The following is a 112927-nucleotide window of genomic DNA, read 5'->3' as shown; positions in this document are numbered from 1 at the left end:
GGCCGAGTATGAAGGGGCGAGCACCTGGGATAAGAACCGTGCCCAGAATAAGAAGGGCTGTGATGCCGAGCTGGTTTCCTTGCCCCTGGTGATGACATGGCCGCAGCTGCAACCGGCGAAACAGTCCGAGTATTTTCGTGACGGATTGAAGTTCGATGGCCTGGAAGTGGTGTTGGCGCCCACTGGAGCCGAGGCTTTCGACCTGCGCACAAGGCTCGATGCGCTGCTGGGCTATGGGCAGGGAGAAAGTATTGCTCCCCCCGCTTATGCCGAGGAACTGGGGCTCTACTTTGTCACGCGTCAAGACAAAACCTTTCCAGATGTTCTGAATGCTTATTACTGGAAAGAACAGGGTGGACAAGTCCAGGCGATATTCGAGTGTCTCGGAAACAGGGGCGGATCGGGTTATTACAACTGCCGCGAAGAGTTTGTCCTGAATGAGCTGGAAGCTCTGCTGAAAGTAGGCTTTACGCCGGAAAAACTAAAAGACTGGAAACGTATTGAAAGTTCCGTCAAGGAATTTGTTTTATCTAGTGTCGTGAAATAGGGAGCGTTTCTGTGCCTCAAGCTTTAACCGCTGTAGATTTGAATCACGCTAAAGAGTTGCTGAACTCGACAGGCCCGGGGGCCATGTATGACTACTTGGCGTCCAAGGGTTACAAATATGCCGTGCTTGCCAACGGAGTGGCAAAGGGAGACTCCGTAGCCGGTGAAGTCGCGATCAACTTCATGAAGATGACGGCGTCGGAAGCGGGGCACGTCATGTCCGAGGCCGACGTGAATCTTATCCGTCGACAGATGGCCAGCGAGTACGTCAATACATTGAGCGCAAACCTCAATGCCAAGGGCGTGGTATCCGCCGATATCACCCATGACGAGGCCTGGAGTTTTCACCGCAAGGTTTTCAATAACAATGGCCTGCCGGCCGATGCCTGGACCTTGAACTCGGTCTTTCAAGTGATGGGTGAAAACAGTCGCGAGAGTTACTGGCAAAGCGTTCTGGAGTCCGCCGGTAGTGTAGGGCGCGAGTTGGAGCTTTCTGCCGGTACGGACAAGCTCATGTCGCTGGCCGCCCAGATCGGCACGGCTGAAACCAAGCAAGCTGCAATGAGCTGGATCAATCGCGTCGATTCGCCTTCGGGAGTCGGGACTGTCATCTCCAGCCTGGGCGGCCAGGTTGCCAGGTGGGTGCGTGGGTTGATTGTCGATGAGAGCGGCAAGGCTTCGACAGCACCTCAGACTGATCTCATCAAAGTCGAGATCAACCCCTCGCCCCAACCCCAACAACACATCCAGGGCGAAAGCAAAGCCCAGCAGGATGTCGCCAACGGTTTCATTCAAAACTCGGCGACCAACAGCATCTTTGCCGTCGGCGGCATCCTGAGCAAAACCGATTTCACCTCCACCCAGATGGCCAGCCTGGCCTCGGGCGGTATTCGTCCCGGGGAGATGCAGCTCGATCCCAATGCCCGGCCCAACACCTACCTGTCGAACTTCTACCAGACCCCGGACAGCACCAAGCCTGATTTCAGCCTGCGCAATGCCGTGACCCTGAACGGTCTGTCGGCCATGACCACCTTCAACACTTACGTCGACCCGCTGCTGCTGGACCTGACCGGCAACGGCGTGCACATGACCGATATCCGTGACGGCGTGCTGTTCGACACCGACCACAGCGGCACGCTCAAGCGCAGCGGTTGGGCGGATCGCAGCACCGGCATGCTGGTGATCGACGATGGCAGCGGCCAGATCAAGGACGTCAGCCAGATGTTCTCCGAGTACTACGGTGGCAAGGCCGGGGTGAACGGCGCGGCGGGCGAGACGAAGTTCAAGGACGGTTTCGCCGCGTTGGCCAGCGAGGACGGCAACAAGGACGGGGTGATCGACTCGCGCGATCCGATCTGGAGCAAGCTGCGGGTCTGGGTCGATGGTACTCACGACGCGAAAGTCGATGCCGGCGAGCTCAAGACCCTGGCCGAGCTGGGCATCACCCAGATCAACGTGCGCGCGGCGGCGTCCACGCAAACCGAAGTGCGTGATGGCAACCGGGTACTCGCCACCGGTTCGTTCACCATCAATGGCAAGAGCCAGGAAGCGCTGGCGGTGGACTTCCTCGGCGACCCGGTCAGCAACACCCTGAATGCCCAGGGCGCGGGCACCAAGGTGACCTCCACCAGCAACGGCATCACCACCACTGCCTACGCCAGCCAGAGCGCCACCGGCGAAACCCTGGACGCGGCGCAGCTGGGCGTGGGCAACCTGTACGGCGGCAGCGGCAACGACACGCTGATCGCCGCGCCGGCGGGCGGCTGGCTGGTCGGTGGCGGCGGCAGCAACACCTATGTCGGCGGCAAGGGCGACGACGTGTTTGTGGTCAGCGCCTCGGACGACATGAAGAACATCCACGGCAATGGCGGCCACGACACGGTGATCGTCGTCGGCGACAAAGGCGTGGTGCTGAACATGGCCCAGGCCGGCCTGACCATTGCCCAGGGCGGCAGCGGCAATGACACGATCATGAGCGGCGGCAACGGCAGCGCCTTTATCAAGGGCGGTTCCGGCCATTCGACCCTGGTGGGCGGTGGCGGCAACGACGTATTGGTCGGCGGCAGCGGCCACAACACCATCATCGGCGGCAGCGGCAAGGCGGTGATCTACGCCGGGCCCCAGGGCGACGTGATCTACGCCGCCGAGGGCGGCAGCATCATTCACGCTGGTGGCGGCGCCGACCGGATTTTCGGCGGCGCGGGCAACGATGTGATCGAAGTCGGTCACGGCAACGCGAGCATCGACGGCGACGGCGGGATCAACCTGGTGACCCTGCACGGCAACCATGGCGACTACCGCATCACCCGCACCGCCAGCGGCTACGAAGTGGCCGATAAGGTGGCCGGGCGCGACGGCACCGTGACCCTGAAAAATATCCAGAAGCTGAATTTCTCGGATATCTCGGCGGTCGACCTGCAAACGCCTAACGCCATGCCGGTGGCCGACGTGCTGACCCTCGACAAGGACGGCAAGGCCTTCGACCGCACCCGGGCCCACCTGATTTCGGCCCAGAGCCTGCTGGCCAACGATCAGCAGCTCAATAGCCAGGGTGCGCTGCGCATCGCCAATGTCGGCGACGCGGTCGGCGGCACCGTCAGCCTCACGGCCCAGGGCGACGTACTCTTTACCCCGGATGCGCGTTACACCGGCCTGCTCAGCTTCAAGTACGGCGTGGTCGACGCCGCCGGCAACCTGTCGGCTTCGGTGGTGGACCTGAGCAGCGGGCAGACCGCGCCGATGCGCGCCGGGGTGACCCTGCTGACCCCGGAAGTGCCGCTGGACCCGCTGGCGGCCCAGGAGTGGTACCTGAGCGATACCAACGTGCTGCCGGTCTGGAAGGACTACACCGGCAAGGGCGTGCGCATCGGCCAGTTCGAGCCGGGCGGTCAGTTTGCTACCGCTCCCGAGATCTTCGATATCGCCCACCCGGACCTGGCCGCCAACGTCGACCAGGCCTGGTTGCAGACCCAACGCAGCAACGGCAGCTTGCCGGGGCTGGTGTCCAACCACGCGACCATGGTGGCCGGCGTGATGGTCGCCGCCAAGAACGGCGCCGGTGGCGTGGGCGTGGCCTACGGCGCGACGCTGGGCGGCTACTACCTGGCCAACAGCGGCGCCGACCTCGCCGGGCTGGGGCATATGGTCAGCTTCGATATCGCCAACAACAGCTGGGGCTTCACTCACGATTTCGCCCTCAGCAGTTTCCAGGACGGCTTCGTCAACACCGCCACCGCGCTGAGCATGAATGCCCAGTACGCGGCGAGTAACGGTCGCGGCGGCCTGGGTACGGTGATCGTCGCCGCGGGCGGCAACAGCCGGGCGACCGGCGGCAATGCCCAGGGTTCGTTGACCAACAACAATCGCTTCTCGGTGGAAGTCGGCGCGATCAACGCCCAGGGCGACCTGTCGACGTTGCAGATCGGTTCCACACCGTTCTCCAACCCGGGGGCCAGCCTGCTGGTCTCGGCGCCGGGCAGCAATGTGGTGTCCACCAGCCACATGCTGGAAACCGACCGCGGTTCGACCTTCGGCAACGACTACACCAGCATGCAGGGCACCAGCTTCGCCGCGCCGATCGTTTCCGGCATCGTCGCGCTGATGCTCGAGGCCAACCCGAACCTGGGTTACCGCGACGTGCAGCAGATCCTCGCGTTGTCGGCGCGCACGATCAACGACCCGTCCACCCAATGGAGCGACAACGCCGCCCACAACTGGAACGGCGGCGGCATGCACACCAGCAACGACTACGGCTTCGGCGAAGTCGACGCGCGGGCCGCGGTGCGCTTGGCCGAGGCCTGGATGACCCAGAGCACCGGGGCCAACGAGTATGTGTACAGCGCCTCCAGCGGCGCCCTCGGCAAGACCCTGGCGGCGGGGGCCACGCTGAGCTCGTCCATCGCCATGAATGCCGGCTTGAATGTCGAGCACGTCGAGATCGATTTCGACGCCCAGGTCGGCCGCCTTGGCGACCTGACGCTGAAGCTGATCTCGCCCGACGGCACCCAGAGCATCCTGCTCAACCGCCAGGGCAAGGTGCCGGACGGCATGCCGGGAGCGAGTGCCAGCGACGTCGGCAGTACCCAGTCGGGGTCGTTCAAATACACCTTCATGTCGACCCATGACTTCGGCGAGCGCTCGGCGGGCAACTGGACCTTGCAGGTGAGCGATTCGGCCACGGGCCTACCGGTCACCCTCAACGCCTGGTCGCTGCGCCTGTACGGCAGCAAGAGCACCCCGGACGACACCTACTTCTACACCGACGAATACCTCAAGGCGGTGGTCGGGCATGCCAATCGCGCCGTGCTGGACGATGCGGTCAATGGCGTGGCGGGCGGGCGCAATACCCTCAACGCGGCGGCGGTGTCGGGGGATACCTCGGTCAACCTGCAGACCGGCGTCGCCAGCATCGGCGGCGCGGCCCTGACGATAAAGAATCCGTCGAGCATCCAGAACATCGTCACCGGCGACGGCAACGATACGCTGGTGGCCGGCAAGGCCGATGCCTTGCTCGATGGCGGGCGCGGCAACAACAGCCTGACCGGTGGTGCGGGCAAGGACTTCTTCGTGGTCCACCGCCGCGACGGCGGCAGCGATGTCATCGCCAATTTCGAGGCCGCACGTGGTGAGATCATCGACCTGGTGGGCTTTGCCGGGAAGAAGTTCAGCGACCTGGTGCTCAGCCAGCAAGGCGCCGACGTGCGGGTCGACCTGGCCAAGGGGCAGAGCATTGTCCTGAAGAACCAGGCGCTGGCGGGGATCGGTGCGGCGAACTTCAAGTTCCAGGACACCTTTGTCGCGCCGACGGCCTACGTCAACAGCGACGCTTCGGCGGTCAAGCCGCAGGAAGGCCTGGGCACCGTGCTGCTCAACGGCGGCGCCAAGGGCGTGATGTACAGCAGCGACGCCCAGGGCAAGATGGTGGCGTCCTTGAGCGGCACTATCTACAGCCATGACAGCGCGACCTCGGACGTGTTCGTGGTGGCGGCGCAGCCGGGCGTCAAGGACTACAACAACGCCCTGCGCGGGTTCCGCCACGGCATCGACAAGATCGACCTGCGCCAGACCGGAGTGACCGATTTCAGCCAGCTGACCATCGAGCACAAGAACCGCGCCACCCTCAACGGCCTGACCCAGATTCATGGGGTGTACGTGGCACGCAACGGCGCCCAGGGCGCTGCCTCGAACGTCAACCTGGTGTACCTGGATGCGCTGGACGTGGCGCAGGTCAGTGCTTCGGACTTCATCTTCGCCGAGCATGCGCCGGACGTGGTGGCGCCGGTCGGCCCGGTGGTGGCTCCGGTGGAACAGCCGACGGTGACTGTACCGGGTACGTCGACACCAGCGGTCGAGCGTCCTGGCGTCGACCAGCCTTCGGTGGTGCGGCCGCTGCCTCCCGTCGACCTGCACCCGACGGTCACTGTGCCAGTTATCGACCCGGTGTTGCGACCTTCGGTCACGATCCCGGACATCACCTTGCCGCCCACCAAGACCATCGACCAGATCCTCGCCGAACGCGGTGTTGATCTGAATCCGAAAGTGCCGGAGCACAAGACCGTCGACCAGATCCTGGCCGAGCGTGGCGGCGATCGGGGGGCGACGGTTCCCGAGCACAAGACCATCGAGCAGATTCTCGCCGAGCGCGGCATCGGTACGCTGGAGCCGTCGAAGCGGCCGGAAATCGGACCGGTCGGCCGCGATCAAGGCGGCCGCACGCCGGTGGATGTGCCGAGCCCGAGGCCGATCGTGATTCCCGATATCCCGGTGGTCGATACCAGCCACCGCGACCTGGATATTGTGAGCCGTCCGCGGGTGACTGTGCCCGATTTCCCGACGGCGTCGGATCCGCGGTTCAAGTTCGATGATCCGGTGCCGTCGGTGACCGACACCGATGATTTCTCGTTCGCTTCGATCCGCGACAGAATCCGTTCGCGTCCGACACCCACCACCGTGGACCCGGTGACCAGCTCGTCGCGCGATCCGCTCACGCTGAGCCCGTTGCCGACGGTCGATCCCGCCCCTGTGGCCAGTGACCCCAACACCATGACGGTCAAGGGGTTCTTCGCCAACGTCACCCTGGGGGACGAGAGCAAGACCATCAATGTGGAGGCCTCGAGCGCCAAGCTGGCCGCCGGTAACGGCGACAACAAGGTCAACGTGACCGGCAGCCGCGCCGAGATTACCCTGGGTAACGGCAACAATGTCGTGACCGGCGATATCAGCAAGCTCACGGTCGGCCATGGCAACAACGACATTACCGACAGCGGCTCCTTCAGCGCGGTGAAACTGGGTAATGGCAATAACAAGGTGGTGGTCAGCGGCAGCATGCCGACCGTGGAAGTCGGGCATGGGGTCAACGACCTCGAGTTCAGCGGCCGCATGGGCCAGTTGGTGTTCGGCCAGGACATCAGCCCCGAGCGCCTGTGGTTCCAGCACGAAGGGCAGGACCTGCAGATCTCGGTCATCGGCAGCCAGCAGGAGGTCACGCTGCATAACTGGTATGCCAGCACCCCTGAGCGGCCACGGGACATCATGACCGGCGACCGTCATCGGTTGCTGGAGAACGATGTGGAGAACCTGGTCCAGGCCATGGCGGCGTTCGCGCCGGCAGCCCCGGCGACCATGACCTTCGGCGCCGCCGAACAGCAGGCCTTGCAGCCTGTGCTGGCGGCCAACTGGACGTGACCGCGTAAGGTAACTCGCTAACAGGGCCCGCGATGGAGATCGCGGGCCTTTTCCGTTCTTGTTCGAGAGCGGTTCCTGCCCCATTCCCCCGTCTCGATAAACCCGGTGCCGAAGTCCTGCAACGGGGCTGCCGCCAGGCGCCGACCTCTTCCCTATCGACCCGCTCGAAGGCCGCATTGTCAGCCCGTTGCGTGACCGGAAAGGTCCTGGCTGGAATGGAATTCGGACTACAGGTCATTAGTCGCTCAAGGAAGGTCGGACCCGGGTTCGATTGCATATCGAGGAGCAAGCCGACGGTTCGCTCAAGGGGTATGGGGGCAACACCGAGCAGCGTCGCGATGGGGAAATGATTCCGATCGTGCGTTTCGAACGCCGGGGCGAGCGGCAGGTGGTGGACTTCGGCGACGGCAACATCCTGATCTGGACGCCAGCGATCGAGCCCTCCAGCACCTCAGACATCCCGCTGTTAGACAAAAGCCCCGCTTATGCGGGGCTTTTTCATGGCCGGGCACGGATCAGCCAGGAGGCAGACCAGCGCGTATCTCGCCGACCCGTTGCTTCAGCGCTTTCCAGGGCGCCTGGCCCGCCAGGTCCTGGCGCAGGAAGGCCAGCAGGTCGGCGATCTGCTGGTCATTGAGGCTGTGGCGGAACGCCGGCATGTAACCCAGCTCCGGGCTGGCCGGTTGGGCGATGCCCTCGAGTATCACCCGGATCGCGTTGTCGGGAGTGGCGGCGTAGAGGTTGCTGTTCAGGGCCAGGGAGGGTCGCACGCCGGTCAGGGTCGGGCCCTTTTCCTGGGCGTGGCAGGCCATGCAGGCGCCGGAGAACAGGCGGGCGCCGGGGGAGGCCAGGGGCTCGGTACGTTGCTCGGCCTGGCGGTTCAGGGTGGCGGCGCTGGGTTGCTCGGCGGTGGCCGGCTGTAGGCTGTGCAGGTAATGGGCGATGGCTTGCAGGTCGGCGTCCGGCAGTTGCCCCAGGCCCTGGTGGATCACCGGCGCCATGGGGCCGGCGGCGACGCCATGGCGCGGGCTGTAGCCGCGGCGCAGGAAGTCCAGCAGGTCGTCCTCGGTCCAGGCCAGCGGCGCGTTGCCGCCGGCCAGGGCATGGGTGCTCCAGTCTTCGGCGACGCCGCCGCTCAGGTGATGCCGGCCGCCGCGTTCGCCAAACAACAGGTCCCGGGGCGAGTGGCAGGCGCTGCAATGGCCCAGGCCTTCGCTCAGGTAGGCGCCGCGGTTCCACTGGGCGCTGCGTTCGGGGTCGTTAGGCAGGGCGCCGGGTTTCAGGTAGAGCCAGTTCCACACGAGGATGCCCGGGCGGATATTGAAGGGGAAATGCAGGTCGGTTTGCGGCGGCTGGTGCCGGACCGCGGGCTGGCTCATCAGGTAGGCGTAGAGCGCCTTGAGGTCCTCGTCGCCGGTCTTGGTAAAGGCGGTGTAGGGAAATGCCGGGTACAGGTAGCGCCCGCTGCGGTCGATGCCGTGGCGCATGGCGCGTTCGAAGGCCGGGTAGGACCAGTTGCCGATGCCGGTGTCCGGGTCGGGGGTGATGTTGCTGCTGTACAGGGTGCCGAACGGGATGCGCATGGCCAGGCCGCCGGCGTTGCGGATCCCGCCCGGCGCGGTGTGGCAGACCGCGCAGTCGCCCAGGGCCGCGAGTTGTTCGCCCCTGGCGATTTGCCCGTGGCTGAAGAACTGTGTGTCGCGGTTGTTCAGCGGCGCGATCGCCGGCTGCCAGCTGAGGAAGACGCCGGCGGTGGCGGCCAGGCTCAGGGCGATCAGGCTCGCGCCGGCGATGGTCTTGAAGCGGCTCATGGGTGACGCTCCTGGCGGTGGTCGCAGGCTTGCGCCTGCAGGGCCTGCAGCAGCCGCTGCGGGGTGAAGGGCACTTGCCGCAGGCGTACGCCGACCGCGTCGAAGATCGCGTTGGCGATGGCTGCGGCGCTCGGCACCGAGGCCGACTCGCCGGCGCCCATGGACGGTTCTTCCGGGCGGTCCAGCAACTGCACGTCCACTTCGGGCAGCTCATCGAAACGCAGGATCGGATAGCCGCCCCATTCCAGGGACGTGCTGCCGGAGCGGTTGAAGCCGACGAACTCCTTGAGCACCCGGCTGCAGGACTGGACGACATTGCCGTGGACCTGGTGCCGCACGCCGGCCGGGTTGACCATGCGCCCGCAGTCGTGGGCGACGAAGATCTTGTCCAGGCGGATCTGCCCGCTGCGGCGGTTGACGCTCAGGTCGCAGACCCAGGCGGCCCAGGCCGCGCCGAAGCCGGGGAACTTGCTGTGGAAATAGCGCGCATAGGCAAAGCCGCGGCCCTTGGCCCATTCCTGCTCAGGCGGTGCCGGATCGTTGTAGGCGCAGCCGTCCTGCCAGTTGGCCTGCTTTTTCAGCGCCTCGATCAGCGCCAGGGCGCGCGGGTCGTCGAGGTAGCGCAGGCGGAAGGCGATCGGGTCCTGCCGGGCGATGTAGGCCAGTTCGTCGATCCAGGATTCGTGGGCGAACACGTTGGGCAGCGCCGACACCCCGCGCAGCCACGAGGCGCGGACGATGGGAGCGGCGTCCTGGCAGATGACGCGCATCTTCGGGTAGCGGTATTGCGGGATCGCCGTGCGGTCGCCCATCTGCAGGATCTCGGCGCGGTTGGCCACCGTGCCCGTCAGCAGCAGCGCCAGGGTGCGGGCACCGTTCGAGGGATAACAGGTGCGCAGTTCATAGGCGGCCACTTCGCGCTTGCCGTTGAGGCCACCCCGGACCCGGATCAACTGCGCGGTGCCCTTGGGTTCCCAGCCGGCCTCCTGTTCGCGCATCAGCTGCACCCGCACCGGCCGCCCGACCGCCTGGGAGAGCAGGGCAGCATCGGCGGCCACGTCGTCGGCGCCGTTGCGGCCGTAACAGCCGGACGCTTCCAGGCGGTTGACCTGCACCTGCTGCGGCGCGCGCCCCAGCAACTGGGCGATGTCCTTGCGCAGGTCGTGGGGGTTCTGGCTGCCGGTCCAGATCTCGGCGCGCTCGGCGTCGATCATCGCCACCGCGCAGGACGGGCCGATGGACGCGTGCAGGTGGAAGGGCCAGACATAGTCGGCATCGAGCCGGGTGTTGAGCGTGCCCAGGGCGCTGTCGAAACCGGGGTCGTCCTGCAGCACCCGGTCCTGCTTGGGGTGGGCCAGGAGGGTCTTGTGCAGGGACTTGAGCCGCAGGTCCGGCAGCCCGGCCCAGGGTTGCCAATGCACCTTGAGCTGGCGCATGGCGTCGATGGCCTGCTCCTCGCGCTCGGCGACTATGCCGATGAAGTCGCGGATCACCACCAGTTTGACGATGCCCGGCAGATGGGCGATGGACGCCGCGTCCACCGAGACCAGGGCCTGGCCCAGGGGCGTGCTGGCGTCGGCGCCGGTGTAGGGCGGGCGCACCACGCGGCCGTGAAGCATGCCGTCCAGGCGCAGGTCGTGGACATAGGTGAGCTGGCCGCTGACCTTGGCCGGGATGTCCACCCGCGGTGTGGACTGGCCGACATAACGGCCGGCACCGACCGCCTTGAGCTCCGTACGCGGATCCAGGGGCAGATGCAGGTCCTGCTCGCGCGCCAGTTCGGCATAGCTCAGGCGTCGTCCTGGCTGAACGCTGGCGTGGATCTGCCCTCGTTCGACCTGGAGCCCGGCCAGGGGCTGGTCGAGGATTTCGGCGGCACGTTCCAGCAGTAGTTGGCGCAACTGGGCCGCGGCCTGGCGCAGGGGCAGGGCGCTGACCTGAATCGTCGCGCTGGCGATGGTCGGGCCCTGGTCCGGGGTGTGGGCGGTATCGCCGAGAATCATCCGTACCTGCTCGAAGTCCACATCCAGCTCGTCGGCGACGAGCTGCGCCAGCGCCGTGCGGATCCCGGTGCCGAGGTCGACATGGCCGCAGAAGGCCGTCACCCCGCCGTCGGCGCCCAGGGCGATAAAACTGTCCACATGATCCGGGGTCGGGTCCACGGGCAACGCGGTTGGATCTTGGCTATCGGCCAAGGCCTGCAGCGGCTTGGGCAACAGCGTACTGATCATGATCAGGCCGCCGGCCTGGAGCAGGCGGCGACGGGTCAGCGGCAGCTGGTTCATGCCGACCTCCGTTGCGCCAGCAACTGGCGGGCCCGGGCCGCGGCCTGCAGGATCTCGAAATGCGCGCCGCAGCGGCACAGGTTATAGGCCAGCTCATTCTTGATCCGCTGCTCGTCAGCCTCGGGCTCACGCTCGAACAGCGCCACCAGGGTCATGATCATGCCGTTGCTGCAATAGCCGCATTGCGCAGCCTGCTCATCGATGAACGCCTGCTGCACCGGATGCAGGCGTTCTTCTTCGATCAGGCCTTCCAGGGTGGTGACCGTCTTGTCCTGCACACTGGACAGCGGCAGGGTGCAGGAGCGAGCCGCGACGCCGTCCACCAGCACCGTACAGGCGCCGCATTGCCCCAGGCCGCAGCCGTACTTGGGGCCGTTGAGGGCGAAGTCGTTGCGCAGGGCATACAGCAGAGGCGTGTCGGGGGGGAGTTGATCCAGTGAAAGCGGGCGGCCGTTGAGGGTAAAGGTCATGGCGGCTGGGGTCCTCTGGTGGGTGGCGCGGCGCGTAGGTAGAGAGAGCGACGGCGTCCAGGGCGGATTCGAGTCGGCAAGGTGCCTCGGGCAGGGGCGGGCAACCAGGTTGCGCTCAGGTGCCGGGCAGATTGGCGGGGGGGCAAAGCATGCGGGTTTTGGGGTGGGGGGATAAATAAGATGTTTCTGATTGGTGCTAGGGGAAATCTACCCCAGCGAGGCGCTTTTTTTGGCCTACGTTTTCTATAGCGGTCGTGCGTAGGGCGCATTCGTGTGTCGTCAGCACCTATCGTGACCGAACAGGTCCTGGCTGGAGTGGGATCCGGACTACAGGTCATTCAGATCGATCAACGTTAATCTCAGAGTTCTCTAGATTTCCAGGGCGGGGGCGATTCCTCACCTTGGGAGGCTTCGCGCTGGGCATGCCAGTGACGAAGTCTCCTTGGGTGAAAGAGGAAACGACCTGGATGAGTGGCTATGTCCCCAATGCCCCGAAGGGCTATCGCTATAAAGGTGTCGAACCGGTCGATCTGGGCGCCGAACGCTGGGCGCAATACAAGGATCTGCCAGCGAAACCGCAAGGTCGATCGCCCGCTATGGGCTGCACCTTCACCAAACCCTGCAACCTGGCTGACGGAATCATCAACTACGCCAGCCACTTCATTCCCACGCAAAGCATCGAGGTATACGGCGAAGTCACGCTGTTGGGCGGACGTGAAACCGATGCGGCGGGCAACATCCGGCTGGGGAGGATCAGTGGGAACGTCCCGACTGTCTCAGGTGGCCTCATGCTCGGTGGCAATGTCTTGGCGGTTGCTGGCGCATCGTGCGGCGGGCTTTGTGGCGCAACCGTTGGAGGCGGGGCTGTCACTTCCGGCGTCGTTGCCGGGGGATTGCTCGGTGTTATCGCCATGCTCGTACCGTCGAGCCTGGGCGACAGTTCCCTGTACACGGACGAACAGCTCAAGTCGCTTGAACAGGGCCGGACGCGAGTTCGATTGCATATCGAGGAACAAGCCGATGGCACCCTGAAGGGTTATGGGTACAACACCGAGCAGCGCCGCGATTGGGAAATGATCCCGGTCGTACGCTTCAAGGCCCGGGGCGAACAGCAAGTGGCCGACTTCGGCAACGGCATCACCCTGCTATGGACCCCCGCTGTCGAACCATCCGCCACTTCAGGCATCCCGCCGTTAGAGGCTGCCCCTCAAGCGCCGCAAATCTGGATTTATCCGCCCAGCGAACAGGCGGACAACATCATCGTCAATCCCGTTTATCCCCCTGACTACCAGGACTTCATCCTGGTGTTCCCGGCCGGCTCCGGGGTGCAGCCGCTGTATATTGTGATGAATGTCCGAAAGACACCCGGGGTGGTTGCTGGGGAGGGTGAGGATGTCATCGGCATTTGGTTGGCAGGGGCGAACTCCGGAGTAGGCGTACCCATTCCTGCACGGATCGCTGAGCAGTTGAAGGGGAGGGAGTTCAAGCGTTTTGATGCTTTTCGCAAAGCGTTCTGGATGGCTGTAGGAGAGGATGCAGAATTACTTGATCAATTCAGCAAGGCAAACAGGCGGGCATTAAAGAGAGGTGCCTCACCCTTTGTCATTCCCGAACAGGCTGTTGGCGGAAGAAAGGTGTTTGAGATGCACCATATTGAGCGGCTGGCTGACGGCGGCAGCCTCTATGATTTGGATAACCTTCGCGTCAACACCCCAAGAAATCACATCAAGCTTCATTCAAAAAAATAGGCGATTGCTGCGATGTTTTTAGAAAAGTCCCGGATTGAGGATTACACCGAGAATGAGTTCCTGCAGCTCATCAATGAGTTCTTCAGTGAGACCAACAACCTCGAGGGGGCCAAGCTCGAAAAATACCTGAGCAGGCTAGCCGCTCATTTCGAAGCAGTCACAGGGCACCCCGCCGGTTACGGACTTATTTATTACCCGGACCAGAACGGCATTGAGGATAGTCCTGAGGCTGTTCTGAATGAGGTAAAAGCATGGCGCGCAGCTAATGGGTTGTCGGGGTTCAAACGGTGATGCCACGATCCAAGGATCTTAACGAAGCCGATACGAGGCAGACCCAAAGGACTTGCCTCTGCTTATCCGGAGTTTGGTGCTGAGGGGACCGAAGACATACCTGCGACCAGCCGCAAGGTGGTACTGGCAGGCGTGCGCTTGATTGAGATGGTGCAGGTGTTGGTGGAGGCGGTGTTGGAGAGGGAGGAGGGAGAAGTTGTAGGTAGCCCCTGAAAGAGCCCCGCGGATGAGAGGCTTTTTATTGGGAAAGCTAAGTGTCCAAGCGGTAGTTTTTTAGCTGATAGTCATATGTCTAGAAACTTGAGTCTGTCTGCTCTCGGCCAAAAGCAGACGCTCAATGTGTCATCAACTGCAGGTGCAGGTGCAGGTGCAGGTGCAGGTGCAGATGCAGATGCAGGCGCCTTGAATAATAAACCTAAAGAGATCATCCTAAATTCATACAACAGATGGCCTCATAAAAGATCTTCATCATTCATAAACTTATTAAGAGTTTTTATAAACAGGGTGTCAAATTTCGGCATATCAAAATTCACCCCAATCTTCCTCATTCGCCTAGATAAGTTTTTTGAAGACTTTATACTAAGAAATATCCCCTTCATTTCTGAAAGTCTTTTGGCACGTTCTGGACTTTCAAGTCTTTCCACAATTTCATTACAAAGCGCTTTAGGATCTGGCAAAACTGGAAATAGCATCCTGGTTTTTATTATTTTTATCTCTACAGATCGCATTGTCTCCGCAATCAAAGGGTCTTTTCTTAAAGCCATCGTGTCCGTATTTAGCTGATCCAAGTAATCATCTATGACGAGGCATGCCCGGTAGGCAAAATAATCTAGAACCAATCCATAGATGCGCGACGCGGTAGAAATCCATTCAACAACTATCGAGTTAAATTCAATATGCAGCGGCGACTCTAGCTCTTTTTTAATTTTCTTTAATATTTTTTCATCTTTGCTGAGCTCTTGCTTATTGATAAAGATGTATGTGACACCTTCAAAGTCCGAAAAAATGTCTATTGGCGCAGTGCTAGCGTGTTGGCAATAGTTTCGCAGGACCTCAAACATTCGATAGTTGAAGTCCTCATCATAATAATGAGATGTGACAACCTTAAAGCGGGCGTACATTTTCGGATCTTTTTGCTCGTGATTTCGCTTTAATATATCAATAAATAGCTTGTGTGAATTTAGGAGGTTTAGCAGTGAGTTCTGCACCCGACTACGCTTGTCAAATATGGTGCTTTGATCGGTGCTAGCGCTGAGGTCCTGTAAATTTCTTAAATCGATAATTAATGTTTGGTGATTTTGTTGGATCGCCCCCATCAAAGAGCGAAAGAATATATAGCCCTGAATATGTCGGTATTTTTTATCCTGCTCAGTGAGCTTTATATTGCAAGCGAGATTTAATTTATCGATCATAATGTTTTTCCTAAACTCTCCAGGAATCAGTTCGCCGGCTGTGAAGAGCAATCTTATGTTTGATAGTTTATGCCCAGATGACCCGATGCACGGCATTCCAATGTTGGCAAACAAAGGGAACTGATTTATTTTCTGGAAATAAATCAGTCCCCTTTTTCATTTTTAGCCTGTGGGCTATTGGTGTCAGAGCCGTCCGTACCGCTCCAGTACTTTCATCAGTACAGCGTTGGCGTGGGTAAAATTGTCCAGTTGACCACGAATTTGGTATGCCCACTTTGAGCCGTGGAAAAGATTGTTTCTAAGTCGCCAGACGATCATCAGAGTGCATAACATGCTGTCGTCGGGCTCGTCACTTTCTCCTCTGATAACGCGACCCACCAACTCGGGGTAATCCGACCTCCGAAGATTGAGGTAATCATAGTGATCAGTTGTTTCACCATTCAGGGAGTAACGGCTCCTGAAGTAGGCCAATGCCTCCTCATACACCTCAGGATAGATCCTGTTCCCAGCGTCCCAGCCCCTGACCCGCTCGGAGATAGCTTGTGCCTGGGCAAAGTTGTCCATGACCTGCGCTTCAAAAAGGCTCCAGAGAAAGGAGAAATCGAAAATGGCCCGGCGATCTTGATCAGGTAGCCCCCTAAACCCCGGTGCATTCGCATATAGCCACTGTTCACTTGCGCTTTTTTCAAAATCATCCATGGTTCAATTTCCTGTCGTGTACGGGCCGTGGATTCGAACTAGCACACCTAAGTCAGACGTTGTGAGCATACTACCTCATAGCCTGATCCGAGCGCGGTAGTGGTAGTGTGGTTATCTGCTAAGCTGCTATGCCGAACCGCGTTCTGCTTCGCTCGCAGCGCCGTGGGAGGCGCATATGACCTACATATCTGGTGAATTACATGGCCAAGCAGCTTTCCCCCGCAGGAGTCATGGCGCTCAAAGAAGCCCTGTGCTCGGTGTACTGGTATAAATCTGAGCTGCGCGGTTTTCTACAGCTTTGTCTCTCTACTCCAGCCATCCTCCCCCGGTTTAACTGGGAAAATTACAAACGCCAAATCGCCTCGGACGTTGTCGATTTTTTGTGTGCGAATCCCGACACCCATCTCGGTGATTTGACAAAAATTTGTTACGAACTTTGCAAACTGACTGACTTTTCACACCTCCAGCGCTTGGAAGATGGTGCTCAGAAGGTGGTGAAAGCCAAAAGTGCCGTCAACCAGCTCAAATCGTTAGTTGAACCGCACCAAGACGTCAAAAAAGAGCAAGATGAAATCAGGCGCAGGCAGGAAGGCGCCGCGAAGAAGCTTCGCGAGAACGCTGCCGTACGGCAGAAGCTCCAAGCGATCAACACCCGTTATCTGGCTCTGATTGGCTCTGATAGTGCACAGACCCGAGGCTTCGAGCTGGAGCGCGTCATGTATGAGGTGTTCGAACTTTTCGACCTTGACCCTAAAGCTTCGTTTAAGAATCTCGGTGAACAGATCGACGGGGCCTTTTCCTTGGAGGGAACCGAGTATCTGTTCGAAGCCAAGTGGCAAAAGGAACCAGTCAACAAGGCTGACCTTGCCATTTTTACCGATAAGGTGAGAACCAAGCTGGAAAACACCTTGGGGATCTTCCTCTCCATCAATGGTTTCTCCTCAGAAGGCGTTGCCGCACATCAGGCCGGCGGAGCCTCAATATTGCTGGTTGATGGAGGTGACTTGATGGCCATCTTGGAAGAGCGGATCGACTTCGTAAGCTTGCTGCTCCGGAAAAAAAGACATGCTGCGCAGACCGGGCAAATTTACCTTAGCTACTATCAGATGGTTGCCACTGGGGCTAATTAACCTGACAACAGTTACGAATTTAACCCGTACGCAAAATTCAACCCAAGATCTCAGAACTTATGTGCGGCGCGAATATAGGCGGGCTTGGCGTTTTCAGACAGCAATTGGCGCTGCAATTCTTGCGGGCAGTGGCTGTTTGACTTGCTCCTTAAATGCTCCGCCAAATCGCTATTTGGCGGAGCATTTAGACTGTGGTTTGGGTAGTGACCGCTTCTGGCCGACAGTTGCCGGTCGCGAAGGACTGCAATCGACCAGAAAGGTGACGTTTGGATATAGCAAGAGAAAGCACAAGCGATGCGTAGGGCATCATCGGCCGATGCGCTCAGTTACACTGCTACGCAGTCCTATGTCTCGTGCGCCAGAAAAAGTAACTTAATCCGACTGATGACAGCACGGACGAATTTGACGTTCAACGGAGTAATAGATCTTGCATAAAAAACCTATCGCGTCAATATCGAGATTGAGCTTTTCTGGCGGTAACAGCTTCGAGCTACACGAAAACGAGAAAATTATTCTGGTCGGGCCAAATAATAGCGGAAAGTCGCAATCTCTTAGAGAGATAGTTGCAATCTGCATTAACGGAAAAAACGAACGGCCAGTAGTAGTGGCGGAGTTGGAGATATCTAAAGCCGGAAGCGCAGATGAACTTAAGCTGTTTCTTGAGTCGGAGGCTGACTACGTAGAAGGGAATTATCGATATAGAAGTTGGCAGCTCCCTGAGGGTCAGATTCAATTTTGGGATAATGATTACCTAATACATGGCTTAAGCCAGGGTTTCGTAAAGAATATTGCGGCGAATGATAGGCTGAGTATTTGTGCGCAGCAAAGTAGTATTTCCCCTGGCGATCAAAAGTCAAAGCCTCAGCATGTTCTCTATGATGATGAAGTGCTAATGAAGAAAATTAGCGAGTTATTTCGGCGAGCCTTCGGAAGAGATCTCATGTTCGACTTTAGAGGAGGGAGCAGGCTCCCCATCCATGTTGGCGAGTTGCCAAAATTCGAAGGGTTAGTTGATCGAGTAAGTGACGTTTATGTTCAAATGGTTCGCCGTAATCCGCTTCTGGATAAACAGGGCGATGGAATGAGAAGTTACGCTGGCATACTTTTCGAAGCGATCGTGGCCGATCTTGATATCACCTTGATTGACGAGCCTGAAGCATTCTTGCACCCGCCTCAAATGCGTCGCTTAGGAGAGACTCTGTCGTCTGAGGTTAGAGGGCAATTGATAGTCGCAACACACAGCAGTGACATCCTGCGCGGATTTCTAGAGGGTACGCGTGGAAATGTCCGCATCCTTCGAATCCGTAGAGAAGGAGATAAAAATATCGTCTCCGAGGCCTCCCCAAGCATTATTAAAGAGCTTTGGGAAAAGCCGGATCTTCGTTATTCCAATGCTCTTGAAGGAATATTTCATGAACAAACAATTATCTGTGAAGATGATAGCGATTGCAGGTTAATCAATTCCGTCGCAGACCACTTGGCAAGCAACTCCGACGAACAATGGCAGGATACAGCTTACGTACCAACTGGAGGAAAACACGGCATCCCAAGAGTTGCGGAAGTACTTCGTAAGATTGGTGTCCCTGTAAAAGCCGTTTTTGATATTGACTTCCTTTCTGAGCGCTCTCTCGTCCAGTCCACCGTCGAAGCTCTCGGTGGAGAATGGAGTGAGATTGAAAAACTTTGGGCGCGTATCGATGCTGCCGTCAGAGGCGGCAACAAGCCCAAGTCTGTGCCCCAAATTAAGACTGAGATAATCTCTCTGTTGAATGATTCAGGCGACGACAAACTACCGAAAGGGGACATTATTGAGGCGATGAAGCAAGGAAAAGCGTGGAGCGAGGTTAAAAGATTCGGCATACGTGGAATCCCTAAGGGGGAAGCGCAGCGCGACTTTTCCTCGCTTCGAGAGAAACTAGAAAATATAGGGATTTATTTAATACCTGTTGGGGAAATAGAGAATTTCTGCCCGGATATCGGCTCGCATGGACCCAAGTATGTAACGAAATTGCTCTCAACCGTACCATTGGATGATGATCGTCTTGTTGAGCTCCGGAGTTTTGTAAATAGAGTGCATAGAGGTCCGCACAGCGCGTAAAGCAGCAATGAGGGCGAATGTCCGCTATTGGCCGAAAGCAGCCATCATTATTGTCTAAATTCCACCCTCCACCCGAATCCATTGCCGCCTTTAATAAGAAGCATTACTATTCACACCTCCCCACCCTCAGCACGCCGCAATGACCCTCAAGCCGCCTCGCCGACCAGGCTTTTTCGAGCACTACGAAGAGTTGATCGGGACCTGGACGCGTCGGTTGAAGAACCGTTCGCAGGCGGAAGACCTGGCCCATGACACCTTTGTCCGGGTGCTGGAGTCGGACGCGGCGGCGGTCGAGCAGCCGCGGGCGTATCTGCACCAGACGGCGCGCAATATCGCGGTGGATGCCTACCGCCGGGAGGACCGGCGCGGTGCCATGGAGTTGGAGGCGGTGTCTCAAGGTGCGTCGCCCGGCGGCGACCCGGAGCAGTTCATGCATGCGATCCAGTTGGCCGACTCCATCGAACGGGCCCTTGGCGAATTGCCGTTGAACTGCCGCAAGGTGTTCGTCTGGCAGAAGCTCGAAGGGCTGACCCAGGCCGAGATTGCCCAGCGCCTGGGGCTGTCAAAAAACATGGTGGAAAAGTATATGATCCGCACCCTGCGGCATCTGCGCGAGCGCGTGGACGGGCCGTACTGATGCTCGCCCTGACTTTTTACCCCCCAGCCCAACAGGATGTTCCATGACGCAGATTCGTGAATGCGCGTGCGGGCAGGCGACGGTTCGCGACGAGGCGGCGCTGTGGTTCGTGCGCCTGCAAGAACCGGCGATCGATGCCGAGGAGCGGCAGCGGTTCGACGCCTGGCTGGCGCAGCACGACGCGCATCGGGATGAGTTCCAGTTGCTGCAATCGCTGTGGGCGGCCACCGACCTGGTGCCCAGGGAGCGTTTGCAGGCGCTGTGCGCCACCCCCGTCGTTTCCATCAAACGCCGCCCGCTGCTGCGTTACGCGGTGGCCGCCAGCGTGCTGGCAGTGGCGCTGGGCCTGGGGCTGTTCAGCGGCCTGGACCGCTCCGGCGTCTACAGCGCCGAGTTCGCCACGGCCCCGGGCGAGCGCCGGCATGTGGCCTTGCCCGACGGTTCCCAGGTAGATCTCAACAGCCGCAGCCGTTTGCTGGTGCGCTATGAGAAAGACCAGCGCAGCGTCGAGCTGAGCGAGGGCGAGGCCATGTTCAGCGTCGAGCACGACAGCAGCCGGCCCTTTGTGGTGGCGGCGGGGCCGGGCAAGGTCACGGTTACCGGCACGCGTTTCGACGTGCGCCGCGATGCCCAGCAGACCCGGGTGGCGGTGGAGCAGGGCAGCGTGAAGGTCCAGGGCCGCGAAGCCGCCGACAGCGACTTCGTCAGCCTGACCGCGGGCCTGGGCACTTCGGTCGATGCCCAGGGCAAGGTCGCCGCGGCCTATGGGGTCGATCCCCAGGCGCTGACGGCGTGGCGCAGCGGCAAGCTGGTGTTCAACAACGCCAGCCTCAGCGAGGTGGCCGCTGAAGTGTCCCGCTATCGCGCGCAGCCGCTGCGGGTCGGCAACGAGGCGGTGGGCCGGTTGCGCCTGACCAGTGTGTTCAAGGCCGACGACACCGACGCGCTGCTCAAGGCCTTGCCGAGCATCCTGCCGGTGGCGGTGCAGACCCAGGCCGACGGCAGCCAGGAAATAATTGCACGCTAGATTCAGGTTTTTTTCGAGTTCTTCGTCTTCTTGTCCAACTGCAACTGGTTTGCATTAACAGACGCATTCTCTTGCGATCAACAGGACTGCTCGAACTTGAAACGCCTCGACCTGAATAACAACAATCCGTCCCTGCCATCCCCTCGCTGGCTGCCGCTGGCCCTGGCTTTGGCTGTCAGTGCCGCGCTGCCCCAGGCCCAGGCCGAGCAGGCGCCGAGCGCCATCCATATCCAGGCCCAGCCCTTGGGCCAGGCGCTGAGCCAGCTGGGGCTGCAAACCTCGCTGCAAGTGTTTTTCAGCCCGGAGCTGGTGGCCGGCAAACAGGCCCCGGCGGTGGACGGCAACCTGTCGCCGGAGCAGGCGCTGCGCCAGTTGCTGCAAGGCAGTGGCCTGCAGTATCAGATCGACGGCGGCTCGGTGACCCTGAGCCCGGCGCCGTCGGCGGCGGGTAACGGCCCGCTGGAACTGGGCGCCACCAATATCAGCGTGGTCGGCGACTGGCTGGGCGACGCCAACGAGACGGTGGTGCAGAACCACCCCGGCGCGCGCACCGTGATCCGCCGCGAAGCCATGCTCGAGCAGGGCGCGATGAACGTCGGCGACGCATTGCGCCGGGTGCCGGGCGTGCAGGTGCAGGACGCCAACGGCACCGGCGGCAGCGACATTGCCCTTAACGTCGGCGTGCGCGGCCTGACTTCGCGCCTGTCGCCGCGCTCCACGGTGCTGATCGACGGCGTGCCGGCAGCCTTCGCCCCCTACGGCCAGCCGCAACTGTCGATGGCGCCGATCTCCTCGGGCAACCTCGACAGCATCGATGTGGTGCGCGGCGCCGGTTCCGTGCGCTACGGACCGCAGAACGTCGGCGGGGTGATCAACTTCGTGACCCGGGCCATCCCGGAAAAGGCCACCGGGGAAATCGGCAGCACCCTGGAAACTTCCCAGCGCGGCGGCTGGAAGCATATCGACACGGCGTTCCTCGGCGGCACCGCGGACAACGGCATCGGCGCGGCGCTGCTGTACTCCGGGGTCAACGGCAACGGTTACCGCGGCAGCAACAACGGCAACGACATCGACGACGTGATCCTCAAGACCCATTGGGCGCCCACCGACCAGGACGATTTCAGCCTCAACTTCCACTACTACGACGCCAAGGCCGACATGCCCGGCGGCCTGACCCAGAAGCAGTACGACGCCGACCCGTACCAGTCGGACCGCGACTGGGACAACTTCGCCGGCCGGCGCAAGGATGTGTCGTTCAAGTACCTGCGCCAGGTGGACGACCGCACCCAGTTCGAAGTGCTGACCTACTACTCCGACAGCTTCCGCGGCAGCAACATCGCCGCCCGCGACCAGAAGACCCTGGTGTCCTACCCGCGTACCTACTACACCTTCGGCATCGAGCCGCGGGTGTCCCATGTGTTCGACCTCGGCCCGACCACCCAGGAAGCCAGCGTCGGCTACCGCTACCTGAAAGAAGGCATGCACGAAGAGGCCAGCCGCCTGGCCCTGGTCAACAACCAGCCAGTGGTGCGCCCGGGCTCCGACGGCCATGTGTACCAGGACCGTACCGGCGGCACCGAGGCCAATGCCTTCTACATCGACGACAAGATCGACGTCGGCAAATGGACCATCACCCCGGGGATCCGCTTCGAGAATATCCGCACCGAATGGCACGACCGCCCGGTGCTCGGCACCAACGGCGTGCGGGTCCAGGAGAAGCGCCGCGAGGTTAATAGCAACGAACCGCTGCCGGCGCTGAGCGTGATGTACCACCTCTCCGATGCGTGGAAGCTGTTCGCCAACTACGAGACCTCGTTCGGCAGCCTGCAGTACTTCCAGCTGGGGCAGGGCGGCGTCGGCGACCAGACCGCCAACGGCCTGAACCCGGAGAAGGCCAAGACCTACGAGATCGGCACGCGCTACAACGACGCGGTGTGGGGCGGCGAGCTGACGGCGTTCTACATCGACTTCTCGGACGAGCTGCAATACATCAGCAACGATGTGGGCTGGACCAACCTCGGGGCGACCAAGCACCAGGGCATTGAGGCCTCGGTGCACTACGACCTGGCGGCCCTGGACCCGCGCCTCGACGGCCTGACCGCCAACGCCGGCTTCACCTACACCCGCGCCACCTATGAAGCGGGCAGCCCGGCGTTCAAGGGCCGCGACCTGCCGTTCTACTCGCGCCAGGTGGCGACCCTGGGCCTGCGCTACGACATCAATCGCTGGACCTACAACCTCGACGCTTTCGCCCAGTCCAAGCAGCGTTCGCCGGGCAGCATGGTCAACGCCGACGGCAGCCTCAACGACCACTACATCACCGAAGGCAGCGCCGACGGGCAGTACGGCGACATGCCGGGCTACGTCATCTGGAACCTGCGCGGCGGCTATGACTTCGGCTCGCAGCTGTCGAACCTCAAGCTCGGCGCCGGGGTGAAGAACGTCTTCGACAAGCAGTACTTCACTCGCTCCAGCGATAACAACTCCGGCCTCTACGTCGGCGCGCCGCGGACCTTCTTCGTCCAGGCCAGCGTCGGTTTCTGACCGACCGCGTCGCCCCCATCGCGGGCAAGCCTCGCTCCTACGGGAACGTGGTTTGTCCGCGATTTTTTATGCCTGGCGCGCCGGTTTCCCGACGATCTTGAAGACACCGCAACGCGTTAGTCGGGCGTGTTTGTGTAGGAGCGAGGCTTGCCCGCGATGGGGCTCAGACTTTCAATACTCTGCCGCTGGCCGCCACACCGACCAGCATCGCCGCGATCAGGCCGAAGGCGATGCTCAGGCTGCTGCCGTGGGCGACAAAACCGATCGCCGCCGGGCCGGCGAGGATGCCGGCGTAACCCAGGGTGGTGATGGCGGGCACGGCGATGGCTTCGGGCATCACGGTCTGCTTGCCCACCGCGGTATACAGCACCGGCACGATGTTCGAGCAACCGGCGCCCACCAGGGCATACCCCACCAGTGCCGCTTCCCAGGCCGGCGCCAGGGTCGCCAGCAACAGGCCCGTGGCGGCCAGCGCACCGCCCCCGACAATCACCCGTTTGGCCCCCAGCTTATGCACGATGGCGTCGCCGGTCAGGCGGCCGGCGGTCATGGTCAGGGCGAAGGCGGCGTAGCCCAGGCCGGCATAGGCGGCATCGACATTGCGCTCGGCGCTGAGGAATACCGCGCTCCAGTCCAGCACCGCGCCTTCGGCGAGGAACACCACAAAGCACAGGCAACCGATGAACAGCACCACGCCATGGGGCACGGCAAAGGCCGGGCCGGAACTGCGGCTGGCGTAGGGCAGCATATGCGGTGCGGCCTTGAGCAGGGCGACCAGCAGCAAGGCCACCACCACCAGGGTCGCGCCCAGGGGCGACAGGCCCAGGCCGAGCATCGCGCTGACCCCAGCTGCGCCGACGATGCCGCCGAGGCTGAACAGGCCATGGAAACCCGACATCATCGGCCGGCCGCTGGCCCGCTCGACGATCACCGCCTGCAGGTTCACCGTGGAGTCCACCGTGCCCAGCCCGGCGCCGAACAGGAACAGCCCGGCGACCAGCAGCGGCACTGTGTCCACGATGGCCAGCAGCGGCAGGGCCAGGCAGATCAGCAGGCTGCCGGCGGCCATCACCCGGCGGCAGCCGAAGCGCCCGGCCAGCACCCCGGCGATGGGCATCGCGAGGATCGAACCGACCCCCAGGCACAGCAGCAACAGGCCCAGGGTGCCTTCGTCGAGCCCGGCCCGGGCCTTGGCGTAGGGCACCAGCGGTGCCCAGGCGGCGATGCCGAAACCGGCGATGAAAAAGGCGATGCGCGTGGCCATCTGTTCCAGGCGGCCGGGGTTGAGTTGTTGCGGTGAGGTGTGGGTGTTCTGGGCTGTCATAAAAATCCTTGGCGGTCCTGTCCATGACACTGCTGCCCTGCGCCAGGCGGCAACGGGCGGCTATGGCCCAGGTTCGCCTGGAGCCGGGCGCCATCGTTGCTGGCGCTGGAGGACCGAATCAGCCGTTTCACCGACCAGTTGTTGGTACACCGCCGGCGACGTGGCGCCTTCGGTGTTGATCAGCAGGACGCGTGAATGAGCGTCGAGCCGGGCGACGCTGCGCCGCGCGACATCCTTGCACATCAGGCTCAGTCCCGCGAGGCCCGCGGCGCCGGATTCACCGGCTACCAGGGGAATGTCCCGGGCGCTGCCGCGGGCCAGCTGGCGCATGGCGCCGGCGACGAGCGAGTCGGGAATGGTGACAAAACAATCGATCGAAGGTTGCAGGAAGCGCCAGGCCAGGGGCGAGGTGGCACCGCACGCCAGGCCGGCCATCAGCGAATCCACGGTGCCGCTGGCCTGCGCCGCGCGGCCGGCCCTGGCGCTCTGGTACAGGCAGTCGGCCTGCTCGGGTTCGACCACCATTAGCCGGGGCCGGTCAGGGCCATGGAACTGCCACAGGTAACTGGCCACGCTCGCCGCCAGGCCGCCGACGCCGCCTTGCAGCAGCACATGGCTGAACGCCGGCGCCTGCGGTTGGCTGGCGCTCTGTTCCAGGACCTCGGCCACCAGGGCACCGTAGCCTTGCATCACGTCGCAGGGGATCTGTTCGTAGCCGGCATAGGAGGTGTCGGCGATCACCTGCCAGCCGTAGGCCGCCGCCAGGCGCGCGGCTTCGGCGACCGACTGATCGTAGTGCCCGCGAATCCGCACGATATGCGCGTCATAAGCGGCGATCGCCAGCTCCCGTTCCAGGCTGACCTGGGCATGCAGCACGATCACGCAGCGACAGCCGATGCTCTGCGCGGCCGCCGCCAGCGCCCGGCCGTGATTGCCGTCGGTGGCGCTGATCACCGTGAAGTCCTTGAGCAACTGGCGGTATTCGCCGCTGAACAACCCGGGCGCACTCAGGCCCTGGCCAGGCCAGCGCGCCAGGATCTGCCGGACCAGGGCGATCGGCGCGCCCAGGGCCTTGAAGCTGCCCAGCACCGAGCGCTGGCCTTCGTCCTTGATCCAGAGCTCGGCCACCCCCAGCTGCCGGGCCAGGTCCGGCAACGGGTAGAGCGGGGTCGGCAGCGGGTTGAGCAGCGACCAGTCGGCCAGCCAGTCACGGCTTTGCGCGGCGCGCTCGATGTTCAGCCACTGCCGCAGGGCGTCGGGGTAGGGCGTGCGGACGGCATGGGGATTGGCGTATGGCATGGCGGCTCCTGGGGTGGGGAAAGTCGGGCTCAGGCCTGTTCCAGGCGCCGGCGGACCACCGCCAGCAGCACCTGGGCGCCATCGAGCAATTGCGAGTCGTCGGTGTGTTCCCGCGGGTTGTGGCTGATGCCGCCGCGGCTGGGGACGAAGATCATCGCCGCCGGAGCGATGCGCGCGATCATCTGCGCGTCGTGGCCGGCGCCGGAGGTCATGGGGCGCTGGCTCAGGCCCAGCTCGCGGGTGCAGGTTTCGATCAGCCGGGTCAGGTCGGGGTCGAACACCACCGGCTGGAAGCGCGCCAGGGGTTCCCGGGCGATGCTCACCCCTTCGCTGGCGGCGGTCTCTTCGAGAAAGCGCGCCAGGCGCTGTTCGGCGGCCAGCAGGCGCTGTTCGTCGGGGTCGCGCAGGTCGATGCTGAACACCGCCCGGCGCGGGATGACGTTGATCACATTGGGCTCCAGTTGCAGGCAACCGACGGTGGCCAGGGTGCTGCCGCCGGAGTCCCGGGCCAGTTCGCGCAGGAACACCGTGGTGGCCGCCGCCACCCAGCCGGCGTCGTGGCGCAGGTGGGTGGGGGTGGTGCCGGCGTGGTTGGCGCTGCCTTGCACGGTGATTTGCTGCCAGGAGATGCCCTGGAGGTTCTCCACCACGCCGATCTGGCGGTTCTCGGCTTCGAGGATCGGCCCCTGTTCGATGTGCAGTTCCAGGTATTCGTGGGGCACCAGCGCCCCGGGTTGCAGGTCGCCGGCATAACCGATGCGTGCCAGTTCGTCGCCCAGGCGGCTGCCGTCGGTGCCGATCAGGTCCAGGGCCTGTTCGAGGTCGAAGCCGCTGGCATACACCAGCGAGCCGAGCATGTCCGGCTGGTAGCGCACGCCTTCTTCGTTGGTGAAGGCGGCGATGCAGATCGAACGCCGGGGCGTGATGCCCGCCGCGCGATAGGCGCGCACCACCGCCAGCCCGGCGAGCACGCCATAGCAGCCGTCCAGCGCGCCGGCGTTGGTCACGGTGTCGATATGCGAGCCGATCATCAGCACCGGCTGTTGGCCCTGGTCGCCAGCGGCGGGCAGGGTGCCGAAGATATTGCCGATACGGTCGACGCGCACCTGCAGGTCCAAGGCGCGCATCCATTCCACCAGCAGGTCGCGGCCGGCCTTGTCGGCATCGCTCAGGGCAATGCGGGTGCGTCCGCCTTGCTGCGGATCGTGGCCGATGGTCGCCAGTTCTTGCAGTTGCTGGAGCAGGGTCGCGCCGTCGAGGCGCAGGTTGGAGGGTACAGGGGCGGCAGGCATCGCAGGCAGGTTCCGGGGGGCTGAGGGTGAGCGGGAGCCCGGAAATAATATTGCGTGGAGGCCGAATTTATTTCGCATAATCGGCGAGCTTTGCACAATTTAATTTCATTGTTCCGCCGCCCATGGATTGCCCGCCTCATGACTACCAGCCTGGATACCTACGACCTGAAACTGCTCGCCGAGCTGCAACGGGATGCGCGCACCCCGCAAAGCGAGCTGGGGTTGCGGGTGAACCTGTCCACGGCGGCGGTCAACCGGCGCCTCAAGCGCCTGACCGACGAGGGGGTGATCGAACGCTACAGCGCGGTCATCGCCCCCCAAGCCCTGGGGTATGAGCTGAGCATCATTGTGGAAGTGGAGGTGGAGAGCGAACGCATCGACCAGCTCGATGCCCTCAAGCGCAGCTTCCAGGCCTGCCCGCAGGTGCAGCAGTGCTACTACGTGGCGGGCGAGTGCGATTTCGTGCTGATCTTCGCCGTGCGCAACATGGCCCAGTACAACGAGTTGACCCGCGAACTGTTCTTCGAGAACAACAACGTCAAGCGCTTCAAGACCCTGGTGGCCATGAGCCGGGTCAAGGTCGGGCTGGAAGTGCCGACCAGCCCTTGAGACTCCCACAACACCTGTAGGAGCGAGGCTTGCCCGCGATGAGCGAAAACGCGGTCCGCCAGGAAGACCGCGTCGTTCTTATCGCGAGCAAGTCGGATCGCCGCCCGTTCGCTCCTACAGAAGCCAGGGATCTCTGACTTGCTCGTAAAAAAGCGACAACGCGGCGCCCTTGGGCGCCGCGTTGTCGTGAGGCGGGGCGATCAGGCCTGGCGACGGGCATCCAGGCTGAAGCGGCCGGCACCGTAGGCCACCACTTGCAGCAGGCCGCCGGCCATGGCGATGTTCTTGAAGAAGTGGATGAACTGGTTCTGGTCACCCAGGTTGTTGTGGAAGGCCAGGGCGGTGGCCACGCTGAACACGGCCAGGCCCAGGGCGACCAGGCGGGTGCGGTAGCCGGCGATCAGCAGCAGGCCGCCGCCCAGTTCCACGGCGATGGCGATGCCCAGGGCCAGTTGCGGGAAGGGCAGGCCGACCGACTGGATGTAGCCGACCATGGCCGCCGGCGCGGCGATTTTCGAGAAGCCGGAGAGGATGAAGATCGCGCTGAGCAGGATGCGCCCGATCAGGCTGATGCTGGCGTTGGTGTTGGAAGCGGCGGACAGGGTGTTGGTTAAAGGGGTCATGCTGGATGCTCTCTAGTGGGTTCGGCCTCACCACTGTGGTGTGCCGCGATGGAGAGAAGTTTGCCACTGGCGTTATGAACGCAATAGCCGAATAATTTCGAGCCTCAGGTTCTATTTTCTAGAACGTAATTTCGCAAGAGCGCTCCCATGTCCAGCAATCCCGGTACGCCCACCCTCGATCAGTTGCGCATCTTCCTCACCATCGTCGAGGTCGGCAGCTTTGCCGGCGCGGCGCGCAAGCTGCACCGCGCCACCTCGGTGATCAGTTATTCCATGGCCAACCTGGAGTTGCAGCTGGGGGTCACCCTGTTCGACCGCAAGACCACCCGCAAGCCGCAGCTCACCGAGGCCGGGCGCACGGTGCTGGCCGAGGCGCGCAGCATCTACAACGGCATCGACGGCCTGCGGGCCAAGGTCAAGGGCCTGTTGCAGGGGCTGGAAGCGGAGATCCACCTGGTGATCGACGTGATGTTCCCGGCGGCGCGCATCGTCGACGCGCTGAAGAGCTTTCGCGCCGAATTCCCCACGGTGCAGCTGCACCTGCATATGGAAGCGCTGGGGGCGGTGACCCAGATGGTCCTCGAAGGGCGGGCGACGGTAGGCGTCAGCGGCATGCTGCACCGCAACATTACCGGTATCGAACGGCAAGAGGCGGGCTTCGTCCAGCTGATCCCGGTGGCGGCCCCCGGACATCCGCTGGCCCTGGGGCCCAACCTGCCGGGCGCCGGCCGCGAGCATGTGCAACTGGTGCTGTCGGACCGCTCCGAGCTGACCCGCAACCAGGATTTCGGCGTGGTCGGCACCCGCAGCTGGCGCCTGGCGGACCTGGGCTCCAAGCACATGCTGCTCAAGGAAGGGGTCGGCTGGGGCAACATGCCCACGCCCATGGTCGAGGAAGACCTGGCCAGCGGGCGCCTGGTGCGGCTCGACCTGCCCGGGGGCCAGGGCCTGCCTTACGGCTTCGACGCCATCTACCGCATCGACACGCCACCGGGGCCGGCGGCGTCCTGGCTGATCGAACGGCTGGTGGCCCAGGCTCAGCCCGTCGCCTGAGGCGTTTGCGCTGCAGGGGCGTCGGGACCGAGGGCCTGGGCCAGGAAGTCGACGAAGAAGCGGATCTTCTGCGGCACATGGCGGTTGCTGGCGTACACCGCGTAGACCGTGCGGCGCGGCAGCGAGTAGCAGGGCAGGACCCGCTGCAACTGGCCGCTGTCGAGCAGCGGCTGGGCGATGAACGAGGGCAGGGCGCCGATGCCCAGCCCGGCCTGGAGCATGTCGCTGAGCATCAGGCTGTTGTCCACGGCAAAGCGCACCGGCAGTTCCAGGCGGCTGCTGCCCTGGGGGCCTTCCAGCTGCCAGTGGCCGGGATGCTCGGCCAGGCGATAGGCCAGGCAGCTGTGCTCGCGCAACGCCTCGACGCTCTGCGGGCAGCCGTGGGCCTGCAGGTAGGCCGGGGCGGCGCAGATCAACTGCTCGATGTCCCCCAGGCGCCGGGCGATCAGCGAGGAGTCGGGCAGTTGCCGACGCACCCGCAGCGACACGTCGAAGCCTTCGCTCACCACATCCCGCAGGCGGTCGTCGAGGGTCAGGTCGATGCGAAATTGCGGGTAGCGCGCCATGAAGTCGGCGAGGATCGGCGACAGCACCTTGAGCCCGAACGACAGCGGCGCATTGACCCGCAGGTGGCCGCCGGGCTCGCGGCTGCCGGCCCGGGTGGCGCACTCCAGGGCGGTCAGTTCGTCGAGCAGGTGGCAGCACTCGCTGAAGTAGGCCTGGCCGGCTTCCGACAGGCTCATGCGGCGCGTGGTGCGCAGCAGCAACAGGCTGCCCAGGTGTTCCTCCAGCTGGCGCACCTGCTTGCTGACGGCGGCGGTGGATTGCCCGAGGTCCTGGGCCGCCAGGCTGAAACTGGCGCGCTCCACGACTCGGCGAAAGGTGCGCATGGCTGCCAGCACATCCATATTGTTTCCCCTGGGTTGAATATGTCTTAACGATCCGGCTGATTATCGCCGAATGGTTAATCCCTACCATGGCCACTTCATTTCACAGGAGTGTCGTCATGGCTGTTTCCCGTTTCTTGCGCGTTATTCCAGGCCTGGCCGCCTTGTCGCTGTTCAGTGCGCTCTGCAGCGCCGCGCCCCAGGCCGAGGTGGGCATCAGCCCCTGGGGGCCGAAGGATGAAATCGGCCGCCTGAACCTGATCACCGAGCAGTCCCGGGCGGCGATCATGGCCCGGGTCAACGGCAGCCAGGCCTATGACCTGGCCGTCGACTACTACGTCGGCATGCCCAGCTGGCAGGCCGCGGGCGATCCGCCCTACCAGATGTGGATGACCCACACCCCCCACGGCAACGTGATCGCCGACCCGATGCAGGTCGGCGAGCCGATGAACCAGCACGTCAGCTACACCGGTTCCGCGGTGTCGATGTATGCCCACATGGGCACCCATATCGACGCGCTCAACCACTTCGGCCTCAACGGCAAGATCTGGAACGGCTTTCGCGCCGACCAGCACCTGGGCGACCGCGGCTGGAATGTCACCGGCGCGGAAAAACTGCCGCCGATCGTCGCCCGCGGGGTGCTGATCGACGTCGCCGCGGCCAAGGGCGTGGACATGCTGGCCGACAACTACCGGGTGACCCGCGCCGACCTGCAGCAGGCGCTGAAGGCCCAGCAAGTCAGCCTGGAGAAGGGCGATGTGGTGCTGATCCGCACCGGGCGCATGCGCAACTATGAACAGGCCCAGGCCTACATGGCCAACCCGCCGGGCATGAGCCTGGACGCGGCCAAGTTCCTGGTGGAAGAGGGCGGGGCCATGGTGGTGGGCGCCGACAACCTGAGCTTCGAGACCTTCCCGTCGGAGGTGGAAGGCAACTACCTGCCGCTGCACACCTACCTGCTGGCGATGCAAGGCGCGCCGATCCTGGAGCTGGTCAACCTCGAAGGCCTGTCGCGGGATAGGGTCTACCAGTTCGCCTTTATCGGCGCCTCGCTGAAGTTCCGCGGGGCCGACGCGGCGCCGATCCGCCCCATCGCCTTGCCGATTCGCTAGGGGCATCGTTGACGCCGGTTTGACGTTGGACCTGTAGCCGCTGCCGAGCGTAGCGAGGCTGCGATCGAGGCCGAAGGACTCGCAAAGCCGGTGCGCTGGATCTACCTGGAATACGGCGTCGCCTGGTTTGCGGCTGCTGCGCAGCCGATCGCAGCCTCGCGGGCTCGACAGCGGCTACAGGTGGAGGGCCGGAGCCGTGCGCGGTTCTGTAGCCGCTGCCGAGCGTAGCGAGGCTGCGATCGAGGCCGAAGGACTCGCAAAGCCGGTATGCTGGATCTCCCTGGAATACCGCGTCGTCTGGTTTGCGGCTGCTGCGCAGCCGATCGCAGCCTCGCAGGCTCGAAGTGGCTACAGGTGGAGGGCCGGAGCCGTGCGCGGCTCTGTAGCCGCTGCCGAGCGTAGCGAGGCTGCGATCGAGGCCGAAGGGCTCGCAAAGCCGGTGTGCTGGATCTCCCTGGAATACGGCGTCGCCTGGTTTGCGGCTGCTGCGCAGCCGATCGCAGCCTCGCTGCGCTCGACAGCGGCTACAGGGTGTCAGGGGGGCAGGGAGAGGGGGCGCTGGGCTAGTCCTGCCCGCATAACGCCCGCAAGGCCGGGTCGCGCAGTCGCATCAGTTCGAACAGCCCCAGCGCCCGCAGCGCCGGCAAGGCTGCCAGCAGGTCCTCTTCGGCGGCGCGGCGGTGTTCTGCCGGCGTACCCGGATCGAGCCACAGTCGGGCACTGATCAGAAAGGCGCCCACTGTGCCTTTGCGCACCCGGGTGCCGTTGAAATCGCCATGGTCGAGATGATTGGGTAACAGGTCTTCGGCACGCATGGGTGAATCCTCTGTGTGAATGAGCCTGCAGTCTGCGCGCGGCAGATTGGCTAGACTGCCGGGTTCATGCCAATGAATAACGTGAAGCAGCCAATGTCCTCGCCCCTGGTTTCCCCCGTTGTCGCCCATAGCTGGGGCGGCCCGCTGCTGGTCGCGGTGTGGCAGCACAGCCCGCTCGAACGGCGGACCGCCGCCCATCGCCATCCCCGTGGCCAACTGCTCGGCGCCGGCCGCGGCCTGTTGTCGGTGACGGCGGCCCACGGCCAGTGGGTGGTGCCGGCGACCCATGCGGTGTGGGTGCCGCCGGAGTGCGAGCATGCCTTGCGTTCCCATGGCCCGTTCGACGGCTGGAGCGTCTACATCGAGCCCGAGGCCTGTCGCGAACTGCCGTCGCAGCCACGGATCCTGGCCACCTCCGGCCTGTTGCGCGAGGCCGTGCTGCGCGCGGCGGCCTGGCCCGAAGGGGCGCTGGACAAGCGCCAGGGGCGGATCGCCCAGGTGATCCTCGATGAGCTGGCCAGCCTGGCGCCGCAACCGCTGGGCTTGCCGTTGCCGCAGGACCTGCGGTTGCAACGGATCTGCCAGGCCCTGGCCGACGACCTGGCGGATAACCGCGGCCTGGAAGCCTGGGCGCGCTGGGCCGGGATCTCGCCGCGGACCCTGGCGCGGCGGTTCGTCGGCGAGACCGGCTTTGCCTTCAGCCAGTGGCGGCAGCGGGCGCGCCTGCTGCGCGCCCTGGAACGCCTGGCGGCGGGCGATGCAGTGACCCGGGTGGCGCTGGACCTGGGCTACGACAATGTCAGCGCCTTTATCGCCATGTTCCGCCGGCAGTTCGGGGTGACGCCGGGGCGGTATTTTGCGCGGCCGGAGCCGGGCTGAAAGATTCCTCGGCGCGGGGCTTGGCCGGGCCGCGGCATTCGCAGTAAGGTCAGCGCCCGTCTGCCTTTGGAGCCCCGGTCATGACCTCTTTCTACGATGCGCGCGGCAATCTGTACGGCGTGGTGGCGCCCGCCACCCTGCGCCAGCTGGGCATCGCCCTGCCGGCCAGCGCGGCCGCGGCGGCGCAAGCCCGGGCCGACTGGAGCGTGCCCGCCATCGAGGCGCTGTGCAGCTGGGCGCCCGGCACCCGGCCGGCAGGGGCCAAGGCCCATCGCAGCGATGGCCTGTTGGTAGGACCGTTCCAGGACGCGCCGCCCTTCGACCTGCTGATCGTCAACACCGACGGCACCCTGGCCGAGCGCAGCGGCAACGGCCTGACGATCTTTTCCCAGGCCTTGACCGAGCAAGGGTTGCTGCCGGCCCAGGGGACCACCGAGTTGCGGGTGCATCACGACAAACCGGACGGGGATTCGCCGGTGGCGACTCTGGTCGAGCCGGCCCAGGTTGCCGGCGTGTCCGGTTTCTGGCTGGACCTCGGGCAGCCGGTGTTCGGGCCAAAGGCGGTGGGCGCCCAAGGAGTGGAGATCGATCAGTCGAGCTGTGTCGCGCTGAGCCGTGTGCAAGGGCTCGCCCAACTGAATCCGCAATGGCGGCGCAGCCAGTTCGTGCGTATCGGCAATCCCCACTGCGTGACCCTGGTCGACGATGCCAGCGCCTTGCCCGGCAACCGGCAGATGAGCGAGGCGCCCCTGGTCGAGGCGCTGACCCGTATCGCCTACGCCCTGCCCACCGGCAGCGGCGAACCCTGCCCGGCGGGAGTGAACCTGCAATGGGCGATGCTCGACGGCGCCCAGCGCATCGCCGCCCGGGTGTTCGAGCGCGGCGAGGGCCCCACCGCGTCCTCCGGCACCAGCGCCAGCGCCGTGGCCAGCGCGGCGTGGCGGGTCGGCTGGGTCAAGGCCGGCGAAGTCGAGGTGGCGATGCCCGGCGGCACCGCGCCGTTGCGCCTGGAGGAGCGGGGCGGGGAGTTGGTGCGGGTGAGCCTGTTCGGTACGGCAAGCCTGATTCTGTAGCCGCAGGTTCGGTAAACACGATCGGTGTAGCCGCTGCCGAGCGTTAGCGAGGCTGCGATAGGTCCGCAGGACCTCCGGCGGCCTCAAGAGCGGCGCCCGCTGCGCGGTCGATCGCAGCCTCGCTAACGCTCGGCAGCGGCTACAGGGCGCATGAGCGCGATAGCGTCAGCCGCCGTCAAAACCCGCATCGCCCGGCAACTCCACCTGGGCCATCTGCCGTTTCATCAGCACCTTGCCATCGCGGATCGAGTACAGCGGCAGGCCCTGGCTGCGGATCATTTCGTAGTCGCTGTCCGCCGACAGGATCAGCAGGTTGGCCGGGCGACCTTCTTCCAGGCCATAACGCTCCCCCAGGGCCAGTGCCTTGGCGCTGTTGTCGGTGACCAGGTCCAGGGCGCTCTGCAGGTTGCGGTAGCCGAGCATGTGGCAGATATGCAGGCCGGCCTCCAGCACCCGCAGGATGTTGCCGTTGCCCAGGGGGTACCACGGGTCGACGATCGAATCCTGGCCGAAACACACGTTCATCCCGGCTTCCAGCAGCTCGTTGACCCGGGTCACGCCGCGGCGTTTCGGGAAGCTGTCGAAGCGCCCCTGCAGGTGGATGCTTTCGGTGGGGCAGGAGACGAAGCTGATGCCCGAAGCCCTGAGCAGGCGGAACAGCTTGGCGCAGTAGGCGTTGTCATAGGAGCCCATCGCAGTGGTGTGGCTGGCGGTTACCCGCGAGCCCATGTCGCGGCTGCGGGCTTCTTCGGCCAGCACTTCGAGAAAGCGCGACTGCGGGTCGTCGGTTTCGTCGCAGTGCACGTCCACCAGGCAGCCGGTGCGTTCGGCCAGGTCCATGAGGAACTTCACCGAGCTCACGCCCTGGTCGCGGGTGTATTCGAAGTGCGGAATGCCGCCCACCACGTCGGCGCCCAGGGCGATGGCCTCGGCCATCAGCTCGCGGCCGTTGCGGTAGCTTTCGATGCCTTCCTGGGGAAAGGCGACGATCTGCATGTCCACCAGGTGTTTGCTCTGCTCGCGCACTTCGAGCATGGCCTTGAGCGCGGTCAGCTGCGGATCGGTGACATCGACGTGGGTGCGCACCTGCTGGATGCCGTGGGCGGCGAGGGCGCGCAGGGTCTGGTGGGCGCGGGCCCTGGTGTCTTCCGGGGTGATGGTGGCCTTGCGCTCGCCCCAGCATTCGATGCCTTCGAACAGGGTGCCGCTCATGTTCCAGCGCGGCTCGCCGGCGGTCAGGGTGGCGTCCAGGTGAATGTGCGGCTCGACGAAGGGCGGCACCACCAGGTTGCCGCCGGCGTCGAGGTCGGCCGGGGCTTGGGTTGGAGGTGGTGTCGGGGCTTCGGTCTGCCGGGCGATGCGGGCGATGCGGCCGTTTTCCAGGTGCAGTTCGTGCAGGCCTTCACGGTTGCGCAGGCGGGCATTGATGATGAGCATCGGGGCGATTCCTCTTGCGATCAGGCGGTCAGGGTACGGCGCCCGGGTCGGCGGCCGCAATCTCCTGCGGCCCGGGTCCGGGCCGCGGCTCCCCGGCAGGTATAGACGATGGCGCGACAGCGGGTTGCCCGCATATGGGGCCGCGGTGCGAGTCTCAGTCGAAGCACACCTGGGTGGTCTTGCCCTGATGGAAGTCGAAGGCTTCCCGGATATCCCGTTCCACGGTGCGTCCGAGGGACAGCGCGGGCAACTGGTCGAGGGCGAAGAAGGCGGCCTCGGTGGTTTCGCTGCCGGCCACGGGTGCCGCGCCGGGTTGCCGGTCGCAGAGGAAGTACAGCTTGTAGAAGTCCCGGTGATCGGCCTTGTACGGCCCCTTGGCCTTGTGCCGGACGCTGTACAGGCCGCGCACGCTCACTTCGAGCCCGGCCTCTTCGTGGATTTCCTTGACCACGTTTTCGGCGGCCGACAGGCCGACATCGGCATAGCCTCCGGGCAGGGCCCAGAGGCCGTCGGTCATTTCCCGCACCAGGAGGATCTTCTGCTCCTCGATCAGCGCGCCGCGCACTTCCACCATCGGCGTCGAATAGCGTTGGGCAAAGTCCGAGACCAGGTCGGTGATGCGCTCCAGGGGCACATTGCCCAATTGCGCCAGCATGTCGTGGGCGATGTCGGCGATTTCCTGATAGCGCTCGCGGTCGAACGGGTCCTTGCTGAAATGCAGCCCGGTGGAGGCGAGGGCCTGCAGGCGTTTGGCGTGGGTGAGCCAGGTGTTTTCCATGGTGAAAATCCTTGAACGGTGAAGGCGCGGGCACCTAGCGGGCGGGTTGCTGTTGTCGTGCGAGGTAAGCCGCCAGCCGCGGCACGGCCGCTTCGACGCTGGTGCTGCAGCCGGCCCAGGTGCAGGCCAGCATCAGGTTGCGCGGCAGGTTGAAATCCTCCACCAGCAAACCTTCGGCATCGCGGCCGTCGGCGTCATGGGGCACTTGTTCGCGCAAGGTGGCGGGGGCCTCGAACCAGGCCCACACCGGTTTGCCCAGGGCCACAGCCATGCCCACTTCGAAGGCGGTGCCGGAGTCCGGCTCCAGGCCGCGAAAGGCGTTGAGGTTGGCCAGCAGGGCGTCGCAGGCGTGGAGCATCTGCAGATTCTGCCGGCAGATCAAGTGGGCGGTCCGTTCCGGTGTCGGTTGCTCCGGCACCGGCTGGTCGAACGGGTAGACACCTTGCAGGCCCTGGGCGCGGCACAGGCCCTTGAGGTATTCGCCGCGCTCGACGGCATCGCGGCGAAACAGGTCGAAGCCGGCGAGGTAGATGCGTGGGGGCATTGCCTTGCTCCTGTCAGTCCAGCGCCTTGCTCATGTAGACCCGGCGCAGCCCTTCTTCCTCGGCGCGATGGGTTTCGGCGTAGCCGCGCCGTGCATAGAGGGCAATGTTTTCGCTCATGGTTTCGTGGGTGTAAAGCCGGATGCAACTGTGACCGGTCGCGAGCGCCCGCTGTTCGGCGAAGTCCAGCAACTGCCGGCCGTAGCCGTGCCCCTGGGCGCCGGGCGTGACGGCCAGGTTGTCCAGCAGCAGGGCTTCCTGGGCGGGGAACAGCACGATAAAGCCGACCACCTCTTCCTCATCGCTCAGCACCTGTACGTGGCCGGCCTGGATCAAGCTGGCATAGTCCTCCAGCATCGGCGCCGGTTCGCGGCCGATGCGCGTGATATAGGGGGCGTACGCGGCCTGGGCGATGGCCTGGATCAGGCTCAGGTCGGCGGTGGTGGCCGGGCGGATGGTCGAGGGCATGAAGGGGCGTTCTCCGGTCGAGGCGTGGGGCTGCGCGGGAAGCATAGGCATAAAAAAACCACCGCGGGCGGTGGTTTTTCCAGGCGGGCGAGGGTTTATTCGCCGCGATAGATGCAGCCGCTGGTGCAGGTCTCGTGAATGCGGATCGCACTCAGCTCCGGCAGCAGGGGTTTGAGCTCGTTCCAGATCCATTTGGCCAGCACTTCGCTGGTGGGGTTTTCCAGGCCGGGAATGTCGTTCAGGTAGTTGTGGTCCAGGCGCTCGTAGAGCGGCTTGAAGATCTCCTTGATCTCGGAGAAGTCGCGGATCCAGCCGGTGTGCGGATCGACGTCGCCGCTCAGGTGGATCGCCACCTTGAACGAGTGGCCGTGCAGGCGCCCGCACTTGTGGCCCGCCGGCACGTGGGGCAGGCGGTGGGCGGATTCGAAGGTAAATTCTTTGAAGATTTCCACAGTGTCGGTCAGCTCGGTCAGGTGGCTATCGCCGCGGGCGATCTAAGGCAGGTGGCGAGTTTACCAGCTTGGTTGCCCGGTTGCGGGAAAACACTGACTAAAGGGTCAGGAGGCGCTCGCCAAGCCGCCCGCTATCCACCAGCTCGAGGAACTCGTCGCCCAGGCGCCGGCTTTCGTCCATCGCGCTGCGCCAGTATTGCTGGCGGCTGGCGTCGTCGCCCATGAAGCGCTTGAAGTCGTTGCGGTCCGGCAGCTTGCCGTAGGGCAGGCGCGCCAGGTACTCCTTCGACGGGGCCAGCAGCAACACGTCCTGCAGGCGCCCCGGGTGGCCGCGGCGCCAGGGCAGGGTCTTGTCGAACCAGCCGGGGATCACCCGGTCGGTGAAGTGCGGGTAGAGCACGATATCGTCGCCGCTGTAGGGCAGGTCGAGGTGGTAGTCCAGCAGGCCGCCGTCGCGGAAGGTGCCGGCCCCGGCGCCGGGCAGGTCGCGCACACCCTGCATGACCATCGGGATCGAGCCCGAGGCCAGCAGGGCCTGGCGCAGGTTGCCGGTGTCCAGCGGCACGTAGCGCGACGGGAAGTCGTCGAGGGGGTGTAGCGGCGGCGCCAGGCGCGGGTCGTGCAGCACCAGGCGTTCGAAGTGTCGCGCCAGGCGCGCCCGGCCGCGCAAGTTGTCGGCGATCACCGAGGACAGCCCCAGGCCCAGGCGCCCGCGATGGTCGTCGGCGAGCAGGCCGTGGCTTTTGACCACCATGATGTTCAGCCGGTAGTGCGGGTTGTCGAGGATGCTCGCGTCGCGTCCGTCGAGCAGTTCGTCCAGCATGCGCTGCGAGCTCTGGCTGATCTGCGCCATGGTCACGCCCTTGGCGAAGCTCTGGGCGTTGTACAGCTGGCCCAGGCGGCGGATGCCCTCGGCGGCGTCCGGCAGGCAGGCGCTGGCGAAGCGCCAGGAACCCACCGAGGCGCCGATCAGCGAACGCTCCCGGGGCGCCGCCGCCAGCCACTCGCCGAACAGCGCCAGGTCCAGCCCCTGGATGCCCAGGGCTTTCGGGCCGCCGGCGGCGCCGGGCAGGGTGCCGACCTCGGCCGCGCGCAGGCCGTTGGCGCGGATGCGAGCCAGGGCCCGGGGGCCGGCCTTGAGGGTCAGGGCGGGGAACTTGATGTGGATAGCGGTCATACCGGTCTCAATCTCCAGCGAGCAGGTGAGTATAAAAGCTGCGGCTGGCAGCGCCGAATAAAACCTGCGGAGCTTCGATGATGGCCATTCAGTTTCAATTAAGTTCGGCTCGTTATCTTCAGCACCCTGAGCACCCCCATAACTAGAAAGCGGAGACACCCCATGAAAACCCTGACTGCCCTGTTCGCCGCCGCCATCGTCGGCATGACCGCCAGCCTGGTCCATGCCCGCGACCTGGGGCCCGACGAGGCCCTGAGACTGCGCGACGCTGGTACCATTGCGTCCTTTGAACAACTCAATGCCACGGCATTGGCCAAGCACCCGGGCGCGACCATCACCGAAACCGAGCTGGAACAGGCGTATGGCAAGTACATCTACCAGGTCGAGATGCGTGACCCCCAGGGAATTGAATGGGACCTGGAATTGGACGCGGTGAACGGCCAGGTGCTCAAGGATCATCAGGATACGTAATGAAGGTGAATCTACGCGCCGGCAGCAAAGTGGCCTTGGCGCTTCTGGCGTTCTGCGGGGTGGCGCTGGCCCGCGACCTGGACCAGGACGAAGCCCTGCGCCTGCGCCAGCAAGGGGTGATCCTGCCGCTGGAACAGCTGTTGCAGCAGGCCCTGGACCGTTACCCCGGGGCCAAGCTGCTGGAGGCCGAGTTGGAAGAAAAGCACGACGTCTATATCTATGAAGTCGAGTTGCTGACCGCCGAGGGCGTGGTCCGCGAGCTGGACCTGGACGCCGCCACCGGCCGCCTACTGAAAGACAAGGAAGATGACTGATGCGCCTGCTTCTGGTGGAAGACCACGTCTCCCTGGCCGACGAACTACTGGCCGGGCTCAACCGCCAGGGGTACGCCGTGGACTGGCTGGCCGATGGCCGCGACGCGCTGTACCAAGGTGCCAGCGAACCCTATGACCTGATCGTGCTCGACCTCGGCCTGCCGGGAGTTCCGGGCCTGGACGTGCTGACGCAGTGGCGCGCCGGCGGCCTGGCGACCCCGGTGCTGATTCTCACCGCCCGCGGTTCCTGGGCCGAGCGCATCGAGGGCCTCAAGGCCGGCGCCGACGACTACCTGACCAAACCCTTCCATCCGGAAGAGTTGCACCTGCGCATCCAGGCGCTGCTGCGCCGTTCCCATGGCCAGGCCAACCAGCCGACGCTGCAGGCCGCCGGGCTGCACCTCGACGAGGGGCGCCAATGCGTGGTGCGCGACGGCGCGGACATCCAGCTGACCGCCGCCGAGTTCCGGCTGCTGCGTTACTTCATGCTGCACCCGGAGCAGATCCTCTCCAAAAGCCACCTGGCCGAACACCTCTACGACGGCGAAACCGAGCGCGATTCCAACGTGCTGGAGGTCCACGTCAACCATCTGCGGCGCAAGCTCGGGCGCAGCGTGATCGAGACCCGCCGTGGCCAGGGCTATCTGTTCGGCGGGAACGCCCGGTGAGGTCGATCCAGCGCCGCCTGAGCCTGGGCCTGATCAGCGTGATGGTGATCGTCGGCCTGGTGCTGGCGCAGACCAGTCTGTGGCTGTTCGAAATGGGCCTGCAACGCTATCTGGAAGCCGGCCTGCGCGATGACAGCGAAAACCTGCTGGTGGCGCTGGTCCGTGGCCCGCAGGGCTTGCAGCTGGACGAGCGGCGCCTGTCGCCGGCCTATCAGCGCCCGTTTTCCGGGCATTACTTCCGCATCGACTTCGACGACACGCACTGGCGCTCCCGCTCGCTGTGGGACCAGGACCTGCCGCAGTTGGCGCAGACCGGGCTGCACAGCAACCTGCAACTGGGCCCGGAAGGCCAGCAGCTATTGGTGCTGCGCAGCGACTACCGGCGCCTGGGGCAGTCGATTTCCATCAGCGTGGCCCAGGACTACACCCCGGTGCGCGAGAGCTTTTTGCGCATGCAGCAGGTCGGCCTGGGCCTGGGCGTTGCCGGCCTGTTGCTGATCCTGATCCTGCAGCGGGTCACCGTGCGCCGTGCCTTGCGCCCGCTGGAGCAGGCCCGTGAGCAGATCGCCCAGCTGCAACGGGGCCAGCGTTCGCAACTGGACGAACAGGTGCCGCAGGAGCTGGAGCCGCTGGTGGCGCAGATCAACCACCTGCTGGCCCACACCGAAGACAGCCTGAAGCGTTCGCGCAATGCCCTGGGCAACCTCGGGCATGCGCTGAAGACCCCGCTGGCGGTGTTGCTGAGCCTGGCCTCCAACCCGAAACTCGACGCCCACCCGGAGCTGCGCAAGATCCTCCAGGAACAGCTGGAGCAGGTGCAGCAGCGGCTCAATCGCGAACTGAACCGCGCGCGCCTGGCCGGGGATGCGCTGCCCGGTGCGCTGTTCGATTGCGACGCCGAGCTGCCGGGGTTGCTGGCGACCCTGAACATGATCCATGGCGAGCACCTGGAATTGAGCTTCCAGGCGGCCCCTGGCCTGCAACTGCCCTGGGACCGGGAAGACCTGCTGGAACTGCTGGGCAACCTGCTGGACAACGCCTGCAAGTGGGCGGACGCCGAGGTGGCGCTGAGCGTTTGGCAAACCGCCAACGGTTATGGCCTGGCGGTGGACGACGATGGTCCGGGGATCCCCGAGGAGCAGCGCAGCCAGGTGTTCAGCCGCGGTGCGCGGCTGGACGAACAGACCGACGGCCACGGCCTGGGGCTGGGCATCGTGCGGGATATCGTGCAGAGCTGGGGCGGGGAGTTGCGTCTGCTGGAGAGTCCGCAGGGTGGCTTGCGGGTGTTGATCGAGTTGCCTGAACGTTGATGCTGACGGCGCTGATTCTGTAGCCGCTGCCGAGGCAGCGGCTACAAAGAAAGCCCCCTCGTCGCTGGGAGGAGGGGGCTGGCGGTCAGACCCGGAACTGGTCCATCAGGCTCTGCTGCTGGTTGGCCAGGCTGTTCAGGGACTGGCTGACCCGGGCCGATTCGTTGGCCTGTTCCGACAGCGATTCGGTGACGTCGCGGATGGTCGCCACGTTGTTGTTGATCTCCTCGGCCACCGCGCTTTGCTCTTCGGCGGCGCTGGCGATCTGCAGGTTCATGTCGCTGATCACCGTCACCGCCTCGCCGATCTGCCGCAGGGCGGTGACCGCCTGGCCGACCTGTTCGACGCTGCCCTGGGCCTGGCGCTGGTTGTTGCCCATCGAGCCGACCACGTCCTGAGTGCCGCTTTGCAGTTCCTCGATGACCAGGCGGGTTTCCTCCACCGACTCCTGGGTGCGTCGGGCGAGGTTGCGCACTTCGTCGGCGACCACCGCGAAACCGCGTCCGGCTTCCCCGGCGCGGGCGGCTTCGATGGCGGCGTTGAGGGCCAGCAGGTTGGTCTGCTCGGCGATGGCGCGAATCACTTCCAGCACCGAACCGATCTTCTCGCTGTTGGCGGCCAGGCCTTCGACCTGGGTCATGGCGGTGTTCATGTCGGCGGCCAGGTGATCGATGCTCGTGGTGGTGCGGTCGATCACGGCGAGGCCCTGGCGCGTGGCCTGGTCGGCGTCGCGGGCGGCCTGCGCGGCCTGGGCCGCGCTGCGGGCCACATCCTGGGCGGTGGCGCTCATCTCGTGGGAGGCGGTGGCCACCTGGTCGACCTGGCGATACTGCTGCTCCATGCCGGCGCTGGTCTGGGTGGCGATGGCCGAGGACTGGTCGGCGGTGCCGCGGGCGTCCTGCACCGAGCGTTTCACTTCGGCGATGATCGGTTGCAGCTTGTCGAGGAAACGGTTGAACCAGCCAGCCAGCTGGCCCAGCTCATCCTTCTTGTCGTAGGCCAGGCGCCGGGTCAGGTCGCCTTCGCCGCTGGCGATGTCTTCCAGCATGCGCGCCACGCCGAGGATCGGCCGGGTCACGCTGCGTGCCATCAGCCACACCAGCAGCAGGCCGAGTACCGCGGCCAGCAGGCCCAGGCTCAGTTCGATCAGGGTGCCGCTGTGGTTGCTCTGGTCCAGCTGGTCTTTCAGCGCTTCGGCCGGGCCCACCAGGACCCGCTCCGGCACTTCCAGCAGCACGCCCCAGGGTTTGCCACCGGGAATCGGGGTGAAGGGCGACAGCACTTTCAATTCACTGTTGTTGTGCAGGCTCTGGGTCCGGGTGCTGGCCGACAGCCGGCGGATCAGTTCGGCGCCGTTGGCCGGGTCCAGCTGGTCCAGGCGCTGGCTGAGCTTGCTGGCGTCGGCGCTGTAGCCGGCGAGCAGGCCGACGGGGCTGATGATGCTGACATCGGTCTGGCCGTCGTAGAGCTTCTTGCTCGCCTGCTGGCTGACCGACTGCAGGCTGTTGAGGTTGATGTCCACCGACAGCGAGGCGATGACTTTGCCGTCCACCATCAGCGGGAACACGATGCTGGTCATCAGCACGTTCTGGCCGTCGATCACATAGAAGTAGGGCTCGATCACGCAGGGCTTGAGGGTGCTGCGCGGGCAGGTGAACCAGGCGTTGGCCGGCTGGCCGCTGGGGCCGGTGGTGGTGTCGCTCATGTCGCTTTCCGGCAGCGCCATGGAGGTCAGTTGGCCCGGAGTCGGCTGCGACCAGTACAGGGCGAAGCGGCCCTTGTCGTTGCTGCCCAGTTCGCTCTGGCCGGTGAAGAGTTGGTCCTTGCCGTCCAGGGCGTTGGCTTCGAACACCAGCGACAGGCCGAGCAGCTCAGGGTTGGCCTGTAGCGCCGACTTGACCTGGCGGGTCAGGTCCTCGCGCAGGTCGAAGGCATCGAGGAAACGCTTCTCGGCCTGTTCGCGCAGGAACAGCACCTGGCGCGAGAAACCGTGGCCGTATTGATAGGCGTCCATGAACTGCTGGCGGATCCCCAGCGCCTGGACTTCGCCCTGGGCCTCGATGCGGGCCTGGGCGGCTTCGTTGAGCATCTCCATGCTCGACGCCTTCACCAGTTCGGAGCTGTGCTCCATGCGATACAGCGAAAGCCCCACCAACAGGGTCACGATGCCGGCCAGGCAGAGTCCGGCGAGCAGGGTGATCTTCCATTGGATGGAAAGTTGTCTGAGCGACATGGAGACGTCCTTATTCGATATTTATCTGAGACTTTGCACCTTATCGGCCGACGAACGGCTTTCTTTAAACGCTCGTTCGAATTTTCCCGCCGCTGCCTGTAGATGCAAGCCGCTGCCGCAGGCTGCGATCGGCTCCGCAGGAGCCGCAAACCGGCCGCTGCAGTGGGGCAGGTTGAACACGGTCGCCCGTTTTACGGCCGCTGCGTCGGAATGCCGCCCAGACCGATCGCAGCCTCGCGGGCTCCGCAGCGGCTACAGAGGGCGCAGGCGCAATCCCGGGTTTTGACAAGCGTTGCCCGCTGCTGCAAAGTGCGCGCCCTCTAATAAGACCCTCCTTTTCAATCCGGCGTCGGCAGTGGTTGCCCTCTGGCCGGACTCATTCCCTTTGCGGCGTTTTCCCGTCGCAGTGCCATGAGGTAACGATGATTAATGCAGTAATTGCCGCGGTTGGCGTCATGCTGATCCTCAGCCTGTCCCGCGTGCATGTGGTGATCGCGCTGATCGTAGGCGCGCTGGTGGGGGGGCTGACCGGTGGCCTGGGTATCGAGGCGACTCTCAAGGCGTTCAACAACGGCCTGGGCGGCGGGGCGACGGTGGCTTTGTCCTACGCCTTGCTCGGCGCCTTCGCGGTGGCGATCGCCAAGTCCGGCCTGGCCCACGCCCTGGCGGACAAGATCCTGCTGCTGGTGGACCGCCAGGACCACCACGGTGGTGGCAGCGTCAAATGGTTGCTGATCGGCCTGTTGTGGGTGGTGGCCATCGCGTCGCAGAACATCCTGCCGATCCATATCGCCTTCATTCCGCTGCTGGTGCCGCCGCTGCTGTATGTGCTGAGCAAGCTGCAGCTGGACCGGCGGCTGATCGCCTGCGTCATCACCTTCGGCCTGATCACGCCCTATATGTTCCTGCCGGTGGGTTTCGGCAACATCTTCCTCAACGAGATCCTGCTGGCCAACGTCGCCCGCAGCGGCGTGGACGTCAGCGATATCAACGTCACCCACGCCATGGGCATTCCGGCCCTGGGCATGGTCTTCGGCCTGTTGCTGGCCTTTGTCAGCTACCGCAAGAAGCGCGTGTACGACCTGGAGCTGATCGAGAAGGTCGAGCAGGTGACGGTGCAATACAACCCGCGCACGCTGCTGGTGGCGGGCGTGGCGATCGTCGCGGCCTTTGTCATTCAGCTGTTGCTGGATTCGATGATTATCGGCGCGCTGTCGGGCTTCCTGATCTTCTCGGTGTCGGGCATCGTGCGCTGGCGCGAGACCGACGACCTGTTCACCGAAGGCATGAAGATGATGGCGATGATCGGCTTCATCATGATCGCCGCCGCCGGTTTCGCCGAAGTGATGAAGGCCACCGGCGAGGTCAAGACCCTGGTGGAGGCCTCGGCTGGCTGGATCGACCACAGCAAGGGCGTCGGCGCCTTGCTGATGTTGCTGGTGGGGTTGCTGGTGACCATGGGCATCGGTTCGTCGTTCTCCACGGTGCCGATCCTCGCGACCATCTTCGTGCCGCTGTGTGTGCAGTTGGGCTTCAGCCCGTTGGCGATCGTCTGCATCGTCGGCACCGCCGGCGCCCTGGGCGATGCCGGCTCGCCGGCCTCGGACTCGACCCTGGGCCCGACCTCCGGCCTGAACATCGACGGCCAGCACCACCATATCTGGGACACCGTGGTCCCGACCTTCCTGCACTACAACCTGCCGCTGCTGGCCTTCGGCTGGGTGGCGGCGATGGTGCTCTGAGTCCGCGGGGTTTCAGCTGCACCGCGTTGTTCCCATCGCGAGCAAGCTTCGCTCCTACAGAAAAGCGGTTGCGCTGTTGCCTGTAGGAGCGAAGCTTGCTCGCGAAAAATCCCAAGGGCGCCGCGCACTCCCTGGTTCCGTGCCACTCAACTTTTGACCCGGCGTGCCGTTAAGGCGGTATCACGCCAATAACATCAAGAGTGAGCCTCCCATGCGCCTAAGTCTGAAGGGCAAAGTCCTGTCCCTCGCGGTCCTCCCGGTCCTGCTGTTTGCGTTGGTGATCAGCCTGACCACGGTCTTCATGCTCAAGGAACAGGCGCGCAAGGAGGTGGACGAGACCCGCCAGCGCCTGCTCGGCGAAGCCAAGACCACCCTGCAGAGCTATGTGGAAGTCGCCCTGAACACGGTCCGCCCGCTCTACGACGCGGCGGCGCCCGGGGATACGGCGGCCCGCGCCCAGGTGGTGAAGCTGCTGTCGAACATCACCTACGGCAAGGACGGTTACTTCTTCGGCTACGACTCCGAGACGGTGCGCCTGTTCAAGGGCAACAGCCCGGACGGCGTCGGCAAGAGCTTCAAGGACAACCGCGACCCCAACGGCGTGTACGTCAACCGCGAGCTGGTCAAGGTCGGCAAGGACGGCACCCACTATGTGCAGTACAGCTCGACCCAGCCGGGCAGCGACGTGCTGGTGCCGAAACTGGGCTACACCGAATACCTGGCCAAGTGGGACATGGTGGTCGGCTCGTCGGTGAACCTGGACGGCATCGACGCCCAGGTGGCCGAGGTCGAGGCCAGCGTCAACCAGCGCATGCAGGGCATGGTCTTGAGCATCGTCGGCATCGCGGTGGTGGTGCTGCTGGTGATCGCCGCGCTCGGCATGCTGGTGGCCAACACCATCCTGCGGCCGCTGGGCCTGATGAAGCTCAACCTCGACGACATCGCCGCCGGCGAGGGCGACCTGACCCGTCGCCTGGCGATCACCAGCCAGGATGAGCTGGGCGATCTGGCCGGTTCCTTCAACCGCTTCGTCGACAAGATCCACGGCCTGGTGCGGCAGATCACCGAGATGACCGGCCAGTTGACCGGGCTGGTGACCCAGGTCTCCGAACAGGCCCAGCGTTCCGAGCAGGCCATGGAGCGCCAGCGCCACGAGACCGACCAGGTGGCCACGGCGATCAACCAGATGTCTTCGGCGGCCCAGGAAGTGGCACGCAGTGCCCAGGGCGCGGCGGTGGCGGCGCAGCAGACCGATGAGGAAGGCCAGGCGGCCAAGCGCGTGGTGGACGGCAGCATCCAGCAGATCCATGCGCTGGTCAGCGATATCCGCAGCAGCGGCACCTCCCTGGACAGCCTGCAGAAGGACGTGGCGTCGATTGTCAGCGTGCTGGATGTGATCCGCTCGATCGCCGAGCAGACCAACCTGCTGGCCCTCAACGCGGCCATCGAGGCGGCGCGGGCCGGTGAGGCTGGGCGTGGCTTCGCGGTGGTGGCCGACGAGGTCCGGGCACTGGCCAGCCGGACCCAGCAGAGCACCCAGGAAATCCAGGGCATGATCGACCGCCTGCAACAAGGCACGCGCACCGCGGTGGACGCCATGCGCCGTTCCAGCGATGCCGGCGACGGCACCTCGCACCAGGCCAACGAGGCCGGGGCGTCGCTGGATGCCATGGCGCAGTTGATCGGCACCATCAATTCGATGAACGCGCAGATCGCCAGTGCCGCGGAAGAGCAGACCGCAGTGGCCGAAGAGATCAACCGCAGCGTGCATCAGATCGCGGTGGCGGTGGACAGCGTCGCCGACGAAACCCAGCTCGGCGCCCAGACCTCGCGCAGCCTGGCGGACCTCGGGCAGCGCCTGGGCAAGCTGGTGGGGCAGTTCCGTATCTGAGTCTTCAAGATCGCTATCGCGGGCAAGCTCCGCTCCTACGGTCTTCTGTAGGAGCGGAGCTTGCCCGCGATGACGTCAACAGCATCCCCTCGACACCCCGACCCTGCCGATCAAGCGGCCTCACTTCTTCCGCGGTTTGCTGCTGCCCGGGATATGCAGGTAGGACATCACGCTTTCGGTCAGCTCGGTCGCCAGCTTGACCGCTTCCTTGTTGCGCGCCATCACACTCGCCACCAGCCCCTCGATCAGGGCCAGCACCGCGATATTGGAGCTGGTCATGACCGGGTGGTCGGCGGGGGCGAACAGCGTGTGTTCGGCGATGCCGGTCAGCGGCGAGGCGGGGGAGTCGGTGATCGCCAGCACCGTGGCGCCGCGTTCGTTGGCGAACCGCGCCAGTTGCAGGGTATCCAGGGAGTAGCGCGGCAGGGAGATCGCCAGCAAGAGATCCTGATCGGTGATCGCCGCCAGCCGGTAGGCGGCGTTTTCGTTGCCGCCTTCCATGCTGATGGCGCAGGCGTCGGCGCAGAAGGGCATCAGGGTCGAGGCGGCGAGACCGGCGAAGTAGACACTGTTGCCGAACCCCAGGATGTAGATCTTGCGCGCCTGGATCAGGCGGGTGACGAAGGCGTCGAAGGTCTCGGCCTGGTTGTTGGTCGCCGCCGTGGCGAGGTTGCTGCTGGCGCTCTGGATCTGCTCGTGCAGGCCGAAGGTGCCACCGGGGCGATGGGCCAGCTCGTTGCGCAGCTTGTCCACCGGCGACACCATTTGCTGCAGCGTCGCCACCAGCTCGGCCTTCATGCCGGTATAACCACCGAGGTCGAGGGTCTTGGCCAGGCGGTTGACCGCCGCCGGCGAGGTTGCCGTCGCCTGGGCCATTTCCTCGATGGTCAGGGTCGCCGCGCGCAGGGGATGACGCAGGATGAAGTCCGCCACCTTGCGCAGCGAGGGCGGCAGTTCGGTCACGATTTGCGCCAGTTTGCGCATCACCGGCGCGGCATAGACCGTGGTGTCTTTCAGTGGGGTCGGCATATCCGGCTCAACATGTCCTGAGGTTGAAGAAGGGGGGCACAAGGCAGGCTGGAGTGTATCCGAAGCCGCCCCCCGGCGTGCAGCGCCAGGGGGGCGACGCGCCGGGTCACTTCAGGTTGTTGGCGAGGAACTGCTGCAGGCGTTCGGACTGCGGCTTGAGCAGCACTTCCCGCGGGTCGCCGCGCTCTTCCACCAGGCCCTGATGCAGGAACACCACCTGGTTCGAGACCTCGCGGGCAAAGCCCATTTCATGGGTCACCACCACCATGGTGCGGCCTTCCTGGGCCAGGTCCTGCATCACCTTGAGCACGTCGCCGACCAGTTCCGGGTCGAGCGCCGAGGTCGGTTCGTCGAACAGCATCACTTCCGGCTCCATGGCCAGCGCCCGGGCAATCGCCACCCGCTGTTGCTCGCCGCCGGACATATGGGCCGGCCAGGCGCCCATGCGGTGGGCCACACCGACCTTGTTCAGGTAGTGCTCGGCCTTTTCCCGCGCCTCTTGCTTGCTCAGGCCCTGCACCTGCACCGGGGCCTCCATGACGTTTTCCAGGACGCTCATGTGCGACCACAGGTTGAAGTGCTGGAACACCATCGACAGCTGCGAGCGCATGCGTTGCAACTGCCGGGGTTCGGCGGCCTTGAGTTCGCCGAGTTTGTTGGCGCGCAGCTTGAGGGCTTCGCCATTGAGCACGATGCTGCCCGCGCTGGGCTGCTCCAGCAGGTTGATGCAGCGCAGGAAGGTGCTTTTGCCCGAGCCGCTGGAGCCGATCAGGCTGATCACGTCGCCGGCCTTGGCTTGCAGGGACACGCCCTTGAGCACCTGGTGGGCGCCGTAGCTTTTGTGCAGATCCTGGATTTCAAGTGTGTACATGGTTGCGATTCTCGGGAGTCAGTCGCTGAGCAAGCGACCCTGGCGAATGGGGGTATTGCCGGCCACCTTGGCCAGCCACAGACCGGGCTGGGCAAAACGCAGGCGTTCGCGGGCATAGAGGATGCCGTCGGTGTCGGCGTGCACCAGGCTGTGGCGATCGGTCAGGGGGTCGATGACTTCGAACAGCGGATCGCCCACCGAGACCCGGGCACCCAGCGGTTGCAGGTAGCTCACCACCCCCGGGTGCGGCGCGTAGGCGTACTGCGCCCCGGCGAAAGGGGTCGCCTCACAGGTGCAAGGCGGCGGCGCCGGCCAATCGCCGCGGATCAGGCCCTGGTCGGCGAGGTAGCCGAGAATGGCCTGGGCGCTGTCGACGCAGGGCTCGCGTTCGGTGTCGGCCATGCCGCGCAGTTCGATGGTGGTGGCCACGCACGCCAGTGGAATATCGGCCTCTGGAAAGCGCTGGGCCAGCTGCAGCCAGGGGCTGGCGCAGGCCTCGTCGAAGGCGCTGCCGCCCGCGGCCTCGTCCAGCAGCGCGACATCGGCGTACAGGCGCGCGGCCAGGGAGTGCAGGCGCGGCCAGTTCTGCGGCATGGCGTACAGCAGCATCACCGACTCGAAATCGCAGTGCAGGTCCAGCACCACGTCGGCGTCGCAGGCGTGCTGCAACAACAGGCGGCGCAGGCCGTCGAGTTCCGATGCCGGCGCCGGCAGCTGTTCGAGGGCCTCGCCCATGGCGCGGCGGATCAGCGCGATGTTGGTGTCGGCATCGTCGCCCAGGCGTCCGGCCAGGCGCGCAGCGACGGTGTCGGTCAACTCCGGGAAGTCGCGATTGAAGTTCTTGCCGCTGCCGAATTCGAAGCGGCCTTGATGGGTCGCCTGGAACATCTGGGCGATGCCGATCGGGTTGGCGATCGGCACCAGTTCGATCGTGCCGTTCAGGCGGCCCTGGGCTTCCAGTGAGAGCAGGCAGCGCTTGAGCTCGACGGCCACTCGCATGCCCGGCAGCTCGTCGGCATGCAGGGAGGCCTGGATATAGGCCTTGCGCGGCCCGCTGCCAAAACGGAACAGCGACAGCTGGCGTTCGGTGCCGGAGGCGCTCCACGGCAAACGGTATTGAATGTGCTCCATAACAACTCCTTAGTGCTTGCGCGGGGCCTGGTACGCCAGCCAGCGGCGTTCGGCCCGCTTGAACAGGCGCACCAGAATGAAGGTCAGGACCAGGTAGATGAGCCCGGCGGTGATGAAGGCCTCGAACGGCAGGTAGAACCGCGAGCTGACGGTGCGCGCGGCACCGGTGATGTCGACCAGGGTGACGATGGACGCCAGGCTGGTGGTCTGCAGCATCATCAGGACTTCGTTGCTGTACTGCGGCAGCGCCCGGCGCAAGGCCGACGGCAGGAGAATGCGCCGGTACAGGGTGCCGCGCGACATGCCCATGGCCCGGGCGGCCTCGATCTCGCCGTGGGCGGTGGACTTCAGGCTGCCGGCCAGCAATTCCGCGCTATAGGCGCCGGTATTGAGGGCGAAGGCCAGGCAGGCGCAGAAGGTCGCGCTGGACAGGTAGGGCCAGAGCAGGCTCTGGCGTACCGCTTCGAACTGGGCCAGGCCGTAGTAGATCAGGAACAGCTGCACCAGCATCGGCGTGCCACGGATCACGTAGGTGTAGAGCCAGGCCGGGAAGCAGAGTAGCGGCGAGCGGGACACTCGCATCAGCGCCAGGGGGATCGCCAGCAGCAGGCCGCCGGCCAGGGAAATCAGCAACACTTTCAAGGTCACCAGGACGCCGCCGAGGTACAGCGGCAGGTTGTCCCAGATCAGGTGGTAGTCGAGCATCATGGGGGCTCCCAATCACAGTTCGGCGGCTTTGATGCCGACCGAGTAGTGTTTTTCCAGATAGCGCAGCACCAGCAAGGACAGGCTGGTCAGCAGCAGATACAGCGCCGCCACGGCAAGAAAGAAGGTGAAGGGTTCATGGGTGGCGTCCGCCGCGTTCTTGGCCTTGAACATCATGTCCTGCAGGCCGATCACCGAGATCAGCGCGGTGGACTTGGTCAGCACCAGCCAGTTGTTGGTGAAGCCGGGAATGGCGAAGCGGATCATCTGCGGGACCAGGATCCGCCAGAACACCTGGCTGCCCCGCATGCCATAGGCCATGCCGGCCTCGGCCTGGCCCTTGGGGATCGCCATGAAGGCGCCGCGAAACGTCTCCGAGAGGTAGGCGCCGAAAATGAAGCCCATGGTGCAGACGCCGGCGATAAAGGGATTGATGTCCAGGTAGCGGGTGTAGCCGAGCGCCAGGGCGATGCGGTTCACCAGGTCCTGGCCGCCGTAGAAGATCAGCAGGATCAGTACCAGGTCGGGGATCCCGCGGATCAGGGTGGTGTAACCCTCGCCCAGCAGCGCCAGCCACCTGAGCGGCGACAGGCGAAAGGCCGCGCCGATCAGGCCCAGGGCAATGGCCAGGGCCATGGAGGTCAGGGCCAGGTTAATGGTCAGCCAGGCACCATCGAGAATGCTCGATCCGTAGCCGTGGAGCATGATGAAGTTCCTCAAGCGAGCGCCACGCAGGCGCAAAACAGGCCCGAAGCGGCACCGCGACGAGTCGGTGCCGGGGCGATGGGTCAGGCTTATTCGCCGTAGATGTCGAACGCGAAGTAGCGGGCCATGACCTGCTGGTACTTGCCGTTGGCGCGGATCGCGTCGATAGCCGCATTCAGGCGCGCGACGTTGGCGCTGTCGCCCTTGCGCACGGCGATCCCGGCGCCGCGGCCGAAATAGTCCGGGTCGGTGATATTCGGCCCGACCAGGGCGAAGCCTTTGCCGGCGGCGGTCTTGATGAAGCTCTCGTCGGTATTGACGATGTCGGCGAGGGTGGCGTCCAGGCGCCCCGCGGCGAGATCGAGGAAGGCTTCGTTCTGCGAGGCGTAGCGCACCACCTCGACCCCGGCGGTCGCCAGTTGCTCGGTGGCGAAGCGGTCATAGGTCGAGGCGCGCTGCACCCCGACTTTCTTGCCCTTGAGGTCGACCCGTGGGTCGTTGAGCACGTTGCCGGCCTTCATCGCGAACTTGCCTGGCGTGTGGTAGTACTTCTGGCTGAAGTCCACCGACTTCATCCGGTCTTCGGTGATCGACATCGACGACAGCACGGCGTCGATCTTGCGCACTTTGAGCGAAGGGATCATGCCGTCGAATTCCTGGATGACCCATTCGCATTTGACCTTCATCTCTTCGCACAGGGCGTTGCCGATGTCGTAGTCGAAACCACTGACGTTGCCCTCCGGTGTCTTGAAGGAAAAGGGCGGGTAGGCGGCTTCGATACCGATACGCAGGCTGTCTTCGTCGGCGTGGGCCAGGAAGCTTGCGGCGCACAGCGCCAGAGCACCTAGAAGTTCTGTCTTGTTCATCTTGTTGACTCCTTGGGGGGCGTTGGGGTGGTTCGGGCCGTCCGGGCTGGCGGGATGCTGGGGTCCTGGTGAAGTTTGTGTGGCTATAAATGACATGTATTGTTTCAGAAATCAACATACTGAAAATAATAATATCAGTCCGGGGCGTGGGAAAACCCGGCGGTACCGGTCGGCACCGCCGCTGCGCGGGGATTCTGGGGGGGGGCGGGCGGCTACGGGGTCGGGCGCGCGGGCAATCGATCCGACAGAATGACGTCCTGTCGGAGCGAGCGGGCGGCGATCCGACTGGCCCGCGATGGCGTCCGTAAAGACGCCGTGTCGATCGGGATTACACCGCGCCGTTCGACGTCACATCGCGCATCAACAAGGCAAAGTGCAGATCCACCGCATCGGGGATCGGCAGGTACACCGTGTGCCCGTCCCCCGGGGCGACCTCGATCGACTCGCCACGCACGTTCTGTAACTGGTGCAGGTCGAAGTGGAAGTTGCCCTTGGGCGTCATCAGCTCCATGTGGTCGCCCAGGGCGAAGCGGTTCTTCACCCGCACTTCGGCCAGGCGGTCCCGGCGTTCGCCGGTGAGTTCGCCGACGAACTGCTGGCGCTCCGAGACCGAGCTGCCGTTCTGGTAGTTCTGGTATTCGTCGTGCACGTGGCGGCGCAGGAAACCCTCGGTGTAGCCGCGCTGGGCCAGGGACTCCAGGTCGTTCATCAGGCTGCGGTCGAACTCGCGGCCGGCCACCGCGTCGTCGATGGCCCGGCGATAGACCTGGGTGGTGCGGGCGCAGTAGAAGTGCGACTTGGTGCGGCCCTCGATCTTCAGCGAGTGCACGCCCATCCGCGCCAGGCGCCCGACATGCTGCACCGCCCGCAGGTCCTTGGCATTCATGATGTAGGTGCCGTGTTCGTCCTCGAAGGCCGGCATCGCCTCGTCCGGGCGATTGGCCTCGCGCAGCAGGAACACCTGGTCGGTCGGCGCGCCCAGGCCCAGGGTCGGTTCCGGCTGGAACTGCTGGACGATCTCGCCGGTGAGGTTTTCCGTGGCCTCCTGGGCCTGGTATTTCCAGCGGCAGGCGTTGGTGCAGGTGCCCTGGTTGGCGTCGCGCTTGTTCATGTAGCCGGACAGCAGGCAGCGCCCGGAATAGGCCATGCACAGGGCGCCGTGGACGAAGACTTCGAGCTCCATGGCTGGCACCTGCTGGCGGATTTCCTCGATTTCTTCCAGGGACAGTTCGCGGGACAGGATGATCCGGCTCAGGCCCTGTTGCTGCCAGAACTCGACGCTGGCCCAGTTCACTGTGTTGGCCTGCACCGACAGGTGGATCGGCATCTGCGGGAAGTGCCGGCGCACCAGCATGATCAGCCCCGGGTCGGACATGATCAGCGCGTCCGGGGCCATGGCGATCACCGGCTCCAGGTCCTTGAGGAAGGTCTTGAGCTTGGCGTTGTGCGGGGCAATGTTGACCACCACGTAGAAGCGCTTGCCCTGGGCCTGGGCCTCACGGATGCCGAGGGCCAGGTTGGCGTGGTCGAATTCGTTGTTGCGCACCCGCAGGCTGTAGCGCGGCTGGCCGGCGTACACCGCGTCGGCGCCGTAGGCGAAGGCGTAGCGCATGTTTTTCAGGGTGCCGGCGGGGGCGAGCAGTTCGGGGCGGGCGAGGGACGTCATGGCGGCTGTCGATGGCAAAAGAGCGCGAGAGTAAGGCGCCGGCCAGCAGCGTTCATTGATCTGGATCTATGGGCCGTGCATTCCGGCGGCGGATACAGCGACCGTTGCCTCAGGCGTGCAGGATGCGCCCCTCGATCTCTTGCGACAGGGCCTGGGCCGCGTTCAGTGAAGTGAGCGGGCCGCTGACCGGCTCGCCGTCGCGCACCAGATACCAGCAAGCCAGCAACCCCAGATCCCTGAGCGAGGCGGGAACGGCGCTGCCGATAACGGACATGATTTGAACCTTGGGCATAAGTACCTCCATCGATCTATGGGGGCTACCTTACGGACCTGCGGGTTCCACGAAAAATCAACGCGCTCGATAGTGGACATTGATTGCGGCGAAAAAAGGGCGGCGGTCCGCTCAGTCCACGACCTGATCGAGCATATGGACCACTTCCGGGTCGTGCAGCAGGCCCTTGCGCACCAGGTGCTCGGCCAGCAATGCCAGGAACTTGGCGCTGCGATGGCCTTCCAGTTGCTTGAGCTCGGTCAGGGCGCTGTACACCTTGCTGGCGGTGCCCAGGGTGGGCGAGTGGTGGGGGTTCTGTGTCGGCATGGGCGTCGTCCTTGTTGTTATGGGGCTGTTTTGTGGACAGATCCGATCTTGCGGACCCGGCATGACATAAATATGACAGCCACAGTCTTCTGCACAGGGGCTGCCGCTGGCAACACTATTGCCGGATTCAAACGTAAAAGCTGTCCCGGTAGCGACCTTTGCAAGATTTATTCAGACGTTTGCGTGACGGCAAAACGCCACAGGCCCCGCGGGTGAGGCGGGGCCTGTGGCAGGGACTCCTGGCTTACCAGCGGCCAGGACCGTAGTAGTAATGGCGCGGCGGGCCGTAATAGCCGGGAGGCGGGCCGTAGTACACCGGGGCCGGACGGTAATAGACCGGCGGGCTCTCCACGTACACCGGCTGCGGCTGGTAATAGACCGGAGGCGGTGCGGCATACACCGGCTGCGGCTGAACGTAGACCGGCTGTTGCACGTACACCGGGCGGCTCTGGTTGGCGATCACCGAACCCACCACCGTCGCGCCGACCACTGCACCGAACACCGCCGGGCCACCCCAGCCGCCACCGTGGGCGGATGCTTGGCCGGCGACAGCGAGTGCACCAACGAGCAAGGCTATCTTGGGGATGTTACGCATCATGGCTATTCCTCGGTTCCGACCCCAGCGCTCGGTCTGCGATAGACGCGAGGACTGTCGCGGGGATACATCTATGACAGCGTTTTTCTGAAAAACAGCACGGCCGCCGAGTAAAGTTTGTGTAAGGTCGTGTACCGGCTTCTTTACCTCGTCCGGGGACTACAGGCCGTCTTCCAGTCAACGTCGATATCATCGGGCACAACCCGAGGGCTGGCTAATCCCGTCCATCCGAAAATGCGCTCCAAGGAGATCAACATGCAGATGAGCCCCAACAAAGACACCCAGTTGTGTATGTCGCTGTCAGGGCGTCCGGGGAATTTCGGCCTGCGTTTTCACAACCATCTGTATGAGCAGTTGGGTCTGAATTTTTACTACAAGGCCTTCAGCAGCCAGGATCTGCCGGGCGCCGTGGGCGGCATCCGCGCCCTGGGCATTCGCGGCTGCGGCGTGTCCATGCCGTTCAAGGAAGCCTGCATTGCCCTGGTGGACGAGCTGGACGCCTCGGCCCGGGCGATCCAGTCGATCAACACCATCGTCAACACCAATGGCCATCTCAAGGCCTACAACACCGATTACTTGGCCGTCGCCCAACTGCTCGACAGCCACCGGATACCCAAGGACACCCGCTTTGTCCTGCGCGGCAGCGGCGGCATGGCCAAGGCGGTGGCCAGTGCCTTGCGCGACGGGGGTTACCGCGATGGCGTGATAGTCGCGCGCAATGCCCGGGCCGGGCAGGCCCTCGCCGATTCCCTGGGGTACGGCTGGCAGGCGGAACTGGGTGAACTGCGGCCGCAGATGCTGGTCAACGTCACCCCGATTGGCATGAGCGGCGGCCCGGAGGCCGAGCAACTGGCGTTCCCGGTGGAAGCGATCCAGGCCGCGGGCACCGTATTCGACGTGGTGGCGATTCCGGCAGAAACCCCGCTGATCCAGCGCGCCCGAACTGAAGGCAAGCAGGTGATCACCGGCCTGGAAGTGATCGCCCTCCAGGCGCTGGAGCAGTTCGTGCTGTACACCGGCGTGCGCCCGAGCGAGGAGCAGTTCCAGCAGGCCGTGGCCTTCGCCCGGGCCTGAAACCCGCCTACAGGGTGTGCGGGGGGCTCAGCCCTCCAGGCGGGCCAGGCGTTCTTCCAGAGCGGCGATCCGCGCTTCCAGTTCTTCGATGCGTTCCGGCGAAACGGCGCCGCCAGTGCTGCCTGGCGCCGGGTTGCCGCGGGCGGCGAGTATGGCTTCGATGTCCGCCGGGTCACCCAGGGCGTGGGTGTAGCGGTCCTCGCGCTGGCCGGCCTGGCGCGGCAGGTGCAGGGCCAGGCCGCGAGCGACCAGGCGTTCGAGCTGGTGCAGGACCTGCTCGCTGTCTTCGAAGTCATGCATGCGCCCGCTGCGGGTCAGCAGTTCATTGACCGTCTGCGGGCCCCGCAGAAACATCAGGCCGCACAGGATCAACTGCGCCGGCACCAGTTCCAGGGCCTTGTCCAGGCGCTGCTCCCAGCGGTCGGCGCGGCTGCCCATGACCAGCCGGGTGAAGCCCTGGGCCTCCAGGCTGCGCAGGCTTTGCCCGACCTGGCCCTGGGTCAGGTTCATCACCGGTTCGCGGCTGGTTTTCTGATTGCAGGCGAGCACCAGGGCATTGAGGGTCAGGGGATAGGTTTCCGGGCTGGTGGCCTGCTTTTCGATCAACGAACCCAGGAGGCGGATTTCCGTGCTGCCAAGACGCAGGGCTTCGCTTGGGGTTTCGTGTTCGCTGCTCATGAGTACTGATCCCTTGGTCACTGATGGGGAGGGGCGTGGCGGCCGCCTTCGAGGGGCTCTGTTTTACCTGCAGAACCCGCTTCTGGCCATCGGAACTTGGTTACCAGGGGTTAACCCCGGCCGCGCGACCCCGAAGAGGCCGCGCGACGGACGAAGCTTCAGGCGGTTGTCGGTGCCACGGCCGCTACCGCACTCCGTTGGGTGGCGGCCGCCACCGGCTGGTCCAGGCGTTGCCGGGCAAAGCGAACAACGCTGCGCAGGGCATTGCGGGCGGAGCGCAGGTAGAAGGCCTGCAACTGAAAGACATGCCAGCGCCCCTCGTGGATTTCCAGCTGGCAGGGCACGCCGCAGGCCCTGGCGCGTTCGGCCAGGCGGCTGGAGTCGGACAGCAGCAGTTCCTGGTCGCCCACCTGGATCAGCATCGGCGGCAGGCCGCTCAGGTCCGCCTCCAGGGGGCGATGCCACAGCGGTCGCGGCGGTGCCCCATAGGCCTTAAGGGCCTGTTCCAGCCAGTCGCGGTGCAGCATCGGGTCGACCGCGGCCCGGGTTTGCAGGCTGGCGCCAGTCAGTTCGAGATCGGTGAGCGGCGACAGCAGTATCAGCCCGGCGGCGATGGGCTCGCCCCGTTCCTTCAAGGCCAGGGCCAGGGCCAGCACCAGGGCGCCGCCAGCGGAGTCGCCGGCAATCAGCAGTTGCTCCGCCGGGCAGCCCTGGGCGCGGATCGCGTCATAGCAGGCCAGGCAATCGTCCAGGGCCGCCGGGTAGGGATGTTCCGGGGCCAGCCGATAGTCCGGCGCCCACACCGCGCAGCCGCTGTCCTTGGCCAGACGGCTGGTGATGCTGTAGTGGGTGTCCGCGCTGCCCAGGCAGAAGGCACCGCCGTGCAGGTAGAGAATGACCCCGGTGCCGGGGCCGGCCTTGGGGTCGACGATCTGCAACGCCAGCTCGCCCAGCTGCGTGCGTCGGCGGCTCACCCCCGGTGTGCCGGGCATCAGCCGGGAGAGGCCGCTGACGATCTTGCGTTGGCTGGCCAGGGCCCGTGGCGGGCCGATCAGGGCCTTGAAGCTGGCCCGCAGCACCAGCCGCAGCAGCGCCGCCTGGCCCCGTTCCAGCCAGTCCCGAGGTGACGCAACTCGCAGCCCGTCGCTGACCGGCGCGTCTGCCGCTAAGGGACTGGCCAGGCGATAGGCCGCCAGCCCGGCATAACGGGCCAGCCAGCGATAGGACCAGGTGAAGCCGGGCCAGTTGGTGCTGTTGTGGCCTCGTTCGTCGACATACCAACTCTTGCAGCCGCTCCACACCGAGGTCGCCAGGCGGCGCTGGATCCGTTGCTGGAAGCGCCGGTGGGGCAACTCGTCCACCTCCAGGGTGCTGGCGCCACTGGCCAGCAGTGCCTGGCGGGCCTGCATGACATGGGAGATCTGGCTTTCCAGCATATGGATGATGGAGTTGTGGCCCAGGTTGGTGTTGGGGCCGTAGAGCATGAAGAAGTTGGGGAAACCGGGCACGCTGAGCCCCAGGTAGGCGGACGCACCCTGCTGCCAGGCCTGGTTCAGGTCGAGTCCGTCGCGGCCGGTGATGCGCATGGGCGAAAGGAACTCGGTGGCGGCGAAACCGGTGCCGTAGATGATCGCGTCCACCTCATGCTGCTGGCCATCCAGGGTCTCGATGCCCTGTTCGGTGATGCGCCGGATGCCCTGGGTCAGCAGCTCGACATGGGGTTTGGCGAAGGTCTCGAGGTAGTCGTTGGAGAGCAGGATGCGCTTGCAGCCGATGGGGTAGTCCGGGGTCATCTTCCGGCGCAGTTCGGGGCTGGGCACCGAAGCGTTCAACAGCCGGTGAAAAGGCCGGCCGACTACCCAGCGGGTCAGGCCCTGCAGACGGGTGAAGCCCAGCGCCCGGGACTCGAAATGCAGGTAATGGGTGGCGCGGACCAGCTTCATCCATAGGGGAAACCGTGCGCAGCGCTGTTTCTCCCCGGGGCTGTAGGGCCGGTCGGCCTTGGGCATGATGTAGGCCGGCGAACGCTGGAAGACCTTGAGCGCCGCCACCTGATCGGCGATTTGCGGCACGAACTGGATGGCCGAGGCACCGGTGCCGATCACCGCGACCCGCTTGCCGGCCAGGGGGTAGTGGTGATCCCAGGACGCGGAATGGAACACGTGGCCCTTGAAGGTCTGCATGCCCGGCAGCTGCGGCAGGGCGGGGCGGCTCAACTGGCCGGTGGCGCTGATCAGCAGGCGGCTCCGGTGCACCTGGCCATCGCTGCGGGTGACCCGCCAGCAGGCTTCGCCCTCGTCGAATTCGGCATGGCTGACTTCGGCGCCGAAGTGCAGGTGCGCCTCCAGGCCGTAGGTACGGGCGCAATGCCGCAGGTAATCATGGATTTCCGCCTGGGGCGCGAAGACCCGGGACCAGTGCGGATTGGGCTCGAAGGAAAACGAATACAGGTGCGAAGGCACGTCGCAGGCGGCGCCGGGATAGCGGTTGTCGCGCCAGACCCCGCCGACGTCCTGGCCTTTCTCCAGGATGATGAAGCGGCCGACGCCGGCCTTGCGCAGGGCGATGCCCATGCCCAGGCCGCCGAAGCCGCTGCCGATGATGATGGCGTCAAGGGGGCTGTCGGGGGCGGATGGCGGGTTCGCGGCAGGTAGGGATGCGGGCATGACGACCTCGTTGTTCTTGTTGTGGGGGGGCAGGACGGGTCCTCCCGGTGCCATTGCCCTGTGTCGGCGGTGCGGCCCCGGTGAGTAAAGCATGGGGGCAATCGGACGCGGACCCCATGCTGGAACGGGACAAGTGTTTTAGTATTTGGGCCAAATCATCAGCTGATGAGTCAGGCGCATGCCCATTCAGTCGTTCACCCGCGGACCCTCCAGCGCCTTGCTGCTGGTGAACTATGGTCGCGAAAAGGGTCTGGCGCTGGCGCGTTTGCTGGCCGGTTCCGGGCTGTCCATGGAGCAGTTGCAGGACCCCAACAGCCTGTTGTCGGCAGCCCAGGAATTGCGCCTGGTGAGCAACCTGCTGGCATTGCTGGGGCATCCTCCGGGCCTGGGTTATGAAGTGGGCACGCGCTATCACTTCTCCACCTATGGCCTGTTCGGCTATGGCCTGATCAGCAGCGCGACCCCGGCGGCCGCCTTGAACCTGGCCCTGCGCTTTCTGCCCTTGACCTATGCCTTCGCCACGATCGGCTATTGCCAGGAACCCGGGCAGGGAGTGCTGACCTTCGGCGAGCCGCCGGTGGCGGATGCCGCGGTGCGCACCTTTCTGCTGGAGCGGGACATGGCTGCTGCAGCGGTGCTGATGCAGGAGATCGTCGGCCAGGACTTCCAACTGCTGCGGCTGACCCGTTGCGGCGCCCCGCCCGCGGTCCGTGGCACTGGCGCGGCGCAGGGGATCTTCGGCCTGGCCCCCGAGTATCGGGCAGACCGCCATAGCCTGGTGTTCGAGCGGCGCTTTCTGGATCGCCCCTTGCCCCAGGCCAATCCGCTCACGGTGTCCATGTGCGAGCAGCTGTGTGCGCAATTGCTGGAGCGTCGGCAAGCGCATCCGGGGGCAGCGGCCCAGGTACGCCAGCAACTGGAAGCGCTGCCGGCGGGCAGCGTGCCGGACCTGCCGAGCATGGCCCGCCTGACCCGCACCAGCGTGCGCACCCTCAAGCGCCGCCTGCAGGAGGAGGGCACCAGCTATCGCCAGTTGCTGCTCCAGCAACGCAGTGCCCAGGCCCTGGAGTTGCTGGCCAACCCAGGCCTGAGCCTGACCCAGGTCGCCGAGCGCCTCGGTTTCAGCGACCTGTCGAGTTTTTCCCAGAGCTTCAAGCGCTGGTTCGGCGTGGCCCCCAGCGTCTATCGCCAGGGCGGTTCCGGATAAACCCACGGCGGCCATGGGCTGTGGCTATAATCCTCGCTCGCTGTATTCCCGCCACCTGTGTCGAGACCATCATGACCATTTCCCTGTACGCCGCTTCCGTTCCCGTCTTCAAGCAAATGCTCAACGCCCTGAGCGATGTGCTGCACAAGGCCGAAGCCCACGCCACGGCGAAGAACATCGACCCCAATGCCTTCCTGCAGGCGCGCCTGTACCCGGACATGTTCCCGCTGATCCGCCAGGTGCAGATCGCCGTCGATTTCGCCAAGGGCGTTTCGGCCCGCCTGGCCGAAATCGAGCTGCCGAAATACGACGACAGCGAAACCACCTTCGCCGAGCTGCAGGCGCTTCTGGCCAAGGTCCTGGCCTTTATCGACGGCATCCAGCCGGCGCAGATCGATGGCAAGGAAGGCATCGAGATCGTGACCCGTCCGGGCACCCCGAAAGAGAAGCGCTTCAGCGGCCAGGCCTACCTGCTGACCTACGGCCTGCCGCAGTTCTTCTTCCATGTCACCACCACCTACGCGATCCTGCGCCACAACGGCGTGGAAATCGGCAAGCGCGACTACATGGGCGCTTTCTGATAGGTGCTTCCTGAATAGCCGCGTTTAAAACCGCGGCTCATGAAAAAGCCCGGCCAGGTATGAACCTGGCCGGGCTTTTTCTTGCGCGGGATTGGCGAGGATCAGGCCGTCTGCTGGGCCTTTTCTTCCTGGGCCAGGCACGCGGCGGCGGTGAAGAGCACGTCGGTGGAGGAGTTCAGCGCGGTTTCCGCCGAGTCCTGCAACACGCCGATGATGAAGCCGACCGCAACCACCTGCATGGCGATTTCGCTGGGGATGCCGAACAGGCTGCACGCCAGCGGAATCAGCAGCAGCGAACCGCCGGCCACGCCCGAGGCGCCGCAGGCGCAGATGGCGGCGACCACGCTGAGCAGCACGGCGGTGGGCAGGTCGACGGCGATGCCCAGGGTATGCACGGCGGCCAGGGTCAGCACGGTGATGGTGATGGCGGCGCCGGCCATGTTGATGGTGGCCCCCAGCGGGATGGACACCGAGTAGGTGTCTTCATGCAGGCCCAGGCGCTTGCTCAGTTCCAGGTTGACCGGAATGTTGGCCGCCGAGCTGCGGGTGAAGAAGGCGGTGATGCCGCTTTCGCGCAGGCAGGTCAGCACCAGCGGGAACGGGTTGCGGCGGATCTTCCAGAACACGATCAGCGGGTTCATCACCAGCGCGACGAACAGCATGCAGCCGATCAGCACCGCCAGCAGGTGCATGTAGCCGAGCAGGGCGCCGAAGCCGGAGGTGGCCAGGGTCGAAGCCACCAGGCCGAAGATGCCCAGCGGGGCGAAGCGGATCACCACGCGCACGATCAGGGTCACGCCGTTGGACAGGTCATCCAGCACGGTGCGGGTGGTTTCGCCGGCATGGCGGATGGCTACGCCCATGCCGATGGCCCACGCCAGGATGCCGATGAAGTTGGCATTCATCAGCGCGCTGACCGGGTTGTCCACCACGCTCAGCAGCAGGCTCTGCAAGACTTCGCTGATACCGCCGGGGGCGGCGATGGCCACGTCATGGGTGCTCAGCACCAGCGCGGAAGGGAACAGGCTGCTGGCGATCACCGCCACCACCGCGGCGGCGAAAGTGCCCAGCAGGTAGAGCCAGAGGATCGGACGGATATGGGTTTCCTGGCCGTGCTTGTGGTTGGCGATGGAGGCCATCACCAGCACGAACACCAGGATCGGCGCGACGGCTTTCAGCGCCGAGACGAAGACCTTGCCGATAAAGGCAGTGGTCTTCGCCAGTTCGGGGGCGAACAGCGCCAGGGCGATACCGGCGATCAGGCCAATGACGATCTGCGTGACCAGGCTGGTGCGCTTGAGTTTTTCCAGGAGCGAGGGGGGTGAAGCAGTCATAGCGGTATCTCTGATTTTTTTAATATGTGCGGCGTCGGGGTAGGACGCTGGACCGACGAATTACTGAAGGTAGTGGAGGTTGCGGCAGGGGGGCGGACTTTATCACAGGGGCTTGCCCCACGGATGTGACGATCTGCCACCTGGGCCCTGCCAGTGCGCTTCGCGGTTTTTTCGCCTGCGCCCACCCACCGGTGGAAACATTCTGTTAGGATTCGCCATCCTTTTCTCCTCTCCCGTCAGCGGGCCCTCCAGGCCGTCGCTGATGTCGTCGTTTCCGGAGTTTTTCATGCTGTTGCCCATCCTGCTGTTGTCGGCCGCCGGTTTTACCGTGCTGACGACGGAGTTCATCATTGTCGGCCTGCTGCCTGCGATTGCCCGCGACCTTTCGGTCAGCATTCCCCAGGCTGGCCTGCTGGTGACATTGTTCGCCTTTACCGTGGCGGCGTTCGGGCCGTTCCTGACTGCCTATTTCGCCCGTTTCCAGCGCAAGCGCCTGTTCATTTCGGTGCTGGTGATGTTCGGCCTGGCCAACACCCTGGCGGCGCTGGCGCCGAACATCTGGGTGATGGCCGTGGCGCGGCTGATCCCCGCCCTGGGGTTGCCGGTGTTCTGGGCCCTGGCCAGCGAAACCGCGGTGGACATCGTCGGCCCGGACTATGCCGGGCGGGCCATCGCCAAGATCGGCTTCGGCATTGTCTGCGCCACGGTGTTCGGGATCCCGGTGGGGACCCTGATTTCCGACGCCTTCGGCTGGCGCAGCGCTTTCGCCATCCTGGCGCTGGTAGCCTTTGCCAAGGCCCTGCTGCTGTATGTCTATCTACCGCAGACCCGCGTACACAACGAGCAGGCCAGCCTGCGTTCGCAGTTCGGCATTCTGCGCAGCCCCTTGATGCTCGGGCATGTATTGCTGTCGATCCTGGTGTTCAGCGGCATGTTCACCGCCTACACCTACCTGGCGGATATCCTCGAGCGCCTGGCGGGCTTCGACGGCACGCTGGTGGGTTGGTGCCTGATGGGCTTCGGCGCAGTGGGGCTGATCGGCAACTCGCTGGGAGGCCGCGCGGTGGACCGTCATCCGTTGCTGGCGTCCATGGGCTTCTGCGCCCTGATGATCGGCGGCATGGTGGCGCTGGTGCCGAGCATTCACTCGCCCCTGGGCCTGGCCGCGGCCATGGGCGTCTGGGGTGTGACCCAGGCGGCGCTGTTCCTGGTCAGCCACGTGCGCCTGATCAAGGCGGCGCCCGACGCGCCGGCGTTTGCCGCCTCGTTGAACATCGCCGGGGCCAACCTGGGGATCGGCCTGGGCGCCATGGTGGGTGGGCGGGTGATCGACACCCTGGGGCTGGGCAGCCTGGGGTTTGCCGCCGCTGCTTTCATCCTGGTGTCGATCCTGCTGGCCCTGCTGCTGATGACCCTCAAGCCCCAGGCCAGCTGCGCCTGACCTGCCTCAGGCGCCCATCGCGGTGAACAGTTCGCGGCGGGCGCCTTCGGTAATCGCCACGATGCCGGGGTGCTTGACCTTGCGCTCCACCGAAATGGCGTAGAACGACTCGCTGACCGCGTCGGTCTGGCCGATCAGTTGCACGCCGTATTGGCGCCGTACTTCGTCGGCGATCACGCTGGGGCTGATGAAAATCCCGCTGCCGGATTGGCCGAATGCCTGCATCAAGGCGCTGTCGTCGAACTCGCCGATGATCCGCGGCTGGATCTGCTGCTCCGCCAGCCAGCGCAGCAGGCGGCTGCGGACCACGGTTTCCTGCCCGGGAATCAGCAGCGGAGCACCCTGCAGGCTGTGGGGGAAGTCCGCTCCATACAGCTCGGCCAGTTCTTCGGTGGCGAAAAAGCTGATGCCGCATTCGCCGAGTTTCTGGCTGTAGCCCTTGATATCCAGGTGCGACGGCATGGGGCTGTCGGAAATCACCAGGTCCAGGCGCTGGATGGCCAGGTCGGCCAGCAGGCGTTCGAGCTTGTCTTCGCGGCAGGTGATGCGGATCGGCTCGCTCAGTTCCATGGTCGGTGCGATCAGGCGGTAGACGATGGATTTGGGCACCACATCGGCCACACCGACCCGGAACAGAATCTGCTGCTCGTCGGGCTGGGCCTGCAGCATGGCCTCCAGTTCGCCACCCAGCTGAAACATCTGCTCGGCGTAGGGCAGGGTCTGGCGCCCGGCTTCGGTCAGTTCCAGTTGCCGGCCGACCCGGCGAAACAGCTCGATGCCGTAGGTCTGTTCCAGGAGGGTGATCTGGCCGCTGATGGTCTGTGGGGTCAGGTTCAGTTGCTCGCAGGCCCGGACGATGCTGCCGGTCTTGGCGACGACCCAGAAATAGTGCAGTTGGCGGTAATTGAGCATGGCAGGCTTTTGTTCGTAAAAATCGAAGTATAGCTGTTAAAAATACGAATTTTCCTGAAGTATTTCCCTCCATAGAATGCCTCGCTATTGACGGGCCATCGTCTCGGCCCGCTCGGTTCTAACGAGGAACGCGCAATGACCTACAAATCCATCGCCGCATCGTTGCTGGCACTGTCGCTGATCACGCTCGCCGGTTGCGAACAGGCGGAAAAAAGCGCGCAGCAACTGCTGGGCAAGGCCGCCGAAAACGCCAAGCAGGCGATCGACGATACGCACAAGGCTGCCGAACAGGCCCTCAGCGAGGCCACCCAGGGCTTGACCGGCAAGCAGGAAAAACCGGCTGACGAGGCCAAGGCACCGACCTCGTCGTCCCAGGAAATCTGATCCCCCCATACCCCCGACTCAGGACTGCGCCATGGAATACCTTTTACAACTCGCCGCCAGCCCCACCGCGTGGGTCGCCTTGGCTACCCTGGTGGTCATGGAAATCGTGCTTGGCATCGATAACCTGATCTTCATTTCGATCCTGACCAACAAGCTGCCCGCGCAGCATCGGGCCAAGGCCCGCCGGATCGGTATCGGCATGGCCCTGATCCTGCGTCTGGCGTTGCTCAGCACCATCGCGTTCATCGTGCAGCTCACTGAACCGGTGATCGATGTCTTCGGCCAGGTCTTCTCCTGGAAGGACATGATCCTGATCGCCGGCGGCCTGTTCCTGCTGTGGAAAGCCACCACGGAAATCCATCACAGCATGGACCCGGAGCCGCAGCAGACCAAGAGCGAGACGGGCGGCGTGTCCCTGGGCTTTGCCGCGGCGATCGGTCAGATCCTGATGCTGGACCTGGTGTTCTCCATCGACAGCATCATCACGGCGGTCGGCATGACCGAACACTTGCCGATCATGATCATCGCGGTGGTGGTGTCGGTCATGGTGATGCTGCTGGCGGCCGAGCCTCTGGCCAAGTTCATCAATGACAACCCGACGGTGGTCATGCTGGCCCTGGGCTTCCTGATCATGATCGGCATGACCCTGATCGCCGAAGGCTTCGGCGCCCATGTGCCAAAGGGTTATGTGTACGCGGCCATGGCCTTCTCGGCGGCCATCGAAGGGCTGAACATGCTGGCCCGTCGTGCCCGGCAGAAGCGCCTGGCGGCTGAGGCGGAAGTCGAAGCCTGATTCGCGGCAATAAAAACGACGGCTGCCTGTGTGCAAGGACACAGGCAGCCGTTTTTTATTGGGGGGAGAAAAAGGGTCAGTCAGTGCGCGGTGGCGTGATGCCGGGCCGCTTTCTCGGTTTTCGCGGCAGGAGTCGGCAAGCGCGGATGATGTCGGCGGGTAATCCGCAGGACGCCCCAGAGCATGGCCGCGGCTACGGCCAGCCAGCCGCCGATCAGCATCAGGATTGTCGTTGTCAGGCTCATACATGCCTCCTTGTTGCCCGGTGTGGGGCAGACACGTTGCAAGGGACAGTCTAGCCGCGGATGTGTTTCAAGCCATTGACCAATAGTCGCGTGTCAGCGACCGGTTTGCTCTATGGGGCGCAAATTACTGTGGCTTGACGCTATACCCGTGCCGCGTCGGGCCCTATGATCGGGGCTTTGGCCGGGGCTCCTGGCTGGGTGTCTGAACAAGAGAGTCATGATGGAACGGATGTTTCTACGATTTCGAACACTGGTGGGGGCGGGCGCTTGTGCCCTGATGCTGGCGGGTTGCGCTGGCAGCGTACAGCCGGAGATTCAACGCCTGCCCGAGCGGGTGGAGCTCAACGGCGTGCCGTTCTTCCGCGGCGAGGCCTATCAGAGCGGCCCGGGTACCCTGGCCAGCATGCTGTCCCAGCAAGGGGTCACCATCACCCCGGGCTTGCTGGACAAGCCGCTGCACCTGCCGGGCGCCGAGGCGCAGTTGCAGCAGAACATGCTGAAGCTGGCGCGGGAGTACGGCATGGTGGTCTATCCGCTGGACGGCAACTTGGCCGCGTTGCTGACCCAGGTCGCCGCGGGATACCCGGTCATGGTGCGCTACACCGAGGGCTCGGCGTTCTGGGCCGAACCCCGTTATGCCGTGCTGGCCGGTTACAACCGGCATAAGCAGACGGTATTGCTGCGTGCTGGCATGAACCGTCGTCTGTCGATGGATTTTTCCGCGTTCGAATCGGCCTGGAACAGTGCGGGGCACTGGGCGGTGCTGATTCAGGGGCCGACCCAGGTGCCCGCCCAGGTCGATCGCCAGCGTTGGCTGAACGCGGCCAACGATCTGGCTCAGGCCGGGCAGGAGAGCGCGGCGGCGCGCGCGACCAAGGCGTTGTCCGCTCACTGAAGGGGTAGAAATACAAACGGCGCCCTGGGGCGCCGTCTATAAAGAAGGGCTGCGATCGATGGATCCGCAGCCCTTTTTTGTACCTGCGTGATTTTATTTAGCGGTCTGAACGACGCCGTTCTGGCGGCTTTTCAGGTTCTTGTCAGCCTTGTAGCGCAAGGCCGCATCGGGCACCGAGCCGCCTTTTCCGGTTTCCAGCCACTGGCGGATGCGGCTGGCATCGGCGAAGTGGGTGTATTTGCCAAAGGCGTCGAGAATCACCAGGGCCACCGGGCGATTGTTCATGCGGGTCAGCAGCACCAGGCAGTGGCCGGCGTCATTGGTGAAACCGGTCTTGGTCAGCTTGATATCCCAATTGGCCTTGTTGACCAGGTGGTCGGTGTTGCGAAAGCCCAGGGTGTAGTTGGGCTTGCGGAAAGCCACGGTCTTTTCCTTGGTGGTGCTCAGCTCGCTGAGCAGCGGGTACTTGCGCGCCTCCAGCAGCAACTTGCTCAGGTCGCGGGCGGTGGACACGTTATGGATCGACAGGCCCGTCGGCTCGACGTAGTGGGTGCTGGTCATGCCCAGCGCCTTGGCCTTGGCGTTCATGGCGGCGATAAAGGCTGCGTAGCCGCCTGGATAGTGGTGGGCGAGGCTGGCGGCGGCACGGTTTTCCGATGACATCAGGGCGATCAGCAGCATCTCCTTGCGCGGCAACTCGCTCTTGAGCTTGACCCGGGAGAACACGCCTTTCATTTCCGGGGTGTTGCTGATGTCCACGGAAATGTACTCATCCATCGATTGCTTGGCGTCGAGTACCACCAGGCCGGTCATCAATTTGGTCACCGAGGCGATAGGCACTACGACGTCGGGATTGCTGGAGTAAATGACTTTGTTGGTCTGTAGGTCCAGCAGCAGGGCGCTGCCGGAGGCGATATGCAGTTGAGAAGGGTCGCGTGGTGCTTCGGTGGTTTCGCGAGCGACGGCGCTCTGCGTGATAAAGGTGCCTGTAAATGCAAAAAAGAGGCTCAGGATAGAAAGACGGATTTTCACGCGGGCGGACTCATGGAGTGGATATGCCGTTTTGCAACGGGCTGCTTTCAGAAAAACGTTACATTTTATGAGTATGTCCCAGGAAAGAGCTACACGCCCGCGGGGAAAGGGCCTCAGGTAAATTTAATTTCATGCTGTATCAGTTTTGAATCAGTGTGGCGCCATTGTGGGTGACTCGTTCAACTGTGCGCCCCTGGTCTGTTCGTCATGGCTAATGAGGCGACTCGTATCAGGTTTTCGGCCGGGCAGAAACAAAGAACCCCGCCATTGGCGGGGTTCTTTTTCCGAGAGCTCTGCTCGGTTCAGCCGTGCAGCGTTTCTGCTGCATACAGCGTATTTTCCAGCAGGCAGGCGCGAGTCATGGGACCAACGCCGCCCGGTACCGGAGTGATCCAGCCGGCGCGGGGCAGGGCGGTCTCGTAGACCACATCGCCCACCAGCTTGCCGTCTTCCTGGCGGTTGATGCCAACGTCGATGACGATGGCGCCTTCCTTGATCCATTCACCCTTGACCAGGCCCGGCTTGCCAGCGGCCACGACCACCAGGTCGGCCCGCCCGACATGGCCGGCCAGATCCTTGGTGAAGCGGTGGGTGACGGTAACGGTGCAGCCGGCCAGCAGCAGCTCCATCGCCATCGGACGACCGACGATGTTGGAAGCGCCGACGACCACTGCATCCATGCCGTACAGATCGGCACCGGTGCTTTCCAGCAGGGTCATGATGCCTTTCGGCGTGCAGGGACGCAGCAGCGGGATGCGTTGGGCCAGGCGGCCGACGTTATAAGGATGGAAACCATCCACGTCTTTATCCGGGCGGATGCGCTCCAGCAGTTTAGAAGCGTCGAGGTGTTCGGGCAGTGGCAACTGCAGCAGGACGCCGTCGATGTTCGGGTCATCGTTGAGGCGGTCGATCAGGCCGGCCAGAGCTTCTTGAGTGGTGTCTGTAGGCAAGTCATAGGCTTGTGAAAGAAAGCCGACCTCTTCGCAGTCTTTACGCTTGTGCGAGACATAAACCTGAGAGGCCGGGTCGCTGCCGACCAGAATCACCGCGAGGCCCGGAGTACGCAGGCCTTGCTCGCGACGCTCGGCGACACGTTTGGCGATCTGCTGGCGCAGGCTAGCGGCGATCGCTTTGCCGTCGATTAGTTGTGCAGTCATGACGCGTGATTAACCATCGAGAGGGAGAGAAAAAGAGAACGCATTCTCGCATGCCAGGACGTGAGGGCAAAGGCGCTTGGTCTGCAAATTCCCCTAACTCCTTTAATTAAATGAATTTTTTTCAAAAAAGAGTTGACGACCTTACGGCTCGTCTATAACATTCGTCGCACTTGTCGGGCGCAGCCTAGCACTGGTTAAGAAGGTCGGGCAGAGTTGATGTTTAACTCGTAACGACTGAAAGCAATTAGTTTGTAGTCGTCAAAGAATGCAGATTAATAAAGCGCCCGTAGCTCAGCTGGATAGAGCATCCGCCTTCTAAGCGGATGGTCGCAGGTTCGAGTCCTGCCGGGTGCGCCATTAGGCAGCTTTGGCACAAGTAACGCAATATGGTGGGCGTAGCTCAGTTGGTAGAGCACAGGATTGTGACTCCTGTTGTCGTGGGTTCGATCCCCATCGTCCACCCCATATTCCGAAAGGCGCCAGATTAACAGTCTGGCGCCTTTGCTTTAAAAGCTTGATACGCGGACGTGGTGGAATTGGTAGACACACTGGATTTAGGTTCCAGCGCCGCAAGGTGTAAGAGTTCGAGTCTCTTCGTCCGCACCAATTAAGTGGCTATTTATATAGCAGATAACGGCGCAGCACCTGAAAAGGGCTGCGCCGTTGTCGTTTCAGCCGTCTGGTTTTTTGGCCGGCCGCAGGTAATGGGTCGAAGAGGCGACGAAACACTCGTCCTTCTGTCGCTGGAGTGCTGAAGGTTTAACAGCTGGGCTGTGGTCTGGTCCGGCTGCCGGGAGTGCAATGCACCTTTCCTTCTATATAGAGAAGCGTTGGTGCAGAGGCCCTGGTTCGATTCGCTGTATTTGCTCTCAGGGCGAGGCTCAAGCGTCGGTCCTCGCCTTTAAATCGCCAGCTGTTTTTTTACCCGTTTTCAGTAGGGTGACTTCTTGAGTTTGACCCACTAGAATGCATGCCCTTGATTCTGGGGTCGGAAACGGCCGGCTAACGTCTGTGCAACGAGGAATATCCATGCAAGTTTCTGTTGAAAATACTTCTGCTCTTGAGCGCCGCATGAGCATCACCGTGCCGGCTGAGCGCATCGAGACACAGGTCAACAAGCGTCTGCAGCAGACTGCCCAAAAGGCCAAGATTCCAGGCTTCCGTCCTGGCAAAGTCCCAATGAGCGTGATCCGTCAGCGTTATGAAGCCGATGCGCGTCAAGAAGCTGTGGGCGATGTGATCCAGGCTTCCTTCTACGAAGCTGTTGTCGAGCAGAAGCTGAACCCGGCTGGCGCTCCTTCGGTTGAGCCCAAGGTTCTGGAGAAGGGCAAGGACCTGGAATACGTTGCAACGTTTGAAGTGTTCCCTGAGTTCACCGTTGCCGGTTTCGAATCCATCGCCGTTGAGCGCCTGAGCGCTGACGTGGCTGATGCCGATCTGGACAACATGCTGGAAATCCTGCGCAAGCAGAACATTCGCTTCGAAGTGGCCGAGCGCGCTGCCCAGAACGAAGACCAGCTGAACATCGATTTCGTCGGCAAGATCGACGGTGAAGCCTTCGCTGGCGGTTCCGCCAAGGGTACTCAGCTGGTGCTGGGTTCCGGTCGCATGATCCCTGGCTTCGAGGACGGTCTGGTCGGCGCTAAAGCCGGTGAAGAGCGTGTTCTGAACCTGACCTTCCCTGAGAACTACCAGAACCTGGACCTGGCTAACAAAGCCGCCGAGTTCACTGTCACCGTCAACACTGTTTCCGAGCCTAAGCTGCCAGAGCTGACCGAAGAGTTCTTCGCTCAATTCGGCATCAAGGAAGCTGGTCTGGAAGGTTTCCGCGCCGAAGTTCGCAAGAACATGGAGCGTGAACTGCGCCAGGCCATCAAGTCCAAGGTCAAGAACCAGGTAATGGACGGCCTGCTGGCTTCCAACCCGATCGAAGTGCCTAAGGCTCTGCTGGATAACGAAGTGAACCGCCTGCGCGTTCAAGCCGTTCAGCAGTTCGGTGGCAACATCAAGCCTGATCAACTGCCGGCCGAGCTGTTCGAAGAACAAGCCAAGCGTCGCGTCGTTCTGGGTCTGATCGTGGCTGAAGTGGTCAAGCAATTCGACCTCAAGCCTGACGAAGCCCGCGTGCGCGAGCTGATTCAGGAAATGGCTTCTGCTTACCAGGAACCAGAGCAGGTCGTGTCCTGGTACTACAAGAACGAGCAGCAACTGAACGAAGTCCGTTCGGTTGTGCTGGAAGAACAAGTTGTGGATACTGTTCTGCAGAAAGCTAGCGTGACCGATAAATCGGTCTCTTACGAGGAAGCGGTCAAGCCGGTAGAAGCACCACAAGCCGACTGATTTTTTACTCGTTCGAAAATACACACCATAAGCCAGCCTTCGAGCTGGCTTATGCGTATTCAAGACATGACTATTTGGGAGTGACTGCAGAGCATGTTCCGTAATTCCTATATTCAGCAGAACTCTGATATCCAGGCCGCAGGCGGTCTGGTCCCGATGGTTGTCGAGCAGTCTGCTCGTGGCGAGCGCGCCTATGACATCTACTCGCGTCTTCTTAAAGAGCGAGTGATCTTTCTGGTTGGTCCGGTAGAGGACTACATGGCCAATCTGATCTGTGCGCAATTGCTGTTCCTTGAAGCGGAAAACCCGGACAAGGATATCCATCTTTATATCAACTCTCCGGGCGGTTCGGTGACTGCAGGTATGTCGATCTATGACACCATGCAGTTCATCAAGCCAAACGTATCCACTACCTGCATTGGCCAGGCGTGCAGCATGGGCGCGTTCCTGCTGACGGCCGGTGCTCCTGGCAAGCGCTACTGCCTGCCAAACTCGCGCGTGATGATTCACCAGCCACTGGGCGGTTTCCAGGGCCAGGCGTCGGATATCGAAATCCACGCCAAGGAAATCCTCTTCATTCGCGAGCGTCTCAATACGCTGATGGCCCAGCACAGCGGTCGCACCCTTGAAGAAATCGAGCGCGATACCAATCGCGACAATTTCATGAGTGCGCAAGCCGCTCGTGACTACGGGTTGATCGATGAAGTGATCACCCAGCGCCCTGCGTGAAATAAGCAGCTCAAATAGGCGTGGTCGGTTGTTCTGATCATTTGCGGGCTTGAAAAAGCCCGCAATAGCCTTCATCTTGTGTTGCAAGCCTATCGGATTTGGATCGAACGAATGACTGACACCCGCAACGGCGAGGACAACGGCAAGCTGCTTTATTGCTCCTTCTGTGGCAAAAGCCAGCATGAAGTACGCAAATTGATTGCCGGCCCCTCGGTCTTTATCTGCGACGAGTGCGTCGACCTGTGCAATGACATCATCCGTGAGGAGGTGCAGGAAGCACAGGCTGAAAGCAGCGCGCATAAATTGCCTTCGCCTAAAGAAATCAGCGGCATCCTTGATCAGTACGTGATTGGTCAGGAGCGTGCGAAAAAGATTCTGGCGGTAGCGGTGTACAACCACTATAAGCGCCTCAATCAGCGTGACAAAAAGAATGAGGAGGTCGAACTGGGCAAGAGCAACATCTTGCTGATCGGCCCTACAGGTTCGGGCAAGACTCTGTTGGCAGAGACCCTGGCACGCCTGTTGAATGTACCCTTCACCATTGCTGACGCCACCACCCTGACCGAAGCCGGTTATGTGGGTGAAGACGTCGAGAACATCATTCAGAAACTGCTGCAGAAGTGCGATTACGATGTAGAGAAGGCTCAAATGGGCATCGTCTATATCGATGAAATCGATAAGATTTCCCGCAAGTCTGACAACCCTTCGATTACCCGTGACGTGTCGGGCGAAGGCGTACAGCAGGCCCTGTTGAAACTGATCGAAGGTACTGTCGCTTCCGTTCCGCCTCAAGGCGGTCGCAAGCACCCGCAACAAGAGTTCCTGCAAGTCGATACGCGCAACATCCTGTTTATCTGCGGTGGTGCGTTCTCGGGTCTGGAAAAGGTTATTCAGAACCGCTCGACTCGCGGCGGCATCGGCTTCAGTGCCGAAGTACGCAGCAAGGAAGAGGGCAAGAAGGTCGGCGAATCCCTGCGTGAAGTCGAGCCGGATGATCTGGTCAAGTTCGGCCTGATTCCGGAGTTCGTGGGTCGTCTGCCGGTTCTTGCAACCCTCGATGAGCTGGATGAGGCTGCACTGATCCAGATCCTCACCGAGCCGAAGAACGCCTTGACCAAGCAGTACGCCAAGTTGTTCGAGATGGAAGGCGTTGACCTGGAGTTCCGTACCGATGCCCTCAAGTCAGTCGCCAAGCGCGCGCTTGAGCGCAAGACCGGTGCTCGTGGATTGCGTTCGATTCTCGAAGGCGTGTTGCTCGACACTATGTACGAGATCCCCTCGCAATCCGAGGTGAGTAAAGTAGTGATCGACGAAAGCGTTATAGAAGGCAAGTCCAAGCCACTGTATATCTATGAAAACAGTGAGCCGACTGCCAAGGCAGCCCCGGACGCCTAAGTGCCGGACTGCTGGTTTGACAGAAGGGGCCTTCGGGCCCCTTTGCTTTTACCGCCTTTAAAGTACTGTCCTTGAGCTTGTTTTTTTCTCGGGCAGCCCCCATCTTGGTTTCAAGCTTACTTCCATCTGTTTACGGCCTTACGGCCGCCATAGAGGCGAAATCATGAAGACAACCATCGAATTGCCTCTCCTGCCATTGCGTGATGTTGTGGTTTATCCGCACATGGTTATCCCGCTGTTCGTGGGGCGCGAGAAGTCTATCGAAGCCCTCGAGGCCGCGATGACGGGCGACAAGCAGATTCTTCTGTTGGCTCAGAGAAATCCTGCTGATGATGATCCCGGTGAAGATGCACTCTATCGCGTAGGTACCATCGCCACTGTTTTGCAATTGCTCAAGCTGCCCGACGGCACCGTCAAGGTCCTGGTCGAGGGTGAGCAGCGGGGCACCGTGGAGCGTTTCAGCGAAGTGGACGGCCACTGCCGTGCTGAAGTCGCCCTGATTGAAGAGGTGGACGCTCCTGAGCGCGAATCGGAAGTCTTTGTCCGCAGCCTGCTGTCCCAGTTCGAGCAGTACGTGCAACTGGGCAAGAAAGTCCCTGCCGAGGTCCTGTCGTCCCTCAACAGTATCGATGAGCCAAGTCGCCTGGTAGATACCATGGCCGCTCACATGGCGCTGAAAATCGAGCAGAAGCAGGAAATTCTCGAAATCATCGACCTGTCGGCGCGTGTCGAGCACGTGCTGGCGTTGCTGGATGCGGAAATCGACCTGTTGCAGGTCGAGAAACGCATTCGCGGTCGCGTTAAGAAGCAAATGGAGCGCAGCCAGCGCGAGTACTATCTGAATGAGCAGATGAAGGCCATTCAGAAAGAGCTGGGTGACGGTGACGAAGGTCACAACGAAGTCGAAGAGCTGAAAAAACGCATCGACGCTGCCGGTCTGCCAAAAGATGCCCTGGCCAAGGCTCAGGCCGAGCTGAACAAGCTCAAGCAAATGTCGCCGATGTCGGCTGAAGCCACGGTGGTGCGCTCGTACATCGACTGGCTGGTTCAAGTGCCGTGGAAGGCACAGAGCAAGGTGCGCCTGGATCTGGCGCGTGCCGAAGATATCCTCGATGCCGACCACTATGGGCTGGAAGAAGTCAAAGAGCGGATTCTCGAATACCTCGCCGTGCAAAAGCGCGTGAAGAAGATTCGTGGTCCGGTACTGTGCCTGGTGGGGCCTCCTGGGGTCGGTAAGACTTCCCTGGCAGAGTCGATCGCCCACGCCACCAACCGCAAATTTGTCCGGATGGCCCTGGGCGGCGTCCGTGATGAGGCGGAAATCCGTGGCCATCGTCGTACCTACATCGGTTCGATGCCAGGAAGATTGATTCAAAAGATGACAAAGGTGGGTGTTCGCAACCCGCTGTTCCTGCTCGATGAAATCGACAAGATGGGCAGCGACATGCGTGGCGATCCGGCTTCGGCATTGCTCGAAGTGCTCGATCCCGAGCAGAACCACAACTTCAACGACCACTATCTGGAAGTCGATTACGACCTTTCCGATGTGATGTTCCTGTGCACCTCCAACTCGATGAACATCCCGCCAGCCTTGCTGGACCGGATGGAGGTGATCCGTCTGCCGGGTTACACCGAGGACGAGAAGATCAACATCGCGGTCAAGTACCTGTCGCCCAAGCAGATTCAGGCCAACGGACTGAAGAAAGGCGAGCTGGAATTCGACGAGGAAGCGATCCGCGACATCATCCGCTACTACACCCGCGAAGCCGGTGTGCGCGGGCTGGAGCGGCAGATCGCCAAGGTTTGCCGCAAGGCGGTCAAGGAGCATGCGCTGGAAAAACGCTTCTCGGTGAAGGTCACGTCCGACCTGCTGGAGCATTTCCTCGGCGTGCGCAAATTCCGCTACGGCCTGGCCGAGCAGCAGGATCAGATCGGTCAGGTGACAGGCCTGGCCTGGACCCAGGTGGGTGGCGAGTTGCTGACCATCGAGGCGGCCGTGGTACCTGGCAAAGGCCAGTTGATCAAGACCGGTTCGTTGGGCGATGTGATGGTCGAGTCCATCACGGCGGCGCTGACAGTCGTGCGCAGTCGGGCGAAGAGCCTGGGGATTCCCCTGGATTTCCATGAGAAGCGTGACACGCACATCCATATGCCGGAGGGGGCGACCCCGAAAGACGGCCCTAGCGCGGGTGTAGGCATGTGCACGGCCCTGGTTTCGGCGCTGACCGGCATTCCGGTGCGGGCCGATGTGGCCATGACCGGGGAAATTACCCTGCGTGGTCAGGTGTTGGCGATCGGTGGTCTGAAAGAGAAACTTCTTGCAGCACATCGCGGTGGAATCAAGACTGTCATCATTCCAGAAGAGAACGTGCGCGATTTGAAGGAAATTCCTGACAATATCAAGCAGGATCTACAAATTAAGCCCGTTAAATGGATTGACGAAGTCCTCCAAATTGCGCTGCAATACGCGCCGGAGCCCTTGCCGGATGTGGCTCCCGAGATAGTTGCAAAGGATGAAAAGCGCGAGTCTGACTCTAAGGAAAGAATTAGCACGCATTAGTACGCATTAGCCTGGGGGGCTTCCTTGACAGCTTTTTAGAGCCCTTGTTATAAAGCGGCTCTTAAGTGTCTGTAGGCCATTCAGCACTGGTTTTTGCTTTCACCAAAAAACTTAGAATCATACTCAAATAGATATATAAGGGGACTTAGAGTGAACAAGTCGGAACTGATTGATGCTATCGCTGCATCTGCTGATATCCCGAAAGCTGCTGCTGGCCGCGCGCTGGACGCAGTAATCGAATCCGTCACTGGCGCTCTTAAGGCTGGCGACTCCGTTGTACTGGTTGGTTTCGGTACTTTCTCTGTTACTGATCGTCCTGCTCGCATTGGTCGCAACCCACAGACCGGTAAGACGCTGGAAATCGCTGCAGCCAAAAAACCAGGTTTCAAAGCCGGTAAAGCACTGAAAGAAGCTGTTAACTAAGTTTCCTTCAAGCCTTTGCCTACCCGGGTCGGGGTCTTTCCCGACCTGGCAGCGGAGCGGTAGGACAGCCGGTCAGACGTCCGGTTTGTCACACGGGGCTCGAAGGTTCGAGCCTCCATCCGCTCCGCCAGTTACGAGAAAGGCGCATCCTCGGATGCGCCTTTCTTCTATCCGGACTCTACCCACGCTCCACGGTTGCCTATTTGAAGTACAACCGTTTCTGGGGGACGCATGCTGCAGAATATCAGGGACAATTCACAAGGCTGGATTGCCAAGACCATTATTGGTGTCATCGTTGTACTGATGGCGCTGACCGGCTTCGATGCCATTTTCAAGGCCACCAGCACCAGCCAGGATGCGGCCAAGGTGAATGGCGAAGAAATCACCCAGAATGAGCTGAGCCAGGCGGTCGACATGCAACGCCGCCAGCTCATGCAACAGCTGGGCAAGGATTTCGATGCCTCCTTGCTCGATGAGAAGATGCTGCGTGAGGCGGCTCTTAAAGGTCTGATCGACCGCAAACTGCTGCTGCAAGGCGCGCAAAACTCCAAGTTCGCCTTCTCTGAAGCCGCGCTGGATCAGGTGATCCTGCAAACGCCGGAATTCCAGGTGGACGGCAAGTTCAGCCCTGAGCGTTTCGACCAGGTGGTCCGTCAACTGGGCTACAGCCGGATGCAGTTCCGTCAGATGCTGACTCAGGAAATGCTGATCGGCCAGGTGCGCGCTGGTCTGGCTGGCAGCGGTTTCGTGACCGATGCCCAGGTGCTGGCGTTTGCCCGTTTGGAAAAGCAGACCCGTGATTACGCGTCGCTGACCATCAAGGCCGACCCGGCGGCAGTCAAGCTGACCGATGCCGAGGTCAAGGCTTACTACGACGAACACGCCAAGGAATTCATGTCGCCAGATCAGGTGGTCATCGACTACCTGGAATTGAAGAAGGCTTCCTTCTTCGATCAGGTCAGCGTGAAGGACGAAGAGTTGCAGGCGCTGTACCAGAAAGAAACCGCCAACCTGTCCGAGCAGCGTCGTGCCGCGCACATCCTGATCGAGGTGAACGACAAGGTGAACGAGGCCCAGGCCAAGGCCAAGATCGAAGAGATCCAGGCTCGTCTGGCCAAGGGCGAAAGCTTCGAGGCGCTGGCCAAGGAGTTCTCTCAGGATCCGGGTTCGGCGAACAACGGCGGCGACCTGGGTTATGCCGGTCCTGGCGTCTATGACCCGGCCTTCGAGGAAGCGCTGTACGCGCTGAACAAGGATCAGGTGTCGGCGCCGGTGCGTAGCGCTTTCGGTTTCCACCTGATCAAGCTGCTGGGCGTCGAGGCGCCTGAAGTGCCAAGCTTCGCCAGCCTGAAAGACAAGCTGACCCGCGAGCTGAAGACCCAGCAGGTGGAGCAGCGTTTTGTCGAGGCGACCAAGCAGCTGGAAGACTCCTCGTTCGAAGCTTCGGACCTGGCCCAGCCGGCTCAAGAGCTGAAACTGACCGTCCACACTTCCGCACCGTTCGGGCGTGAAGGTGGCGACGGCATCGCGGCCAACCGCTCCGTGGTTCAGGCTGCCTTCAGTCCTGAAGTGCTGGATGAGGGTGCCAACAGCACCGCCATCGAGCTGGATCCGGAAACCGTGGTGGTCCTGCGTGCCAAGGAGCACCGCAAGCCTGAGCAGTTGCCACTGGAAAGCGTTGCCAGCAGCATCCGCACGCAATTGGCCAAGGAGCGTGCGAGCGCTGCCGCCAAGGCCAAGGCCGATGCCTTGATCGCCAGCCTGCGCGAAGGCAAGACTGCGCTGAAAGCCCCGGTTGACGGCCAGAACTGGAAGGTTTCGCAAGCGGCGACCCGTGCCCAGGAAGGCGTCGAGCCGATCGTGCTGCAGACCCTGTTCCGCATGGCCAAGCCAGCGGCCAAGGACAAGCCGACATTCAGCAGCGTGACCCTGCCGAACGGCAGCCTGGTGGTCCTGCAACTGAGTGGCGTGAACGAAGCGGCCGCGCCGACTGACGAAGAAAAGGCCCAGTATCGCCGTTTCCTCGCGTCGCGCATGGGCCAGCAAGACTTCGCGGCCTACCGCAAGCAGCTGGAAAATCAGGCTGACATCAAGCGTTTCTGATGCCTGACTGAAGCCACAAACAGAAACCCCGGCCAACGCGCCGGGGTTTTTGTTTTCAGCGTAGGGCGGGGAAGCCGTGCTGCCGGGCTTTCAGGGTCACCAGCAGGCAAGCCAGCAACAGGCCGATGATCACCCAGGGAAACGACAAGACCCCCGGCCCCTCCAGCAGCACGCCACCCACCAGGCCGCCACCGGCGATCGCCAGGTTCCAGGCGGTCACCAGCATCGACTGCGCCGCATCGGCAGCGTTCCCGGCCGCCTTGGCCAGGGCGGTCTGCAAGAGGGTGGCCAGGCCGCCGAACGACAATCCCCAGAGCGCGATCGAGGCATAGACCGCCAGCGGCGTGTCAGCCTCGAACGCCAGCAGCAATGCCGAAAGGCCGAACAGGACGCAACTGACCAGGACCAGTCGGCGCAACCAGTGATCGATCAGCAAGCCGACGATCCAGATGCTCAGCAGCGCGGTCAGGCCGAACGTCAGCAGTACCCGGTCGATTTGCCCGGCGATACCGGCCGGCTCCAGGAACGGCGCGATGTAGGTGTAAAGGATGTTGTGGCCCAGGACATAAGCGAAGGTCACGAACAGCACCGGCTTGACCCCGGGCAAGGCGAACACCCCCGAGAGCGGCAGGCGCTTGTCGGCGCGCTGGCCGGGGAAGTCTGGCACTTGCCAGCGCACCCAGGCGAGCAGTACCAGGGTCAGCAGGGTCATCAAGGCAAAGCTCGTCCGCCAGCCCACCAGGCTGCCGAGCAGTGTGCCCGCGGGGATGCCCAGGGACAGCGCCAGGGGCGCGCCGATCATGGCCACGGCAATGGCCCGGCCTTGCAAATGCGGCGCGACCATGCGGCTCGCGTAGCCGGCCAGCAAGGCCCAGAGCAGGCCGGCAAACACCCCCGCGAACAGCCGGGCGACCAGCGTCAGGCTGTAGTCCGTGGAGAGTGCGGTGATGCTGTTGACCACAGCAAAGCCGCCTATGGCGATCATCAGCAGGGGCCTGCGGCGCCAGCCCTGAGTGAGGATCACCAGCGGGATCGCTGCGATCAGCGAGCCGATGGCGTACAGCGTGACCAGCTGGCCGACCAGCGCCGGCGACACCTGCAGGTCCTGGCTCATCTGCGGCAGCAGGCCCGCCGGCATCGCTTCGGTGAGGATGGTGATAAAGCCGGCGGTGGCCAGGGCTAGCAGGCCGCTCAGTGGCAGTCGGTCGCGCCGCCTGGACTCGATGTCCAGCAATTCGGTGGCGGAAAGAGGTTCGGTCATGGTTTCAGGCTCGCTACAAGTTCCGGGAAGGGCTGAGCGTAGGGCGCTGTGACCAGGAGAAAAATAGGCTAAGGTTCCGAACTTATCGGACATCCATGTCCGCAATCTTGGGGGAGACGATGGACTGGTTGAGTAATGTCTCGGTGTTCGTCCAGGTGGCGGAAACCCGCAGTTTCACTGAAGCAGGGCGGTTGCTCGGGGTGTCGTCGTCGGCCGTCGGCAAGAGCATCGCGCGGCTCGAGGAGCGCCTGGAGACCCGGTTGTTCCACCGCAGTACCCGCAGCGTCACCCTGACCGCCGAAGGCGCGGGCTTCCTGGAGCGCTGCCGCCGAATCATTGCCGAGGTCGAGGCCGCCGAGTTCGATCTGTGCCAGTCGTCCAGCGCCCCGCGGGGCAAGTTGCGGGTCAGCCTGCCACAGGTGCATGGCCTGGTGATGCCGATGTTGGTGGAGTTCATGCAGCGCTTTCCGCAGATCGAACTGGATGTCGACCTGACGGACCGCATGGTGGATGTGGTGGAGGAAGGCTTCGACGCGGTGGTGCGTACTGGCAACCCCAAGGACTCGCGGTTGATGGCCCGGCCGCTGGGGCAGTTTCGCCTGGTGTTGGTCGGTACGCCGGAGTACTTTCGCGACCACGGCGTTCCGCAGACCCCCGCGGACCTGGCGAACCACGGCTGCTTGCGGCACACCTTCCACACCACCGGCAAACTCGAACCCTGGCCATTGCGACGGGTGGTCGACGCCCCCGAGCCGCTGTTGCCAACACGTCTGGTCAGTACCTCCATCGAGGCCCTGGAGCAGGCGGCACGCCGTGGCCTGGGGATCGCCTGCCTGCCCGATTTCATGGTGCACGAGGCGGTTGCGCGGGGTGAGTTGCAGCGGGTGCTCGACGCCCATCTGGAACACAGCGGCACGTTCTGGGTGCTCTGGCCATCGAGCCGACACGCCGCCGCCAAGCTGCGAGTGTTTGTCGATCATCTGTGCGCGCGACTTTTTCCGGTAAACCGTGGTCAGTAGACTTGTATTGGTTTTAAGACACTAATCCGCGCGCTCTGTAGCCTCGAACTGTTGCACAATACGCACCGGACGTTTTCTTCAGGATTTTCGATGTATAGATCATTTCCCCTGCGCGTCGCCGGACTGACGCTGCTGCTGGCGACCGCCGCCGGTTGTTCGTCGAACAAGACCGCCATTTACGAGCATGAGCATTTCGACGACTCGGGCACCTTTTCGCGCAATTACCCGGTGAGTGACGCGGCCTCCTGCGAGGCTGCCCGTCGCGCCTTGCTCAGCCAGGGTTACATCATCACCAGCAGCGATCCGAAGCTGGTCAGCGGGCACAAGAGCTTCCAGCAGACGGGCGAAACCCACATGGAGATCAGCTTCAGCGTGGTCTGTGCCCAGGATGGCAGCTCCGGTCACCGCTCCACGGTGTTCGCCAACGCCCTGCAGGATCGTTATGCCCTGAAGAAGGTCAACAACTCGGCGAGCCTTGGGGTCGGCGTATTGGGTTCGGTGTCGATGCCGATCGGCTCCACCGACGACTCGATGGTCAAGGTGGCCAGCGAGACGGTTTCCTCGGCCAAGTTCTACGAACGTTATTTCGCCCTGGTGGAGCTGTTCCTGCCGCAGGAAGCGAAAAAGGCCGCGCATATCATCGAGAAGCCGAAGACCGACCTGGGTGTGCCAGAGCCCAAGCCCACCGAGCCTGCCGCAGCACCAGCCGCGGCACCCGTGACGCGACCACCGGCGCCGGCCGCACCGGTGGTCGAGCCGGCAGCGCCTTTGGCTCCGGTGGCGCCGCCTGAGTCGAGCCTCTCGCAGCCCCTGGCGGCGCCTGTGGAAGCAGCCGCCATCACGCCGAGCACCAGCGAGCCGGCACCAGCGCCAGCGCCAGCATCGGTACCGGAAGCGACCAGCGACATCGTGACCCCACCTCCCGCCAGCACCTTGCCGCCTCCGACAGAGCCGATTCCGGCACTGCCACGGTAAGCCTCTGCGCCTGCCCGCGGGATCGACACTGGCGCTGTCGGCCCCGCGGTGGCTGCCTTGCATGAACATGACGTTGCCCAAGCCTGGGTAAATCCCTGGCGGGCTGCTACGTTTCATTAGCGGGACGAATACTCCTCGCACGGTATTTTTTCTGTCATACCGGCACTTTATGCTGCGAGCGAAGGTCAGTAAGAAGGTTACTCGACCCTAGACACAAGGAGTCCGCCATGGACGATTACCAAGAAGAACTGCTGGAATTCCAGGCCTTTGAACTGGACCCGCTGGAACCCGCGGAAGACGCTACTGAGCTGTAACGCCGGTGGCGTTTTTTTTCAGGTGGACTGTCGGTGGCTGCGGCGAAATTCGCCTGGTGTCTGGCCGCTCCAGCGCTTGAAGGCGCGTTGAAAGGCCTCGGCTGAGGCAAAGCCCAACAGATAGGCAATTTCCCCGAAGGCCAGTTCGGTATCACGAATGTAGGTCATGGCCAGGTCGCGGCGGGTGTCGTTGAGAATGGCGCGGAACTGCGTCCCTTCCTCGGCGAGTTTGCGGCGCAGGGTCCAGGTCGGCAGCTTCAGGCGTGCCGCCACTTCTTCCAGGTCGGGTTCCCGGCCACCATTGAGCAAAGGCCCCAGCAACCGGGTGATGCGTTCACGCAGGCTGCGGGTGCGAGTCAGTTGCTCCAGTTCCCGTTCACACAGTTGCAGCAGATGGCGCCAGGTGCTGGGGCAGTGCTCGACATTGCGTTGCGCCAGGCTGGCCTGGCTCAGGCGCAGTTGATTGTGCTCGGCGCCGAACTGGATCGGGCAATCCCCCAGTACGCTGTAGCACTCGCGGTAATCGGTCTGGGCAAACTCGATCTCGATGCGTTCGGCCTTGACCGGCGTGCCGAGACTGCCCAGTTGCCGCAGCCAGCCGGCGAGGATCGAGTCCACCACGAAGCGGTTGTAGGCGTTGTAGGGGCTGATGGAGTAGAAGCGCAGCCAGGCGCCGTCGGCGTCTTCATGGAAGCTCGACTGGCCGCGATAGTTCGAGCCGTAGAGCGCTTCGAAGCGGGTCAGGCAACGCGCGGCTTCGCGCACGGTGGGGGCCTGGGCGGCGGTGACACCCACCAGACCGGCCTGGCTCAGGCGGCTTAGCTGGCCCATGCGTAGTCCCAATGCCGGATCGCCGGTCAGCTGTATCGCGGCGTGGCCCAGGCGCATGTAGCGGGGGATCGACAGCCGCGCTCCGGCCTCGGCCAGGCGCGCGGCATCCAGCCCGTATTGCTCCAGCAGCGGCTGTGGGTCGAGGCCATGGCTGCGCACGGCGTCGGCCAGGCTATGGACGACACCCACCGACAGGTCCCCGAGGCGCATCGGTTGGGGCTTCATGGGCTTACAGCCAGATATTCAGCAGGCGCGCGCCACGGGCGTCGCCGTCGGCGAAGTTCTCGCCCTTGCTGTTGATGAAGCTCTGCCCGGCGCTGCCCTGATCCCAGAACTGACCGCGCAGGAACACGCTGACGCCGGCGCTGGCCAGGCTGCCGGGGGCGCGGCTGGTCAGGGTCAGGCGGTGCCAGGCTTCACCTTCGCTGACTTCTTGCGGCTTGAGGCCGATCTCGCTCCGGGGCGAGAGGTTCTGGTCGCCGCGCCATGGTCGCTCCCAGGTGCCTCGGCCCATGACGAAGGCCGGCACCGCCACTAGCTGGGCGCCCTGGGCGTTGAGCTTGCGGTAGTTGTCCGGGTACCAGCTGTCGCTGCCGATCAGCACGCCCAGGCGCCCGGCGGGGGTGTCGACGACCTGGACCGCCTGATCGGTGCTGGCCTGGATGAACCCGCGCTGGTCGAACGTCGGGTACAGCTGCCGCTGCGGCTGGCCGATCGGCAGGCCGTCGCGGTCGAAGACCAGGGTGGTGTTGTACAGCGCGCCGCTGCCGATGCGCAGGTTGCCGCCCTCGATTGCCGGCTCGGGCAGGACGATGGAGCCGGCCACCAGGGTGATGCGGAATTCCTTGGCCAGGCCGCCGAACAGTCGCTGGTACTGTTCGGCCATGCTCTGGGCCTTCATCCGCAGGTGGGCATCGTCCAGGCGGTTGTCGCCCTTGGCGGTGATCAGGGCACGCAGGAAGGGCAGTGGGTTGCTCACCGCCAGCCAGTTCATCGCCTCTTTCAGGCTGGAGGCCTGGTACAGCTCGTTTTTCTCGCCACTGACCATCAGCCAGGTGCCGATATGCTCCGGCAGCACCACGACGGTCTTGTCGTTCAGCAGCCCCTGGTCCCGGGCCTGTTGCAGGTAGGCCGCAAGCTTGCGGTGCAGGCGCTCGGGGCTCTGGTAGTCGGTGGGAAACAGTTCCGGCTGGATACCCAGCAGGTTGCCGTGATCGGCGGGCGTGCCCTGGTCCACCGCGAGCTGGATGCGCAGGTCGGAAAGGTAATGGCCGCTCGGCCGCTCGCGGGTCCACAGTGCGTAGCTGGTCAGGGCGGCGATCAGGGCCAGGGTGAAGGTGAAGTAAAGAAGTTTGCGCATGGGAAAGCAGTGGTCGCCGTGTGCGGGGTTCGCTGACTAGGGTAGGGCCCATGCCCGGGATTGCCAAGGGCGGGCTGCGCATTTGGATCAATAAGTTGTCAGTTACGGTCATTGAGCGGCCCGGGGGCTGCTCTTAGTCTGTCGGACATGCCTGACGGAGGCCGCAGAGCTTCCGCATTCTTTCCGTGATTGTTCGATGTGGAGTTACCGATGGCCGCCGCTCACTACCCGCATTTGCTGGCCCCGCTGGACCTGGGCTTTACCACCCTGCGCAACCGTACCCTGATGGGCTCGATGCACACTGGCCTGGAAGAAAAGCCTGGTGGTTTCGAGCGCATGGCGGCCTATTTCGCCGAGCGTGCCCGTGGCGGCGTGGGCCTGATGGTGACCGGCGGCATCGGCCCCAATGACGAGGGCGGCGTGTACTCCGGCGCGGCCAAGCTGACCACCGAAGACGAGGCGCTCAAGCACCGTATCGTCACCCGCGCGGTGCACGAGGCGGGTGGCAAGATCTGCATGCAGATCCTCCACGCCGGACGTTATGCCTACAGCCCGAAACAGGTGGCGCCGAGCGCGATCCAAGCCCCGATCAACCCGTTCAAGCCCAAGGAACTGGACGAGGAAGGCATCGAGAAGCAGATCCGCGATTTCGTCACCTGCTCCACCCTGGCGCAGCAGGCCGAGTATGACGGCGTCGAGATCATGGGCTCCGAAGGCTACTTCATTAACCAGTTCCTCGCCGCGCACACCAACCACCGCACCGACCGCTGGGGCGGCAGCTACGAAAACCGCATGCGCCTGCCGGTGGAAATCGTCCGCCGCGTGCGCGAAGCGGTCGGCCCGAACTTCATCATCATCTTCCGCCTGTCGATGCTCGACCTGGTGGAAGGCGGCAGCACCTGGGAAGAGATCGTGCAACTGGCCAAGGCCATCGAGCAGGCCGGCGCGACCATTATCAACACCGGTATCGGCTGGCACGAAGCGCGGATCCCGACCATCGCCACCAAGGTGCCGCGTGCCGCTTTCAGCAAGGTCACGGCCAAGCTGCGCGGCTCGGTATCGATCCCGCTGATCACCACCAACCGCATCAACACCCCGGAAGTGGCCGAGCAGATCCTCGCCGAGGGCGATGCCGACATGGTGTCCATGGCACGGCCGTTCCTCGCCGATCCGGAGTTCGTCAACAAGGCGGCCGCCGGGCGCGGCGATGAAATCAACACCTGCATCGGTTGCAACCAGGCATGCCTGGACCACACCTTCGGCGGCAAGCTCACCAGTTGCCTGGTCAACCCGCGGGCCTGCCATGAGACCGAGCTCAACTACCTGCCGGTGCAGCAGTTGAAGAAGATTGCCGTGGTCGGCGCCGGCCCTGCCGGGTTGTCGGCGGCGACCGTGGCGGCCGAGCGCGGCCATGAGGTGACGCTGTTCGATTCCGCCAGTGAAATCGGTGGCCAGTTCAATGTGGCCAAGCGCGTGCCGGGCAAGGAAGAGTTCTATGAAACCCTGCGTTACTTCAAGCGCAAGCTGCAGACCACTAACGTCGAGCTGTGCCTGAACCAGCGGGTCGATGTCGAGCAACTGGTGGCGGGCGGTTACGACGAAATCATCCTCGCCACCGGCATCGCGCCGCGCACGCCGGCGATTCCTGGTGTCGAGCACGCCAAGGTGCTGAGCTACCTGGACGTGCTGCTGCAACGCAAGCCGGTGGGCCAGAACGTGGCGGTGATTGGTGCTGGTGGCATCGGCTTCGACGTCTCCGAATTCCTCGTGCACCAGGGCGTGGCCACCAGCCAGGACCGGGAAGCGTTCTGGAAGGAGTGGGGCATCGACACCCGGCTCGAGGCCCGTGGCGGTGTCGCCGGGATCAAGGCTGAGCCCCATGCGCCGGCGCGTCAGGTGTTCCTGTTGCAGCGCAAGACCTCCAAGGTCGGCGACGGCCTGGGCAAGACCACGGGTTGGATTCACCGTACCGGCTTGAAGAACAAGCAGGTGCAGATGCTCAACAGCGTCGAATACCTGAAGATCGACGATGCCGGCCTGCACATCCGTATCGGCGAAAGCGGCGAGCCGCAGGTGCTGGCGGTGGACAACGTGGTGATCTGCGCCGGCCAGGACCCGCTGCGCGAACTGCACGACGGCCTGGTCGCCGCCGGCCAGAACGTGCACCTGATCGGCGGTGCCGACGTGGCCGCCGAGCTGGACGCCAAGCGCGCGATCAACCAGGGCTCGCGTCTGGCCGCCGAACTCTGATTCGCCGGTAACGACAGCCACCGGGACTCTGCGCAGAGTCCCGGTGGCTTTTTTGTGACTGTTCCGATGCCATCGCGGGCAAGCCTCGCTTCTTCAAAAAGCCCCATGGTCTTCGTCTGTAGGAGCGAGGCTTGCCCGCGATAGGGCCCTCCAGGCTGGTAGACTTCCCGCCTTCGCCATCCAGAACCCGCCCGCCATGCATCACCGTCTTGCTTCATGAGCCTCGCACCTTTCCCCAGCCTGCCGAACGCGCCCCTGCAACCCCTGGCCCTCGACTGGCTGTCCCGCGCCGGGGTCGAGGTGGCGGTGCTGCGCCTGGACCTGATCGACCCGCTGATCTCCGGCAACAAGTGGTTCAAGCTCGCCCCGCACCTGGCGCGGGCTTGTGAAACCGGGGCCGGGGGCCTCATCAGCCTGGGCGGCGCCCATTCCAATCACCTGCATGCGCTGGCGGCTGCTGGCAAACGCTTTGGCTTTGCCACCGTGGGGCTGCTGCGCGGCCACCCGCAGGACACACCCACCGTGCTCGACTTGCAAGACTTCGGCATGCAACTGCACTGGCTCGGTTACGCCGGCTACCGGGCGCGGAATGAGCCGGGTTTCTGGCAGCCCTGGCAGGCGCAGTACCCCGAGCTGTTGCCGGTGGCGGAGGGCGGTGGCGGCTTGCTCGGGGCGTCGGGCTGCCTGCCGTTGGTGGGCCAGGTGCGCAGCCAGTTGCAGGCATTGGGCTGGGACGACTACCACGGCTGGTGGCTGGCCGCCGGTACCGGCACCACCCTGGCCGGATTGGTGTTGGGGGAAGCCGGCGCCCATCCGGTGTATGGCGCCCTGGCGGTCCCGGACGATCATGGCGTCGCCCAGCAGGTGGCGGCGATTGTGCAGGAGTCGGGGCTGCAGGCTGCGCGTTATGAACTGCTCGACAGCAGCCGCAGCGGATTCGCCAAAGTCGATCCGTTGTTACGGGCGTTTATCGAAGAGACCGAAGGGCACAGCGGCATCCCCCTGGAGCCGCTGTACACCGGCAAGGCCTTGCTGGCCTTGAAGCAGCAGGTGGAAGCCGGGCGTTTTGCCGCCGGCTGCCGGCTGATCTTCGTGCACACCGGCGGCTTGCAGGGCCGCCGGGGTTTTACCGCGCAGGCAAAGCCTTAGCCGCGCTTGGGCAGCATGCGTTGCAGGGTGTTGTCGCGCAAGAAGTAGTGGTGATAAAGCCCGGCCACCGCGTGCAGCCCGATCAGCCAGTAGCCGACGGTGCCCAGCAGCACGTGCCAGCCTTCGACCTGCTTGGCCAGGGGTTTGTTTTCCGCCACCAGCAGCGGCAGGTCGATGCCGTAGAACATCACCTGATGGCCTTCGGCGCTGGTGACCAGCCAGCCGAGGATCGGCATGACGATCATGAACAGGTACAGGGCCCAGTGCATCAGCGTGGACAAGACCGTCTGCCAGGTCGGCGGCGTCGGCAGGATTTTTGGCGCCACCCCCAGGCTACGGGCGAACAGGCGTAGCCAGACCAGCACGAACACCGTTAGGCCGAGCATGAAGTGCGCTTCCTTGATCAGCGTCCGGCCGCCGCTGCCCTTGGGAAAAATGCCCCGTAATTCGATACAGGCGTATACCGCGATCAGCAACACCAGCATCAACCAATGCAATGCAATCGACACCGTGCTGTAACGGTTGTCGGAGTTCTTCCAGGGCATAGAGCCTTCCTCGTTCATCAGGTCTGTAGCCTCCGCTCTTGAGCGACGGAGTGCTGTAACTGTAATCCTGTTTGCGAGGCTCTGCCCGGGGCAAATGCGCCGTTTCGCCCGGGGTCGGTAAAAAAACGGCAGCCTTGGAACGAGGCTGCCGTTTTTCTTTGTGGTGGGGGAGTCGATCAACTGCTTTGCGGCATCTCGCCCTTGGCCAGGCGCCGGTTGATATCGGCGATCACTGGCGGCAGGTCGGCGATGGTGTCGATCATGTAGTGCGGGCGCGAACCGGCGAACAGTTTGTGGATGCGCTGGCGCTCGCCGGCCAGGGTGTCGCTGCCCAGGGCGCGGTAGCCTTCGTAGCTCAGGCCCAGGGCATTGCCGGAGCAGATCAGGGCCACGGTCCACATGCCGGCGCGGCGGCCTTCGAGAATGCCCGGCACGGTGTCGTCGATCTTCACGCAGGCGGCGACATCGTCGATCCCCAGGGCGATCACGTTGGCCAGGGCCTGGGCCGGCCAGGGGCGGCCGTTGGGCACTTCGTCGGTGGCCACCACATGGTCGGCGACGTAGCCGTTGGTCGCGGCCAGCTCCACCACCTTGTCCATGACCTGCTTCGGATAGCCGGAGCAGGAACCGATCCTGAGGCCTTGCCGGCGCAGCTCGGCGATGGTCTCCAGGGCACCGGGAATCAGCGCCGAATGTTCGGCGATCTTTTCGATCTGCAGCGGCATGAAGCGCTGGTAGATGGCGGTGACGTCAGCGTCGGTCGGGGTGCGGCCGAACACCTGGCGATAGCGCTCGGCGACTTCCGGCAGGTCGCACAGGGTGCGGATGTGGTCCCACTTGCCCATGCCCATCGGGCCGCGGGCCTCTTCGATGGACACCTGGACGTCGAACTCGGCGAAGGCTTCGACGAAGATCTGGGTCGGGGCAAAGGAGCCGAAATCGACCACGGTACCGGCCCAGTCGAGGATGGCGGCTTGCAGCTGAGAAGGGTTGTTGTAGTTCATGTCTCGAAAACCTGTGTAGGAGCGAGCTTGCTCGCGAAAAAAGTGGGGGCCGCGTCGTCTGTGTCGCGAGCAAGCTCGCTCCTACAGGGGGCGGCGGTGCTGCGCTCAGATATCCAGCACTTCCATTTCCCGCAGCACTTCGGCGATGGCCTCGACCGCGGTGCGCATGCCGCCCTGGTCGACGTGGCCGATGCAGCCGACGCGGAAGGTCTCGACCTGGGTCAGCTTGCCGGGGTAGAGGATGAAGCCCTTGGCCTTGACCCGTTCGTAGAAGTCCTTGAACTGGTAGCGCGGATCGTTCGGGGCGTGGAAGGTGACGATGATCGGCGCCTGGATCGCCGCCGGCAGGAAGCTGCGCAGGCCCAGTTGCGTCATGCCGTCGAGCAAGGCCCGGCAGTTGTCGGCATAGCGCCGGTGGCGCGCCGGCAGGCCGCCTTCCTCGTTGTATTGCAGCAGGGCTTCGTGCAGGGCCGCGACCACGTGGGTCGGCGGGGTGAAGCGCCATTGCCCGGTCTTGGCCATATAGGCGTGCTGGTCGTGCAGGTCCATGGCCAGCGAATGGGCGTTGCCGGCCGCAGCGGCCAGGGCTTCCTTGCGGGCGAAGACGAAGCCCATGCCGGGCACGCCTTCCAGGCATTTGCCGGAGGCCGCGATCAGCGCATCGAACGGCACTTCCCGGGCATCGATCGGCAACGCGCCGAAGGAACTCATGGCATCGACGATCAGGCGTTTGCCATGGTTGGCAACCACCTGGGCGATCTCCGGCAGCGGGTTGAGGATCCCGGTGCTGGTTTCGCAGTGGATCAGCGCCACGTGGGTGATGGCGGCATCGGCTTGCAGCAGGCGCTCGACGTCGGCCGCGGTGGTCGGCTCGTCTTCGGCGGTTTCGAAGGTGCTGAAGGCGCGGCCCAGGACTTCGCAGATCTTCGCCAGGCGCTTGCCGTAGGCGCCGTTGATCAGCACCAGGACCTTGCCGTCGCGGGGCACCAGGGTGCCGATGGCGGCTTCCACGGCGAAGGTGCCGCTGCCTTGCAGGGGCACGCAGTGGTGGCTGGCGGCGCCGTTGACGATGGCCAGCAGTTGTTCGCAGAGGCTGGCGGTCAGCCGGTTGAAGCGGTCATCCCATGAGCCCCAGTCCACCAGCATCGCCTGGCGGGTGCGGGCCGAGGTGGTCAGGGGGCCGGGAGTGAGCAGGAGAGGCGCGGCAGTACTCATTCAGGTGTCCTCGCGAAAGCGTTACGGGATGCGCTGTGGGTGAAAACTACGGGGCCTAAATTGCAGTTTGGCCTGTTATCAATCAAATTGTTTGTTGTTATGCCAGTCATAAGTGAGGCCGATAGATATGAACCTGTTCCAACTCCGCGCATTCGATGCCGTGGCCCGCGAAGGCAGCTTCACCCGGGCTGCCGCGCGGCTGTTCATCAGCCAGCCGGCGGTCACCGGGCATATCAAGGCCCTGGAGGAGCATTACCAGATCACCCTGCTGCGACGCACCGCGCGCCGGGTCGAACTGACGGCAGAGGGCACCAAGCTGGCGGCGATCACCCGCGCCATGTTCGGCCTGGCCGAAGAGGCCCAGGCCATGCTCGAGGCCAACCGGCAGTTGCTCACCGGGCGCCTGGAAGTGGCGGCGGACGGGCCGCACCGGGTCATGCCGATGCTGGCCAGCCTACGCGCGCGGTACCCGGGGATTACCGTCAACCTGCGCCTGGGCAACGCCCAGGAAACCCTGGCGGCGTTGCTGTCGGAGCATGCCGACGTGGCGGTGCTGACCGAGGTTGAACCGCGCAAGGGCCTGCACCTGCAGAGCCTCGGCGAGTCGCGGATCTGCGCCCTGGTGCCGGAGGGCCATCCGTGGCTGGCCGAGCCCGAAGGGGTCAGGCTGGAGCGCCTGGACCAGGTGATCATGGTCCTGCGCGAGCCGAGTTCGATCACCCGCCGCACCTTCGATCAGGCCTGCACCCAGGCCGGGGTCAACCCCAAGGTGCTGTTGGAGCTGGACAGCCGCGAAGCAGTGACCGAGGCGGTGGCGGCGCAACTGGGGGTGGGCGTGGTGTCGTCGCTGGAACTCAGCCCCGACCCGCGGGTGCGGGCGGTGCCGATCATCGGCGAGGGGTTGCTGAACCAGCACATGATCGGCTGCCTGGAGCGGCGTCGGGAGTTGCGCCTGATCCAGGCGTTCCTGGGGTTGGCTCCAGGCGCTTGATCGATTTGTCATGGCGCCTGTGCGGGCCCTAGCGAGGTTCACCCAGGCTCTGGCGGACCATATCGAGAAAGGTCGCCACCACCCGCCGCGAACTCTGTTCGCGCAGGCAGACCAGGGTTTCCGTCAGGCGCCGTTCGCAGTCGAGGATCGGCAGGGCGCAGACCCGCGAGTCGGCGCCGAACTCGGCGGCGGACACCACCCCCACACCGATCCCCACCACCACCGCTTCGCGGGCGGCTTCGCGCCCCTCGACCTGGATCGCCGGGCGGATGCGCAAGCCGGCCCGGGCCATTTCTTCCTCCAGGGTCTGCCGGGTCACCGAGCCGACTTCGCGCAGCACCAGCGGCGTGTCGTCCAGGTCCTCAAGGCAGATCGACTCGCGACCCGCCCAGGGGTGGTGGCGCGAAACGAACGCCACCATCGGATCGTTGCGCAGGGGCACACAGAGCAGGCGTTCGTCGCTGACATCGCGCCCGAGCAGGGCCAGGTCGGCCTGGTAATTGAACAGGCGCAGCAGCGACTCGTCGGTGTTGCCGGTTTCGATCTTCACGCTGATGCCCGGGTAGCGCTCGCAGAAGCGGGCGATCTGCGGCAGCACATGCACCGGCGCGTCCACGGCGAGGACCAGGCTGCCGGTCTGCAGGGCCTGGGAGGCCTGCAGCAGTTCCTGGGCCTCGGCTTCGACGACGAACAGGCGCTGGGTGATGGCCAGCAGGCGTTCGCCCAGGTCGGTCAGGCGCACCGAGCGTTTGTTGCGATGGAACAGCTGCACGCCGAAGCGTTCTTCGAGTTTGCGCACCTGGTCGGAGATCGCCGGCTGGGTGAGGTACAGCCGTTCGGCGGCACGGGTAAAGCTGCCGTGCTGGGCCACGGCATGGAAGGCCTTGAGCTGAGCGTGGGAAACCGACATCGCCGGACCTCTGGAAAGCTGAGCTTATATTTGAAATACGATAAATCGATTTTACTTATTAATCCGTAATTGTTTCCATCGCCGCAAGCCGCTGACAGGTCGTTCGACCGCCAGCCGGCCCTGAGCTTGTGCGTGCGCAGCGACTCCCGCGAACAGGGAAGCCACAGGACTCATCTGACCAGTATCGCCCCCTGAAAAAGGGCGGCACTGCAGTGCTCAACAATAAAAAACACAGGCGTTTTCCCCCCAATTCTGCCGGCACACTCACACCCTGAGGTCAGAACCACAATGAACAAGCAGATCGGCACCATCAAACGTTGGCGCGTGCAGATTTTCGTCGTCACCTGGCTCGCCTACGCCGCTTTCTACTTCACTCGCAAAGCCTTTTCCGTGGCCAAACTGGGGATCGCCGACGATCCCGGTTTCCATCTGGACAAGATGGCCATGGCCAACCTCGACGCCATCTATCTGGCGGCCTACGCGGTCGGCCAGTTCACCTGGGGCATGCTCGCCGACCGCTTCGGCCCGCGGGTGGTGGTCCTCGGCGGCCTGCTGATCTCCGCCGCAGCGGCGCTGGTCATGGGCAGCTTCGCCACGCTGCCGATCTTCGCCACCTGCATGCTGGTCCAGGGGCTGGCGCAGTCCACCGGCTGGTCGGGACTGTGCAAGAACATCGGCAGTTTCTTCCCGGCGGAGCAGCGCGGCCGGGTGCTGGGGCTGTGGAGTTCCTGCTATGCCTTCGGCGGCCTGGTGGCCTCGCCCTTCGCCGGCTGGTGGGCCTACACGGCGATCGGCAGCTGGCACGCGGCCTTTGTTTCCAGCGCCGTGGTGGTCGGCCTGGTGGCGCTGCTGTTCTTTATCTTCCAGCGCAACAAACCGCAGGACGTGGGCCTGCCGGCGGTGGACCCGGAACCTGAACCGAGTGCCGAACAAGCGGCGGCGCAGGGTCGGTTCAGCGTCTGGGAACCGTTGCGGGAGATTTTGCGCAACCGCACGGTGCTGACCCTGGGTTTCGCCTACTTCCTGTTGAAGCCGGCGCGTTACGCGATCCTGCTCTGGGGCCCGGTGATCGTCTATGAACAGATGCCCTCGGTGGGCAAGGTCGGCGCGGCCATCGTGCCCACCGCCTTCGAGCTGGCCGGGCTGCTGGGGCCGATCATGATCGGCCTGGCGTCGGACAAGCTGTTCGGCGCGCGGCGCATGCCGGCCTGCGTGCTCAGCCTGCTGGCGCTGACCGTGGCCCTGGCGCTGTTCATGGGCGCGCTGCACACCGGCAGCGTGTGGCTGGTGGTGGCGTTGCTGTTTGTCATGGGCCTGACCCTGTACGGGCCGGACTCGATGATCAGCGGCGCGGCGGCCATCGACTTCGGCACCGCCAAGGCCGGCGCCACCGCCGCCGGTTTCGTCAATGGCTGCGGCTCGGTGGGGGCGATTCTCGGTGGCCTGCTGCCGGGTTACTTCGACACCGTCACCGTATTCCTGGTCTTCGCCAGTTGTGCGCTGTTCTCGGCACTGGTGCTGATCCCGCACTGGAACAGCCGCCCGGCCGGCCTTGAAGCCTGCTGTGCCTTCGTCCCCAACCGGCCCATGCGCGTCAAGCCGCTGCGCGGCTGAGCCCGTCTTTAGCCATCGCGCCCGCCAGCCCGCTGTCGTTTTGCCGACGGCGGGCCGGAACCGGGCGCCCCGAACGAGAAATCCCCATGAGACCCTTCTGGCTGGAACAGGCGCTGAACAGCGAACGCGCCGCGGATTGCCCGCCGCTGCAAGGCGATACCAGCGCCGACGTGTGCATCGTCGGCGGCGGCTACACCGGGCTGTGGACCGCGATTCAACTCAAGGAACAGGACCCGCGACTGGACGTGGTACTGATCGAGGCGGACATCTGCGGGGCCGGCGCCAGCGGGCGCAACGGCGGTTGCGCGCTGTCCTGGTCGGCCAAGTACTTCACCCTCGAACGGCTGTTCGGCGTCGAGGAGGCGGTGCGTCTGGTCAAGGAGTCCGAGCAGAGCATCCGGGCCATCGGCACCTTCTGTGAACGCTACGGGATCGACGCCGAGTACCGTCCCGACGGCACGCTCTACACCGCCACCAACCCGGCCCAGTGCGGCGCTACCGATGGGGTGATCGCCGCGCTGGAGCGCCAGGGCATCCATTCCTTCGAGAAGCGCCCGCTGGTGGATGTGCAACGCCTGGCCGGTTCCACCCGGCACCTGGACGGCTGGTTTTCGCCGGCGGCCGCCAGCGTGCAGCCGGGCAAGCTGGTGCGTGGCCTGCGCCGCGTGGCCCTGCAATTGGGGATACGCATGTTCGAGAACACCGCGATGAGCGCAATGGAGGAGGGCGTACCGGTGTCGGTCCACACCCCGGGCGGGCGGGTCCGGGCGCGGCAGCTGGTGCTGGCGATGAACGCCTGGATGGCCCGGGCCTTTCCGCGTTTCGAGCGCAGCGTGGCGATCGTTTCCAGCGACATGCTGATCACCGAACCGCGCCCCGAGCTGCTCAAGTCGATCGGCCTGACCAGCGGCGTCACCGTGCTCGATTCGCGGATCTTCGTGCATTACTACCGCAACACCCCGGACGGCCGGATCATGCTCGGCAAGGGTGGCAACACCTTCGCCTATGGCGGGCGCATGCTGCCGGTGTTCGACCAGCCGTCGCCCTATGCCGGCCTGCTGCGCCGCAGCCTGGGGGAGTTCTTTCCAGCCTTCGCCGAGGTGCCGGTGGCGGCGACCTGGAACGGGCCGTCCGACCGTTCGGTCACCGGCCTGCCGTTCTTCGGCCGGATGAGCGCCAGCGGCAATGTGTTCTACGGTTTCGGTTACTCCGGCAGCGGCGTCGGCCCCTGCCACATGGGCGGGCAGATCCTCGCGTCGCTGGTGCTGGGCCTGGACAATCCCTGGACCCGTTCGCCGCTGGTCAACGGCCCCCTGGGGTACTTTCCGCCGGAACCGCTGCGCTACCTGGGGTCGTTGCTGGTGCGCAATGCCATTCGCCGCAAGGAGCGGGCCGAGGATCGCGGGTGTCGGCCGCGGCACCTGGACGTGCGCCTGGCCCGCCTGGCCGCGGCGGCGGGCAAGGCCGACAAGGGCTGAGGGGCGAGGCAGGTGGTCGCGGATCTGACTTTTTGGTCGATTGGTGGCTTCAGGCCGTATAAACTTGCCCATCGCGTCGGCCACATCCAACTCGACGCCACAGATCAAAGAGAGTGAGTAATGGGCGCACAGTGGAAGGTTAAACACAAAGAAGCGGCAGCCAACGCCAAGGGCAAGATCTTCGGCAAGCTGGTCAAGGAGATCACCATTGCTGCCCGCAACGGCGCAGACGTCGCCACCAATGCGCACCTGCGCCTGGTCGTGGAACAGGCGAAGAAGGCTTCGATGCCCCGCGAGACCCTGGAGCGCGCGATCAAGAAAGGTTCCGGCCAGCTCGGCGAGACCGTGCAGTACCACCGCGTGACCTACGAAGGTTTCGCCCCGCACCAGGTGCCGCTGATCATCGAGTGCCTGACCGACAACATCAACCGCACCGTCGCGGAAATCCGCGTGGCCTTCCGCAAGGGCCAACTGGGCGCGTCGGGTTCGGTGTCCTGGGACTTCAACCATGTCGGCATGATCGAAGCTTCGCCGGACAGCCCGGACGCCGATCCGGAACTGGCGGCCATCGAAGCCGGCGCCCAGGATTTCGAGCCGGGGGAAGAAGAGGGTTCGACCCTGTTCCTGACCGAGCCCGCCGACCTCGATGCCGTGCAGAAAGCCCTGCCCGAGCACGGCTTCACCGTGCTGTCGGCCAAGCTCGGCTACCAGCCGAAGAACCCGGTCACTGGCCTGTCCGATGAGCAGATGGCGGAAGTCGAAGCCTTCCTCGAAGGCCTGGACAACCATGACGATGTGCAGGACATGTTCGTCGGCCTGGCGGGCTGAGCCCTAGCCTGAGGATCGCGTGACCCGAGCGATCTTTCGCAAGCCAGTGAGCTCCCGCAGGAGCGAGCTGGCTCGCGATGTTCTTCTTCAAAGCCCCTGCAATACCTCTAGCACTTCGGCAAACCCCGGTCGCGCCAGCACCTGGGGCTGACAGCAGTCGCCGACCAGTGCCCCCAGGCGTTCGCGCCGCCCTGGGTTCAAGCCCGTCTCGATCCGCTCCAGCAACTCTTCCAGCAGAATGCCGAAGGCCCGCACTTCGATGCGTTGCAGCGCCCGGGTTTCCTCGGTGTCGGCGAGGGCATGGAAGGACGCCGCGCCAAAATCCCCCAGCAGGCAATCGCCCTCCGGGTTCCACAGGATGTTATGGCCATACAGGTCGCCGTGGGTGATGCCCTGGTGGTGCAGGTGCGCGCCGACCGAGGCGATGCCACGGGCCAGGCGCAAGGCCGCGTCGGCACTGAAACGGGTGCTGTCCTCGTAAACATCCCGGGTGCAGGACGCCAGGCTCGGCAGGGCCGCCAGGTTGCGGTAGCTCGGCTCGATCAACTGCATCACCAGGCCGTTCTGCGCCTCGGGATGCCCGCTGATCCGGCCTTCGACCCGGATCAGGTTCGGGTGCCGGCCGGCGCTGATGCAGGCGTTCATTTCATGCAGCGGCGAGCCGTCGCTGGTCATGTCGCCCTTGTACAGCTTGACCGCCACCGCGACGGGTGTTTGCCCGGGCCGCTGCCACAGGGCCTGGTGAATCACTCCGGAAGCACCTTCGCCCAGGCGCTGCTGCAGCTGCAGCTCGGCCCAGGGAATGTTCGCCACCGACTCCAGCGCCGCGGCGTCGGCCTCGGATTCCAGGGGGTTGCCGGCATAGGCCAGCCAGGTCAGGCGCGGCAGGTCCAGCAGGAAGGGCGGCAGTTCGGTGAGCAGGTTGGCGGCGATGCGGATCAGCTCCAGCCGATGGCACTGGCCAAGGCTTGGGGGCAGCCGGGTCAGGCGGTTGCCGGCGAGCATCAGCTTTTGCAGGTGCGGGCGCTGGCCCAGCTCGTCCGGCAGTTCTTCGATGCAGTTGTCGGTGAGGATCAGCCAGCGCAGCAGCGGCGGCAGGGCGGCGGCGGGCACCTTGACGATACGGTTGGCCTTGAAGCCGATCATGCTCAGTTGGGGGCACTGGCCGACACAGGCGGGCAATTCCGTGAAGCGGTTGTCGGAGCAGAACAGCACCCGCAGCCGGGTCAGGCGGTGCAGGTCGTCCGGCAGGCTGCTCAGGGCATTGCCGCTGAGGTTGAGGATTTCCAGCGAGTCCGCCAGGTCGAAGATTTCCCGGGGAAATTCCGTCAGCCCGCAAGACAGGTCCAGACGCTTGAGCCCGGCCAGTTGGCCGGCCCGCAGTTGGGCAAGGGTATCCATGAACAGATTCGACACTCGGACAGGAGGAGGGCCCAGGGCCCTGGAAATGCGCGCCATGATAGCGGCACGAGGCGGCGGCTGGCGACCGCGGGTTCAGGCTGGCGGCGTATCCGCGGCAATTTCCTGCAACTGGCCCAGGCGGCTGCGGGTGCGCGCCAGGTCGATGGCGTTGCCGCCCAGGCTCTCGCGCAGGGGCTGTTCGCCGATCAGGGTGAGGTGTTTGTCCTGGTCGTAGAGCACGTCGATCAGATGGATGAAGCGCTGCTGCACGGCGATCGGGCAGTCGCCCAGTGGCGGCAGTTCGTCGATGACCCAATGGTCGAAACGCCGGCTCAGTTCCAGGTAGTCCATGACCGCGGTGGGTTGTTCGCACAGGTCGCCGAAGGCAAAGCCCACGGTGCGCTGCTCGCACAGCTGGGCCTGGAGCTGGCGCGCGCCGACCATCAGCGGCGCGGTCGGGGCGTTGCGCTGGGGCAGGCGCCAGTGCCGGCGCTGCTGCTCGCTGCCGGGCCAGAGGTAACGACCCTGGGTGAACAGCTGTTGCGAATGGCTGCGCGGCTGGCTGCGGTAATCGTGGGGGCCGCCGACCTCCATCACCAGCATCCGGCTGCCGATCAGGTCGATCACCGGCTTGAAGCGCGCGTGATAGAGCGGGTTGGGCAACAGGCCCTGGGGCGGGTAGTTGGAGGTCACCAGCAGCAGGATGCCGCGCTGGAACAGGGCCTGGAACAGCCGCGTGATCAACATCGCGTCGCCGATGTCGTGGACGTGGAACTCGTCGAAACACAGCACGCGGCAGCGGCTGAGCAACTCGTCGAGGGTGGCTTCCAGGGCGTCGGGCTGTTCGCGGTGGCGGAACATGCCCTGGTGCAGCTGGGCAAAGAAGTCGTGGAAGTGCAGGCGCTGTTTTTCGGCCAGGGGAATGGCCCGGAAAAAGCCGTCCAGCAGCCAGCTTTTGCCCCGTCCCACTGCACCGTAGAGGTACAGGCTGCGGCTGGCGTCTCCCTGGAGCAGGGCGTTGGCCTGCTGGACCATGCAGTCGATCACCCGCTGCTGGCTATGGCTCAGGGTGTAACCCTGGTCATGGGCCTTGTGCCGGAAGTACTCATGAATCGCTTGGCCGTGGCGGGTGCTGGCGACGGGCCGGGCGAAGGCTCTGGCGAACCAGGCGCGCAGCCTTGGCCAGCGCGATGGACGTAGCGAACGGTTTGGCGGTAAAGCGGCCAATGGTGTCACCCCGATGGTTCCAGGCCCGCTCCCCCCTGGAACCGGCGCGGTAATTTAACCAATCCCCGGCCTGGCATCCAGCGCTGTCTGACGGCGCTGGCCGGTTCTATCAAGGCTCGGCTGCATGGCGTTTTTACCCGGGACGCAGGCGCGGCGTACGGCAGGGTGGTGGTTTCAGGGTGAGGCAATTTGCCAGCGCTGCTGGCGATTTCCCCGGTGCTGGCTAACCTGAGCTGTACCTATCGTTCCTCAAAAGGATTGAGGCGTTGAATGGCAAGCGGGTTTTCGCAGTCGTGAGCATGCTGCTTGGTGTGAGCGCATGGGCCGCGGAGCTCCAGGTGGAGGTCCGGGTCAACGTGCTGCGTGGCTGTCAGTTGGTCGGAGCACAGCGCGACGCCAGCATCGAACAACTGGGTGTGCTGGATTTCGGTAGCGGCCCGCGTCTGGATAATCCTGCCGGTCCCCTCGGCGCGGCGCTGCTTGACAGCCGCCTGCCCAGGCTCGAATGCAACCCGGATACCCCTTATCAACTGCGCGTCGACGGCGGGCTGCACGGCGGCGTCGGCGAAGTGCGCTATCTGGCCGGCAGCGCCGAACACAGTAAACCCATTCCGTATCGCCTGTATCGGGACGCGGCCCGGCGCATTCCGCTGCCGGTGAATGTGCCGGTGAGCGGCCGGGTGCCGGACTCGGGCTCGGTGGACCTGCCGTTGTACGGGCGGATCGAGCCACTGGCCGAGATCCCGCGGGTCAGTGGTTATTCCGATCTGCTGAAGGTGACGGTCACCTGGTAATGGCTGTGCGCGAATGAGTACAAGGAGGCCATTCACCACGAGCGGCCAGAGTGAGGACCCGATGGATCGAGGAGGGCAGCGATGAGGATCGGAAACCGGGCGCTGGCGGCCCTGGGTTCGTTGCTTCTGCTGGCTGAGGGCGCGCAAGCGGCGATCAGCGGGCAGATCCAGGCGCGGCTGGTCATCAGCGCCAGCTGCGAAGTGACCCATGGAGGGAGCAACGTACCCGAGAGCTCGCTGGGCAATTTCGGCCTGCTGGATTTCGGCCAGCACGGCCCGACCTGGAACGCCCCACTGAGCGCCAGCATCAGCGGCAGTGGCGGCGGTCGGCTGGGGGTGGCCTGCAACCCTTCGGTGACCGGTTTCACCGTGACCATCAACGGTGGCCTCAATGGCGACGGCAACACCCGCCGCCTGAGCAATGGCAGCCGGACCATTCCTTATCGGCTGTTCCTCGATGCCTCCCGCAGCGACAGCTACAGCATCGGCCAGCAGCACAATTTCGCCGTTACCAGTGGAGCCCAGGTACCGATCCCGGTGTTTGGCTCGGTGGTCGCGAACACCAGGGCGCTACCGGCGGGGGTCTACACCGACACCCTGACGGTCACGCTGGATTGGTAAACCACAGAGGACGAATGTCATGCACATGCTTGTATCCCGGATCGCCCTGTCACTGCTGGGCCTGGCGCTGTTCTCCAGCGCTCAGGCCGCCACCACAGTCACCGGCCAGATCACGGCCAGCCTGATTCTCACCAGCAGTTGCCAGGTCAACGGGGCGAGCGGCAGCAGCGGCCTGAACTTCGGTGCCCTGAACTTCGGCACCACCGACAGCCTGTTCACCCAGGCCACGGCCCAAGTGCTCGGCGGTGGCGGCGGGGCCTTGTCGATCCTCTGTTCCAGCGGCACCAGCCCGGTGGTGAAAGTCCGCGCGGGCACCCATGACGGCCAGTCCGCCGGCGGCAGCCGGGCCCTGGCCGACGGCAGCGGCCATTTCGTGCCTTATGACCTGTACACCGATGCCGGCCATTCGCAGCTTCTGGCAATCGACGATGTCATCAACCTGGCCACCAGCACCGGGGTGGCGCAGACCGTGAACATCTACGGCAAGGCGGTCGGCAAGGCCGGCCTGCCGGCGGGCACCTACACCGATACCGTCGCCGTCGAACTGACCTTCTAAAGGCCATGGCCCGTCACGCTTGCGCGGCGCTGGTGCTGCTGGGGGCGGGCAGCCTGCCGCTGCCCCTGGCGGCCGTCACCAGCCAGAGCTTCCAGGTCAGCGCCACAGTGGTCGCCGGGTGCCTGGTGGTGGGCGGGGTGAGCAATTACGGCAACCTGAACTTCGGCAGCCAGTCGGCGCTGTCCACCAGCACGCTGCAGGTCGCCCTGACGAGTGGCGTACAGCTGCAATGCACGCCGGGGGTGACCCTGAACATGAGCGTCGACGGCGGCCAGTACAACAGCAGCGGACGGCATATGCAGCTCAATGGCGGCAGCGCGCAGGTGGCGTACCAGCTGTTTCGCGACGCGGGGTTCAGCCAGAGCCTGGGCATCAGCCAGACCGTGGCGGTGTCTTATAGCGACGCCAATAACATCAGCCTGCCGATCTACGGCCAGGTGCAATTGCCGGGCAACCAGCCTGGGGGGACATACAGCGACGTGTTGCAGGTGCAGCTGTCGTGGTGATGGGCAAGACCATAAGGAGCAGCGGTATGTATTCGACTTCCCGGAGTTGGGCGGCCGTTCGTTGTGCCGTGCTGGCCATGGCGTTGCTGGGGACGGTCAAGGCCGGCGCTGCCAGTTCGGTGCTGATCTGGCCGATCGACCCGGTGCTGGAGGCCGACCAGCAGGCCAGTGCGTTGTGGCTGGAGAACCGTGGCACGGAAACCGCGAACCTGCAGGTCCGGGTGTTCGCCTGGAGCCAGAGCGGCTTCGAGGACCAGTACCAGAACCAGCGGGATGTGATCGGCAGCCCGCCGGTGGCGAAGATCGCCCCCGGGCAGAGGCAACTGGTGCGCCTGACCCGCACCCGCGACATACCGCCCGGCCAGGAGCTGGCCTACCGGATCATCATCGATGAAATCCCTTCGCCCCAACCGCCCACCGTCGAAGCCGGCGGCAAGACGGCGGCCGCCATCCGTTTCCAGATGCGCTATTCGGTGCCGCTGTTCGCCTACGGTGCCGGGCTCTGGAGCAAGGAAGACAGCACCCGCCAGCGTGACCCGAAAAGCGCCGGCGTGCCCGAGCTGAGCTGGCGCAAGGTGGCGGTGGACGGGCGCAATTATGTCGAGGTGCGCAACCAGGGCGCGGTGCATGCGCGGCTGACCGACGTGGGGTTCAAGCAGGCGGGGCAGACCCGGCCGCTGGTGGAAGGGCTGCTGGGCTATGTGCTGCCGGGGGCGATCATGCGCTGGCCGTTGCCCGCTGCGCCGGCGGCGGACGCGGCGTTGCAGGTGCGGGTCAATGGTGCGCCGCAGGTGCAGAACGTTGCGCCGGCCCGCTGAAGCGGTCCGCCACGGCGGGCAGGCGGGGTGCCGGGGTGGCCCGTCGCTCCGCGATTCAGGCTGACCGGTACCGGGGGGAGCAGCTGCTGGCCATGGAAGAAAGAGGTCCATCGATGGACGTAACGCCGTAATGAGCCTCGGCGCGGTTCGTCGTCTCTGGCGTCCGGGGTGGATGGTGAGCGGGCTGTGGGGCTGGATGCTGGTGTCCGGCAGCCTGGCCGGAGAACTGCCGCCGCCCCCCAGCGGCATGGAAGCGATCAGCGATGCGCAGCTGTTCCTGGAACTGGTGGTCAATCAGATGAATACCGGGCGGGTGATCGCCGTCGAGCAACGCGCCGGGCGCCTGTTCGTGCCGCTGCAGGCTCTGCAGGACACCGGCATGCAACTGCCCGCGGGGCTCGACACCCAGGTCGCCCTCGACAGCCTGCCTGGGCTGCACAGCGACTATGACAGCCAGGGCCAGCGCCTGTTGCTGGACGTGCCGCCGGAGTGGCTGCCGGAGCAGCGGGTGGGCAGTCGCCAGGCCTATCCGCGAACCCCGGCGCTGAGCAGTTTCGGCGCCTTGCTCAATTACGATCTGTACCTCAACGACACCGACGATGCCGGCACTTACCTCGCCGCCTGGAACGAAGTGCGGCTGTTCGACAGCTGGGGCACCTTGTCTAACACCGGCCAGTACCGGCACGCCTTTTCCGGCCTGGGCGACGGCACGCTGAACAACGGCTACCGGCGCTACGACACTACTTGGCGCTATTCCGACGACGAGCGCCTGCTGACCTACGAGGCCGGCGACCTGGTCAGCGGCGCCTTGCCCTGGAGCAACTCGGTGCGCCTGGGCGGCGTGCAGCTGTCCCGGGACTTCGCCGTGCGCCCGGACCTGGTGACCTATCCCTTGCCGCAGTTCGCCGGGGAGGCGGCGGTGCCGTCGTCGGTGGACCTGTTCATCAACGGCTACAAGTCCAGCAGCACCGAGCTGAAGCCAGGCCCCTACACCCTGACCAATATTCCGTTCATCAACGGCGCCGGCGAAGCGGTGGTGGTGACCACCGATGCCCTGGGGCGCCAGGTCTCCACCACCGTGCCGTTCTATGTCACCAGCAGCCTGCTGCAAAAGGGCCTGAGCGACTTCTCGGTGGCGGCCGGGACCCTGCGCCGGGACTACACGCAGGAGGATTTCAGCTACGGCCCCGGCGTCACCTCCGGCAGCCTGCGTTACGGGCTGAGCGACAGCCTGACCCTGGAAGGCCACGCTGAGGCCGCGCAGTCCCTGACCCTCGGCGGCCTGGGCGGCAATCTGCGGCTGGGCAACTTCGGGGTGCTCAACAGCGCGGTCAGCCAGAGCCGTTTCGACGGCCGGGGCGGGCAGCAGCTCAGCCTCGGTTATCAGTACAGCAGCCAGCGCTACAGCCTGTCCTACCAGCGCATGCAGCGCCGGGACGACTATGCCGACCTGACGGTGGTGGACAGCCCCTTCACCAGCCTCAGCCAGCGCAGCGAGCAACTGACCCTGAGCCTCAACCTCGAGCGCTACGGCAGCCTTGGCGTCGGTTATTTCGATGTGCGCGCGGCGGACGATTCGCGTACCCGCCTGCTCAACCTGACCTGGAGCAAGCCGCTGTGGCGCAGCAGCAGTTTCTACCTCTCGGCCAACCGCGAGATCGGCGACAGCAACTGGGCGGTCCAGGCCCAACTGGTGATTCCTTTCGACCTCTACGGCAGCCTGAGCCTCGGCAGCGAACGCAACAAGGACGGGCAAAGCCAGCAGCGGGTCAACTACAGCCGCGCGGTGCCGACCGACGGCGGCGTCGGCTTCAATCTCGGTTATGCCCAGGGCGATGCGCCGACCTATCGCCAGGCCGACCTGACCTGGCGCTTGCAGTCGGTGCAGATGCAGGCCGGGGTCTACGGTTCCAGCGAAGCCGAAACCCGCTGGGCCGATGCCAGCGGCTCGCTGGTGTGGATGGATCGCCAGGTGTTTGCCGCCAACCGTATCGATGATGCCTTCGTGGTGGTCAGTACCAGCGGCTACCGGGACATTCCGGTGCGCTATGAAAACCAGCTGGTGGGCCGCACTGACAAAAATGGCCATCTGCTGGTGCCCTGGAGCAGCGCCTATTACCGCGGCAAATACGAGATCGACCCGTTGAACTTGCCGGCCAACGTGCAGAGCCCGCAGGTCGAGCAGCGGATCGCGGTGCGCCGTGGCAGTGGCTATCTGGTGGAGTTCCCCCTGACTCGGATCGTCGCCGCCAGCGTGGTCCTGGTGGATGCGCAGAAGCAGGACCTGCCCCTGGGCAGCCTGGTGACCCACGAGCAGACCGGCGCCCAGGCCGTGGTGGGCTGGGACGGCCTGGTGTACCTGGAGAACCTGGCGCCGAACAACACCCTGCGGGTCAGCCTGGCCGATGGCCGCAGTTGCCAGGTGAGCTTTGCCCTGGAGCCGGAGCAGGAACAGGTGCCGCTGATCGGGCCGCTGGTGTGTCAGTGAGGGTTTATGAACGGAATCGGGAGCCGCTGAACATGGACAGGTTGCGTCGTTACTGGGGAGTGGGGCTGCTGTTGGCGCTGTTGTTGCCGGGGCAGGCCCATGCCCTGTGTTCGGTGGTCAGTACCTCGCCGGCGAGCTTCGGCACCCTCAGTTCGATCCTGGTGCGCACCACCTCGCAGCCGTCCTCCAGCACCAACGCCGGTCTGTCCTGCACCGGTTCGTTGGTGACCCTGATGGCCAACAACGACCATTTCTACGCCACCATCACCTCCTCGCAGAGCGGGTTGCTGGGGCCTACCGGGGATGTCATCGGCTACACGATCTATGGCGACAACAGCACTAACTATCCCATCACCCGCGGCGTACAGTTCGACTTCGCGCGCAACTCCATCGCCGACGCCCTGGGGTTGGTGGGTAGCCCGACGGTGCCCAAGACGGTGCCGATCTATCTGAGCAGCATCACTGGCAGCAATGTGGCTGCCGGTGTCTATACGGAAACCCTGAACATCGCCTGGAGCTGGAACTACTGCGCGGGGATCGGGGCGCTCGGGGCCTGCCTGGGGCGGGATATCGGCAGCGGCGTCGCCAACCTGACGGTCAACCTGACCGTGACCAACGATTGCCTGATCACCGCGCCCAACATCAACTTCGGCAGCGCGCCGGTGATCAGCGCCTTCGCCACCGTCAGCGGGCAGACCATCAGCCTCGCCTGCACCAAGGGCAGCGCCTACACCGTGGGCCTGGGCGACGGCCAGCAGGCCGTCAGCGTCGGCGGGCGCCGGCGCATGGTCTCGGCGGGCAACTACCTGGCCTACGACATCTTCAAGAGCGCCGGCACCACCCGCTGGGGCAGCGTCGGCGCGGCGCGGCGGGCCAGCTCCGACGCCGAGGTCAACCCGGGCAACGGCCTGGGCACCGGTAGCCAGGTGTTCAACTACAACGCCAAGATCTACACCGACCAGACCACGCCGCCGGCGGGGACCTATACCGACAATGTGGTGCTGGACGTGGGGTTCTGAAGGGAGATCGCGGTCGATGTAGCCGTTGCTGCAGGCTGCGATAGGCCGGGGTCGCGCTCGACACGCAGGACCCTCGACGGCCGCAAGCTCACCTCCGCTGCCTCGGCCTGCAGACCACTCAAAACGCCCGGGTATTCTGCAGCCGCTGCGCCGCCGGCGAGTTGGCCGGGCTGACCAGGGCGTAGTTGTAGCCGCTGTCGGACCAATACTCGGCCTGCAGCTCGCCGTCGCTGCGACTGCCCCGGGGCAGCAGGTAGTTTTTCGGTCCCGGCGGGCGGATGTAGAAGCTGACCTTGTGCCCACCCGGGTCCGCGTACAGCACCATCGCCGCCGGCCCTTGCTCGGTGCTCAGCAGGCGGCCGCTGATCACCTGGAACCCGGCGTCGCGCAAGTCCGGCAGGCGCTTGGCCTGGGTGAAGTAGCGGTCGAGCCAGGCCTGCATGACGCTGTCGCCCTGCACCTCGAGGTCGGCCGGAAGGATGCCTTGCTCGGCGAACAGGCGGTAGGCCTGCAGGGCGTCGGTCATCGGCAGCGCAGTGCTGGCCAGGGTCATCTCCCGGGCCTGCCAGCCGCTCAGGCCGCCGATGCCGAGGGCGAGCAACAGCAGCGCGGCACTGGCCAGGTGGCGGCGGGACTGGCGCTTGAGGCGCTGGCGAATCAGCGCCGGGTCCAGCTCCGGGTTGGCCGGTTGCCGCAGGGCGCCATCGAGGGCCGCTCGCAGTTGTTGCGCGTCCTGCTGCCAGGCCTGGACCTGGGCGGCGAGCTGCGGGTGGTGGCTCAGGTAGGTTTCCAGCAGGCGCCGGTCGCTCTCGTTGAGCTGATGATCGACGTAGGCGTGCAGGTCGCGTTCGCTGGGGGGCAGACTGATCATTTGAGTATCCGCAGGGAAGGGCTGGTGATTTCGCCGTCGCTGAGCTGGCGCAGGGATTGGCGCGCCCGGGACAGGCGCGACATCACGGTACCGATGGGCACCTCGAGGATCGCCGCGACTTCCTGGTAACTCAAGCCTTCCACCGAGACCCAGAGCAACAGCGCGCGCTGCTCTGCGGGCAAGCGGTCGAAGGCTTCCAGGGTCGATTGCGCGATCACGCTGCGCTCCACCGAAGGTTGGGCGTCGTCGCGCCCGGTAAAGAATTCCAGCATCCGCGCATAACGCCGTGAACGGCGGTGCGTGTCGAGAAACTGCCGGTAGAGAATGGCGAACAGCCAGGCCCGCAGGTCACCCTCGGGGCGCTTGTGGTTCCAGCTCGACAGCGCACGCTCCAGGCACGCCTGCACCAGGTCGTCGGCGCTGCTGGGCTGGCGGCTCAGGGACAGGGCGAAGCGCCGCAAGCGGGGGATGATTTCACGCAGCTGTTCGTCGATATCGTTCATGGGGTCCTGTGGGGCGGCGGTCGGTGGCTCATCTTCCAAGCCCATGTTGGGGGGCCACAGCCAGACGCCCGGCCGGGCAGATTATTCCCATGGCCGAAAAATAAATACCGGGGCCAGGGAATAACCTCGGCCGGGGTGCGTCTGACGGGTCCTTTCCGCTATCGGGCCCGGGGCCCTGGAGATATTCATGGTAGATCGCTCATCACCGCCCGGCCGGCCGCCCTTGAGCGCGGCCAGCCTGGGCCTGCGCCTGGCTGGGATCGGCCTGGTCGTCGCGGCGCTGGCCGGCGCCCTGGCCTATGTGCACGGCAGTTTCGATCCGCAGCGGCTGACCCCCAAGGCCCTGGTGGATGTGCTGGAGAACAACAACGGCGTGCATCCGGGGTTGCGTCGCAATCATGCCAAGGGCGTGTGCGTGATCGGTTACTTCGAGAGCAGCGGCGAGGCCCGGTCCTATTCCAGTGCCCAAGTGTTCAACGAAGCGCGGACCCCGGTGGTCGGGCGTTTCGCCTTGCCGCCCGGCAATCCCTATGCGCCTGATGGCAGCGTGCCGATCCGCAGCCTGGCCCTGGGTTTCACCCAGGCCGACGGCCAGCAATGGCGCACGGGGATGAACAGCATGCCGGTGTTCCCGGTGGGCACCCCCGAGGCGTTCTATCAGTTGCAGCAGGCCAGTGCGCCGGACCCGGCGACCGGCAAGCCGAACCCGGCCAGCCTGCAGGCCTTCTTCGCCGCGCATCCGGAAGCCATGCCGTTCCTGCAATGGATCAAGGGCGCCAGGCCTTCCGCCAGCTACGCCAGCGAAACCTATAACGGCATCAACGCGTTCTACCTGGTGAGCGCCAGCGGGCAGCGTCAGGCCGTGCGCTGGGGCGTGGTGCCGCTGACCCGGGACGCGCCCGGCGCAGTGGCGCCGCAGGACAGCGATTTCCTCGAAAAGGACTTGGTGCGGCGCCTGGCCGCAGGGCCGCTGCGCTGGCGCCTGGAGATCACCCTGGCCAAACCCGGCGACCCCACCGACGACGCCAGCAAGGCCTGGCCGAGCGAGCGCAGGGTGCTGAATGCCGGGACCCTGGTGCTGGAGCGCAGCCAGCCACAGAACACCGGCGAATGCCGCGACATCAACTACGACCCGCTGGTGCTGCCGAGCGGCATTGCCGCGTCCGACGACCCGCTGCTGGCGGCCCGTTCGGCGGCCTATGCCAGTTCCTATCTGCGTCGTACCAGTGAAGTCGGGCAACTGCCCGGCGCTGCCCAGGAGTCTCGCCCATGAACCGCCAACCGAAACATTTCGCCCCCCTGGCGCGCCTGCTGCACTGGCTGATGGCGCTGTTGATCCTGGCCATGCTGTTTATCGGCGCGGGCATGGTGGCCTCGGTGTCCGAGCGCCACCAATGGTTGATCCACCTGCACAAGCCGCTGGGCATCGCCATTCTGCTGCTGGTGATCGTGCGCCTGGTGGTGCGCTTCTCTACCCGGCAACCGCCCTTGCCGGCGGACCTGCCGGGCTGGCAGGTGCTGGCGGCCAAGGCTTCCCATGGGCTGCTGTACGCCTTGATGCTGATCCTGCCGCTGCTGGGCTGGGCGATGATCTCGGCGGCGGGCGATCCGGTGATGCTCGGCAGTGCGCTGCGCTTGCCATCGATCCTGCCGGCCGATGCCGGGTTGTTCGCCCTGCTGCGCAAGGCCCACGGTTTTCTCGCCTACCTGCTGTTCCTGACGGTGCTGCTGCACCTGGCGGCCGCGCTGTTCCATGGCTGGATACGCCGTGACGGCGTGCTGCAGAGCATGCTGCACGGCAGGGATTGAGCGGGACGACGTCGGCGCCGCATCAGGACTTGGCGCTCCACCACCAATACAGCAGCGCCACGGCATTGATCGTCGTCCCCAGCAGGCATACCCCGCTCCAGCCTGCCCAGGCATACATCGCGGTGGCGCCGATCGAACCGCTGGCGCTGCCGATCGAATAGAACAGCATGTAGCCTGCGGCCAGGCGGCTCTGGGCCTCAGGGCGGGTGGCGTAGATCAGGCTCTGGCTGGTGACGTGCAGCGCCTGCAGACCCAGGTCGAAGGCGATCACCCCCAACAGCAGGGCCCAGAGCGACGATTGGGTACCGGCGATCGGCAACCAGGAAACCAGCATCAGGCCCAGCGCCAGGCCGCTGGTCCACTGGCCCAGGCCACGGTCGGCCAGCCGCCCGGCCCGCGCCGCGCCCAGAGCCCCGGCCGCGCCGGCCAGGCCGAACAGGCCGACCTGGGTGTGGGACAGCGACAGCGGCGGGGCGCTCAGGGGCAGCACCATCGGGGTCCAGAGCACGGTGGCGGCGGCGAAGCTCAGCATTGCCAGCACGGCCCGGTCGCGCAGCACCTTTTCTTCCTGGAACAGGCTGAACAGCGAGCGCAGCAGTTGCCCGTAACGGTGCACGGCGGCGGGTTGCTCGACCTTGGGCAGCACCCGCCACAACAGCAGCGCCATCAGTAGCGTCAGCCCGGCGGACAGCAGGTACACCGAGCGCCAGCCGGCCAGGTCGGCCATGGTTCCGGACACCGTGCGCGCCAGCAGGATCCCCAACACGATGCCGCTGGTCACGCTGCCCACCACCTGGCCCCGTTCCCCGGGCGCGGCGAGGTTCGCGGCATAGGCCACCAGCACTTGGGTCACCACGGCGAGCAACCCGGTCAGGGCCATGCCCAGTAACAGCCAGGTGCTGTCCGCGGCCAGCGCCACCATCAGTAACGCGCCCACCGACAGCGCGGTCTGGCCGACGATCAGGCGCCGGCGGTTCAGCAGGTCCCCCAGCGGCACCAGGAACAGCAGGCCGAGGCTGTAGCCGATCTGGGTCAGGGTGATGACCAGGCCGATGGTCGCCGCCGGTATGTCCAGGCTCTGGGCCATGGCGTCGAGCAGGGGTTGGGCGAAATAGACATTGCCCACCGCCAGCCCGCAGGCCAGGGCAAACAGCAGTACTACCGGCGCGGTGAGGGTGGCGGGCGGCAAAGGGGCGATCGCGGCGGTCATGCTCGTCTCCATGAGATCTAGTTGTGTTATGAAACCAGTTGTACGGTAGTGAGGCTGGTTTTATATTGCAACTACTTTTCTGCCGCGAGTCTGCATCATGGTCAAACGCACAAGCCTGGAGGGCGCCGAATGCCCGGTGGCCCGTTCCCTGGACGCAATCGGCGACTGGTGGTCGCTGTTGATCGTCCGCGATGCCTTCGACGGCCTGCGTCGCTTCAGCGAGTTCCAGCGCAATCTGGGGATGGCCAAGAACATCCTCGCCGCGCGCCTGCGGACCCTGGTGGCGCACGGGATCTTCGAGGTGGTGCCGGCCTCGGACGGCAGTGCTTATCAGGAGTACGTGCTGACGGCGAAGGGCAACGGTCTGTTCAATCTGATCGTCGGCTTGCGGCAGTGGGGCGAGGCATATTTCTACGAGGCGGGGGAGACGCATTCGCTGATGGTCGACCGCGAGCAGGGGCAGCCGGTGCGGCCACTGGAATTGCGCTCGGCGGATGGGCGCCTGCTGGGGCCCGAGGATTGCCGGCGGGTGCCGGGGCAATAGGCGCTGGCCGCGGGTGCTCCCGCGGCCAGCGCAGGGCGATCAGCGCAGTACGCCGACCATGTCGGCCACGGTGCTGAGGACATCCTTGCCCAACTGCATCGAACGCTTGCCGGACCAGCCGGTAAGCGGGTTGGGGTTGTCGTCGTGGTCCTTGAACGGCATTTCCAGGGTCAGCGACAGGCAGTCGAACTTCTCGCCGACGGCGTTGCAGGCCAGGGTCATGTTGGCTTCGCCGGGTTTGTCCTTGGTGTAGCCGTGGGTGGTCTGGAAATCCCGGGTCTTGTGTTTCAGGTGGCTGCGGAAATGCTCTTCGAGCTTGGCCAGGCGCGGCGTGTAGCCCGGGTTGCCTTCGCAGCCGGCGGTGAACACATGGGGAATCTCCTCGTCGCCGTGCACGTCGAGGAACAGGTCGACGCCGTATTGCGCCATCTGCTGCTGGACGAACAGCACTTCCGGGCTGATTTCCTGGCTGGCGCTCTGCCAGGCGCGGTTCAGGTCCTGGCCCATGGCGTTGGTGCGCAGGTGGCCGTGGAAGGCGCCGTCGGGGTTCATGTTCGGCACCAGGTACAGGTCGGCGCTGGCCAGCAGCCGGTTCAGCTCGGCATCGTCGCGGTGCTGCAGACGTTCGATCACCCCCTCCATGAACCATTCGGCCATGTGCTCGCCGGGATGCTGCTGGGCGATGATCCACACCTTGCGCCGGCCTTCGCCGCCGCTGCCTTTGCGCAGCAACTGGATGTCACGGCCCTCGACGCTCTTGCCGGTGGCCAGCAACTCGGCGCCGGCCTTGTTCAGGGCCTGCTCGATCAGCCAGTCGTGCCGGCCGCGGCTGTAGGGTTCGAAGTAGGCGAACCAGGCGTGGGTCTGGGT

General features: G+C 64.1%; 99 protein-coding genes, 3 tRNA genes and 2 pseudogenes (1 of these 104 cut by a window edge). 55 read left to right on the top strand and 49 right to left on the bottom strand.

What is annotated here, in order from left to right; all coding sequences use genetic code 11:
• From ACQKQA_RS06000 to ACQKQA_RS05990, 3 genes and pseudogenes are all read left to right on the top strand, one after another.
• A protein-coding gene (locus ACQKQA_RS06000; RefSeq protein ID WP_427554503.1) for a hypothetical protein crosses the window boundary here: on the top strand, positions 1-547 show its 3' portion. 227 nt of this gene lie to the left of the window's left edge; the window shows 547 of its 774 coding nt (coding positions 228-774); its start codon lies beyond the left edge, outside the window; the stop codon is at positions 545-547.
• Positions 548-1410: 863 nt separating this feature from the next.
• Entirely contained in the window at positions 1411-7230 is a 5820-nt protein-coding gene (locus ACQKQA_RS05995) for a S8 family serine peptidase (RefSeq protein ID WP_427554525.1), read from the top strand.
• 241 nt (positions 7231-7471) lie between these two features.
• Positions 7472-7711: pseudogene (locus ACQKQA_RS05990) on the top strand (S-type pyocin domain-containing protein); the annotation flags it as partial.
• Between the two features lie 34 nt (positions 7712-7745).
• Here the strand turns inward: ACQKQA_RS05990 and ACQKQA_RS05985 are convergent.
• From ACQKQA_RS05985 to ACQKQA_RS05975, 3 genes are read right to left on the bottom strand one after another with little or no spacing between them, the layout of a single operon-like run.
• A complete protein-coding gene (locus ACQKQA_RS05985) occupies positions 7746-9041 on the bottom strand; it encodes a cytochrome c (protein WP_427554501.1) in 1296 nt (431 codons plus the stop codon).
• A complete protein-coding gene (locus ACQKQA_RS05980; RefSeq protein WP_427554499.1) occupies positions 9038-11326 on the bottom strand; it encodes a molybdopterin cofactor-binding domain-containing protein in 2289 nt (762 codons plus the stop codon). The genes ACQKQA_RS05985 and ACQKQA_RS05980 overlap by 4 nt, the downstream gene beginning before the upstream one ends.
• The gene (locus ACQKQA_RS05975; protein ID WP_427554497.1) at positions 11323-11796 is read right to left on the bottom strand and encodes a (2Fe-2S)-binding protein; all 474 of its coding nucleotides are present in this window, start codon (positions 11794-11796) and stop codon (positions 11323-11325) included. Before ACQKQA_RS05975 ends, ACQKQA_RS05980 begins: the two co-directional genes overlap by 4 nt.
• A 467-nt stretch (positions 11797-12263) precedes the next feature.
• Between ACQKQA_RS05975 and ACQKQA_RS05970 the strand changes: the two genes are divergently transcribed.
• Together ACQKQA_RS05970 and ACQKQA_RS05965 are read left to right on the top strand one after the other, a co-directional pair.
• On the top strand, positions 12264-13544 hold the full coding sequence (locus ACQKQA_RS05970) for an S-type pyocin domain-containing protein (protein ID WP_427554495.1): 1281 nt from the start codon (positions 12264-12266) through the stop codon (positions 13542-13544).
• Between the two features lie 12 nt (positions 13545-13556).
• On the top strand, positions 13557-13835 hold the full coding sequence (locus tag ACQKQA_RS05965; protein ID WP_427554493.1) for a bacteriocin immunity protein: 279 nt from the start codon (positions 13557-13559) through the stop codon (positions 13833-13835).
• A 452-nt stretch (positions 13836-14287) separates the two neighbouring features.
• On the opposite strand, the gene ACQKQA_RS05960 is transcribed toward ACQKQA_RS05965, so the two are convergent.
• Together ACQKQA_RS05960 and ACQKQA_RS05955 are read right to left on the bottom strand one after the other, a co-directional pair.
• Positions 14288-15247: a hypothetical protein gene (locus tag ACQKQA_RS05960; RefSeq protein ID WP_427554491.1), complete on the bottom strand. Its 960-nt coding sequence runs from the start codon at positions 15245-15247 to the stop codon at positions 14288-14290.
• A 183-nt stretch (positions 15248-15430) separates the two neighbouring features.
• Positions 15431-15946, bottom strand: a complete 516-nt coding sequence (locus ACQKQA_RS05955) for a hypothetical protein (RefSeq protein ID WP_427554489.1) — start codon at positions 15944-15946, stop codon at positions 15431-15433.
• Between the two features lie 200 nt (positions 15947-16146).
• On the opposite strand from ACQKQA_RS05955, the gene ACQKQA_RS05950 reads away from it, so the two are divergent.
• The 5 genes from ACQKQA_RS05950 (at position 16147) to ACQKQA_RS05930 (ending at position 23382) form a co-directional block, all read left to right on the top strand.
• Positions 16147-17076: a hypothetical protein gene (locus ACQKQA_RS05950; RefSeq protein WP_427554487.1), complete on the top strand. Its 930-nt coding sequence runs from the start codon at positions 16147-16149 to the stop codon at positions 17074-17076.
• A gap of 427 nt (positions 17077-17503) precedes the next feature.
• Positions 17504-19174 (top strand): ATP-dependent nuclease, encoded by a 1671-nt coding sequence (locus tag ACQKQA_RS05945; RefSeq protein ID WP_427554485.1) that lies wholly within the window; start codon positions 17504-17506, stop codon positions 19172-19174.
• A 139-nt stretch (positions 19175-19313) separates the two neighbouring features.
• Complete coding sequence (locus ACQKQA_RS05940) at positions 19314-19811, top strand: sigma-70 family RNA polymerase sigma factor (RefSeq protein ID WP_427554483.1); 498 nt, start codon at positions 19314-19316, stop codon at positions 19809-19811.
• 43 nt (positions 19812-19854) lie between these two features.
• The gene (locus ACQKQA_RS05935) at positions 19855-20838 is read left to right on the top strand and encodes a FecR family protein (protein WP_427554481.1); all 984 of its coding nucleotides are present in this window, start codon (positions 19855-19857) and stop codon (positions 20836-20838) included.
• A 96-nt stretch (positions 20839-20934) separates the two neighbouring features.
• The gene (locus ACQKQA_RS05930) at positions 20935-23382 is read left to right on the top strand and encodes a TonB-dependent siderophore receptor (protein WP_427554479.1); all 2448 of its coding nucleotides are present in this window, start codon (positions 20935-20937) and stop codon (positions 23380-23382) included.
• Positions 23383-23545: 163 nt separating this feature from the next.
• On the opposite strand, the gene ACQKQA_RS05925 is transcribed toward ACQKQA_RS05930, so the two are convergent.
• Genes ACQKQA_RS05925 through ACQKQA_RS05915 form a run of 3 tightly spaced genes read right to left on the bottom strand, consistent with a single transcriptional unit; the run spans position 23546 to position 27297 of the window.
• The gene (locus tag ACQKQA_RS05925) at positions 23546-24706 is read right to left on the bottom strand and encodes an MFS transporter (protein WP_427554477.1); all 1161 of its coding nucleotides are present in this window, start codon (positions 24704-24706) and stop codon (positions 23546-23548) included.
• Between the two features lie 60 nt (positions 24707-24766).
• Positions 24767-26005 carry a diaminopropionate ammonia-lyase gene (locus ACQKQA_RS05920; RefSeq protein ID WP_427554475.1) on the bottom strand — a complete coding sequence of 413 codons (1239 nt, stop codon included), beginning with the start codon at positions 26003-26005 and terminating at the stop codon, positions 24767-24769.
• Positions 26006-26034: 29 nt separating this feature from the next.
• Positions 26035-27297: a Zn-dependent hydrolase gene (locus ACQKQA_RS05915; protein WP_427554473.1), complete on the bottom strand. Its 1263-nt coding sequence runs from the start codon at positions 27295-27297 to the stop codon at positions 26035-26037.
• Positions 27298-27435: 138 nt separating this feature from the next.
• Between ACQKQA_RS05915 and ACQKQA_RS05910 the strand changes: the two genes are divergently transcribed.
• A complete protein-coding gene (locus ACQKQA_RS05910; RefSeq protein WP_427554471.1) occupies positions 27436-27906 on the top strand; it encodes an Lrp/AsnC family transcriptional regulator in 471 nt (156 codons plus the stop codon).
• Positions 27907-28106: 200 nt separating this feature from the next.
• Here the strand turns inward: ACQKQA_RS05910 and ACQKQA_RS05905 are convergent, their stop codons facing one another.
• The gene (locus ACQKQA_RS05905) at positions 28107-28529 is read right to left on the bottom strand and encodes a DoxX family protein (RefSeq protein WP_427554469.1); all 423 of its coding nucleotides are present in this window, start codon (positions 28527-28529) and stop codon (positions 28107-28109) included.
• 147 nt (positions 28530-28676) lie between these two features.
• On the opposite strand from ACQKQA_RS05905, the gene ACQKQA_RS05900 reads away from it, so the two are divergent.
• Complete coding sequence (locus ACQKQA_RS05900; RefSeq protein WP_427554467.1) at positions 28677-29582, top strand: LysR family transcriptional regulator; 906 nt, start codon at positions 28677-28679, stop codon at positions 29580-29582.
• Here ACQKQA_RS05900 and ACQKQA_RS05895 read toward each other — a convergent pair.
• Complete coding sequence (locus tag ACQKQA_RS05895; protein WP_427554465.1) at positions 29567-30490, bottom strand: LysR family transcriptional regulator; 924 nt, start codon at positions 30488-30490, stop codon at positions 29567-29569. The genes ACQKQA_RS05900 and ACQKQA_RS05895 overlap by 16 nt on opposite strands.
• Positions 30491-30588: 98 nt before the next feature.
• On the opposite strand from ACQKQA_RS05895, the gene ACQKQA_RS05890 reads away from it, so the two are divergent.
• The gene (locus ACQKQA_RS05890) at positions 30589-31581 is read left to right on the top strand and encodes a cyclase family protein (RefSeq protein ID WP_427554463.1); all 993 of its coding nucleotides are present in this window, start codon (positions 30589-30591) and stop codon (positions 31579-31581) included.
• Between the two features lie 563 nt (positions 31582-32144).
• Here the strand turns inward: ACQKQA_RS05890 and ACQKQA_RS05885 are convergent.
• Positions 32145-32396 carry a hypothetical protein gene (locus tag ACQKQA_RS05885; RefSeq protein ID WP_427554461.1) on the bottom strand — a complete coding sequence of 84 codons (252 nt, stop codon included), beginning with the start codon at positions 32394-32396 and terminating at the stop codon, positions 32145-32147.
• A gap of 93 nt (positions 32397-32489) precedes the next feature.
• Here ACQKQA_RS05885 and ACQKQA_RS05880 point away from each other — a divergent pair, with 93 nt between their 5' ends.
• Together ACQKQA_RS05880 and ACQKQA_RS05875 are read left to right on the top strand one after the other, a co-directional pair.
• Entirely contained in the window at positions 32490-33275 is a 786-nt protein-coding gene (locus ACQKQA_RS05880) for an AraC family transcriptional regulator (RefSeq protein ID WP_427554523.1), read from the top strand.
• A gap of 80 nt (positions 33276-33355) precedes the next feature.
• A complete protein-coding gene (locus ACQKQA_RS05875; RefSeq protein WP_427554459.1) occupies positions 33356-34348 on the top strand; it encodes a diaminopimelate epimerase in 993 nt (330 codons plus the stop codon).
• A 165-nt stretch (positions 34349-34513) separates the two neighbouring features.
• Here ACQKQA_RS05875 and codA read toward each other — a convergent pair whose 3' ends face one another.
• From codA to ACQKQA_RS05845, 6 genes are all read right to left on the bottom strand, one after another.
• Entirely contained in the window at positions 34514-35785 is a 1272-nt protein-coding gene (gene codA / locus ACQKQA_RS05870) for a cytosine deaminase (protein ID WP_427554457.1), read from the bottom strand.
• 154 nt (positions 35786-35939) lie between these two features.
• Positions 35940-36563: an NUDIX hydrolase gene (locus tag ACQKQA_RS05865; protein ID WP_427554455.1), complete on the bottom strand. Its 624-nt coding sequence runs from the start codon at positions 36561-36563 to the stop codon at positions 35940-35942.
• Positions 36564-36597: 34 nt separating this feature from the next.
• Positions 36598-37107 (bottom strand): nucleoside 2-deoxyribosyltransferase, encoded by a 510-nt coding sequence (locus tag ACQKQA_RS05860; RefSeq protein ID WP_427554453.1) that lies wholly within the window; start codon positions 37105-37107, stop codon positions 36598-36600.
• A gap of 13 nt (positions 37108-37120) precedes the next feature.
• A complete protein-coding gene (locus ACQKQA_RS05855) occupies positions 37121-37573 on the bottom strand; it encodes a GNAT family N-acetyltransferase (protein WP_427554521.1) in 453 nt (150 codons plus the stop codon).
• 95 nt (positions 37574-37668) lie between these two features.
• Positions 37669-38025: a 6-carboxytetrahydropterin synthase QueD gene (gene queD, locus ACQKQA_RS05850; RefSeq protein ID WP_106698041.1), complete on the bottom strand. Its 357-nt coding sequence runs from the start codon at positions 38023-38025 to the stop codon at positions 37669-37671.
• 97 nt (positions 38026-38122) lie between these two features.
• The gene (locus ACQKQA_RS05845; RefSeq protein ID WP_427554450.1) at positions 38123-39202 is read right to left on the bottom strand and encodes a patatin-like phospholipase family protein; all 1080 of its coding nucleotides are present in this window, start codon (positions 39200-39202) and stop codon (positions 38123-38125) included.
• 162 nt (positions 39203-39364) lie between these two features.
• Here ACQKQA_RS05845 and ACQKQA_RS05840 point away from each other — a divergent pair, with 162 nt between their 5' ends.
• The 4 genes from ACQKQA_RS05840 to ACQKQA_RS05825 are packed head-to-tail and all read left to right on the top strand — an operon-like array spanning position 39365 to position 41965.
• Positions 39365-39673: a PepSY domain-containing protein gene (locus tag ACQKQA_RS05840; protein WP_427554448.1), complete on the top strand. Its 309-nt coding sequence runs from the start codon at positions 39365-39367 to the stop codon at positions 39671-39673.
• Positions 39673-39987: a PepSY domain-containing protein gene (locus tag ACQKQA_RS05835; RefSeq protein ID WP_427554446.1), complete on the top strand. Its 315-nt coding sequence runs from the start codon at positions 39673-39675 to the stop codon at positions 39985-39987. Before ACQKQA_RS05840 ends, ACQKQA_RS05835 begins: the two co-directional genes overlap by 1 nt.
• Positions 39987-40655: a response regulator transcription factor gene (locus ACQKQA_RS05830; RefSeq protein WP_427554444.1), complete on the top strand. Its 669-nt coding sequence runs from the start codon at positions 39987-39989 to the stop codon at positions 40653-40655. Before ACQKQA_RS05835 ends, ACQKQA_RS05830 begins: the two co-directional genes overlap by 1 nt.
• Entirely contained in the window at positions 40652-41965 is a 1314-nt protein-coding gene (locus ACQKQA_RS05825) for a sensor histidine kinase (RefSeq protein WP_427554442.1), read from the top strand. The genes ACQKQA_RS05830 and ACQKQA_RS05825 overlap by 4 nt, the downstream gene beginning before the upstream one ends.
• A gap of 85 nt (positions 41966-42050) precedes the next feature.
• Here the strand turns inward: ACQKQA_RS05825 and ACQKQA_RS05820 are convergent, their stop codons facing one another.
• On the bottom strand, positions 42051-42806 hold the full coding sequence (locus tag ACQKQA_RS05820) for a methyl-accepting chemotaxis protein (RefSeq protein ID WP_410002833.1): 756 nt from the start codon (positions 42804-42806) through the stop codon (positions 42051-42053).
• A gap of 102 nt (positions 42807-42908) precedes the next feature.
• Positions 42909-43979 (bottom strand): annotated as a pseudogene (locus ACQKQA_RS05815) (HAMP domain-containing protein); the annotation flags it as partial.
• A gap of 644 nt (positions 43980-44623) precedes the next feature.
• Between ACQKQA_RS05815 and ACQKQA_RS05810 the strand changes: the two are divergent.
• Together ACQKQA_RS05810 and ACQKQA_RS05805 are read left to right on the top strand one after the other, a co-directional pair.
• Entirely contained in the window at positions 44624-45940 is a 1317-nt protein-coding gene (locus ACQKQA_RS05810; protein WP_427554518.1) for a Na+/H+ antiporter family protein, read from the top strand.
• A gap of 211 nt (positions 45941-46151) precedes the next feature.
• Positions 46152-47831, top strand: a complete 1680-nt coding sequence (locus ACQKQA_RS05805) for a methyl-accepting chemotaxis protein (protein ID WP_427554440.1) — start codon at positions 46152-46154, stop codon at positions 47829-47831.
• 120 nt (positions 47832-47951) lie between these two features.
• On the opposite strand, the gene ACQKQA_RS05800 is transcribed toward ACQKQA_RS05805, so the two are convergent.
• The 10 genes from ACQKQA_RS05800 to ACQKQA_RS05755 form a co-directional block, all read right to left on the bottom strand.
• Positions 47952-48860, bottom strand: a complete 909-nt coding sequence (locus ACQKQA_RS05800) for a MurR/RpiR family transcriptional regulator (RefSeq protein WP_427554438.1) — start codon at positions 48858-48860, stop codon at positions 47952-47954.
• A 106-nt stretch (positions 48861-48966) separates the two neighbouring features.
• The gene (locus ACQKQA_RS05795) at positions 48967-49731 is read right to left on the bottom strand and encodes an ABC transporter ATP-binding protein (protein ID WP_427554436.1); all 765 of its coding nucleotides are present in this window, start codon (positions 49729-49731) and stop codon (positions 48967-48969) included.
• An 18-nt stretch (positions 49732-49749) separates the two neighbouring features.
• A complete protein-coding gene (locus ACQKQA_RS05790; protein ID WP_427554434.1) occupies positions 49750-50862 on the bottom strand; it encodes a succinylglutamate desuccinylase/aspartoacylase family protein in 1113 nt (370 codons plus the stop codon).
• Between the two features lie 9 nt (positions 50863-50871).
• Positions 50872-51570, bottom strand: coding sequence for an ABC transporter permease (locus ACQKQA_RS05785; protein ID WP_427554432.1), 699 nt, complete (start codon positions 51568-51570; stop codon positions 50872-50874).
• Positions 51571-51582: 12 nt separating this feature from the next.
• Positions 51583-52272 carry an ABC transporter permease gene (locus tag ACQKQA_RS05780; protein WP_427554430.1) on the bottom strand — a complete coding sequence of 230 codons (690 nt, stop codon included), beginning with the start codon at positions 52270-52272 and terminating at the stop codon, positions 51583-51585.
• An 89-nt stretch (positions 52273-52361) separates the two neighbouring features.
• Positions 52362-53138, bottom strand: coding sequence for an ABC transporter substrate-binding protein (locus ACQKQA_RS05775; protein ID WP_427554428.1), 777 nt, complete (start codon positions 53136-53138; stop codon positions 52362-52364).
• Between the two features lie 328 nt (positions 53139-53466).
• A complete protein-coding gene (gene yegQ / locus ACQKQA_RS05770; protein WP_427554426.1) occupies positions 53467-54804 on the bottom strand; it encodes a tRNA 5-hydroxyuridine modification protein YegQ in 1338 nt (445 codons plus the stop codon).
• 109 nt (positions 54805-54913) lie between these two features.
• On the bottom strand, positions 54914-55096 hold the full coding sequence (locus ACQKQA_RS05765) for a hypothetical protein (protein WP_427554424.1): 183 nt from the start codon (positions 55094-55096) through the stop codon (positions 54914-54916).
• A 111-nt stretch (positions 55097-55207) separates the two neighbouring features.
• Positions 55208-55402 carry a hypothetical protein gene (locus ACQKQA_RS05760; RefSeq protein WP_427554422.1) on the bottom strand — a complete coding sequence of 65 codons (195 nt, stop codon included), beginning with the start codon at positions 55400-55402 and terminating at the stop codon, positions 55208-55210.
• 244 nt (positions 55403-55646) lie between these two features.
• Positions 55647-56000, bottom strand: coding sequence for a hypothetical protein (locus ACQKQA_RS05755; RefSeq protein WP_427554420.1), 354 nt, complete (start codon positions 55998-56000; stop codon positions 55647-55649).
• A 252-nt stretch (positions 56001-56252) separates the two neighbouring features.
• Here ACQKQA_RS05755 and ACQKQA_RS05750 point away from each other — a divergent pair, with 252 nt between their 5' ends.
• Positions 56253-57071: a shikimate 5-dehydrogenase gene (locus ACQKQA_RS05750; protein WP_427554418.1), complete on the top strand. Its 819-nt coding sequence runs from the start codon at positions 56253-56255 to the stop codon at positions 57069-57071.
• 27 nt (positions 57072-57098) lie between these two features.
• Here ACQKQA_RS05750 and ACQKQA_RS05745 read toward each other — a convergent pair whose 3' ends face one another.
• Together ACQKQA_RS05745 and ACQKQA_RS05740 are read right to left on the bottom strand one after the other, a co-directional pair.
• Complete coding sequence (locus ACQKQA_RS05745) at positions 57099-57749, bottom strand: YceH family protein (protein ID WP_427554416.1); 651 nt, start codon at positions 57747-57749, stop codon at positions 57099-57101.
• Between the two features lie 158 nt (positions 57750-57907).
• A complete protein-coding gene (locus ACQKQA_RS05740) occupies positions 57908-60415 on the bottom strand; it encodes a flavin-containing monooxygenase (protein WP_427554414.1) in 2508 nt (835 codons plus the stop codon).
• 178 nt (positions 60416-60593) lie between these two features.
• Here ACQKQA_RS05740 and ACQKQA_RS05735 point away from each other — a divergent pair, with 178 nt between their 5' ends.
• Together ACQKQA_RS05735 and ACQKQA_RS05730 are read left to right on the top strand one after the other, a co-directional pair.
• Positions 60594-61622 (top strand): AraC family transcriptional regulator, encoded by a 1029-nt coding sequence (locus ACQKQA_RS05735; protein WP_427554412.1) that lies wholly within the window; start codon positions 60594-60596, stop codon positions 61620-61622.
• A gap of 71 nt (positions 61623-61693) precedes the next feature.
• Complete coding sequence (locus ACQKQA_RS05730; RefSeq protein WP_427554410.1) at positions 61694-62203, top strand: DUF1993 domain-containing protein; 510 nt, start codon at positions 61694-61696, stop codon at positions 62201-62203.
• A gap of 101 nt (positions 62204-62304) precedes the next feature.
• Here ACQKQA_RS05730 and sstT read toward each other — a convergent pair whose 3' ends face one another.
• A complete protein-coding gene (sstT, locus tag ACQKQA_RS05725; protein ID WP_427554408.1) occupies positions 62305-63537 on the bottom strand; it encodes a serine/threonine transporter SstT in 1233 nt (410 codons plus the stop codon).
• Between the two features lie 286 nt (positions 63538-63823).
• On the opposite strand from sstT, the gene ACQKQA_RS05720 reads away from it, so the two are divergent.
• The gene (locus tag ACQKQA_RS05720) at positions 63824-64978 is read left to right on the top strand and encodes an MFS transporter (protein ID WP_427554406.1); all 1155 of its coding nucleotides are present in this window, start codon (positions 63824-63826) and stop codon (positions 64976-64978) included.
• Positions 64979-64984: 6 nt separating this feature from the next.
• On the opposite strand, the gene nhaR is transcribed toward ACQKQA_RS05720, so the two are convergent.
• Complete coding sequence (gene nhaR / locus ACQKQA_RS05715; protein WP_427554404.1) at positions 64985-65890, bottom strand: transcriptional activator NhaR; 906 nt, start codon at positions 65888-65890, stop codon at positions 64985-64987.
• Positions 65891-66025: 135 nt separating this feature from the next.
• On the opposite strand from nhaR, the gene ACQKQA_RS05710 reads away from it, so the two are divergent.
• Both ACQKQA_RS05710 and ACQKQA_RS05705 read left to right on the top strand, forming a co-directional pair.
• Positions 66026-66274 carry a hypothetical protein gene (locus tag ACQKQA_RS05710; RefSeq protein ID WP_427554402.1) on the top strand — a complete coding sequence of 83 codons (249 nt, stop codon included), beginning with the start codon at positions 66026-66028 and terminating at the stop codon, positions 66272-66274.
• A 31-nt stretch (positions 66275-66305) separates the two neighbouring features.
• Positions 66306-67067, top strand: a complete 762-nt coding sequence (locus ACQKQA_RS05705; protein ID WP_427554400.1) for a TerC family protein — start codon at positions 66306-66308, stop codon at positions 67065-67067.
• A gap of 80 nt (positions 67068-67147) precedes the next feature.
• Here ACQKQA_RS05705 and ACQKQA_RS05700 read toward each other — a convergent pair whose 3' ends face one another.
• Positions 67148-67312: a hypothetical protein gene (locus tag ACQKQA_RS05700; RefSeq protein WP_427554398.1), complete on the bottom strand. Its 165-nt coding sequence runs from the start codon at positions 67310-67312 to the stop codon at positions 67148-67150.
• Positions 67313-67532: 220 nt separating this feature from the next.
• Between ACQKQA_RS05700 and ACQKQA_RS05695 the strand changes: the two genes are divergently transcribed.
• The gene (locus ACQKQA_RS05695) at positions 67533-68207 is read left to right on the top strand and encodes a PA2778 family cysteine peptidase (protein ID WP_427554396.1); all 675 of its coding nucleotides are present in this window, start codon (positions 67533-67535) and stop codon (positions 68205-68207) included.
• 93 nt (positions 68208-68300) lie between these two features.
• Here the strand turns inward: ACQKQA_RS05695 and pbpG are convergent, their stop codons facing one another.
• Together pbpG and folD are read right to left on the bottom strand one after the other, a co-directional pair.
• Entirely contained in the window at positions 68301-69239 is a 939-nt protein-coding gene (pbpG, locus tag ACQKQA_RS05690; protein WP_427554394.1) for a D-alanyl-D-alanine endopeptidase, read from the bottom strand.
• Between the two features lie 302 nt (positions 69240-69541).
• Positions 69542-70396 carry a bifunctional methylenetetrahydrofolate dehydrogenase/methenyltetrahydrofolate cyclohydrolase FolD gene (gene folD / locus ACQKQA_RS05685; RefSeq protein WP_427554392.1) on the bottom strand — a complete coding sequence of 285 codons (855 nt, stop codon included), beginning with the start codon at positions 70394-70396 and terminating at the stop codon, positions 69542-69544.
• A gap of 280 nt (positions 70397-70676) precedes the next feature.
• Between folD and ACQKQA_RS05680 the strand changes: the two genes are divergently transcribed.
• The 9 genes from ACQKQA_RS05680 (at position 70677) to ACQKQA_RS05640 (ending at position 79946) form a co-directional block, all read left to right on the top strand.
• Positions 70677-70753, top strand: a tRNA-Arg gene (locus ACQKQA_RS05680).
• A gap of 32 nt (positions 70754-70785) precedes the next feature.
• Positions 70786-70861: transfer RNA gene (locus ACQKQA_RS05675), tRNA-His, on the top strand.
• Between the two features lie 56 nt (positions 70862-70917).
• Positions 70918-71002, top strand: a tRNA-Leu gene (locus tag ACQKQA_RS05670).
• Between the two features lie 423 nt (positions 71003-71425).
• Positions 71426-72736 carry a trigger factor gene (gene tig / locus ACQKQA_RS05665; protein ID WP_427554390.1) on the top strand — a complete coding sequence of 437 codons (1311 nt, stop codon included), beginning with the start codon at positions 71426-71428 and terminating at the stop codon, positions 72734-72736.
• Between the two features lie 93 nt (positions 72737-72829).
• Positions 72830-73465 (top strand): ATP-dependent Clp endopeptidase proteolytic subunit ClpP, encoded by a 636-nt coding sequence (clpP, locus tag ACQKQA_RS05660; RefSeq protein ID WP_427554389.1) that lies wholly within the window; start codon positions 72830-72832, stop codon positions 73463-73465.
• A 111-nt stretch (positions 73466-73576) separates the two neighbouring features.
• Positions 73577-74860: an ATP-dependent Clp protease ATP-binding subunit ClpX gene (gene clpX / locus ACQKQA_RS05655; RefSeq protein ID WP_427554387.1), complete on the top strand. Its 1284-nt coding sequence runs from the start codon at positions 73577-73579 to the stop codon at positions 74858-74860.
• Positions 74861-75023: 163 nt separating this feature from the next.
• On the top strand, positions 75024-77420 hold the full coding sequence (gene lon / locus ACQKQA_RS05650) for an endopeptidase La (RefSeq protein ID WP_427554385.1): 2397 nt from the start codon (positions 75024-75026) through the stop codon (positions 77418-77420).
• Positions 77421-77513: 93 nt separating this feature from the next.
• Complete coding sequence (locus ACQKQA_RS05645) at positions 77514-77843, top strand: HU family DNA-binding protein (protein ID WP_020296819.1); 330 nt, start codon at positions 77514-77516, stop codon at positions 77841-77843.
• 231 nt (positions 77844-78074) lie between these two features.
• Entirely contained in the window at positions 78075-79946 is a 1872-nt protein-coding gene (locus ACQKQA_RS05640) for a SurA N-terminal domain-containing protein (protein WP_427554382.1), read from the top strand.
• A 55-nt stretch (positions 79947-80001) separates the two neighbouring features.
• On the opposite strand, the gene ACQKQA_RS05635 is transcribed toward ACQKQA_RS05640, so the two are convergent.
• Positions 80002-81207 carry an MFS transporter gene (locus ACQKQA_RS05635; RefSeq protein WP_427554380.1) on the bottom strand — a complete coding sequence of 402 codons (1206 nt, stop codon included), beginning with the start codon at positions 81205-81207 and terminating at the stop codon, positions 80002-80004.
• A gap of 119 nt (positions 81208-81326) precedes the next feature.
• Here ACQKQA_RS05635 and ACQKQA_RS05630 point away from each other — a divergent pair, with 119 nt between their 5' ends.
• The gene (locus ACQKQA_RS05630) at positions 81327-82226 is read left to right on the top strand and encodes a LysR family transcriptional regulator (RefSeq protein WP_427554516.1); all 900 of its coding nucleotides are present in this window, start codon (positions 81327-81329) and stop codon (positions 82224-82226) included.
• 90 nt (positions 82227-82316) lie between these two features.
• Positions 82317-83201, top strand: coding sequence for a DUF2242 domain-containing protein (locus tag ACQKQA_RS05625; RefSeq protein WP_427554378.1), 885 nt, complete (start codon positions 82317-82319; stop codon positions 83199-83201).
• A 332-nt stretch (positions 83202-83533) separates the two neighbouring features.
• On the opposite strand, the gene ACQKQA_RS05620 is transcribed toward ACQKQA_RS05625, so the two are convergent.
• Complete coding sequence (locus tag ACQKQA_RS05620; protein WP_427554375.1) at positions 83534-84571, bottom strand: AraC family transcriptional regulator; 1038 nt, start codon at positions 84569-84571, stop codon at positions 83534-83536.
• Between the two features lie 4 nt (positions 84572-84575).
• Complete coding sequence (locus ACQKQA_RS05615) at positions 84576-85706, bottom strand: carbon-nitrogen hydrolase family protein (RefSeq protein ID WP_427554373.1); 1131 nt, start codon at positions 85704-85706, stop codon at positions 84576-84578.
• A gap of 210 nt (positions 85707-85916) precedes the next feature.
• Here ACQKQA_RS05615 and ACQKQA_RS05610 point away from each other — a divergent pair, with 210 nt between their 5' ends.
• Both ACQKQA_RS05610 and ACQKQA_RS05605 read left to right on the top strand, forming a co-directional pair.
• Complete coding sequence (locus tag ACQKQA_RS05610; RefSeq protein WP_427554371.1) at positions 85917-87956, top strand: FAD-dependent oxidoreductase; 2040 nt, start codon at positions 85917-85919, stop codon at positions 87954-87956.
• A 216-nt stretch (positions 87957-88172) separates the two neighbouring features.
• Complete coding sequence (locus ACQKQA_RS05605; protein ID WP_427554369.1) at positions 88173-89105, top strand: 1-aminocyclopropane-1-carboxylate deaminase/D-cysteine desulfhydrase; 933 nt, start codon at positions 88173-88175, stop codon at positions 89103-89105.
• Here ACQKQA_RS05605 and ACQKQA_RS05600 read toward each other — a convergent pair.
• From ACQKQA_RS05600 to ACQKQA_RS05590, 3 genes are all read right to left on the bottom strand, one after another.
• Entirely contained in the window at positions 89102-89650 is a 549-nt protein-coding gene (locus ACQKQA_RS05600) for a cytochrome b (protein ID WP_427554367.1), read from the bottom strand. The two genes, ACQKQA_RS05605 and ACQKQA_RS05600, sit on opposite strands and share 4 nt — an antisense overlap.
• A gap of 176 nt (positions 89651-89826) precedes the next feature.
• On the bottom strand, positions 89827-90654 hold the full coding sequence (gene phnX, locus ACQKQA_RS05595) for a phosphonoacetaldehyde hydrolase (RefSeq protein WP_427554365.1): 828 nt from the start codon (positions 90652-90654) through the stop codon (positions 89827-89829).
• 105 nt (positions 90655-90759) lie between these two features.
• Positions 90760-91869, bottom strand: coding sequence for a 2-aminoethylphosphonate--pyruvate transaminase (locus tag ACQKQA_RS05590; protein WP_427554363.1), 1110 nt, complete (start codon positions 91867-91869; stop codon positions 90760-90762).
• A 127-nt stretch (positions 91870-91996) separates the two neighbouring features.
• Here ACQKQA_RS05590 and ACQKQA_RS05585 point away from each other — a divergent pair, with 127 nt between their 5' ends.
• Positions 91997-92860: a LysR substrate-binding domain-containing protein gene (locus ACQKQA_RS05585; RefSeq protein ID WP_427554361.1), complete on the top strand. Its 864-nt coding sequence runs from the start codon at positions 91997-91999 to the stop codon at positions 92858-92860.
• A 28-nt stretch (positions 92861-92888) separates the two neighbouring features.
• Here the strand turns inward: ACQKQA_RS05585 and ACQKQA_RS05580 are convergent, their stop codons facing one another.
• Positions 92889-93770: a LysR family transcriptional regulator gene (locus tag ACQKQA_RS05580; RefSeq protein WP_427554359.1), complete on the bottom strand. Its 882-nt coding sequence runs from the start codon at positions 93768-93770 to the stop codon at positions 92889-92891.
• Positions 93771-94058: 288 nt separating this feature from the next.
• On the opposite strand from ACQKQA_RS05580, the gene ACQKQA_RS05575 reads away from it, so the two are divergent.
• From ACQKQA_RS05575 to ACQKQA_RS05565, 3 genes are all read left to right on the top strand, one after another.
• Complete coding sequence (locus tag ACQKQA_RS05575) at positions 94059-95384, top strand: MFS transporter (RefSeq protein ID WP_427554357.1); 1326 nt, start codon at positions 94059-94061, stop codon at positions 95382-95384.
• Between the two features lie 80 nt (positions 95385-95464).
• Positions 95465-96862 carry an FAD-dependent oxidoreductase gene (locus tag ACQKQA_RS05570; protein ID WP_427554514.1) on the top strand — a complete coding sequence of 466 codons (1398 nt, stop codon included), beginning with the start codon at positions 95465-95467 and terminating at the stop codon, positions 96860-96862.
• A 120-nt stretch (positions 96863-96982) separates the two neighbouring features.
• Positions 96983-97690, top strand: coding sequence for a YebC/PmpR family DNA-binding transcriptional regulator (locus ACQKQA_RS05565; RefSeq protein ID WP_427554355.1), 708 nt, complete (start codon positions 96983-96985; stop codon positions 97688-97690).
• 87 nt (positions 97691-97777) lie between these two features.
• Here ACQKQA_RS05565 and ACQKQA_RS05560 read toward each other — a convergent pair whose 3' ends face one another.
• Together ACQKQA_RS05560 and zapE are read right to left on the bottom strand one after the other, a co-directional pair.
• Positions 97778-99091 carry a leucine-rich repeat-containing protein kinase family protein gene (locus ACQKQA_RS05560; RefSeq protein WP_427554353.1) on the bottom strand — a complete coding sequence of 438 codons (1314 nt, stop codon included), beginning with the start codon at positions 99089-99091 and terminating at the stop codon, positions 97778-97780.
• A gap of 93 nt (positions 99092-99184) precedes the next feature.
• Positions 99185-100318 (bottom strand): cell division protein ZapE, encoded by a 1134-nt coding sequence (zapE, locus tag ACQKQA_RS05555; protein ID WP_427554351.1) that lies wholly within the window; start codon positions 100316-100318, stop codon positions 99185-99187.
• Positions 100319-100617: 299 nt separating this feature from the next.
• On the opposite strand from zapE, the gene ACQKQA_RS05550 reads away from it, so the two are divergent.
• The 7 genes from ACQKQA_RS05550 to ACQKQA_RS05520 all read left to right on the top strand — a co-directional run bounded on the left by ACQKQA_RS05550 (position 100618) and on the right by ACQKQA_RS05520 (position 107120).
• Entirely contained in the window at positions 100618-101112 is a 495-nt protein-coding gene (locus ACQKQA_RS05550; protein ID WP_427554513.1) for a Csu type fimbrial protein, read from the top strand.
• 81 nt (positions 101113-101193) lie between these two features.
• Positions 101194-101733: a Csu type fimbrial protein gene (locus tag ACQKQA_RS05545; RefSeq protein ID WP_427554349.1), complete on the top strand. Its 540-nt coding sequence runs from the start codon at positions 101194-101196 to the stop codon at positions 101731-101733.
• Positions 101734-101752: 19 nt separating this feature from the next.
• On the top strand, positions 101753-102289 hold the full coding sequence (locus ACQKQA_RS05540) for a Csu type fimbrial protein (protein WP_427554347.1): 537 nt from the start codon (positions 101753-101755) through the stop codon (positions 102287-102289).
• A 5-nt stretch (positions 102290-102294) separates the two neighbouring features.
• The gene (locus ACQKQA_RS05535) at positions 102295-102795 is read left to right on the top strand and encodes a Csu type fimbrial protein (protein ID WP_427554345.1); all 501 of its coding nucleotides are present in this window, start codon (positions 102295-102297) and stop codon (positions 102793-102795) included.
• Between the two features lie 26 nt (positions 102796-102821).
• The gene (locus ACQKQA_RS05530) at positions 102822-103613 is read left to right on the top strand and encodes a fimbrial biogenesis chaperone (RefSeq protein WP_427554343.1); all 792 of its coding nucleotides are present in this window, start codon (positions 102822-102824) and stop codon (positions 103611-103613) included.
• A 130-nt stretch (positions 103614-103743) separates the two neighbouring features.
• Complete coding sequence (locus ACQKQA_RS05525; RefSeq protein ID WP_427554341.1) at positions 103744-106101, top strand: fimbria/pilus outer membrane usher protein; 2358 nt, start codon at positions 103744-103746, stop codon at positions 106099-106101.
• A 32-nt stretch (positions 106102-106133) separates the two neighbouring features.
• A complete protein-coding gene (locus ACQKQA_RS05520; RefSeq protein WP_427554339.1) occupies positions 106134-107120 on the top strand; it encodes a Csu type fimbrial protein in 987 nt (328 codons plus the stop codon).
• A gap of 118 nt (positions 107121-107238) precedes the next feature.
• Here the strand turns inward: ACQKQA_RS05520 and ACQKQA_RS05515 are convergent, their stop codons facing one another.
• Together ACQKQA_RS05515 and ACQKQA_RS05510 are read right to left on the bottom strand one after the other, a co-directional pair.
• Positions 107239-107991, bottom strand: coding sequence for an anti-sigma factor family protein (locus ACQKQA_RS05515; protein ID WP_427554337.1), 753 nt, complete (start codon positions 107989-107991; stop codon positions 107239-107241).
• On the bottom strand, positions 107988-108494 hold the full coding sequence (locus ACQKQA_RS05510; RefSeq protein ID WP_427554335.1) for a sigma-70 family RNA polymerase sigma factor: 507 nt from the start codon (positions 108492-108494) through the stop codon (positions 107988-107990). The genes ACQKQA_RS05515 and ACQKQA_RS05510 overlap by 4 nt, the downstream gene beginning before the upstream one ends.
• Positions 108495-108681: 187 nt before the next feature.
• Here ACQKQA_RS05510 and ACQKQA_RS05505 point away from each other — a divergent pair, with 187 nt between their 5' ends.
• Positions 108682-109767 (top strand): catalase family peroxidase, encoded by a 1086-nt coding sequence (locus ACQKQA_RS05505; RefSeq protein WP_427554333.1) that lies wholly within the window; start codon positions 108682-108684, stop codon positions 109765-109767.
• On the top strand, positions 109764-110303 hold the full coding sequence (locus ACQKQA_RS05500) for a cytochrome b (protein ID WP_427554331.1): 540 nt from the start codon (positions 109764-109766) through the stop codon (positions 110301-110303). The genes ACQKQA_RS05505 and ACQKQA_RS05500 overlap by 4 nt, the downstream gene beginning before the upstream one ends.
• Positions 110304-110325: 22 nt before the next feature.
• Here the strand turns inward: ACQKQA_RS05500 and ACQKQA_RS05495 are convergent, their stop codons facing one another.
• Positions 110326-111513 carry an MFS transporter gene (locus tag ACQKQA_RS05495; RefSeq protein WP_427554329.1) on the bottom strand — a complete coding sequence of 396 codons (1188 nt, stop codon included), beginning with the start codon at positions 111511-111513 and terminating at the stop codon, positions 110326-110328.
• A gap of 97 nt (positions 111514-111610) precedes the next feature.
• Here ACQKQA_RS05495 and ACQKQA_RS05490 point away from each other — a divergent pair, with 97 nt between their 5' ends.
• Positions 111611-112057: a winged helix-turn-helix transcriptional regulator gene (locus ACQKQA_RS05490; protein ID WP_427554327.1), complete on the top strand. Its 447-nt coding sequence runs from the start codon at positions 111611-111613 to the stop codon at positions 112055-112057.
• A 39-nt stretch (positions 112058-112096) separates the two neighbouring features.
• Here ACQKQA_RS05490 and ACQKQA_RS05485 read toward each other — a convergent pair.
• A partial coding sequence (locus ACQKQA_RS05485) for a M14 family metallopeptidase (protein ID WP_427554325.1) occupies positions 112097-112927 on the bottom strand: 831 nt, incomplete at its 5' end.

The organism is Pseudomonas sp. NPDC089530 (genome assembly GCF_050280705.1).
Taxonomy (GTDB): Bacteria; Pseudomonadota; Gammaproteobacteria; order Pseudomonadales; family Pseudomonadaceae; genus Aquipseudomonas.
The sequence above is the reverse complement of the archived record's forward strand: the minus strand, read 5'-3'. Positions and strand labels throughout refer to the sequence as shown.

Bases quoted from the DNA above. Each gene is read 5' to 3' on its own strand.
- ACQKQA_RS05995 (WP_427554525.1), top strand. From the start codon at position 1,411: ATGGCCAGCCTGGCCTCGGGCGGTATTCGTCCCGGGGAGATGCAGCTC.
- ACQKQA_RS05885 (WP_427554461.1), bottom strand. From the start codon at position 32,396: ATGCGTGCCGAAGACCTGTTACCCAATCATCTCGACCATGGCGATTTC.
- ACQKQA_RS05525 (WP_427554341.1), top strand. From the start codon at position 103,744: ATGAGCCTCGGCGCGGTTCGTCGTCTCTGGCGTCCGGGGTGGATGGTG.
- folD (WP_427554392.1), bottom strand. From the start codon at position 70,396: ATGACTGCACAACTAATCGACGGCAAAGCGATCGCCGCTAGCCTGCGC.
- ACQKQA_RS05540 (WP_427554347.1), top strand. From the start codon at position 101,753: ATGCACATGCTTGTATCCCGGATCGCCCTGTCACTGCTGGGCCTGGCG.
- ACQKQA_RS05970 (WP_427554495.1), top strand. From the start codon at position 12,264: ATGAGTGGCTATGTCCCCAATGCCCCGAAGGGCTATCGCTATAAAGGT.
- ACQKQA_RS05515 (WP_427554337.1), bottom strand. From the start codon at position 107,991: ATGATCAGTCTGCCCCCCAGCGAACGCGACCTGCACGCCTACGTCGAT.
- ACQKQA_RS05545 (WP_427554349.1), top strand. From the start codon at position 101,194: ATGAGGATCGGAAACCGGGCGCTGGCGGCCCTGGGTTCGTTGCTTCTG.
- ACQKQA_RS05975 (WP_427554497.1), bottom strand. From the start codon at position 11,796: ATGACCTTTACCCTCAACGGCCGCCCGCTTTCACTGGATCAACTCCCC.
- sstT (WP_427554408.1), bottom strand. From the start codon at position 63,537: ATGACTGCTTCACCCCCCTCGCTCCTGGAAAAACTCAAGCGCACCAGC.
- ACQKQA_RS05950 (WP_427554487.1), top strand. From the start codon at position 16,147: ATGGCCAAGCAGCTTTCCCCCGCAGGAGTCATGGCGCTCAAAGAAGCC.
- ACQKQA_RS05560 (WP_427554353.1), bottom strand. From the start codon at position 99,091: ATGGATACCCTTGCCCAACTGCGGGCCGGCCAACTGGCCGGGCTCAAG.
- ACQKQA_RS05965 (WP_427554493.1), top strand. From the start codon at position 13,557: ATGTTTTTAGAAAAGTCCCGGATTGAGGATTACACCGAGAATGAGTTC.
- clpP (WP_427554389.1), top strand. From the start codon at position 72,830: ATGTTCCGTAATTCCTATATTCAGCAGAACTCTGATATCCAGGCCGCA.
- ACQKQA_RS05705 (WP_427554400.1), top strand. From the start codon at position 66,306: ATGGAATACCTTTTACAACTCGCCGCCAGCCCCACCGCGTGGGTCGCC.
- ACQKQA_RS05880 (WP_427554523.1), top strand. From the start codon at position 32,490: ATGTCCTCGCCCCTGGTTTCCCCCGTTGTCGCCCATAGCTGGGGCGGC.
- ACQKQA_RS05960 (WP_427554491.1), bottom strand. From the start codon at position 15,247: ATGATCGATAAATTAAATCTCGCTTGCAATATAAAGCTCACTGAGCAG.
- ACQKQA_RS05775 (WP_427554428.1), bottom strand. From the start codon at position 53,138: ATGAACAAGACAGAACTTCTAGGTGCTCTGGCGCTGTGCGCCGCAAGC.
- ACQKQA_RS05710 (WP_427554402.1), top strand. From the start codon at position 66,026: ATGACCTACAAATCCATCGCCGCATCGTTGCTGGCACTGTCGCTGATC.
- ACQKQA_RS05580 (WP_427554359.1), bottom strand. From the start codon at position 93,770: ATGTCGGTTTCCCACGCTCAGCTCAAGGCCTTCCATGCCGTGGCCCAG.
- ACQKQA_RS05905 (WP_427554469.1), bottom strand. From the start codon at position 28,529: ATGACCCCTTTAACCAACACCCTGTCCGCCGCTTCCAACACCAACGCC.
- ACQKQA_RS05935 (WP_427554481.1), top strand. From the start codon at position 19,855: ATGACGCAGATTCGTGAATGCGCGTGCGGGCAGGCGACGGTTCGCGAC.
- ACQKQA_RS05785 (WP_427554432.1), bottom strand. From the start codon at position 51,570: ATGATGCTCGACTACCACCTGATCTGGGACAACCTGCCGCTGTACCTC.
- ACQKQA_RS05600 (WP_427554367.1), bottom strand. From the start codon at position 89,650: ATGCCCTGGAAGAACTCCGACAACCGTTACAGCACGGTGTCGATTGCA.
- ACQKQA_RS05510 (WP_427554335.1), bottom strand. From the start codon at position 108,494: ATGAACGATATCGACGAACAGCTGCGTGAAATCATCCCCCGCTTGCGG.
- ACQKQA_RS05575 (WP_427554357.1), top strand. From the start codon at position 94,059: ATGAACAAGCAGATCGGCACCATCAAACGTTGGCGCGTGCAGATTTTC.
- nhaR (WP_427554404.1), bottom strand. From the start codon at position 65,890: ATGCTCAATTACCGCCAACTGCACTATTTCTGGGTCGTCGCCAAGACC.
- ACQKQA_RS05910 (WP_427554471.1), top strand. From the start codon at position 27,436: ATGACTACCAGCCTGGATACCTACGACCTGAAACTGCTCGCCGAGCTG.
- ACQKQA_RS05915 (WP_427554473.1), bottom strand. From the start codon at position 27,297: ATGCCTGCCGCCCCTGTACCCTCCAACCTGCGCCTCGACGGCGCGACC.
- ACQKQA_RS05520 (WP_427554339.1), top strand. From the start codon at position 106,134: ATGGACAGGTTGCGTCGTTACTGGGGAGTGGGGCTGCTGTTGGCGCTG.
- ACQKQA_RS05890 (WP_427554463.1), top strand. From the start codon at position 30,589: ATGGCTGTTTCCCGTTTCTTGCGCGTTATTCCAGGCCTGGCCGCCTTG.
- ACQKQA_RS05615 (WP_427554373.1), bottom strand. From the start codon at position 85,706: ATGCGCAAACTTCTTTACTTCACCTTCACCCTGGCCCTGATCGCCGCC.
- ACQKQA_RS05895 (WP_427554465.1), bottom strand. From the start codon at position 30,490: ATGGATGTGCTGGCAGCCATGCGCACCTTTCGCCGAGTCGTGGAGCGC.
- ACQKQA_RS05500 (WP_427554331.1), top strand. From the start codon at position 109,764: ATGAACCGCCAACCGAAACATTTCGCCCCCCTGGCGCGCCTGCTGCAC.
- ACQKQA_RS05735 (WP_427554412.1), top strand. From the start codon at position 60,594: ATGCCCATTCAGTCGTTCACCCGCGGACCCTCCAGCGCCTTGCTGCTG.
- ACQKQA_RS05900 (WP_427554467.1), top strand. From the start codon at position 28,677: ATGTCCAGCAATCCCGGTACGCCCACCCTCGATCAGTTGCGCATCTTC.
- ACQKQA_RS05495 (WP_427554329.1), bottom strand. From the start codon at position 111,513: ATGACCGCCGCGATCGCCCCTTTGCCGCCCGCCACCCTCACCGCGCCG.
- ACQKQA_RS05780 (WP_427554430.1), bottom strand. From the start codon at position 52,272: ATGCTCCACGGCTACGGATCGAGCATTCTCGATGGTGCCTGGCTGACC.
- ACQKQA_RS05830 (WP_427554444.1), top strand. From the start codon at position 39,987: ATGCGCCTGCTTCTGGTGGAAGACCACGTCTCCCTGGCCGACGAACTA.
- ACQKQA_RS05920 (WP_427554475.1), bottom strand. From the start codon at position 26,005: ATGCCATACGCCAATCCCCATGCCGTCCGCACGCCCTACCCCGACGCC.
- ACQKQA_RS05855 (WP_427554521.1), bottom strand. From the start codon at position 37,573: ATGCCCTCGACCATCCGCCCGGCCACCACCGCCGACCTGAGCCTGATC.
- codA (WP_427554457.1), bottom strand. From the start codon at position 35,785: ATGCTCATCATCAATGCCCGCCTGCGCAACCGTGAAGGCCTGCACGAA.
- ACQKQA_RS05800 (WP_427554438.1), bottom strand. From the start codon at position 48,860: ATGCCGACCCCACTGAAAGACACCACGGTCTATGCCGCGCCGGTGATG.
- ACQKQA_RS05730 (WP_427554410.1), top strand. From the start codon at position 61,694: ATGACCATTTCCCTGTACGCCGCTTCCGTTCCCGTCTTCAAGCAAATG.
- ACQKQA_RS05865 (WP_427554455.1), bottom strand. From the start codon at position 36,563: ATGGAAAACACCTGGCTCACCCACGCCAAACGCCTGCAGGCCCTCGCC.
- ACQKQA_RS05565 (WP_427554355.1), top strand. From the start codon at position 96,983: ATGGGCGCACAGTGGAAGGTTAAACACAAAGAAGCGGCAGCCAACGCC.
- ACQKQA_RS05740 (WP_427554414.1), bottom strand. From the start codon at position 60,415: ATGCCCGCATCCCTACCTGCCGCGAACCCGCCATCCGCCCCCGACAGC.
- ACQKQA_RS05805 (WP_427554440.1), top strand. From the start codon at position 46,152: ATGCGCCTAAGTCTGAAGGGCAAAGTCCTGTCCCTCGCGGTCCTCCCG.
- ACQKQA_RS05550 (WP_427554513.1), top strand. From the start codon at position 100,618: ATGCTGCTTGGTGTGAGCGCATGGGCCGCGGAGCTCCAGGTGGAGGTC.
- ACQKQA_RS05755 (WP_427554420.1), bottom strand. From the start codon at position 56,000: ATGATGCGTAACATCCCCAAGATAGCCTTGCTCGTTGGTGCACTCGCT.
- ACQKQA_RS05610 (WP_427554371.1), top strand. From the start codon at position 85,917: ATGGCCGCCGCTCACTACCCGCATTTGCTGGCCCCGCTGGACCTGGGC.
- ACQKQA_RS05820 (WP_410002833.1), bottom strand. From the start codon at position 42,806: ATGGAGCAGCAGTATCGCCAGGTCGACCAGGTGGCCACCGCCTCCCAC.
- lon (WP_427554385.1), top strand. From the start codon at position 75,024: ATGAAGACAACCATCGAATTGCCTCTCCTGCCATTGCGTGATGTTGTG.
- ACQKQA_RS05875 (WP_427554459.1), top strand. From the start codon at position 33,356: ATGACCTCTTTCTACGATGCGCGCGGCAATCTGTACGGCGTGGTGGCG.
- ACQKQA_RS05640 (WP_427554382.1), top strand. From the start codon at position 78,075: ATGCTGCAGAATATCAGGGACAATTCACAAGGCTGGATTGCCAAGACC.
- ACQKQA_RS05720 (WP_427554406.1), top strand. From the start codon at position 63,824: ATGCTGTTGCCCATCCTGCTGTTGTCGGCCGCCGGTTTTACCGTGCTG.
- ACQKQA_RS05620 (WP_427554375.1), bottom strand. From the start codon at position 84,571: ATGAAGCCCCAACCGATGCGCCTCGGGGACCTGTCGGTGGGTGTCGTC.
- ACQKQA_RS05695 (WP_427554396.1), top strand. From the start codon at position 67,533: ATGGAACGGATGTTTCTACGATTTCGAACACTGGTGGGGGCGGGCGCT.
- clpX (WP_427554387.1), top strand. From the start codon at position 73,577: ATGACTGACACCCGCAACGGCGAGGACAACGGCAAGCTGCTTTATTGC.
- ACQKQA_RS05925 (WP_427554477.1), bottom strand. From the start codon at position 24,706: ATGACAGCCCAGAACACCCACACCTCACCGCAACAACTCAACCCCGGC.
- ACQKQA_RS05835 (WP_427554446.1), top strand. From the start codon at position 39,673: ATGAAGGTGAATCTACGCGCCGGCAGCAAAGTGGCCTTGGCGCTTCTG.
- ACQKQA_RS05635 (WP_427554380.1), bottom strand. From the start codon at position 81,207: ATGACCGAACCTCTTTCCGCCACCGAATTGCTGGACATCGAGTCCAGG.
- ACQKQA_RS05795 (WP_427554436.1), bottom strand. From the start codon at position 49,731: ATGTACACACTTGAAATCCAGGATCTGCACAAAAGCTACGGCGCCCAC.
- ACQKQA_RS05765 (WP_427554424.1), bottom strand. From the start codon at position 55,096: ATGCCCAAGGTTCAAATCATGTCCGTTATCGGCAGCGCCGTTCCCGCC.
- ACQKQA_RS05585 (WP_427554361.1), top strand. From the start codon at position 91,997: ATGAACCTGTTCCAACTCCGCGCATTCGATGCCGTGGCCCGCGAAGGC.
- ACQKQA_RS05535 (WP_427554345.1), top strand. From the start codon at position 102,295: ATGGCCCGTCACGCTTGCGCGGCGCTGGTGCTGCTGGGGGCGGGCAGC.
- tig (WP_427554390.1), top strand. From the start codon at position 71,426: ATGCAAGTTTCTGTTGAAAATACTTCTGCTCTTGAGCGCCGCATGAGC.
- ACQKQA_RS05490 (WP_427554327.1), top strand. From the start codon at position 111,611: ATGGTCAAACGCACAAGCCTGGAGGGCGCCGAATGCCCGGTGGCCCGT.
- ACQKQA_RS05980 (WP_427554499.1), bottom strand. From the start codon at position 11,326: ATGAACCAGCTGCCGCTGACCCGTCGCCGCCTGCTCCAGGCCGGCGGC.
- ACQKQA_RS05750 (WP_427554418.1), top strand. From the start codon at position 56,253: ATGCAGATGAGCCCCAACAAAGACACCCAGTTGTGTATGTCGCTGTCA.
- ACQKQA_RS05985 (WP_427554501.1), bottom strand. From the start codon at position 9,041: ATGAGCCGCTTCAAGACCATCGCCGGCGCGAGCCTGATCGCCCTGAGC.
- ACQKQA_RS05505 (WP_427554333.1), top strand. From the start codon at position 108,682: ATGGTAGATCGCTCATCACCGCCCGGCCGGCCGCCCTTGAGCGCGGCC.
- ACQKQA_RS05630 (WP_427554516.1), top strand. From the start codon at position 81,327: ATGGACTGGTTGAGTAATGTCTCGGTGTTCGTCCAGGTGGCGGAAACC.
- ACQKQA_RS05860 (WP_427554453.1), bottom strand. From the start codon at position 37,107: ATGCCCCCACGCATCTACCTCGCCGGCTTCGACCTGTTTCGCCGCGAT.
- ACQKQA_RS05530 (WP_427554343.1), top strand. From the start codon at position 102,822: ATGTATTCGACTTCCCGGAGTTGGGCGGCCGTTCGTTGTGCCGTGCTG.
- yegQ (WP_427554426.1), bottom strand. From the start codon at position 54,804: ATGACGTCCCTCGCCCGCCCCGAACTGCTCGCCCCCGCCGGCACCCTG.
- ACQKQA_RS05845 (WP_427554450.1), bottom strand. From the start codon at position 39,202: ATGACCGCTATCCACATCAAGTTCCCCGCCCTGACCCTCAAGGCCGGC.
- ACQKQA_RS05760 (WP_427554422.1), bottom strand. From the start codon at position 55,402: ATGCCGACACAGAACCCCCACCACTCGCCCACCCTGGGCACCGCCAGC.
- ACQKQA_RS05605 (WP_427554369.1), top strand. From the start codon at position 88,173: ATGAGCCTCGCACCTTTCCCCAGCCTGCCGAACGCGCCCCTGCAACCC.
- ACQKQA_RS05955 (WP_427554489.1), bottom strand. From the start codon at position 15,946: ATGGATGATTTTGAAAAAAGCGCAAGTGAACAGTGGCTATATGCGAAT.
- ACQKQA_RS05700 (WP_427554398.1), bottom strand. From the start codon at position 67,312: ATGAGCCTGACAACGACAATCCTGATGCTGATCGGCGGCTGGCTGGCC.
- ACQKQA_RS05840 (WP_427554448.1), top strand. From the start codon at position 39,365: ATGAAAACCCTGACTGCCCTGTTCGCCGCCGCCATCGTCGGCATGACC.
- phnX (WP_427554365.1), bottom strand. From the start codon at position 90,654: ATGAACTACAACAACCCTTCTCAGCTGCAAGCCGCCATCCTCGACTGG.
- ACQKQA_RS05940 (WP_427554483.1), top strand. From the start codon at position 19,314: ATGACCCTCAAGCCGCCTCGCCGACCAGGCTTTTTCGAGCACTACGAA.
- ACQKQA_RS05625 (WP_427554378.1), top strand. From the start codon at position 82,317: ATGTATAGATCATTTCCCCTGCGCGTCGCCGGACTGACGCTGCTGCTG.
- ACQKQA_RS05790 (WP_427554434.1), bottom strand. From the start codon at position 50,862: ATGGAGCACATTCAATACCGTTTGCCGTGGAGCGCCTCCGGCACCGAA.
- ACQKQA_RS05590 (WP_427554363.1), bottom strand. From the start codon at position 91,869: ATGAGTACTGCCGCGCCTCTCCTGCTCACTCCCGGCCCCCTGACCACC.
- ACQKQA_RS05745 (WP_427554416.1), bottom strand. From the start codon at position 57,749: ATGAGCAGCGAACACGAAACCCCAAGCGAAGCCCTGCGTCTTGGCAGC.